Here is a 108,708-nt window from a genome sequence, read left to right as displayed (position 1 = left end):
GTGTTCAAGGTGTTCAAGGTAACACTGGTGCCACTGGTCCTCAGGGTGTTCAAGGTAACACAGGCGCTACTGGACCTCAAGGCGTTCAAGGTAACACAGGCGCTACTGGACCTCAAGGCGTTCAAGGTAACACAGGCGCTACTGGTGCTACTGGTGCCACTGGTCCTCAAGGTAACACGGGTGCTACTGGTGCCACGGGACCTCAAGGGGCCCAAGGACCAACAGGTGCTACTGGCGCCACTGGTATAGGAGCTACTGGACCTACTGGACCTTCTGGTGGACCTACTGGACCAACCGGGCCTACTGGACCTAGCTTCCCTGTAGCAACAATTGTTGTTACAAACAACATTCAACAAACAGTACTCCAATTTAACAACTTCATTTTTAATACTGCAATCAACGTAAACAACATTATCTTCAATGGCACAGATACAGTTACTGTTATCAACGCTGGTATTTATGTCATTAGCGTATCCATCTCTACAACTGCACCAGGATGCGCCCCACTTGGAGTAGGAATTTCAATAAATGGAGCAGTCGCAACTGACAACTTCTCTTCAAATCTAATAGGCGACTCACTTTCATTCACTACGATCGAAACATTAGCTGCCGGCGCAAACATTTCCGTCAAACCTACCCTTAGCGAAATTACAATTCCTGAAACAGGAAACACTAACATTCGCCTTACTGTATTTAGAATCGCTTAAATTTCACTATGTATCGTTTATGGCAAATAAAAAAAGAGCGAGAAATTCGCTCTTTTTTTGTTATGTACAATAATTCATTACTACTCTAATTCAATTGAAACATTTTTTTGTGGTACAAATGTAGAAATTGCATGTTTATAAATAAGCTGTTGCTTACCTTCTGTTTCCAGTAGGACTGTAAAATTATCAAATCCTTTAATTAATCCACGAAGCTGGAAACCATTTAATAAGTACAGCGTAACAAACGTATTTTCTTTACGGAGTTGATTTAAAAACTGATCTTGAATATTGATTGATTGCTTCATGTCGAATCCTCCTCTTTTTCTCTACTTACTATTATTCGACTTTAGTTGTAACTTTCCTTCTATGTATCGTAAAATTTCTGACGTTTTTTCACCGCCTGTAACATCAAACCACGTGACATCCATCTTATTACGGAACCACGTTAATTGACGCTTTGCATAACGACGTGAATTCGTCTTTAATTGTGATACCGCTTCTTCTAAAGAGACACGATCCTCAAAATAATCATATATCTCTTTATACCCAATCGCTTGAATAGATTGACAATCTCGTATCCCTCTATTATACAATCCTTCTACTTCTTCTAATAACCCTTGGTCCATCATTATATCAACTCGTAAGTTAATGCGATCGTATAGCATTTCTCGATCCATTGTCAAGCCAATCAAGGAAACATCGTATAATAACTCGTTTTCTTGTTTTTCAAGTTGATCACTCATTTTTTCACCCGTCGTGTGGAAAATTTCTAACGCTCTAATGACACGACGTACATTATTTGCATGAATACGCTCAGCACTTTCTGGGTCTACTTCTTGTAATTTCTTATGTACATATTCCACACCACGTTCTAATGCTAACTTTTCCATTTGTTCTCGGTATATAGTATCGCCAGCATCATCCGTAAACTGATAATCGAATAAAACAGATTGTATATACAGACCAGTTCCACCAACGATAATTGGCAATTTACCACGCTCTGTAATCTCTCGAATATGCTTACGAACACGTTCTTGAAATTCGGCAACAGAAAATGAGTCTTCCGGATTTTTTATATCGACCATATAATGCGGAATTCCATCCATCTCTTCTTTTGTCACCTTTGCAGTTCCAATATCCATCGTACGATAAATCTGCATGGAATCTCCACTTATAATTTCACCATTCAACGCTTTGGCAAGATCAATACTTAACTTCGTCTTTCCAACAGCAGTTGGTCCAATGATGACAGCAACTTTTTCACGTTGCACTTCTCCCATATCATTCAACTCTCTTTATGTAATGTACTCCATCTATTGATTATATCCAATCTTACCAATTTTAACGGCATGATTGCAAGTTCTTTCATTTCGGTACATGAAATTATAAATAAAAAAGAACATAGTTTGTCCAATTCCGCATATACATGATTAAAAATACCTTCGAGAGGATGAGTTGACTATGAAACAATCCACCATCAATTTTTCATCTTTAACAAAAGATCTTATTTTAGCTACTGCTACAAAAGAACAAAATTGTTCACAAGAAGAATTATATTTCGCCTTAAATTGTTTGCTACGTTCTTTTCATTCTACTCTCCAAGAAACAACATTACATCCAGAAAATAAAAATACAGAGTATATACAAAATCAATTTTGCAGTGCATATAAAATTATTACAGGTAAAACTATTTATCCTTTTCAATGATCCATAAAAGGCGGTTGCTTACACACGTTCAAGCAACCGCCTTTTATATTAATACATATACACTACTCTATAACTTTTACTTTTACAGATTTGCGCCCCCAGCTATCGGCACTACCATCTGAACCGACTAATACATCAATACGATTCCCTTTAATCGCACCGCCAGTATCTCCAGCAATCGCTTCTCCATATCCTTCTACCCATACTTTTGATCCAAGCGGAATTACTTTAGGATCAACAGCAATTACTTTCATATTCGGATTTGCTGTTAAATCATGCCCCATTGCAGTTAATACACGACCACCATACGTACCATTCTCACTTGGATGCGCTGTATACGCTGTCGCTTCTACTGTTATTTCACGTCCACCAGCAGGTGCACTTGTTTCAGTAGATTTCGTAACTTGTTTCGTAGTTGACTGCTGTTTTGCTACAGGTTTACTTGATTCTACATTTTTAACAGACTCTTTGCTCTTAACTACTTTATTATTTTTAACTGGCGTATTTACTCTTACTGGCGCCTCTTCTTGCGTTACAACTTCTTTCTTTTCAATTACAGGTGCCGTCCCTGTTAAAAATGGCATGTGAACATATCCCGTTTTTCCATTATAGTCAAATTGTAACCATTCATTTTGAACTTGATTTGTCGTTTCAATTACATCATCTTTATTCAGTTTACCAAGAATTTCAGAGTCAGTATTCGCTCCAGCACGAACATTTAACACGCCCGGCGTTACATAATATGTACTTTTTGTAAATTCAGCACTTACAAACGCTTCTTTACCATTTAATTTAATTTTTGCCCATCCGTTTTCTGTATTTATAACATCTAATTTATTTCCACTTAACATTTTACCTACAAGCTTTGACTCTACAGTTGGGTTTTCTCTAACATTCAATACGTCTGTTGTTACAATCGTTTCTGCTTTCGCAGAACCTGCAAAAATCCCAAGACCAAAAACTGCCGCCGTTGCTATACCTAATAATTTTTTCATGAATAGCCTCCATTTGCTTTGTTTTCGTATTTTCATTATAGCAACAGATTTTTAGGATTTTTAGAAATCACACAATTACAAACCATTCGTAATACACGATTAATGAGTTGTAACATAAATTTCCATATTAATGAATTCCATTTCTAATAGAATCCCCAATATTTTTCATATATTTTCCACATACTAGCCCAGAATTTTTTTCCAAAAAAAATTACAGTATTACTTTTTTGTTACAAAAAAACCATATTTCATTACATCTTTTACCAAAATTCATCATTCTCCAATTATTAACTCCTTTTTTGTAATAAAAAAGAGCAGCTAATAAAAGCTACTCCTTTTTCATGTGTTATTTAACTTTCTTTTTCCAAATCCCCATCATAAGAGCTGAAATAACTGTCCCTATGAATATCGAGAAAATATATAGCACCGGTTTATTTACTAATGCGATAACAAACAATCCACCATGCGGTGCTGGTAATGTAATTTGGAATAACATAGATAATGCACCCGCAATACTTGAACCAACAACACAACTTACTATTACTCGAATCGGATCTGCAGCTGCAAATGGAATCGCACCTTCTGTAATAAACGATGCTCCCATAATATAATTTGTTAAACCAGATTTACGCTCTGCTTCAGTAAATTTTGATTTAAAGAAAGTAGTTGCGAATGCAATCGCTAATGGTGGTACCATACCACCGGCCATAACAGCAGAGTGTACGCCAAAGTTCTGCGCTTCTATTGCAGCAATACCAAATGTAAATGCAGCTTTATTAATTGGACCACCCATATCAATTGCCATCATACCACCTAATATAAGACCTAGTAATATAGCATTTGTACCGTTCAAACCATTTAACCATCCTGTTAACATTTCATTCAATGCTACTACAGGCGGAATTACTACTTTTTGCATAACAACTCCTGTAATCAACAATCCAAAGACCGGATATAACAATACAGGTTTAATTCCTTCTAACTGTGCTGGTAATCCTGAAAATAATCTTTTCAATCCTAAAACAACATACCCAGCTAAGAAACCAGCAATTAATCCCCCTAAAAATCCAGCATTCGCATGTGCTGCTAAAAATCCACCGACAACACCAGGCATAAATCCTGGACGATCAGCAATAGAACTCGCAATAAATCCAGCTAAAATTGGTACGAGGAATAAAAACGCACCTGTTTTGCCTCCACCAATAGACATTAACAATTCAGCCAATGGTCCTTCTGCTTTTATACCACCAATCCAAAATGCTAGTGCAATTAAAATTCCTCCACCCACAACGAATGGAAGCATATTACTTACACCGTTCATTAAGTGCTTATAAATTCCTAACCCTTTTTCTTTCTCTGTACTTTCTGTCTTCCCATCTTCCTTTATTCCATTAAAGATTGGCGCGTCTTGTTTTACAGCTCGATTAAGAAGTGTTTCCGTTTTTCTAATCCCATCAGCGACTGGCACTTGAATAACATGCTTCCCAGCAAAACGGTTCATTTCTACTTGTTTATCTGCGGCAACGATAATAGCTGTTGCTCGTTCAATGTCCTCTTTCGTTAAAGCGTTTTTTATACCTGTTGATCCATTCGTTTCAACTTTAATCGCTATTCCTAGCTCTGCTGCTTTTGCTTTCAAGCTATCCGCTGCCATATAGGTGTGAGCGATTCCAGTTGGGCAAGCCGTAACTGCTAGTACGTATGGTTCATTTCCTTCTGGTTTTGCAACTTCAATGTCTTCTTCTTCTTTTTCATTCTCTTTTTCATCAAATAAACGAAGAAGTTCCTCTTCATCCTTCGCTTCTAACAATTGCTTACGAAATCCTTCATCCATTAATAATGTAGATAGGCGCGATAACGTTTCTAAATGAGTATTATTCGCCCCTTCGCTCGCAGCAATCATAAAGAATAAATGTGCAGGCTGCCCATCAAGCGATTCATAGTTGATACCGCTTACACTTCTACCAAAACAAATCGCTGGTTGCTTAACAGCTTTTGTTTTCGCATGAGGTATTGCAATCCCTTCCCCTATACCAGTCGTACTTTGTGACTCTCGCTTTAAAATAGCTTCTTTAAATTCAGCTTTACTATTTAAACGATTTGCTCCGTCTAATTTCTCAACTAATTCATCTATGACAGCTTCTTTATTTGAAGCTGTCAAGTTCATAATAACTGTATCCCTTTTTAATAGTTCTGTAATTTTCATATGTTACTTCCCCCTATCGCTTAGTTACAATTACTTGCGACAATAATTCTTCTACTTTTTCTTTTTCACATAAATCAGCTGAAAATGCTGTTGCACTCCCTGTTGCAACGCCATATTGAAATGCCTTTTCAATATCTTTTGTCTGTTCATATTTACCTACAAATCCTGCAACGAGAGAATCTCCGGCCCCGACCGAATTAATTACAACACCTTTTGGAACAGTTGCTTCATATATACCTTCTGCCGTAAATAATAAAGCCCCATCTCCAGCCATTGATACGATAACGTGCTCTACACCTTGTTCAACTAATTTTCTTCCAAACGGTAAAACATCTTCTACTGTTGAAATCTCTACTCCGAATAACTCACCAAGTTCATGATGATTAGGCTTTAGTAAAAATGGTTTATTTTTAATTACATGCTGCAGCGCACTTCCACTTGCATCAACTACTACGCGAATACCTTTCTCAGCTCCGAGCGCTGCGATTGATTCATAAAAAGTAGTTGAGATAGACGCCGGTACACTTCCAGCTAGTACAACACAATCTCCCTGCCTCATACTTTCAATTTGTTTCATTAATTGTTCAAATTGTTCATTTGTCACATTAGGACCTTGCCCATTTAATTCTGTCTCTTCTTGCCCTTTTATTTTCACATTAATTCGGGAATCACCGTCTACTTGGACGAAGTTTGTTGTTACACCTTCCGCCTGTAATACATCTTTAATAAATCGACCGGTAAATCCACCAGTAAATCCAAGCGCTACATTTTCAACACCTAAACGATGAAGAACACGAGAAACGTTAATGCCTTTCCCTCCAGGAAATTTCATATCTTTCTCTGCTCGATTTACTGCTCCTAAATCGAAGGAATTAACTTGTACTACATAATCAATAGATGGGTTTAAAGTAACTGTATAGATCATTGTTTATCAGCCTCAATTACATTGGTTTGTCTTTTATATTTTTCTAAATCAATTTCTAAATAGTTTGTAATAATATTTGCTTCTTCAACATTGGCAATTTTCGCAAACGCAACTTCTGAAAACTTACTTTCATCAATTAAGAAATATCCTTCGTTTGCTAATGTTAATGCCATTTGTTTTAAAAGTGCCTCTTCTGGATCTGGAGTTGTAAAACCAAGCTGTTCATGCACACCATTCGCTCCTAAGAAACATTTATCAAAACGGTACTTCTGCATGCTTTCCTGTGCCATAGCACCAATTAAAGCTTTCGTCCTACTTTTCATCATTCCGCCTAGTAAATACGCACGAATATTATTTTCAACTAAAGCTTCAATATGCATAAGTCCATTCGTAACGACAGTAACATCTTTATTTATTAAAAATGGAATCATTTCAAATGTTGTACTTCCTGCATCTAAATAAATGCAATCACCTTGTTCAACAATGCTAGCCGCATAGTTAGCAATTTGTTGTTTTATTTGAATGTTTTTGGATGATTTTTCAACCATCGTTGGCTCTTGTCCTTTTCCTGTTAAAACAGCAGCACCACCATGAACTCTTTTTAATAACCTTTGCTTTTCCAATTGCGCTAAATCACGACGAATTGTTGATTCAGAGCTTTCTGTTCTTTCCACTAATTGCTGTAATTTAACAACCTTCTGCTCTTTTACAAGTTGCAATATCATTTGATGACGTTCAGGAGTTAACATTTTATTCACCTCTTCTTTGATTACAGTATAATGAAAACGATCACAAAAATCAACCATAAACATTCACAAATAACCAGAAACAGTCACAAACAGTCACAAACAGTTATAAACAGTTATAAACAGTTATAAACAACAAAAAAGAAACCCATTTGATTGTTATATCAAATGGGTTTCTTTTTTCGATTCACTTATAAAGAAGCTTTATATATACTTAAAACATCGTCTTTATTTAATTTTTTAAAGTTACCAAATTCACCATAAGCCATCGCTTTATCAGCCATTAAATCAATTTCATTTTCCCCAATACCGTAATCCGCTAACGTTACTGGTGCCTTAATTGAAGTCCAAAATTGACGTAACGCCTCAATTCCTTCTAACGCAATTTCTCGATCAGTCTTTTCATCTGTTTCTACATCGAATACGCGAATAGCGAATTGTTTAAAACGACTTACATTTTCATCTACAACACGCTTCATCCAGTTCGGGAATAAAATCGCAAGGCCACCCCCGTGTGGTATATCATGAACCGCAGAAACTGCATGTTCAATATTATGAGTCGCCCAATCTCCTTTTACTCCCATCGCTAAAATACCGTTTAACGCCATAGTACCGCAATATAAAATGGTTTCTCTATGCTCATAATTTTCTAAATCACTTAAAAGCTTAGGAGCAGTTTCAATTACTGTTTTTAAAACAGATTCACAATAACGATCTTGTAATTCTGTATTTGTTCCATGATGGAAATATTGCTCTAATACATGTGACATAATATCTACCATACCGTAAATTGTTTGATCCCTCGGCACAGACGCAGTATGAACTGGATCTAAAATCGAAAACTGCGGGAAAGTAACTGGGCTACCCCAGCCATATTTTTCATTCGTTTCCCAGTTTGTAATTACAGAACCAGCATTCATTTCAGATCCTGTTGCCGCAAGCGTAAGTACCGTACCAAATGGTAACGCCTCACTAGCAAATGCTTTTTTCGTTACAATATCCCATACATCTCCATCATATTTGCTACCAGCAGCAATTGCTTTCGTACAGTCGATTACACTTCCTCCGCCAACCGCTAATATGAATTCGACACCATTATCTTTACAAATTTGAATCCCTTTTTTTACAGTTGATACACGAGGATTCGGTTCAACACCTGTCAATTCAAATATTTCCGCATTTATATCTTTTAAAATAGAAATTACATTATCATAAATACCGTTTCTTTTAATGCTGCCTCCCCCGTATACGAGAAGAACTTTTTTACCGAACTGTGGAATTTCAGTTTTTAACTGTTCCAATTGACCTTTACCGAAAATAAGTTTCGTTGGATTACGAAATACAAAATTTTGCATATCCCTTTACCATCCCTTCTATATGAAAAGCAACTATACTTTTGTATACCATATTTTTTTCATTTCACAAAAATATTTGCCTAACAAAAAAAATCCCAGCCTAAAGGCTGAGATTTTTTATTGATAATAAGGTGAGATCATTAAGTAAACAATAACACCAGATAAACTTACATATAACCAAATTGGCATCGTCCAACGTACAATTTTACGATGACGTGTTAATTGATTTGTAAAACCAAATACAAGTGCAAACAATGCAAGTGGTACAATAATTGCTGCCAGGATAATATGTGTAATTAAAATGATGAAATACACATATTTAATGAATCCTTCTCCACCAAAATGTGTTGCTGGCGCCAAGTAATGATACGATAAATAAGAAACACAAAATAGCAACGTCGTTGTAAATGCTGCTAAGATGAAACCACGGTGCATTTTCACATTCTTCTTAATAATAGAGTATAAAGCTGCTAATAAGAATACGAACGTAAAGCTATTAAAAATTGCATTTAACATTGGTAAAATTGTTACATCAAAATGTACTTCTCCTTCATAGCCAACAGGTCCAAAGAACAAAAATAAAATAATCGCATTTACAATTACAGAAAGCGTTATCACAATAGGAGCATAGCTTTTCTGATTAGTTGATTGATCCACCAAAATGGTCACTCCTCTTCCTTCAAATATGTATACGTAACCTCACTATTTTAACATATTATTCACAGTGTAAATGTGACAATAGTTTGACACAGTAAGACAGCGCAAAGAAAAAAATCCTTCTTAATAAAACTTCTTAAGAAGGATTTTATCGCTTTATTATTTAAATAGCAATGTAATTAGTTTTTGTTAAAAAACGTATTGCTATATGCTTGATAAATTTCAGACACTTGATATCCCATTAAAGAAATTGCTGTTAATGAAAAGAAACCAATCATAAGAAATCGAAACCACATATAAATCTCCCCCTTGTATTTAGCTTAAAAAGCAGTCGCTATATTACAAGTTGAATGGCACTCTTCATCGTCACTTTCCTTTTTCTTTACAATTGCTGTTATAAATCGAATCATAAAGAAAATCACAAAAGGAAACTGTTCGTAATTTACCTTGGCATAGTTTGGCAACGGCTCGCGCTGCACATCGAACGGAGATGAGAAGGAATAGAACATACCTTGCTCTTCCATATATACAATTACAATTTTCATACAAAACATTATTCCTAGAAATGAAACAATATCTTGCCATTCTGTCGTATATAACAAGTTATACAGCTCTAGTACGTACTCTTCCATCGTCATCCCCCCTTCCTTTTTTACCATTTTGCTCGCCTTCATATAAAAAGTCAAGAAAAAAGTTTATATTCACTATGACAATAGTAATTACTTGTTTCTATGATTATATATGATTCTTTTATAGCAATGATTGGGTGTAACTCTCTTCTAAAACAAGAAATTAGAATCGAACAGATTCCTCATTCTTGCTTTTAGGATTCAACAATGTACTATTTTTATTTCTATTAAAAATAAAATAAGAAATTATTATAAGAACAGTAACAAGCATTGTTAAAAGCGCTTGTGAACGTAAAGATTCAATTGCGAGCATGGCAACTAAAACTGCTATAATCGCAGTAATTGTAACATATGTTACATATGGAAAAAGCCACATTTTGACTTTCAAATTTTGTTGTTCCGCTTTCCCCATTTTTTTACGTATCTTGAAATGTGAAACTGCTATAACGAGATAAACGAGTAACGCAATCCCGCCAGATGCATTCACTAAAAATAAAAATACTTTATCTGGAGATATGTAACTAAAAACAACTCCAATGTAAGCAAAGAAAGTTCCAAATAAAACCGCCCGAACTGGAACACCACTACTATTCAATTTCAAAAATGTCTTTGGCGCGTCTCCTCTTTCTGCCATTGAAAAAAGCATTCTTGAGTTCGTATATAAACCCGAATTTAAACAAGAAAGTACAGCTGTTAAAACGATAAAGTTCATAATTTGTGCTGCCGCTGGTATCCCTATATGTTCCAGCACCGCCACAAACGGGCTTTTTAGTATGTTCGCTGAATTCCACGGAAGGAGTGTAACAACTACAGCAATCGATCCAATGAAAAATACGAGAATACGCCAAATTACACTATTTGTTGCTGTTTTTACTGCTTTTACAGGTTCGGCAGACTCTCCAGCGGCTACTGCGACAATCTCTGATCCCATAAATGAAAATATAACGACGGTAATTCCAAGTAGCACCGAACTTATACCATTTGGCATAAATCCTCCTTGCCCTACTAAATTCGAAGTGCCAGGTGCTTCCGTTCCTGGTACAAATCCTAAAATAACAGCGAGTCCAAGACAAAGGAACAAAACGATACTTATTACTTTAATAAATGAAAACCAATATTCAAACTCTCCAAATGATTTCACCGAAAAAACATTCGTCAATGTTAATAAAATCGTTAATATTAAGCTCAATAACCAGAGCGGGATTTCTGGAATCCAATATTGAATAATACCAGCACCTGCTGTAGCTTCTATCGCAATAACAATTACCCAGAAAAACCAATATAGCCACCCAATTGTATAACCCGCCCATGGACCAATTGCTTCTCTTGCATATGTTGCAAATGAACCACTTGTCGGGTTAATAGCTGCCATTTCCCCTAGCATTCTCATAACGAAAATGACTAGAAGTCCTGCTAATGCATATGAAACGATAGAACCTGGCCCTGCTGAATGCACAACCGCACCGCTTCCAACAAACAAACCAGCTCCTATTACGCCACCAATGGAAATCATTGTAATGTGGCGTATTTTGAGGTCTTTCTTAAGATTTTTATCCAACTCTTGTACATCCCCTTCCAAACTTAATTTTGAAATTTACCCCGTATTAACGGACAGTAAGACCCCCACCTCAAAATTCAGCGGAAGCAAAGAAGTTAGGTGGGAATCTACTGCCCGTAAAAGCCCGATTGGTGAGGGCTGATAATCAGCGGGGGATGAACAAAGCCCCACTGATTAAAGTTTCACTTTATGTAAGAGTATTATGCGAAAAATCTTGTCCTATACTTTAAAATATATCAAAATATTCTGAATTTAACAATCATAATTCGACCTCCTCCAAAAATTATTACATTAGGTTTAATAATTTTCCATACACAATTGTTGAGAAAATTATAGTCACCTTACAAAAGTTCAAATTTTCAGATATTATGAAATAAACAAGATTATACATCTAGACAACTTTTTGTATAGGAGTGTTGATATGTTAAACAAGTTCAAATTTATTTGTTGTACTTTAGTAATTTTCTTACTGCTACCGCTAGCTCCCTTCCAAGCACAAGCTGCAAACAATTTAGGATCCAAATTACTCGTTGGATACTGGCATAACTTCGATAACGGTACTGGTATTATTAAATTAAGGGACGTTTCACCAAAATGGGATGTAATCAATGTATCTTTCGGTGAAACTGGTGGTGATCGTTCCACTGTTGAATTTTCTCCTGTGTATGGTACAGATGCAGAGTTTAAATCAGATATTTCTTATTTAAAAAGTAAAGGTAAGAAAATAGTTCTTTCAATAGGTGGACAAAATGGGGTCGTTTTACTTCCTGACAATGCGGCTAAGCAACGTTTTATTAATTCCCTACAATCTCTGATCGATAAATACGGTTTTGATGGAATAGATATTGACCTTGAATCAGGTATTTACTTAAACGGAAATGACACTAATTTTAAAAACCCAACTACTCCTCAAATCGTAAATCTTATCTCAGCTATTCGAACAATCTCAGATCATTACGGTCCAGATTTTCTATTAAGCATGGCTCCTGAAACAGCTTATGTTCAAGGTGGTTATAGCGCATACGGAAGCATCTGGGGTGCTTATTTACCGATTATTTACGGAGTAAAAGACAAACTAACATACATTCACGTTCAACACTACAACGCTGGTAGCGGGATTGGAATGGATGGTAATAACTACAATCAAGGCACTGCAGACTACGAAGTCGCTATGGCAGATATGCTCTTACATGGTTTTCCTGTAGGTGGTAATGCAACTAACATTTTCCCAGCTCTTCGTTCGGATCAAGTCATGATTGGACTTCCTGCAGCACCAGCGGCCGCTCCAAGTGGCGGATATATTTCTCCAACTGAAATGAAAAAAGCTTTAGATTATATCATTAAAGGAATTCCTTTCGGAGGAAAGTATAAACTTTCAAATCAGAGTGGCTACCCTGCATTCCGGGGCCTAATGTCTTGGTCTATTAATTGGGATGCAAAAAACAACTTTGAATTCTCTAATAACTATAGAACATATTTTGATGCTATTCCCTTGCAAAAATAATAAAAAACAACAATAGGTTACATAACCTATTGTTGTTTTTTATTTATGTAAATTACTTTTTCACTTCTACATGATGAAAAGATTCTTTTCCATCTCTACATAACTATTTACAATACTTAAAAGTAATTTGCCACGAAACCATTTCGTTATATAAACTTTCCAATTCTTTATGCCATGTTTCTACCATAGAAATTCCCCTTTCCTTTTTAACACTTTAAATAAAAATCACATAACATTCTGTATTTACCCAATAAAAAAAGAGAACTTTCTCTGAAAGTCCTGTTACTACTCTAAAATAGTCTAGTTGCTATTTTGCTTTAACACAAATACTGAAAGTTCAGGTACACTCCAAAATCTAACAGGCATTCGGGTTGTCCCAATACCACGATTTACGTATAAATGTAACGGCTTATTCTTCCCTTCTAATTCATACATACCTTCAACATGACTCTCAGCTAATTTTGTAGTAATTAATGGACCTATAAAAGGAATTTGAACTTGTCCCCCGTGACTATGTCCTGACATTTGAAAATCAACTGGGTAACGAGCTACTTTGTCTACAACATCCGGCTCATGTACTAAGAGCATATTAAAATCTTGTTGCCTTACTTGTTTTAAAGTCGCGTCTATTTGCGGCTTCCCTAATAAAAAATCATCCAAACCTGATATTGTAATATATTTGCCATTTTCCGCATTAATTTTATGCACTTCATTTACTAACACAGAGAAACCAGCTTCCTCCATATACTTTTTATAAAATAAACTACCTCCCCCGCCCCTATCATGATTCCCAAACACTGCATATTTCCCTAAGGGCGCATGTATTTTCTGCAAAATGCTTTGCGCTTCTTCTCTTTCTGCCTTATACGATCCAAACTTATCTATTAAATCCCCTGTAAAAACTACTATATCTGGATGTAACGTATTCATCTTCTCTACCAAATTTTCTAGTTGTTTCAATGTAAATTCTGGCCCTAAATGCACATCTGAGAATTGTAATATCTTTTTGTTATTAAACTCTTTAGGAATTGTAGAAGCTTCTATTTCATTCCACGTAACTGTTACTAGTTTTCGTTCTATTTCTGTCGCATAGAAATACAAACTTATTGAAATCATTACTATACTTATGAAACTGATTATACATATCTTGACGATTGATTTTTTTTGTTCTTTTTTTACATGATTCGTATTCATATTCTCACCTCTAGAAGTACTTTAAAGCCTTATTGTTACATTAATGTGACAACATGAACAATGTTAGCTATATCCAATTCTATCCTCATTCACTTTGACAAATTTATACAGAAGTCATAACATATTTTTATAATACATAGATTCTTAAAAATGTTCCTTCTATTCATTCTATCATTTTATTAAGGAGAGATTATTCATGTCTGTATTTACACCAGAAGAAATTACGGAACTTGCTGCGAATTCCGGAAGAAAAAAAGCTCATTTATCATTACTCCCTATGCTAATTCTCGGTTTTTTTGGTGGTGCTTTCATAGCATTAGGGTATTTACTCGATATTCATGTTATTGGAACAATGCCAAAGTCTTGGGGATCATTTACTAGTTTTCTAGGTGCCGCTGTATTCCCTATCGGTCTTATACTCGTTATTCTTGCAGGCGGTGAGTTAGTAACTGGCAATATGATGACCGTTTCAATGGCGTGGCTTCACAAAAAAATCGAATTATTTCACTTCATTCGAAATTTAGTTATTGTTACGTTTAGCAACTTCATAGGTGCTGTATTCGTTGCTTATTTTTTCGGTCATATCGTCGGATTAACAGAGGGAGCTTTTTTAGCGAAAACAGTTTCTATTGCGCAAGCTAAACTACAAGATACACCACTACAAGCCTTCATTTCTGCAATCGGATGTAATTGGCTCGTTTGTTTAGCTGTTTGGCTCAGTATGGGAAGTAAAGAATTTATCGGGAAGATTATCGGTATTTGGTTCCCAGTTATGACTTTTGTTGCGATTGGATTTCAACACGTTGTAGCCAATATGTTTGTCATCCCAGCTGCAATTTTTGCCGGTCATTTAACTTGGATTGAATATTTTCCAAACTTCATTTTTGTTTTCTTCGGAAACTTAGTAGGAGGTATGTTATTTGTAGCATTACCTTATTTCATATCCTATAATAAGAAACTCCCTTCCAATAAAGAGCAAACTGCATTAAAGAAAAAATCTGTATCCGCTTAAATTGAAAGTCTATACAGTGGCTCTAAAAAATATTACAAATTTCATTTTTTTTACGAATATATGTGCGTACACTTGTTCTCGAATGTTTTATACGTTATAATAACAACTTAAATAGCATTATTTACATATGAGGTGAAAAACATGAACAAAACAGAATTAATTAAAAACGTAGCACAAAATGCTGAGATTTCTCAAAAAGAAGCTACTGTAGTTTTACAAACTGTAGTAGAATCAATCACTAACACTTTAGCTGCTGGTGAAAAAGTACAACTTATCGGATTCGGTACATTCGAAGTACGCGAAAGAGCTGCTCGTACAGGCCGTAACCCACAAACTGGTGAAGAAATGCAAATCGCAGCTTCTAAAGTACCTGCTTTCAAAGCTGGTAAAGAACTAAAAGAAGCTGTAAAATAATGAAAAAATAGCCTTCTCGTTTATGAGAGGGCTATTTTTTTCATTACATAATTAGTAAAAATCTGACCATTATGCTGTTTCTTTTGTTCCTTTATGCAAATAAAACCTTTACTTTCAAAGAAAGGTTTTGCTGTAATACTCGCTTCTGTATATATATCCCCATGCCCCAAGTTTACTGCTTCTTTTTCTAACTTCTGTAGTATGTATGAAGCTATCCTTTTCCCTTGATAATCTTTATGTGTAAATAAACGATCTACGTAATGATCATCATTATAATCGCCAAATCCCACTATCACACTGTTATGATCCGCTACATAACTAATATTCTTCTCTAAAGAATTTAACCAATTTTCTCTATCTAGTCGCTCTGGTGCCCATGCCTGTAGCTGTAATACATTATAATCTTTTGCATTAATTGTATGAACTGTTTCATAGAACAACTGTAATACTTGTTCTAAATCCTCTTTATGGAATGTTCTAATGATCATATCTTTTAACATATATGAACCTCCTTACTAAACTATCATTTAACTTTTCTACCATCTAGTATTCAATATTTCTGCTTTATTATATCTTTTTTCTTTCTATATAAACAAAAAACAATACTTATTTCAAAGTATTGTTTTTCGTTTAAAAGCATATGCAATTACTCTCTAGATTTTTATTTTTTTAATTTCACTCTTTGCAGTCGTAATGCATTTAATACAACGGATACAGAACTAAATGCCATAGCCGCTCCTGCAACCCAAGGTGCTAAGAAACCGAACGCCGCAATCGGGATTCCTAATCCGTTATAAGCTAGTGCCCAGAATAAATTTTGCTTAATATTTCTTATCGTCATCTTACTCATAAAGATTGCATCAGCAATACTATTTAAATCCCCACGGATTAACGTAATATCTGCCGCTTCCATCGCTACATCCGTTCCTGTTCCAATTGCCATACCGATATCCGCCGTAGCAAGAGCAGGAGCATCATTTATTCCATCTCCAACCATTGCTACTTTCTTACCTTGTGCTTGGAGTTTTTTCACTTCTTCTGCTTTTCCTTCTGGTAATACTTCTGCAATTACGTGATCAATACCAACTTGCTTAGCGATCGCCTGAGCAGTTTGTGTGTTATCTCCTGTAATCATAACAACGTCTAGACCCATTTTCTTAAGTCTTGCGATAGCTGCTTTTGAAGTATCTTTTACAGTATCTGCAACGGCCACTATACCAGCATATTCTTTATTGATCGCAATAAGCATTGCTGTTTTTCCTTCTCGTTCTAGCTCTTCCATCGATTTAGCAACTTCTTCAATATCAATATCGAATTTCTTCATTAATCGACGTGTACCAATTAATAATTGTTTCCCTTCTACAACTGATTCGATACCGAATCCTGGAATCGCTTCAAACGTTTCTGAACTTGGGATATCAATTTTCTTTTCTTTAATTCCTTCTACAATCGCTTCTGCAAGTGGATGTTCAGAATTTTTTTCTGCCGCAGCGACTAAACGTAGTATTTCTTCTTCATGGAATCCATCTACTACAATTACATCTGTTAAAACAGGCTTTCCGTTTGTCACAGTACCTGTTTTATCTAGAATAACTGTATCTAATCGGTGCGTTGCTTCTAAATGCTCTCCACCTTTAAATAAAATACCATACTCAGCTGATCTTCCTGATCCAGCCATAATAGATGTAGGTGTCGCAAGACCTAATGCACATGGACAAGCGATAACAAGTACGGCTATCATTTTCTCAAGTGCTCCGCCAAAATCACCAGGTGTAACAAATAGCATCCACACTGCAAATGTGATAATAGCAATCACAACTACAACGGGTACGAAAATACCTGAAATTTGATCAGCTACTCTTTGAATAGGAGCTTTTGACCCTTGCGCCTCTTCTACTACTTTAATAATTTGAGCTAATGCAGTATCTCTTCCTACCTTAGTTGCTTTCACTTTTAAAAATCCATTTTTATTCATTGTAGAACCGATTACTACATCCCCAATTGTTTTATCAACTGGAATACTCTCACCTGTTAACATCGATTCATCTATTGCTGACTTTCCTTCTACAATTTCTCCATCTACCGGGATTTTTTCACCAGGTTTTACATAAACGATATCACCAGCTACTACTTCTTCGATTAAAATTTTCATTTCTGTTCCGTCTCGTAGAACAGTAGCGGTTTTCGCCTGTAATCCCATTAATTTTTTAATTGCTTCTGACGAGCGTCCCTTTGCCTTTGCTTCAAATAATTTACCTAAAATAATTAATGTAATAAGTACTGCACTCGTTTCAAAATACAAGTCTGTCATATGTTCCGAAGAACCAATCGACCTAATACTTAAATACACACTGTAAAAATACGCTGCCGACGTTCCAAGTGCCACGAGAACATCCATATTGGCACTTTTATTTCGTAACGCTTTATAAGCTCCAACATAAAACTGCCCACCAATGATAAACTGAACTGGAGTTGCAAGAGCTAGCTGCACCCAAGGGTTCATAAGCATATCAGGTAAATAAATAAACGATGTAAATGAGAAATGACTTACCATTGCCCACAGTAACGGGAATGATAAAATAAATGAAATGATAAATTTCTTCTTTTGTCGCTCAATTTCTTGTAAGCGATGATCAGTTGATCCATCTTGCTCATCTGATTTCACTTCCAATTTATATCCTAATTTCGTAATTGCACTCTTCATTTCATTTACATTAATTTCATCAGGGTTAAAATCTACTGTAGCTGATTCCAAAGCGAAATTTACTGTCGCTCCGTTCACACCTTCTAACTTATTTAAACGCTTTTCTACTCTATTCGCACATGCTGCGCATGTCATCCCTGAAACAGTAAACTCAGCTTTATCACTTACAATTCCATATCCTAACGATTCAACTTTTTCCTTAAACTGTTGCGGATTTGTTTTTTGGGGATCATACATTATTTTTGTTTTTTCAAGTGCAAAATTTACATTTGCATCATGAACACCTTCTACTTTTTTCAGACCTTTTTCAATTCTATTCGCACATGCCGCACATGTCATTCCTGATATTTGAAGATTAGCCTCTTTCTGTTCATTCATGTCTCTCACCTCTATATACCCTCATAAGGTATAATTATTAACAAAATAAATCGTACTTCCTATAAAGTACGATTTATTTCCATATCTAAAAATAATTATTGAACATCGTATCCTTGATCTTCAATTACAGCAACGATATCTTTTAGTGTTACAGCAGACGAGTCGATAGTAACTTCAACAGTTCCTTCTGCTAATTGAACCTTCACTTGTTCAACACCGTTTAGTTCTTTCACACTGCTTTCAATAGAATTTACACAATGTCCACAAGACATACCTTCAACTTTTAATGTTAACTGTTCCATTTAAAATCCTCCTCTTGTTTCTTCATTGTTTGTTAATCACAATTACATCTTACCATACCCCCCTAAGGTAATCAATGGTTTTGTATCATGATTTTTCAATTATTTTCTAAAAGTTTATTTTACATACACTTTTTCACATCAATACCCCGAAATCTTATATGAAGGTAAACAAAAAACAAGCCAGTTACATACTAGCTTGTTTTTACGCTTTTGAAAAACGTTCAAATACAGTCATTAATTCTTCAATTGCTTCGTCACCATTGCCATCTTTAATAGCACCTGAAACACAATGACTTGTATGGTTTTTTAATACACCCATTCCTACTTTTTTCATCGCTGCATTAATCGCTGAAATTTGCACTAAAATATCCACGCAATAACGATCATTTTCAATCATATTTTGAATACCGCGGACCTGTCCTTCAATTCTCTTTAATCTATTTATAATCTGCTCTTTTTCTTTTTCTGATCTATGTGTTACCGCTTCATGCTCTTTATGATCCATAATTATCACCTTCTTAAAGTTTCTCTTCATCCAATAAAACAATTGCTTTTACGAGTATACCAATTATAGCATTAATTATCTACGTATGATACCCCATATGAGTATATTTCCGCTCTATGCTTATTCTTAACAACTTATTAGCTTCTCAGACTCAATTATTATGATACCCTTGCCTTTTTTTCAAAAAACAATAATAAGCAGGGATTATCCATCCCCGCTTATTATTCATCCACAAATATAAAAGTCTCAATTTTCACACGTGTAAATTGAGACTTTTTTCTTCCTATATATAATTATTGCTGATCACATACTTTTGTATCATTCACTACTGAAGTTCCTTCAACGGTTACCGTATGAAAACAATCATTTACACGAACTGTCACGACATTATCTTGCCGATCAATAACGTGATATTCATTAAAATTTTTATTCAGAGCACTGCGAATTTGTTCTCCTTCATAAATTGGAATGCCATGTGATAAAACCCAAATAAGCCCAGCGATAGCAAGAATAGTTTTCATACGATCTACCTCCTTGAGAATATAGTGAACTTTTAATCCATGCTGTTTCAGCTCTTCTAATCATGAATGGAATGAATCAAGCCTTTTTGGAAATAAGTTCATTTCGTCTATTTTATGTTTATGCTAATTGTGACCGAATTGTGACAACTTTTTGTCTCTTTAGACGAAAAGTTGAAACAAAACGTTCAAAAAAGACAATTCTACTTGCACAAACAAAAGGCTATGGAAAATTTACCATAGCCTTTTGTTTGCATTTTATTAGATATTCATTTCAATTTATACGTAACTAATAAACCTTAACCCTTTACTTAAAGAAGTCGGCACAACAGATGCGTGATTCTCCCCTTCAGCTTCATAAAACGTAAATCGAAACTGATCGTGTTCTACTCGGAGAAGGCGCTCTGATAATTCATTTGCCCCTATAACCATATGCTCCCGTTCTAGTGACCCAACTGTAAGGAACACTCCCGTTTGAAACTTGGCACTGTTTAATTCATTTATAAGATTCGCTTCTTTTTCAAGCACAGATTGATTATTCCACCAGATTGATGGACTACTAATAAAATAATTTTGAAAGGCATTTACGTTTGTAAATAATATATGTAAAGCAAATAAGCCACCTAACGAATGCCCAAATAATGTTTGCTTTCCTTTATCAATCTTATAATTATTTTCAATTTGAGGTTTCAGTTCTTCTTCCATAAAAGTAAAGAAGTTATGTGCTCCTCCTGTTTTAGGCCACGGTTTGCCATCTGGTTTTAAAGGCGCATCTTTTGAAATTACACTTGGCGTAAAATCATAACATCTTTCTTCTCCTGAAAATGCCTCTTCAATTGGATAACCAATACCTATTATAATGGCTGGTGAAACACCTGTTTTTTCCGCTCTAACTGATTGTATTTTAACCGCTTCATGGAATGTTTGAAAAAAGGCATTGCCATCTAATACGTATATAACAGGATATCCTGACTCTGGTGCTGGCCGCCTCGGCTTTGAAATATGAATTTGATATTCCTTACAGTCTAATTTTGAATACAGTTTCCACTGTTCTGTATTAGATGTAATAATCTGCTGTTTTTCAATAGTAGTATTCATCTTATATTCCCTCCTTCTTAACTCGTTACATATATCTCTACTTTCTCTTCTTGAAGTGCAACGCTATCGTATCCAAAACAAACAGGAGACCCATTATACGGATCAATCATGACACGCGCATCAATATGAAATACTTCTTTTAACACTTCATTTGTAATGATTTCTTCTGGGCTACCAGTTGTAACGATTTCCCCTTCCTTCATCGCAATAATTTCATCTGAAAACCTTGCTGCATGGTTAATATCATGTAGTACCATAACAACCGTACAATTATGTTCTTTATTTAACTTCTCCACAATTTGTAATACATCTAATTGATGAGACATATCGAGATATGTAGTTGGTTCATCTAGTAGTAACACTTCTGTCTCTTGTGCTAAAGCCATCGCTAGCCATACCTTTTGTCTTTGACCGCCTGATAAATTTGCAATTTGTCTCGTTCGAAATTCAGAAGTTTTCGTTATATCTAATGCCCAATCAATCATCTCTTTATCTTTTGAAGTTAACTTATTTACATTATTTCGATGTGGATAGCGTCCATAGGAAATTAATTCTTCCACTTTAAGTTCTCCTGGTGCAATTGGAGTTTGCGGGAGTAAAGCTAACTGCTTCGCAATTTCTTTTGTTGGAATCGTATTTAAATCCTGTCCTTGCAAATATACTTTACCGCTCTTTTGCTTTAAAATTCTTCCCATTGTTTTTAACAGTGTTGATTTCCCGCACCCGTTTGGCCCTATAATTGTCGTTACTTTTCCTTCTTGTATTTCCACATTTAAATCGCGAAACACTGTAAGCTTTTCATAACTCGTTTCTAAATTTTTTGCACTTAAAATACTCACTTTTATTCCTCCTCTTACGCTTTCGCCTTATAAAGTAAATATAAGAAATACGGTACACCGACAATAGAAATAACGATTCCAACAGGTAACTCTACAGGGGTGAAAACTGTTTTTGCAATAAAGTCTGAAGCTATTACAAGGAACATTCCGATTACTCCGCACGTAGGAATGATATGCTTATGCTGAATACCGACAAGCCTTTTTGCTATATGCGGTGCCATTAATCCAATGAAACCAATACTTCCTGAAACTGCAACACATGCACTTACAAGTCCGATACTACTTAATAGTAAAATAGATTTCTCTCTTTCTACTGAAACACCTAAACTTGTAATACTCGTTTCTTCCAATTGAAATAAATCTAATAAATAAGCTTTCTTTTGTATAAGCGGAATTAATATGATAAGCCACGGCAACATAGCAATAATATACTTCCAGTTTGCACTATATATACTTCCTGACACCCAAACTGCAGCCATCTCGAAATCAGTTGACTTCATTTTGAGGGATAAGTACATAGAAAATGCTCCAAATCCTGACCCAATCGCAATCCCTGTTAATAAAAGACGTTGGGAGTCTAGCTTACCGTTTTTCCATGAAAACAGATAAATGATGATAGCTGCACCTAATCCGCCGACTAAACCAAACATTGGCATCATCATAATAGACATCCAGTCTGTGCTCTTTAATTGCCCTTGAAAGAAAAACATAAAAATAACGATTGCTGTGCCGGCCCCAGCATTCACTCCTAAAATTCCCGGGTCTGCCAATCCATTTCTCGTAATCCCTTGAATAACAGCACCTGCAACGCCTAGGCCTAATCCTACTAGCCCAGCAATTACGATACGAGGAAGACGAAACTCAAAAATAACTAAATCATGGTCTGGTACTGGATCTATTCTAAAGAGTGTTTTAAATACATCTGTAATCGTAATATCAAACGTACCATTCGTTAAACTAATATAAATAGCACATAGTATTAAAAATACACTAATCCCCATCGTCATTCCGAAACGTTGACTTGAACTTTTAAGCATGTCTCTCTCCTCCTCTTGTACGAATTAAATAAAGGAAGAAAGGAATTCCAATTAAGGAGGTAACGACCCCAATAGGTGTTTCAAATGGATAGTTTACAAATCTACTTAAAACATCACATAACGCTAAGAAAACTCCACCAATAACGCCTGCACATGGCAAAATCCACTTATAATCTACCCCAATTATAAAGCGAGTAATGTGCGGAATAATTAAACCTACAAAACCAACTTTTCCTACTAAAGCAACTGCTGTTCCTGTTAAAAAGATAACTGATAAAATTGCCATCGCTTTAACTAGTTTTGTACGCTGCCCTAGATTAATAGAAACTTCTTCTCCTAAAGAAAGAATGGTAATAGATTTTGATATTAACAACGCTAAAATTATTCCAATTATCCCAAACGGTATCGTGATTTTAATGATATTAGGATCCACTTGGTCTAACTTTGCATTAAACCAAAAACTAACATTTTGAGAGATTTGGAAATATGATGCCATCGCGGCCGATACACTACTTAAAAATGTTCCAATAACTGTTCCGATAATCGCTAACCTAACTGGTGATAAGCCATTTTGAAGGAGCGAGCCAAAACCAAACACGATACCGGCTCCTAGTGCAGAACCAATCATTGAACATAAAACCATACCAATTGATGACATTCCCGGAAGAAAAATCATACAAAGTGTAATAACAAAGGCTGCCCCATCCGTCACACCCATAATAGAAGGGGATGCAAGATAGTTTCTTGTCATCCCCTGCATAAGTGCTCCTGATATGGCTAGAAATGCTCCAACTAAAAGAGCTGCAACTACCCTTGGTAAACGTGAAGTAATAATAATATTATGATTTACATCGCTTGAATCAAAATGAAATAATGCGTTCCACACTATTTCAGCATCAATACTCTTCGCCCCATACAAAATAGAAAATATAACTGTAAATAAGATGAGTATGGGTGCTATACATAATATAGTCACTGGTACTGCATTTGTTTTCTGCATATCATTCAACGCACCTTACTTATTGTATTATTTAGATAAATTTTTCACTGCTTCTTTTAAGAATGCTGTTTTACTCCAAGCAGTACCACCTTGTGCCATTGGGTCTACAACGTTTACAAATACTTTCTTTTCCTTCGCAGCATTCATACTTTGCCAAATTGGATTACTTTCAATTTCTTCTAGCACTTTCGGATTTTTATTTTCAGTTGTCTCATATTGTAAGAAAATATAATCCGGATTAAGTTCAGCAAGTTTTTCAAATGAAATTTTCTCTTGTGCTTTTACAGTTTTCAATTGTTCTGGAGCAGTTAATCCAAGATCTTTATAAATGACAGGGTTGAAGTATACTCCTTCTGGATATAGGAATAATTCGTTTGCTCTTAGTCTAATGACAAGTACTTTTTTGTCTTTTAACTTATCTCCTAGTTTTGCTTTTGCCTTTTCAGCGTCTGAATTGTAATCTTTAATAATTTTTTCTGCTTTATCTTTTTTACCAGTTAATTCTCCCATTAACTTTAAGTTATCTTCCCAATTTGTTGAAACGTGTGATACCGGGAATGTAGGAGCTACTTTCGTAAACTTTTCAGCTGTTTCTGCTGGGAATTTCGTACTTGATGTAATAACGTCTGGCTTTAATTGTAGTAATGTTTCAAAATTTGGTTGCATTTTCTCGCCAACAGATTTCGCACCCTCTAAATCTTTCTCAAGATACTTCGGTAATTTACCACCAACAGTAATGGCACCTACTGGCTTAATACCAAGTACCGCTGCATCTTCCATTGACTCTAAACTAGCTGTCGCAATTTTATCTACTTTTGCTGGTACTGTATATTCTTTACCTAAATATGTAATTTTTCTTTTTTCGTCTTTTTTCGTTTCCGTAGCTTTTGTCTGTTGCTTTTGTTCTCCTGAAGTTTTATCCGTACTATTGCATGCTGCTAGTCCTACACTTAAAACTGTAACCATCCCTAAAGTAAATAACTTCTTGTTCATCTTTATATAACTCCTCTCGAATTCTCAAACTATATTCTCAATAAAATTTAACTATATGAAACTTGTCTCACATATATATTTCATTAGATTAATAATTCTATCCAGAACTCATTCTCGTTCACTTCCCCTAAACTATAATTCTTTTACACCTCATCTATTGATAACACTTTTCATTGATAATGATTATCGTTACTAAGTATATATTTAATATGCAATTATTTCAAGAAAGATTTGAAAAATTTTAACAAACTGAATAAAAAAGAAGTATCCGCCTAATCTTAGGAAGATACTTCTTTTTTTAGAAATTTATATGTAATTCAACTGGGCAATGGTCTGATCCCATCACTTCACTATTAATTTTCGCCTCTGTTATTTTGTCTTTCATTCTTTCCGAAACAACAAAATAATCTAAACGCCATCCAATATTTTTTGCTCTCGCTCCCATACGATACGACCACCACGAATATGCACCTTCCTGATCAGGATACAGATAACGATACGTATCAATAAATCCTTCTTCTAAAATACATGTGAATTTCTCTCGTTCCTCATCAGAGAATCCAGGGTTTTTACGATTACTTTTTGGATTTTTTAAATCGATTTCTTTATGAGCAACGTTTAAATCACCGCAAAAAACAACGGGCTTTTTTTCATCTAATTGCTTAATATAAGCCCTGAAATCATCTTCCCATTTCATTCTGTAATCTAATCGTTCTAATCCTCGTTTTGAGTTTGGTGTATATAACGTTATCATGTAAAAATCTTCGAATTCTAAAGTAATAACTCGTCCTTCTTGATCATGCTCTTCAATTCCTAAACCGTATGTTACAGATAGCGGTTCTTTTTTCGAAAAAATAGCCGTTCCTGAATAACCTTTTTTCACAGCATAATTCCAGTATGTATAATATCCCTCTTGATTCAAATCAATTTGCCCATCTTGTAATTTAATCTCTTGTAAACAAAATATATCAGCATTTGATTCCTCAAGATATTCTAAAAATCCACCTTTTGCGATAACTGCTCGCAAACCATTTACATTCCACGAAATTAACTTCACCTATAGTCCTCCTCTTGATGTTCACTTTCAAATTTCATGCTATCACAAAATAGAAAAACAATCATATTTTCACCTTTGTAATCTTGCTCTTACATTTGTGAATACATACATACGCACTTTATTCAGGTTATACTAATTTCAGAGGTGATGTTCTTTGCACAATGAAGGGATTACGTTAACAAATGAGCATTGGCAAGCAATTATTCATAATGATTCTTCCTATGATAGTAAATTCTTTTATGCTGTGAAATCAACCGGAATCTTTTGCCGACCGTCATGCAAATCAAGAATACCGAATAGAAACAATGTACGAATTTTTCATCATGCAGAGCAAGCATTAAGCGAAAAATTCCGCCCTTGCAAACGTTGTAAACCAAATGGGCTCACTTTACCTAATGAAGAGTGGGTAGAACAAATTAAAGATTATATCAAAAAGCACTTTGACGAATTATTAACTCTCAACATACTTGCTGAAATATGTCATGGTAGCCCATTTCATTTGCAACGCACTTTCAAAAAAGTAACAGGAATAAGTCCAATAGAATATATACAGCAGTTTAGGATTGTTAAAGCGGCAGAACACCTTTTACACACAAATCAATCCATTAAAGAAATTAGTACTGCTGTCGGGATAGAAAACCCAGAGTATTTCGCAACTTTATTTAAAAAGAAAACCGGATTCACTCCTACTGAATATCGAAAAAAGAACGAAATGAAAGAAGGATAAAATAATGAATTCCTCCAAAAATAAATTTATATATTGGACGCTACTTACACATGAAAATTGGCAGTTTCATATTGCTGCAACTGAAAATGGACTATGCTTCATTGGATCACAAGATGAAAAATTTGAAGAACTAAATATATGGGCTAGAAAGAAATTGCCACAACATATATTGGCATGTAATCCAGATTACCTACAATCATATACGAAAGAAGTTATCGAGTATTTAGAAAGGAAACGAGAAACTTTTACATTCCCTATCGATGCTTACGGAACTGATTTTCAATTATCTGTTTGGAATACGGTACGTGAAATTCCTTATGGGGAGACATATTCTTATTCAGAAATTGCCGAAAGAATGCAAAAACCTACTGCTGTGCGTGCCGTTGCTACTGCTATTGCTGCCAACCCTCTTCTCATTACAATTCCTTGCCATCGTGTTATTGGAAAGAATGGTAAACTAACCGGTTTTAGAGGTGGATTAGAAATGAAGAAAGTGTTGCTTACATTAGAAAAGTCTCCGGTAGAATGCATATGACAGCAAAATATACTAGCACATTAACTTTAGCAGTTCCAACAGAATTTAGTTTCCAAGAAAATTTACGCTATCTATCACGTTCTAACAATGAATGTATGTTCCACATTGAAGATAACAAAATTTATAAAGTTATCCCTGTTCAGGATGTACATCCTTTAGTTGAAATTAGTATGAACTCGGATGATAATATTCAAATACGTTTTTTAGAAGAATCATATACGTCTGAAGAATCGATATGCGAAGCTGTAGCTCACTATGTAAAAGAGTGGTTTGATTTAACTACTGATTTAGCTCCCTTTTATACATTAGCTAAACATGATGTACTCCTTCAAGGACCAATTGAACAATATTATGGGCTTCGTACTTTAGGTATTCCAGACTTATTTGAAGCACTTTCCTGGGGAATTATCGGTCAGCAAATTAATCTCACATATGCTTATACACTAAAAAGAAGATTAGTCGAACACTTTGGAAATTATGTAGAATGGAACGATAGTAAACATTGGATATTCCCTTCTCCTGAAACGATTGCCAATTTACATGTAGAGGATCTCAAAAACTTAAAAATGACGACTAGAAAATGCGAATATGTAATAGGTATTGCAAAGCTTATTACAGAAGGAAAATTATCAAAAGAATCTTTACTGCAAATACAAGATGTGCAACAAGCTGAAAAACAATTAACTGCTATACATGGTATAGGACCGTGGACTGCCAACTATGTTTTAATGCGCTGCTTACGATTTCCTTCCGCTTTTCCCATTGACGATGTTGGCTTGCACAATGCAATTAAATATATAACAGGTTCTGAAAGTAAACCGACTAAACAGGAAATAAAAGATTTTGCGGCAAATTGGACCAACTGGGAGTCTTACGCAACTTTTTATTTGTGGCGAGTATTATACTAAAAAACCAAGTAGCGCATCCGCACTACTTGGTTTTTTTTAAGCTTGTTCTTCGAAGCGTCTTGCGATTTCCACAATAACTTGAACAGCTTTTTCCATCGTATCCACCGAAACATATTCAAATTTACCGTGATAGTTTTCACCACCTGTGAAAATATTCGGCGTTGGTAATCCCATATACGATAATTGTGATCCATCTGTTCCACCACGAATCGGGTGAATGTTTGGTTCGATATTTAAACTTTTCATCGCTTCATATGCAATATCAACAATTTCTCTCACTGGTTCGATTTTTTCAAGCATGTTATAGTATTGATCATTCATTTCTAAAACGACTGCATTTTGTCCATACTTCTCTTGCATTTGCTTCACAATATTTTCAACGTTATGTTTACGCGCCTCAAAATTTTCACGATCAAAATCTCGAATAATATAATACGCTTTACTTTGCTCAACATCACCATTTAATGAAAGTAAATGATAGAATCCTTCATAGCCTTCTGTATATTCTGGTGCCTCTTCTACTGGTAAGTGCCCATTAAACTCCATAGCAAGTTTAGTTGCATTACGCATTTTATTTTTCGCTGTTCCGGGATGTGTATTCGTTCCGTTAAACGTTAACTTAGCACCTGCAGCATTAAAGCTTTCATACTCTAAACCACCTAATGGACCTCCATCCATCGTATAAGCACATGATGCACCAAATGCTTCTACATCGAAATGCGCTGGCCCACGACCAATTTCTTCATCCGGCGTAAATGCTACTCTTATTTTCCCATGTTTAATTTGCGGATTATGTATTAAATAGTTCATTGCAACCATAATTTCAGTTAGACCAGCTTTATCATCTGCTCCTAGAAGTGTCGTACCATCCGTTGTAATAATCGTATGTCCTTTATATGATGGTAATTCTGGAAACTGTTCTGGCGTTAACACAACATTTAGCTCTTCATTTAACGTAATTGCATTGCCATCAAAATTTTCATGAATTTGTGGTTTTACGTTTTTCCCTGTAAAGTCTGTTGCCGTATCTAAATGTGCTAAAAAGCCGATTACTGGAACATCCTTATTCGTATTAGCAGGAAGTGTTGCCATTACATACCCATTATCATCCATTGTTACTTCTGTTAAGCCAATCTCTTTTAACTCTTCCACTAATAACTTACCAAACTCAATTTGTCCAGATGTTGTTGGTACTGTATGACTTTCTTCATTCGATTGTGTATCAATCTTTACATATCTCGTAAATCTTTCAATAAGTTCTTGTTGCAAACTCATTCACTCCCTTTTATGTTTCTCTCTCTATTATAATCCTTAAAACGAAATATTTTAACTTTTTTGACTGCGAATATATATTTCATTTGTATTTTAGCAATTTTAAATAACAACTAAAAAGTCTTAATATTTGTACATTAAAAATCTTACATGTAATATACATAATTATAAAATATAGGAGGTATTAAAGATGAGACTAACTCTCTTTCGCCATTTTCTTTTTTTCTTAGGGTTAATTTTTTTTGGCCTTGGAAATGCTCTTGCAGTCAAAGTGAAATTTCTCGGTTTACATCCTTGGGAAGTTTTAAATATGGCTCTCTACCAAAGATTTGGATGGACCATTGGTACGTGGAGTGTCATATGTGGATTATGTCTCGTTCTCATTTCTTTATTAGTAGATCGAAAATATATAAATGTGGGCACATTTTTAAATGCACTACTTATCGGTCCCATTATGGACTTTTTCTTACAATCAAACATTCTTCCAAACGCTAGTGATTATTTATGGATAAACTTACTCATTTTATTTGCTGGGATTGCAATTACAGGTATTGGGGGAGGGATGTATGTTGCGGCTGGGATTGGTGCTGGCCCTCGAGATGGATTCATGCTTACTATTTCCGACAAAACAGGGCTATCTATTAGCCGTGCTAGAATCATAGTAGAATGTGTTGTACTAGTTATTGGATTTATGCTAGGAGGTCCTGTTTTCATCGTAACTTTTCTTTACACCTTTATTCAAAGTCCAATCTTTCAGCAATCATTTAAGATGTTTCAAACCCTCTTACATACTTTACATAACAAAGAGAAAGTTAATGAACATATTTAAACTACAAATTAATACAAAGTATTCACCCTATTTACGATTCTCACCGCAAATAGGGTGTTTCTTTTTTCATCTCACAATTTCAGAATATATACTACTCATTTACAATAAAAGTATATACATCGTCATAAATACAACCATTTACTTTAATTACATACTTCCCTGGTTTACTAAAACGAATTGTGTAATTATTTAACTGAATTGCTTCTTTATCTCCAGAAAGAATATCAATACTTCTACCACTCAATACATAAAATTCACTTTGATTCATCGTTACATCAATCGCATTGAAATTTCCTTCTTTCACCTGCTTTGTTTCCGCAGCGCTTACACTTGGTTCTAAAAACAGTAGTCCACTTAATCCAACCGTACCTGCTAAAGCTACTCCCGCAAACTTTTTAATCTTTTTCATCACATTGTCCTCCTTATAAATTTTGTATAAAGGTGATTTTCCCCTTTACACCACAAAGCCTATATGTAATGAAATGAAAAGTAAACGGGGACCGTAAGACAAAATTCTACATCTTTTTTTCCAATTGAATAGAAATCCAACGTTTGGAGTTTTGTCACATTTTAAATTGTTTCCTTAACCCAACTTCCATTTATATTATTCAGAAATTGAATAATTACTTATTGATTTAAGATTCTAAAAATAGTTGATAAAAATGCTTTCTATAAAAAAAGTATATTTTATAAGTACGAATTAAAACACACTCCATATATTCAGTTTCATTCTCCTATCCATAATTTTTTTACATTCAATAATTGTTCATCATTAAATTCCAGCTTATATATGTCAGGCTTTGATGTATGTATTAGAAATTCAAACCCGTATTGCTTATCAAAATAATTCATCATGAGTGTCATTACAAGCCCATGTGTGCCAATTACAATTTTTTGTCCTTGAAAATCCATTAATATTTCCTTTAACACTTTCACTACCCGTCTCTGACAATCCTTATATGACTCTCCTTCTGTTAGTGTAAAATCCGGATCAGAGAACATCTTCTTTACAAGCGGATATACCTCTTTATCTGATATAACTTGATCCCCACTGGAAAACATACACTCTTTAAGGTTTTCATATATTAATATTTCTTTTTCATAGAAATTGGCTGTTTTTTCTATCGTTAACACAGCCCTCTTATATGGACTTGAAATGAAAGTATCGATTCCCTCTGTTTTTAATATGTCTGTTATTCTATGAGCGTCTAAACTTCCCTTTTCAGTTAAACCACGTGTTCTTTCACTCCCTTCTAATTTTGATGATTCACCGTGCCTAACCATATAAATATATGTATTCATACTTCCTCCTTGAAAATATTCATTCGTTTTTTATAAATTTTGTTGTTTTGTTCGTGTAATCCATTCTCCTACTAAACTCTCGAATAGTTCAGGCTGTTCAATTTGCAAATTATGTCCCGCCATATCAAGCACCGCTAATGTTGCTCTTGGATAATCTTCAATAATTTCTATAATATCTCGATAACCTACCGATATATCTTGTCTTCCTGCTAATAAAAGAACGGGTTTCTCATATTTCTTTCGGTGAAACTCCATAGTAAGAGAATAATTTTTTTGCAATCTTTCAATAAATTCATAATTAGCAACATCTAACCCCGGCTTAATTTCTTCTTTAAATCGCTTATATGTATATTCATTTGCTACCACTGCTAACTCGCTAAATTCTTTTCTTTCCGTAGAAGTTAACGTATTTAAAAACTCCTTATCTTGTACAATTATCTGTTTATCCGGTAAACGTCTTTCTTTTTGCAGTGCAACAACCACAGGACATATTAATAATAATCCATTGACTCTCTCAAACATTTTTGAAAGTATCCCTCTAGCTAAATATCCGCCGAAAGACTCTCCTACTAGTAAAAAATCTTTCTTTGGAATGATTTCTTCAATAAATATAGTTAACACTTCTAATATATGATCTGAACTATTTATCCAATCTGGAGCGTTCGACTTTCCCATTCCAGGTAAATCAATATATATTCGTTGATAACCTTCATATTTTTGAAATACTGATTCCATACATTTCATCATTAACCTATGATCCGGCGCACAGCCATGTATAATAATGACTGGTTTACCCTCTCCAACAATTTCATAGTATATTTCCGCATCTTTCATTCGCCATAACATAAAAAGTCCTCCCTATTTAGTGAAAATACTATCCACTCTGTAAGAATACACGTTCTTATTTTATATCCTTTTGTAACATTTTTACAAATGTTAATTTTCAGATTAAAAATGAAAATCTTACTTACAATAGCCTATAACAATCAAAAGATCAGCTAGAAAGAGGATTCTCATCATTTTATATGCAATTTTGCATCTCCGCTTGCAAATCACTAAAAAACCTTTACAATTCAAAGGATGACTAAATATACAATTTCTATTTAAAATCTTGATGCAATACATACTATCAAATGCAATGTTTTTTTAATTTTAAGAAGTATTAAACTCTTCAATACTTTCCTTATAAACAAGATTTTTACAAGGAAATCTGATACAATTTTTAAGTAATATTATTATGTATAGATATTACGAATATAGTGCATAATTAAAGAAGGTGATTTTATTGAAATTAAATAAAAATTTACAACTATGTATATTAATCGGAACATTAATATGCTATTCAATCTATTTTATATTTTTTTATCTGTTCCCTACTCATTTTTCAAATTCGGATGTACGCTTCGCTTCACTTATTGTTGAAGCCATTACATTTGTATCACTAATTTATTCTATATATTCTAAAAAAGTCAGTTCAAATCCGTTTTGGATATGTATCACGATAGCAATTGGGAGTTTTTTATTAGGTAAAATAGTATATACATATCAAGATAGCTTCTTCGAAATTCCAATACATCGTTTTACTATTTCTGATGTATTTTACATGTTTTTTCTACTCTTTTGTCTTATCGCTTTCAGTTATAAAATTTTAAAAGAATGCGATAAATGGGAAAAAACGTTCTTTATTTGTGATATATGTATAGTACTTACTTCCATATTCACATTAGAGTGGTATTTATTTAATCAACCAAATTTAAATATATTCTCTCTTTCACTAGGCGATGTTTTCCTTTCATTTCTATATCCAATTGCAGATTTATTGTTTCTTCTACTAGGCGTTAGTCTCTTTTTCCGTCCGACAATTTTTAATTCTAAACGGAAGATTTATATCTTTATTTTTGTATTGATAAGTTCTGCAACTTTTAACTATATTTATTTTTACTTAAATAACCATTTAGCAACTGAAACGATAACATTATTACGTCTTTTATATAGAATACCTATATTATTTATTGCAATAGCTGGATCTATTTCAGCAGATCGTAATAGCCATAAAAATTATTTCATTGTTAACCCTATAATAGGAAAAAAGGCTTTAGTTGTATTTCCCTATCTTGCTGTTGCAATACTAATCGGGTTTACATTAAAAGAACAAACATCATCCTCAACTCTCATTACAGGAAATTGTATTACTTTTATTTTCGTACTCATTCGTCATTCTATTGTACGTATGCAAAACAATTCCCTAACAAAACGTTTACAGGCATTCAATGCACAACTAGAAGAAAAGGTGACTTTACGGACTTCTGATTTAGTTCATAAATCAGAGGCTCTATCTCAAAAACAACAAAAGTTTAAATCGTTATATGAATATCACCCTGATCCTATTTTTACAATTGATTTACATGGCGTATTCTTAAATGTAAATCAAGCCGGAAGTATACTACTTGGAGCACCAACAGATGAGTTACTCGGTGAAACTTGTTTTTCGATTATTTTAGATGAAGACAAACATAAACTAACATCTGCATTAGAAAAGGTGAAACAACAAGAATCGGCATACTTACAACTAAGTTCTAAATATAAAGATGGTTTTACTTATTTTTTATACGTTACCATCGTCCCTATTATAATAGACGGACAAATTTCAGGAAGTTATATTATGGTAAAAGATATTACCGCACTAAAAAAGCAACAAGAAGAAATAAAGTATTTAGCATTCCATGATACGGTAACGAAAATTGGGAACCGTGCCTTTTTCCATAAGAAATTAAAAAGAGTTATAAAAAATGCTAAAACAACAGACAGTGAGTTCGCATTATTATACTTAGATTTAGATCGCTTTAAAGCAATTAACGATACACTTGGACATTCGGCAGGAGATCACATATTAGAAGAAGTAGCGAAGCGATTCCAATCATGTCTTCCATCACATACTCATCTGTCAAGAATCGGTGGCGATGAATTTACAATCTTAATTGAAAACTATACTGACGAAGATTCCTTATTCGATTTATGCAACCAGTTATTTGAATGCATGGAAAAACCGTTTGTCATACATGAGCATACATTAACTTTATCACTTAGTATCGGCATCGCTATTTATCCACATTCCGGAATCGATACCGCTACACTTTTGAAAAACGCTAATGTTGCAATGTATGATGCAAAGGCAAAAGAGCTTAACTCTGTCTCTATTTATGACGATGTAATCGCTAAAAAAATTGAAAGACGATTACGATTAGAAAAAGATTTACCAAACGCAATACAAAATGAAGAATTGTTCCTTTTGTATCAACCTCAAGTTGATAGTGAATCTAATAAAATTATCGGTGCAGAAGCTCTAATCAGGTGGAATCATCCTGAATTAGGCGTTATTTCTCCATATGAATTTATTCCGATTGCTGAAGAAACACTACAAATTATTCCAATAGGAAAATGGACATTGCAGCAGGCTTGTGAGCAAATGAAACGTTGGCACACACTCGGATATTCTCATTTAAAAATTGGTGTAAACTTATCTGCTAAAGAATTTGAACAAGAAGATTTTGTAAAGTCTATTTCTTCTACATTAGCAACTACAGGCTTACCGGCAAGTTCTCTCGACCTTGAATTAACAGAGCGCATTGCAATGATGGATGAGCGAGAAACATTGATAAAGCTCCGCACACTAAAGGGTTTAGGAGTTCACATTTCAATCGACGACTTTGGTACAGGTTATTCTTCACTAGCGTATTTACCTTTATATCCAATAGATACGTTAAAAATCCCAAGAGAATTTATTACAATGTCTGAAACGTGTGAAGATGGAATGGAAATTATTAAAACGATTATCACATTAGCACATACATTAGAAATGTCTGTCATTGCAGAAGGTGTAGAAACGAAAGAACATGTGAATTTCCTTCAAAAAAATAAATGTCAGTTTATTCAAGGTTACTATTATAGTAAACCTATCCATACTCATGCATTTACTGAGCTATTAGAAATCGGTATTTACCTATAGTATATTGATAATATGGATAAGTAATAATGAATTTGAACAACTATAGTAAAAAGGAAAGAAGATATCTTCTTTCCTTTTGTTTTTTTATTTAAATTTCTATTCCTTCACCACTTCATTTATTATATCTATTAATTGATGAATCCCCTCATCATTTGTTTTCTTATATCCATTCATGTTTTGAATATATCTCTCCTTATTTGTATACAACTTATTTACTGCATGTATGAATACATTCGTACTTATTCTGTCCTGGATTATAACTTCCGCATATCCTTGCCGAGAAAAATATTCAGCATTTAAAACTTGATCTCCCCTACTAGAACTGTTAGTTAACGGGATAAGCAACATCGGTTTCTTCAAAAATAGCAATTCAGAAATAGCAGTAGAACCTGCTCTAGAAACTACAACACTCGCCATATTTAGTATATGCGGCAACTCGTCCCCTATATACTCAAATTGCATATAACCTTCCATACCAATAGATGAATCCACCTTCCCTTTACCGCACATATGAACAATATTAAAATTTAATAGTAATTTTTCCAAACTTCCCCTTACCATATCATTTATCCATTGAGCACCTTGACTCCCACCCATAATTAACAATACTGGTTTATCTTGCTGAAATTTACAATAGCTTCTTCCCCGCAATACATTGCCCCTCTCAATTTCTTCCCTTACAATTGGTCCTACATAAACCTTCTTCTCATTACTTACATTTTCTCCTGTCTGAGGAAATGTTGTGCATAGTTTTGTAGTAAAAGGTAATGCTATTTTATTTGCTAATCCTAACGTACTATCTGGTTCACGTATTATTACAGGTACTTTATTCATCCACGCTCCTATTACTACAGGAACGGACACAAATCCTCCTGCCGAAAAAACAACATCTGGTTTTATTCGTTTCATCAATTTATAACTTTGTATGCAACCTTTTATTATTTTAAAAGGATCTTTAAAGTTCTCCCAATCCCAATATCTCCTAAGCTTCCCCGTTGAAATACTATTGTATTTCACATTTTGAACTAATAGTTTTTCAATTCCATTTTGAGATCCAATATACTCAATTCCCCATCCTTTTTCCATAAATTTAGGAATCAATACCATATTAATCATTACGTGTCCGGCTGTACCGCCCCCAGTAAAGAGAATCTTTTTATTCATAATTTATATCCACCTTTATCATTAAAAATCTTGTTTTATACTAATCTATTAAATGTAAGTAAACTTACTATTATTTATATAAACATTTAGCTCAAACCCTATATCTTGCAAAAAATCTTTAATAAGATCATAAAAATCATTTCCATACTCACTACATTCATACTGAGCAAAGACTTGAATTACAGGCCTAGTTCCTGTACCTATTACTGGATTTTTCCTATCACCCTTTTTACCTTCCACATAGGCTTGACATTTATTTATCGCCTCATAGATACACAAAACATGCTCTTCCTCATCTTTCCAGTCCAGCGTATCAACAATTAAAAGAAATAGCGTATTTTGATTATCCATTGTTTTATAGCCATTCATATATTTCTTACACCCTTTTCATTTTTCATTGAATGCAGATTTCACTACACTTCGCATACTCGAGTACATCTTTTAATGATTGATGGAATTGAATTTCTGGGACCCAACCTAACCTTTTTATATCCTCTATTACTAAACTCTCATTTGATTCGCTTCCACTATGCTCTGCTTCTTTTATGGAAAAACTCAGCTGTGTTAATTCTTTGTATTGTTCTATTACATCTAATAAAGACCGTTTTATCCCTGATCCAATATTATATTGTTTTCCATTTATTCCATCGCGCAATAACACATGATACGCTTTAACCGCATCACGTACATCTAGAAAATCCCTACTATCTTTCAAACTGTTTACTTCAATAATTGCTTCACTTTTATTCGACTCTATAGTTATCATTTTTTTTGCAAGAATAGAACAAATACCATTCGATACTCCTGGACCAATTAAATTCGAGGGCTTTGCAATGATAATATTTGAATTCATTAATTCACTCCACGCCTCTGCAATAATGACTTGCATCGTTTTACTTAAACTATATGGATTTGAAATTTTTATATTGCTCATACTATCTGCTTGCAAAGCAGATCCTATAACCAATGTTCTACAGTGAGGTACTTCTTGCTTAATTGCTTCTAATAAATATAACGTCCCTATTACATTAACCTCTACATATTCAAGAGCAGCTGTCCAAGACTCTATGACCGAATTCTTTCCTGCTAAATGCAATACATAATCTGGCTTTATTTGTTTCATTACCTTCATTACTTCGCTCTTATTAGTTAAATTACAAGTAATACCATTCCCAATTATTTCTCTATGTGCACGATTTTGAAACATAGGAATTACATGAAAGCCCTGCTCTAAAAAATATTGGCAAGCATGGCGTCCTGTGAAACCATTTGCACCAGTTATTAAAAGACTCGCATTTTTTTTCATCGTAAAAACCCTCCTTTTAATAACATTTGTTTCACCTCGTGTTTTGTAAGTAAGTCTTGTTGAGAACTAAAACTCTTCACATCCACAAGCGGATAGCTAGCATAATATTCTTGCAGTCCTTCTATAGGAATAGTCGGTAGTACCACAAAATAATTTTGATCAAAACTTATACTTGTTTTACTCTCTACCTCAGATAAAAGCATTTCACTTAATTTTTCACCCGGTCTTATCCCTACTTCTTTTACCTTCACGTTTTCCTTTTTCGAATCTTCAATTAACACTTCTGCTAAATCTGTTATTTTACATGCCGGCATTTTCATAACAAAGATTTCCCCACCTCTACCTTGATATACGGCTTTAAATAACAATCCAACAGCATCTTCAATCGTTAAGAAAAATCTAGTCATATTTGCATCGGTAATCCCTACTTGTAAAGATTTTTTAATTTGTTTTTTAAAGAGTGGTACCACACTTCCGCTCGTCCCCAAAACATTTCCACCACGAACACAAATGAATTTTGTTTTCTTCGTTTGCATATTCGCATGCACCATTAACTTCTCACCAATTGCTTTTGTCATCCCATACGTATTTGATGGATCGGCTGCTTTATCCGTTGAAACATATATAACTTTCTCAACTTGCATCTGTATAGATGCTTCAATTACATTTTGTGTACCATGTATATTTGTTTTTATAGCTTCATAAGGATAATACTCACATACTGGAACATGTTTTAAAGCTGCAAGATGGAATACATAATGGACACCTTGGCATGCATAGACTAGTTGATCTTTATCACGAATATCTCCAATAATAAATTTTAATCTATCATCATTTATAAACTGTTGCTGCATTTCAAACTGAACCGTTTCATTTCTTGAAAAAACTCTAATTTCTTTCGGTGATTTTTCTAATAATTGTTTTATAAGTTCCTGTCCCCACGAACCTGTACCACCAGTAATTAAAATTATTTTATTTAGCATTTCTTTTCCTCCTACCACACATTTCAATTAAAATTGTATTTATAAAATTTATTGAATTATTTTCAATTGATTTAAATCATAATTGTCGTTTGTTACATTTAATTGACAAAATAAAAAAACAGAAACTATTAAAAATAGTTTCTGTTTTTTATTTCACCTCACAACAGTAAGATTTTTTATACTTTTTGCATGATAACTAAACCCTTATAAAAAACACCGCTCATTTATTTCTTATACTCGTAATAAAATAAATAGAACGATTCATAGCCAATAATCATGTTTAAATTTATGAAAAATGGAGGTAACGGAATGTACCGAAGCAATTCAAATCATACATATAACGGACCTTCCAAAGCACTGCCTCTCTCCCTATTTGATGTAAAAAATGAATTAAAACAAAAAAGCAAACTCATACATTCTGGCTCGATGTATAAATTAACGAAAGAAGAGCAACTCATCATCAACAACATAAAAATACAAACTGAACAGCTAAATAAAAATAATGTGACAAGAACACGAGCATACTACCAATTTTACACTCAATATCCAGAAATACATTGGGCACTACTTGGGCATATGGTATCACGTAACGGCGGTTGGAATATGACTGATTTAAAGGGCGATTTATATACGAAAATTTTATCAGAGAAAGATCAAATCACATTTTTTTCTTTTTTAGAAAGAGGGAATTGGCTTATTTTCCAAGATGTATATCCTCAATTTCTGCTTTATGAACAAAGTGTGAAAAGAGCACAAAAGCTATTTCACCTTCTCCCTCACCTAAATGTTTCTACATTTATGGAAACGATGTGGAACGATTTTTGGAAAACAGGTAACAAAAAAACATTAGCCATTGCAACTATTATTAATGAGCAACACTACTTAGAAAAAAGAGTGATTCAAAATATACAATTTAAAAAGACTGTACTTAATAGTATTGGATTTAAACTCTTTGATTTCTTTCAATTTAATCATATTCTTTTCCCATTCTACGAAAATGATAAGAAACTCAAAGTATTACTATTTGGTGATACAATGAAACATTTCACTTCCTTACACGAACGAATCTTAATTGGAAAAAGGTTGTATTCATTATTATTTCGAGACACACATGTTTTATCTCAAATAATAAGCTGGGCCCAGCACCATCCGCATACAGGATCAAGGAAAGATTACTGGCCTCATTTATTTTCAAGTGTCAATGAATCTTTTTCCCGTGAGTTTTATAAGCGTCGAATAAAGAAATGCCAGTTGCGTAGTGGCGCTTATCGTATATACAGTCCTGCACTCATCTATGCATGGCGAGATATGAAGCATGAAGAAGTTGACAATGAAGATTGGTTTACGGACTGGCAAGTTGTAAATTACTTAGTAGATAAGGAGGAAAATATAAATGGACAAATTACAGAAGACTACTGTAAAACACTCGAAACAATTGAGTTGGCAATTCTTGCAAAGAAAAACGTCCTCCTTCGAGAAGAAGAATGATTTTCTAGCATTAGCAGTTACAATCTTACTCTCTTCTATTATCGGAACTTGCTTAGATGCTTTCTTTGTTGCGAACCAAATCTATTCCTTTCCCGTTAGACCATTCTCATCCATATTTTCAGTTAACATTGGCTTTACTTTGTTTGTACTACCGATTTTAACAGCTGTTTTTATACAAATTTCCAAAACATTATCTACAATTTCTAGAATTCTACTTATTATTTCAATAGGTATTTTTGCCAGCATTTTTGAACAAGTTGCTGAAAGATTCGGTTTCTTTATTCATAGCTTGGATTGGAATCATACATATTCTTTATTTGGCTATATGATTTTCTTTTCTTTTATTTGGAAAGTATATCATTTCATACAAAAATGAAGAGACCATAATCGATCTCTTCTTAAGCATAATCTTCGGTTATTGCTAATGGTGCAAGAGTTTGAAGACTTTTTGAACGTAAACGATAAGCAACGATTTTCTTCTTATATTGCTTGATTACATCAACATGTTCCTCATGGCTATATAGAGAAAATCTAATCTCTTTATTCCCTTTCTTCGTATCAATAACAAGTGGTGTTCCTTCTCCATGTGGCGGGAAATAATGTTTATCTAAAAATAAAGCTTCATTAAATTCATGAATAACTTGTCGTTTCATTTCTCCCTCTATATTCTTTCCATCTATCGATATAGAGGTATTCTCTTCCTCAAGTTTTTGATGCAATTCAAATCTACTAATAATTGATTCTACAACAGAAGTTGGCATACTAGAAACTAGCACTTTAACAGCGCCAAAAATAAATAAAGTAACTATAAACCATGTTGTCATTTTCTCATCTCCATTACATTTTAAAATATAAATTTCGTTCCATACGGTATGAATATACTAATGAGTATTCCCGTTACAATCATCGTTACCGAACCGATTGTCGCTTCTTTTTCGCCTTCCTTCACGAGACGGCTCACACCGATAATATGTGATGCGCAGCCCATCCCCACTCCTTTTCCAATCGTACTTGTTATTCGGAAAAACTTAAGTACTGTTGGTCCGATAATAGCACCTGTTATCCCTGCAACAACTACAAAACTAGAAGTCATAGATGGAATACCGCCAATTTGATCCGCTAATGAAATAGCAATAGGCATCGTCGCTAATTGCGGCAGTGTTGTTAATATGAGTTCCTTATCTATATTTAACATCCCGCCAATCACTACATTCATACTCGTTAAAACCACTATACCTACCGCTACACCGATAAGTATCGACAAAAAGTTTTTCATAAGTATGTTTCGCTCTTTAAATAAAGGTATCGCTAACGCTACAATTGCAGGACTTAATAAGCCGGAAAGAATATCCCCCCCATTTTCCCTATATTCATGATGAGAAATATCAAAAATTAAAAATAAGCACATCATACTCGCTGTAACTGTTAACACCGGTAACGTAAATGGAAACGGAATTTTTTTATATAACTTTGTCGCCAATACATACATTACTACAGTAATAATAATTAAGACCATTTGCATCGTGCACCTTGTCGATTTTATTTTTTTGATGTTACTAATAATTGACTTATATATCCTGAAACAATTAAAGTTACTACCGTACTTGCAACTACTAACAGGAATATAATACTCCCCTTACCGAAAAGAAAAGACCCGAATTCCATCAGCCCTGTTGTCGAAGGAATTAGAAATAACGGTAAAAATACGAGTAACTTTTCCGCACCTTCCTCAAACCACTTTAATGGTAAAATACGAGTAGAAAGGAGCAGAAACAGCATTAACATCCCAATTAAACTTCCTGGCATTGATAAATGGAATACTTCCTGAATCCACGTACCAACTAAGCTAAATACATATAGCACGCCTACTTGCAGTAAAAGCGCCACGTACTTCATTTCTTTCCCTCATTTCAATATTACGCATCACTATTATGAGATCTCATTTAACGTTTCCGCAAACCTCGTAATTCCCAGTTGAATTTGTTCGACATCTACTCTCCCAAAAGTAAAACGAATATATTCATTTTTAGTACCTAAAACACTTCCCGGGACAAACGCTACACCATTTCGTATAGATTCGCCTAATAAATGATATTCATCAAATGTTCCTTGCACTTTGCACCATAAATGTATTCCACCCTCTGGAACAAAAAATTCAACCTGGTCCCCTAATATTTCTTCAAGCTTTCTAATTAACACATCTCTTCTGTCTTTCAATTGCTCACGAAGCATTGTAATATGTGCATGAAAATCTTCTGATTCTAAAAATTGATTTGCCACCCACTGCGTAAATACACTATGGCCAAAATCAACTTGCTGTTTTGCATCCGCTAAACGTTCTATTACACGCGTAGGGCCAATTACCCAGCCAATACGTAATCCTGATGCAACAATTTTTGATAATGAACTTATATAAAGAACATTCCCGTTTTGATCCATTGACTTTAATGTAGGATTCACTTCTCCATTAAATGAAGTTAAACTATACGGATCATCTTCTACAATCGGTATACCAAATTCAGAAGACAGCTCTAAAACCTTTTTACGCCTTGCTAATGACAACACAGTTCCCGTTGGATTTTGATAATCTGGATTCAAAAATACCATGCGAATACGATGCTTTTTATGCAAATCAATTAAGTCATCTGGATTCATTCCATGCTGATCAACAGGTAGATGGAATATTTTTAAGCCAGCAGATTTAAACATCGGCAATGAAAAACAATACGACGGATCTTCAATTGCAATCGCGTCTCCTGGTTTTAATAAGCATTGCACGATAAGGTTAAGTGCCTGTTGTGCGCCAGATGTAATAAGGATAGAATTCGAATCTGCTTCAATTTGTTTATATTGCTGAACATGTGCTGCAATTGTTTTTCTCAACATTTCATTTCCAAGCGGATGGTCATAACCGAGGTTTTCCATAAATGTTTTCTCCGACAAAATCGTTCGGAATCTATCGCTCGGAATCAATTCTGGTGACAATTCACCACTCGCTAAATTAATTAAGTCGTCTTTTTGTGTTTCCGTTCTAATTTGTTGAACGAGTGGTACGTTAGGTAAGAACGATCCATCCTCCACGTACCTACCCCAGTTCGGTATTCGTTTATGTGAGACACCCCATATATCTGTATTGACCCTTGTTCCGCTTCCCTTTTGCCGTTCTACTACTCCAAGTGATTTTAATTCTTCATACGCAGCTACTATTGTACTCCGGTTCACCTGTAATTCTTTCGCTAACGTACGCTCAGAAGGTAACTTGCTGTCAGAAGGAAACTCACCTGAAGAAATACCCCTTTCCATATAATCCGCTATTTGTTTATATACAGGCGTCTTATCTGCACGATTTGGTTTCCATTCCACCTTGTTGCCCCCTCTCAAAACGAGCTATCCTTGATTCCCTAATAACAGTATTAACTTTAATAATAGTATTAATTAATTACATGATTTAAAAATCTTTCTACCGTCATATTAAAGCTAGTCGGCTGTTCTAAATAAGGTAAGTGTCCACTATTTTTAAACTCAATAAAAGTTGTATTTTTCAAACGTCTTTCAAACTCTCTTACATATTTCTCGGGAACGAAATCATCATTTTCCCCTCTTATAATTAAAGTAGGACATGAAATATTTGAAAGAAACGGTCTTTGATCATAATCTACTAATTCAGCAAATAATCTTTGAATATGCACCGAATTAATAGACTGTAAAGATTGATAAAATCCCCTAACAATTACTTCATTATCTGCTACTCCCATCGCCTTCAATAATGTATCCGCCCATGTTTTTCCATTATCGTGTAAGCTAAGTAAATCATATACTTCAATTCGTTCTTTTCGATCTTCAGGCTCCAAATAGGGAAATGCATTTACAACAATTAAACTAGAAACAAAGCCTGGATATTGAATAGCAAAATCGATACCGACTCTAGCTCCTTTTGAAAGACCACACATAACTACTTTTTGTAGCTTTAAATAACTGCATAACTCATACAATACATTTGCATATTCTTTAAAAAGAATTTCCAGCCCTTCCGATTTCCCATGCCCCGGTAAATCAAGAGAAATCACCGTCCAATTCTCTTTGAAATATTGCCTTTGATATAGCCAATTGTTTGCGTTCCCACCAAGACCGTGTAATAACAATATAACAGGGCCCGACCCTTCTATATTGTAAGAAATTTTCCTATTCTTATATTCAAAATACATATTCATCACCTTCAGCTATAACGTCACTTACTCTTATCTTTGAATGAATATATCCAAAATGGTTCCTTTTCTAACCACTCTACTGTTTCCGGTACACCTTCTTCATACTCTCTTTTTAGTTCCGTTACTTTCGTCGCAAATTGTGATGCATGTGCTTGCAATGCCTCTAATTTTATGGGAACATATTCTTTCACTTCATTTTTAAAATGCGGAGGACCTATTTCCGCTTCATGATTCTTCGAAAAAGCTACCGCATAAAATGTTGGCCTTTTATATTCCTGAATATTAGCTAACGCCTCTGCTACCGCTTCTCCTGTTGCATCATGATCTGGATGAACCGCATATCCCGGATAAAAAGAAATAACTAACGAAGGATTCACTTTTTCTACACATTTTTGTATTACACGTCTTAACTCTCCGGGAGTTTCAAATTCAAGAGTTTTATCACGATATCCCATCATACGTAAATCTTTAATCCCTAAAATATTTGTAGCCCTCTTTAGTTCCGTCTCTCTTATAACATTTAATGATTCACGTGTTGCAAAAGGAGGATTCCCCATCGTTCTCCCCATTTCACCTAACGTTAAGCAAACATAAGTAAGAGGAACATTTCGCTGCGCATAAGCTAAAATTGTACCTGCCACGCAATATGACTCATCATCTGGATGCGGAAAAACAATTAAAACGTGGCGTTCATTTTTTATCAAAATCATACTCCTCCATCATATACAATATTAACTTTTTTCTTTCAAAACTATTAAATCACTACCGCATACCACGTTACCCCAACAAGTAGTACGAAAAGAAGAAGAATATAAATAGTTGATAAGTTTTTCACATTTCTCTTTGTAGACTTGCCGTAATTCTCCTCAACATTTCGTGCAACTAACACGGTCCCAAACAGGGATCCAATTACAATAATAACCACTAGTGAAATTGCAAAAATCATTGTATTTTCACCTCTCTAAAGACAATCTATTTTAATAAAGAACTTCCTCTTTAAAACTTTAATAACATACTACCTTTCTTCTCTTATCATAATAGATGTTTACAAAAAACGGACCAACCACTTTTGTGTTTTTTTGCTCATCCACTTTAAAAAATGAAAAGCAACTGATCACTTTGGACTCAGTTGCTTTTCACACGATAAATTATTTTCTATTTTTATTTGAAATTAATTCGATTTAAAAGTTTAGTCTTTTCATAATGAAACATCGATTGAGATAACTCGAAAATTGTCCCGTTTACAAGACATACTGTATTTTCAATAAGAAGCGCCGGATCACCTTCATTTAATTCTAACAGCTGCGCGTTTTCTTTATTTACTTTTTCACAACTAATAACTTTATCGGCAAAGCCAATATTTAATCGTAAATCTTCAATGAAATAACTGTATACAGAGCTTAATGCTATTTCTTTATTCAAATATGGAATAATATCCTTTTTGAAATAACTTACTTCAATAGAGAATGGTTTACCATCTACAATTCTTAAACGCTTCAAAAAATATATCCTAGTTCCAGCTTCGCATTGCATCCGCTTTGCTATATCTTCGTCCGCATCTATTACTTCAAGCTCTAACACTTTCGTTTCAATATTTTGCGAAACGAGATTTTTCGTTAATCCACGTAAACTTCCTAAATTAATGTAATCTGTTACAGAAGTTTCACGTAAAAACATACCACTACCTTGCACTTGAAAAATATAACCTCTATTTACAAGCTGACTAATTACTTTACGTATCGTATTACGGCTTACTTCAAACCGATTCATCAAAGCTTCTTCTGTAGGTAGTTTTTTCGTTTCATTAAAAAGCCCATCTCGAATGTTTTGCTCTAACACATCTGCAATTTGTTTATACTTTGCACTCATACACTTTCTCCTAAAATACTCTTTTATCTGTTATAACTCTTCTCCTCTCGTTTCGATCACATGTTTATACCAATGAAACGAAAGTTTTTTCTTACGTTTTAAGTTATCATTATGATCGACAAAAATAAAGCCATATTGCTTTTTATACCCATTTAACCAACTTAATAAATCAATCACTGACCATGCATAATAACCTTTTAAATTGATTCCCTCTTCAATTGCACGCTTTATTACTTTTAAATGCTCTTCAATAAATTTAATTCTCGGAACATCTACAACTTCTCCTTCAATGATTGGATCTTCATCACCAAGTCCATTTTCCGTTACATACATCTTTATGTCACCGTAACGCTCTTTCAACATATGCAATCCATCTAAGAAACCTTCGGGAGATATTTCCCATCCCCATTTTGTATATGTTTTATCATCCATTTTTACTGTGCGATAAAAACCATCAAAAGAAGGATTACCTGGAGCAAGTGTTGAGTTTTCTCGAGAATGCTCATCGCTCTTTATATCCATATCGTATCTTTCTACTCGTATTGGTTGATAATAATTCAAGCCAATAAAATCATTCTTTTCGGCACTTTGTTTAATGATTTCTAATTCTTCAACCGTCCAATTAGGAGTCCACCCTTTTTCCTTTAATTGTTGAACAACATAAGGTGGATACTCACCTTTTAAAACTGGATCATAATACCAATACGTTTCATATTCATTCGCATGATTTGCTGCTAGTATATTTTCTTTTTCATCATCCACACTATAAGCAGGTAGGAAAACATGTGTAATCCCAATCTCCCCATATTGTTTCAGCTGCTTGTACACCGCAACTGTTTTCGCATGTGCATAAAATACATAATGAGTCGCTTGAAAATACTTTGGAACATCATTTTTTATTCCTGGTGGATGTGCACCTTTTAAATAGCCTAATCCACAAAACATTACTGTTTCATTAAAAGTAATCCAATGTTTCACTCTATCACCAAATGCTTTAAAGCAAATTTCGGCATACTTTACAAAAGCATCTGCTGTTCGTTTATTCGTCCACCCACCATCCTTTTCTAACGGTAATGGTAGATCCCAATGATATAAAGTGACAAACGGTACAATCCCGTACTTTAAACATTCATCAATTAAATTGTTATAAAATTTAATGCCTTTTTCATTTACCTCTCCATCTCCATTCGGCAATATTCTCGCCCAAGAAATCGAAAAACGATACGATTCCAATCCCATCTCAGCCATTAAACGAACATCTTCCTTATATCGATGATAATGATCAACCGCTACATCACCATTTGTTCCATTGTATGTTTTGCCAGGAATTTTTGAAAACTCATCCCAATTCGTAACACCTTTTCCATCCTCATTCCATGCACCTTCTACTTGATAAGAAGCTGAAGCAGCTCCGAATAAAAAATCATGTGGAAACTTCATAGTATATACCTCCATTTCATTAGAATAAACCAAATTCATTATTACATATAAAATTTATAGGTACAAATTTAAATGGTTATTATATAATAAATTTCTATTTTTCACTATAATTAAACATAGCATTCACACCATTTACAAAAAAAGAACCTATAAAGGTCCTTTTTCAAATTGTGCAACGCAGCACTATATTGAGTATCTTAAAGTTTATACTACTGATAAATGTTAACAAACTTATTCTTCAATAATGAATTGTGAAATTAGCATTTCTAAATTTTCGACTTTCTTTTTCATTTCATTAGATTTCGTCGTTATTTCTTGAATCAATGTGGCTTGTGCTTGAATTGATTGTACCGTTCGATTCGTTTCTTGCGAGACTTGTGTTGCAGTTTCAGAGACTATTGATAAAGAGGCATTCACTTCTTCTGTCCCAGCAGACATTTCTTCTGTGGCAGCAGACACTTCTTGAATTTGGGACGTTATTCTATTAATATCTTGCATAATAGATGAAAATGCGAGTTCTGCCTTATATGCTGCTTCTTTACCACCACTAGCCTGTTGTTGACCTTTTTTCATTACATGAACTGTATCCTGTGTATCTTGATGTATAAAATGTAATAAATTATTTATATCATTTACAGACGTTTTAGATTTCTCAGCCAGACCTCTTACTTCAGCTGCAACTACTGCAAATCCTTTTCCATTTTCTCCGGCGCGTGCCGCCTCAATTGCAGCATTTAAGGCCAGTAAATTCGTTTGTTCTGCAATATTAGTAATAATATCTAGCGCTTCTTCAATTTGTTGTGTACGTGTAACAAGTCTATCAATGACCTTAGAAGTTTCTTCGACAACTTCATTCACACTATTCATTTGACGAATAGATTGTTTTATAACTTCACTACCAGAATTTGCTTGGTCTATTGTTGCAACAGCAACTTCAGCAACCATCGCTGAAGATTCAGCTACTGTTTGAACTCCAGTTGCAATTTCTTCCATCGCAGTTGAACTTTCTTGAATACTAGTCACCTGTCCCTCTATTTCTTTATTTATTTCAGAAGTAGTTCGAACAACCTCGTTTGATATATGTGCTGCCGTTTTTGTCTCTTGTAACATATTTTCAGTTGAAATAATCACTTCTTTTGCTGTAACCTTCACCTGACCGACTAATTGTTGCAAGTTATCTAACATACTATTAAAGGATTGTACAATATGGCCTAATTCGTTCTCGGATTTATAAGAAGTTCGAATTGTTAAATCTCCAGCAGATACTCGTTCCATATCTTTTTGTAATAATACAATTGGTTTTTTTATAGTATTTTTTATTATAAAACCAATAAAAATAATTATTATGATTCCAACACATGAAATAATTACAAATGTTATTATTGTATTTTTCACACTATTGATATTCTCTTTTTGTAGTTGTTCAGCCGCGGTATTATTATATAAAATAAGTTCACGGATAGACTGAATTGTTTTTCCCATATTAGGCTCAATTTCTTTTAAATAATAGCTATAAGCTTCTTCATTATTAGTCAGTCCCAAATCCTGTGCTTTCTTCATTTGTATTCTTAAATCTTTGAATTGACTTTGAAATGCATTATACAAGCCCTTTTCTTTATGAGAACTAATTCTAGTTTCAAATTGTTTTAATAACTCATCATTTTCTTTCCTAGTCTTATCCATTTCTGTTATTAGTTCTTTCATTCTTTTTTCATCTTTCGATATCATAATCTCCATAAAATTCATATTAACATGGTAAAAATTTGATTCTACAGTTCCTATCCATTCAATTGGTAATAGCCTTTCGTCATACATACTAGAAGATGTATTTTCACCTTTTTGAAGCCCTAAAAACCCTAGAGAAGATAACATGATACAAGCCAAACTCGATATAATGACTAACACATTTAATTTCGTTCCAATTTTACTATTTTTAATAAAAGACAACAATTCCACCTCATCTGTATATTATACTTATATGTTTTATGTTACAATAATATTCGACATTTATCGACATTTTTTTGTGTCGATTTTATAACTGCATTAAATTATTATATTAACTATATAAACCTATTCAAAGAACTTTGATTCTCATAATATCCAATACTAAAAAGTCTTATGGGAATTCCACAAGACTTTTAATAGCGTTACATTGTTTCTATGAAATTATGGTGAAAATTAAAGTGACTTATTAGTTCTTATAACTTCTTGATAGAGAATCGGTGACCACTTATCACTAACATAATCTTGGATCACCCAACCAACTCTTTTTGGATTCTCTTGTTTAATATATGCCGCAATTTCGGGATTTATATAAGAGGCATAATAATATGGGCTATTCCATGCTGTACCACCAGAAGACAAGCTTGTAAAATTAACATATAGATGATTTAAATCCTCACTATTGTTCATCGTTTCCTTGATCGTATCTTTAATAGATTTTACTTTCACATCATAACTCACTTTATATTTATCTTGTACTGTTACATTTACATTTTGATTTACAGTTGTCGTAAACGTCTCATTATCTGGCCAATAAAAATTATTATATCCTCCAGATTCATTACTACCACTATATCTTTTTAGTAGTACAATTTTCCCTCGAGCATCTCCAAGTTTTATATTTCCTTCTGTTTTTAAAAAGATAGGATCAACAAAATAATTTTTTTCAAACGTATTACTAAATGAACCTTCTGCCCCTTTCATATCCTCATACTCTTTTTTTAAAGACATAATAATTGTTTCACTTGGGTTATCTTTTAAAAATTGTTTCGCTTCGTTTATGAATTCATGCAGTGTTACATAAAGATATAATGGCCCATGATGAAGAACTATCGTATTATCATCTGTTAAACGGCCTCTTATATCAAAAATGCGAGCTCCATGATCCATTTGATAACGAAAATCATACTCTTGCGTCATTCCCCATACTTGCTTTATTGGATTTTGTAATTTAAACGTACCACTATCATGTGTTCCTGGAATTGAAATTCGTGCTAACGGGATGTTATCAGGTATAGGTTGCATCCATTTTGACCAATTTTCAAGTTCAATAACAGAGCTAGCTGCAACGACTTGCTTATCGTGTAAAGTAAATACAGATGTGATAAATATCATACTACATATGAATAATTTCAAAATAAACTTCTTATTGCTCATTATTATTCCTCCTTTTTCTGTTTTATATCAAACTTATTGAATATAATATAATCTGGTGAGTAAAAAATAAATAACATTTCATCAATATGAAATATTGCATAGAAGTAAAGTTAAAAAATCATTCACATATACTGAATTAGAAAAATTTAAAGGAACTTCATCTGAAGTTCCTTTCGTTTATTTTATATTCAATATATATGAACCATCTTTATTCTCATACTTATAAACATATAAATAATATTTACCTGGCTTTGCATTATAAGTTTCTTTAACTACATTCCCTTCATTTTCACCATATGCTACATAGTTGTTTAAATCTGATTCATGATGAAGTACCCATGTCATTCCAATGTTTTGTTCATTTAGTAGAGAAATATTAATATTTTCTGGTGAGTCAATTTGGAAAGTAAATACATCTACCTTATCACGATTATTTAGTGTTCCTTTCATTGGTGTATGAAAGTTAACTTTATTTGCCTGTCTAGGTTCATTATTTGGTTCATTTTCTGTTACTTGTAACTCATTCCCACCGTTCAGTTCTCTTTGTTCATACCCTAAGTTTACTAGTATAGACTTCAAATCTGGTAAAACACCAATTTTATCTGCATATGGATTTTTAGATTTCGTTCCAGTGTTATGGTTACTTAATATCGTTCTTAATTCACTTGGTCTATACGGTTGTCCTAAATTTTTTTTAGCAATGCTTTGTACTAAAGTCGCTGCCCCAGCAATAATTGGCGACGCACTAGATGTTCCACTAAAGCTTGTAGTATAAAGATTTACAGCACTTCTACTTTGTTCGGCTGTAGTTGTATCTACATTTTCTCCCCACCCGTACACATCAATCCGACTTCCATAATTTGAAAACCACATACGCTCATGAGGGAAAGATGAAGAGCCCGCTCCTACCATAATTGCACCTGAATCTTTAAATTCTTTACTATTACGATTTAAGACTTGTTTACCATTTCTATCTTTAAATTGATCTAAATCATTCCACCCATTTGCTCCAGCCTCTATAATTACAACACCTTTATCTGTACCAGCACGAATTGCATCAAAGATATCTGGTTGTACTTCAACAGGTAAATATTTATCACCATATCCATCAAAGGAAGCTTGTGCCTCTAATAATAAAACATCCCCAGCTTCTAAATGATTTACAGCACTTAATATCGCATCAGCTGTATTATATTGTCCGTTATCTCTTATTTGAGAAATCACTTTCGCTTTCGCTTTTGGCGCAATCCCAATATTCCCCACTTCATTATCTTCGGAGGATACAATTCCTAGTACAGAGGTCCCATGTCCAACATGCTGATCTATATTTCTTCCAGACATTAATTCAATATTTTGATGTACTAAATCCTCATGATTTAATAGCCATCCATATTCCATATCAACAAAAGTTATACCATTTCCATTACCGCCTTGAACTCCCCAGGCGAAAGGCGCATTAATACCGTATGGTGCTGCTTCAAGATAACCTTGTTGTTTAAATCTAGGATTGTTATTAGGACTAAGAGCTACACTTGATATTTGCACTTCCGGTGGCGTTATTTTTTCTTGCTTCTGCATATACACATCTTCTATTAAAGAAGATGTCTTTAACTTATCTACTAGTTCCTCTTTCTGCTCACCATTTTGAGTTTGAAGAATATAGTAGTTTAATAAACTTGTAGATACATTATTGGGTGCTTTCACTTCAAGGTCTTGTATTTCTTCTGGACTTACAGATGTGAATAAACGAGTGAATGTTACATCTGGATATTCTACCAAAAGATCTTCTAGTACTTTATCACTTGCTTGAGCTTGTATCTGTTTTTCAATACCATCTTCATATGGTAATTTCAAATCCGCATTAAATTTTACAATGATTTGCTTATCTGTTTCTTGTTCTATCCCTAATTTACTCTGCTGTTCTATAGAATCAGCCTTTACACTATTGACCGTGTCCCCTATTCCTAAAAATATTGAAATAATTACAGCTGAAACAGATATTCTTTTAAATATATTCATTACATCACTCCTCCTATTAATAATATGTAATCATTATATTAATCTATAATGATTTTATTTATATAACATATTCCCTTTCTACTAAATAGATTATAGTAATCAGCAATATGAACTTCAATGTATTTTCATATGCAATATTTCATATTCGGACTCTACACTACATAAATAAGAAACTTATGATGATTATTTATTTTATACGTGCTAATATACTTATATTAAAATATTATGTATAGACATTCTGAACTATATTACTTAACAATTTCACCTTATTTTTGCTAGGAGGATTTACAATGAAATTATTAAAAATAAAACATATAATCCCTATATCTGCAGCTGCAATTACATTCGTATGTCATCAAAGTACAGCTGAAGCATCTACCATTCATACAGTAAAAAAGAATGATACACTTTGGGGCATTAGTAAACAATACGGGGTTTCAATACAATCCATTAAACAGGCTAATAATAAAGGAAACGATCAAACCTTTATTGGTGAACAGTTAAATATTCCAGGGGCCACGAACTCAAATGAAATCACCGGTCGTCAAAATGCCAAACCCAAACCTGCGAACATTTCTAGACAAATTATTTATCAAGTACAACAGGGAGATTCATTAGAAACGATAGCAAAGCGTTACAATGTTACCGTTCAATCTATAAAACAAATTAACAATACAGCCGGAAACAAGCTTTATACAGGACAACATTTAAAAATTAACTCAAGCATTTCAGAAAAAGAAAAAGACTTAATGGCACGCTTAGTTACCGCTGAAGCAGGTGGCGAATCCTATAAAGGTAAAGTAGCTGTAGCAAAAGTTATACTAAATCGTGTAAACGCAAAAGGTTTTCCAAATACAATAACAGGCGTTATTTATGAACCTATTAAATACGGATATGCCTTTACTCCTGTTACAGATGGAAGAATTAATCAGCCTGCAAGCCCAGAAGCAAAAATGGCAGTAGAAGAAGCTATCTCCACAAATGGCATACATTCTGATTGGCTTTATTTCTATAATCCAAAAACATCAACAGACAAATGGATTACGACACGTCAAACAGTAGCAGTAATTGGTAACCATCTGTTTGCTAAATAACATTTGAAATCATTAACAGACCTCTTCACTTGAAAGGTCTGTTTCTTTATATGTTAGATTTTATTAATCATATGACATAGTGATTATTTAAAACTATTTCTTCTTTCAAATAAAAACATTTGTATTTATCCCACCACTCCGAGAAATTAAAAAAGCATCAAGTTCAAAAACTCCCTCTTTATTAATAAAAGCTATTTCTTAACTTCATAAAATTGTTATACACTAGAAAAATAAAAACAAACTATTCGTTAGCAGGTGGAAAAATATGTATGACGTTACAATTATCGGTGCTGGAGTAAGTAGCATTTTTATGGCTTATTCACTGGCTAAAAGTAACAAAAAGGTTTTAATTCTTGATAAAGGTAAAGCGCTAGAAGATCGCCATTGTCCTTTAGACGAAGGAAAAGTGTGTACTTGTACTACATGTGATAAATATTTTGGGTTTGGCGGTTTAGGAAAATCTGAAGGGAAATTTAATTATACAAACGGATTTGGCGGAGAACTTGAGCAAAAAGTCGGTAAAGAAAGCTTTATTCAACTCATGGCTGAAGTAGATGAAATTCTATGTCAGTTCGGAGGAAGTTCTGTTTCAAAATACTCTACAGAAAATCCAAATCTCAATAAGAGAGCTGAAACGTGTGGTTTACAAATGCTAACAACAGAAGTAAGACATCTTGGTACTACCCTTTCAAGTGACATTTTTCAGCAGCTCTATGAATTTTTACTTACGAAAATAAATATTCAATTTCATATAGATGTACAACATATTATGAAACAGAAAGATCATTTTACAATAGAGACAAATGAAGGAATAGTTCAATCTAAGCAACTAGTGTTTGCAACTGGGCGTTCCGGAGCGGATTGGTTAAAAGAAATGTGCACTTCTCTAAATATTTCTCAGGAACAAACTCGTGTAGATTTAGGTATTAGAGTAGAGATGAAAGAACACCAATTACGTTCTATATTAAAAGATACATTTGAGACAAAACTTTCTTATGAGCATGAACAATTCACAGCAACTACGTACTGTATGAATCCGAAAGGACGCATCATTAGAAAGTACGAAGAAGGTTTAGTTATGCCTGACGGTCAAAATTTTCGAGAGGAAGGAACTGGCACACCTAACTTAAATTTCACTTTATTTATCCCGCGCTATTTTTCAACTCTCAAAGAAGCAAATGTATACGCAAGTTCAATTATTAAAAGCATTAACCAAGGACGAGATCGAATTGTTATACAGCGCTTAGAGGACTTACTAAATAAACAACCTACAACAGAGAAAGGCATGAAACATAACCGTATACAGCCTACACTACAAGGAGATTATGGCGATTTGCATACAGAAATTCCTCCATTATATATTGAAGGGCTTAAAGAATTTTTATTACGTTTAGAACAATTCATCCAAGAACCGATCGATAAAGATACTTTATTATATGGAATTGACGGAAAATTCTATGCTCCTACGATAAAAATAAATAACCATTTTGAAACAAGTGTGCATGGACTATTTTTAGTTGGAGATTGTTCAGGCGTCACTCATTCATTATCTCAAGCTGCTGCAAGTGGGTTGTATGTTGGAAAATATTTATCTCATATTTAATTTCTTTCATTAAGATAGCAATCAAATATTTTAACTTCCATAACGCTTTATTTATGTACCTTGTCCTTCCCCCGCTAATGATTATCCCACCAAAAATCGGGATTTTACGAGATACATATTTAACATAACTATGTATGGTAAAACTATCGACATTCAATTCTAACAAATTGAATGTCAACCGTTTTAAAAGCCTCTATTCATTTCCACTTTCATTTGTTCGATATTTTGTAACATCACTATAGTGTTTAATATGTTAGGATGTCTATAAGTATTTTTTACTACAACTATGACTTTTTCTGTTCTATTTCCAAAAATAGATTTGCGCTTTAAAATTCCCTATTGTACGTATATGAATACTTCATATTGTTACCTTTAGAAACCATTAAATGGTTCATTACACTCTAATAGTTATGAAAATATAATATATAACACAAGTTAAATAAATCGTATAAAGAAGGTGTAAAAATGAAAAATAAAATTAATTTACAAATGCAAAATATAAGCTTTGTTTTAATAATTGCGTTAACAGTATGGTTAAAAACATATCTTATTACAAGATTCAGTTTTGATTTAAAAATTGAGTCTTCTACACAAGAGCTTATTTTGTTTATTAGCCCTCTCGCTGCATCATTAGCTTTTGTCGGATTAGCATTATTTGCAACCGGTGAAAAGCGAAATTATATAGCGCTATGTATTAATCTCTTATTAACAATCGTACTTGTTGGGAATGTAATGTTCTATGATTTTTATAGTGATTTCGTTACGTTACCAGTACTTGGACAAACATCAAACTTTGGCCAATTAGGCGGCAGTATTATAGAAATATTGAACTACAAAATTATTCTCGCATTCGTAGACATTATTTTCTTCTTTATTTTGTTAAAGAAGAAGGCACTAGTCTTCCAAACCGGACGTGTAACTCATCCGGCACGCTTCGTATATTTTCTCTTAACGATTGGTGTATTTTTTGCGAATCTACACCTTGCAGAAAAAGAGCGCCCTGAACTATTAACGAGATCATTCGACCGAGTCATGCTTGTTAAAAATTTAGGACTATACACTCATCAAATATATGATTTAACACTGCAAGTAAAAGCAGGATCACAAAAAGCACTTGCTGATAGTAGTAAATTACAAGAAACTGAAAACTACGTAAAGGCAAACCAAAGTGAGCCAAACCCTGACATGTTTGGTGCAGCGAAAGGAAAAAACGTAATTGTTGTCACTCTTGAATCCCTGCAAACCTTTTTAATAGGCGCATCAGTTAACGGTCAAGAAGTTACACCATTCTTGAATGAATTCATCAATGAAAGCTATTACTTCGATAACTTTTTCCACCAAACTGGGCAAGGAAAAACGTCCGATTCTGAATTTCTAATCGATACGTCGCTGTATCCATTAAATCGAGGAGCTGTATTTTTCACGCACGGTAACAATGATTATACTGCGACTCCAGAGATTTTACGTCAGCAAGGTTATTTCACTTCTGTATTCCATGCGAATAACGCAACATTTTGGAATCGTAACATTATGTACTCTGCTCTCGGTTATGATCGTTACTATAATGAACTTGATTACAAAATTACGCCCGAAACAAATTTAAATTGGGGATTAAAAGATATCGAATACTTTGATCAATCAGTAGATATATTAAAAACTGTTGACCAACCATTTTACGCTCGTTTCCTTACTTTAACGAACCATTATCCATTTACTTATGATGAAGATACAAAATTCATTGAACCATACAACTCTGGTAATGGCGTATTTGATCGTTATATCGTAACAGCACGTTACTTAGACGAATCAATTAAAAAATTTATTGAGCGTTTAAAAGCCGAGGGAATGTATGATGATTCTATTATTGTGTTGTATGGTGATCATTATGGTATTTCTGAAAAACACAATCGTGCAATGGCACAGTTTTTAGAAAAAGATCAAATAACAGAATTTGATACTTTAAATTTACAACGCACACCTTTATATATTCATATGCCTGGCCAAACAGAAGGTCAAACGATTTCAAAACCTACGGGGCAAATCGATATAAAACCTACTATTCTAAATTTATTAGGGATTAATACTACGAACGATATCCGTTTTGGTCATGATATGTTTTCAGATGAATATACCGGTTTTGTTGTTTTACGTGATGGTAGCTTTATTACAGAGAAGTATGTATACACAAACAACACTTTCTATGACCGCATAACAGGTGAAATTGTAGATTTACCAAAAAAAGAAGCACAAGCACTCATTAACCGTGCACAAAATGAATTACGAATGTCTGACAAAATTATTGAAGGCGATTTATTACGTTTCTCAGAAAGTAATAAAATTAAAACTGGCGAAGTACAAACTAAAATTAAAGAGACTGAAAAATAATCTAAATATGAAAGGGAGCAACTGTAATAAGTTGCTCCCTTTTACTATCGTATAACATATGATGCAATGTCATATAAAAACCTCGTATATTTTACTTTTATTCTACGCTTGTTTCTAAAGTTACATCTGTATAGGTATGATCATCACCTATATTTAAAATTACTTCACATTGACGTAATCTCAATTCAAAGAGCATGATAGAATCATGATAAACTTCAGGTTGTGATTTCATCTTATGTAACATCTCTTGTTTTTCTTGTATTTCTAAATGAGTATTTTCTACAGCTTGTTTCAAGGAGTTAAATGGATTCCTAAAGAATATGTTAATATCCCGCTCTTGCGTGTTTTCAAATAGCTCAAATTGCAAGAAAAATTTCTTCATAATAGAAGCCGTTACCTCAGTATAATCTTCATTTTCTACATACTGTTTGTATTTGTTATATAGCATACCTTTGTTTTTAGGAAGAACTCCAAATAATTTACCGGCACTTTTCAGTAAAAATTGTGCTGGCGTAAAGCGACGTAAAATATTTACTTCATCCATTTGTATTCTAGTCGTCATTCTGTCAGTATCTCTGCGCCAGTCATCAAGCACTTTAAAATCACATTCTAACTGTATTCGATTTTCTCCAAATAAAGAATTAAGTCCTTCACTAAGTTCTTCTAAGTACGATTGACTTTGAAGGAGCTCATTATTAGAAATCGCAATCCAATTTTTCATAGAAAGAGCAAAATTAGGTAATACAGTTTGTTCTAAATATTTATGTACTCTTTCATTCATCGCTTTATTTAGTTCCGTATCAATGTGCCCGAAATCGCTTTCTTCACTAATTAAATCTGAACAACTCTGTAATATCTTCGGAATATTTTCAGTAAGTTCATTCGTAATTTCCGTTTTCATTGTACGATATGACTGTGTAATGAAATGAATTTTTTCCTTCTCAAAAGTAGTAAGATTATTACTGCTACCATTTAGTTTCACTAGCATATCTTCATTCCAATGAATAGAATCCACTAAATTGTTTTCTTTCTCAACGCGTTTATCCAATAGATATGTAATTGTTTTTCGAATGAAAAACAATAGCTTTTCCGTACGTTCTGCATCGACATTTTTATGATTAAAGTTAAAATGAATAAACTCAGTTAAATCATTTAATTGTTGACTACTTGTATATAACGAAGAGTAAGGGAAAATTCTCGCATGCGGGAAATATGTGTTTATTCTCGCTTGCGTATCATGTAATACTCTTTTCACTTCTGCATCACTGTAAATGTTATCGATTTTATTTAATAAGAAATGAATTTGTAAATTTGGTGTATGTTCTTGAATGCTTAATAGAATATCACGTTCTTTGTCAGTAAAAGGTGAATCCGCATTCAATACGAATAGTAATTCGTCTACAGAATTTAAATATTCGAATACCTCATCTCTAGTATCGTTATTCCTATTAAATCCAGGTGTAACTACAAATGTAAGTTTATTTTCACTTAAAAATCTGCATGGTAATTTAAATTCAACACATGCTCTATCTCTATATGTTTGATGGTGCTGAGACATTATATTATGGTAATCAGAGACATCTTCCGTTGTTGTAATTGCTGAGTCTGTTATGGCGTTAATTTCTGTATGCGCATCATTTTTTAAAACTACTACATTTGAAATTGATTTTTCTAATATATTTTCTCCTATTATAGAGTTAATAAATGTAGTTTTTCCGTTTCCTGAAGTTCCCGTTACTAAAATGCGATTTGTGCTTAAATCTGCGAGCTCGCCAACTAACCATCTAAATCGGTGACCCATTTCTATATTATGGTTTTGTGCCCACTCTGTAATAGATTCAAAAAGATGCAAACTATACTCTAAGCCATCCACATGATTAATAGAATATAACAACAGGTTTTCAGCATGTTTTATATTTGCTGAATCTATTTCGGAAGGGAAAATCTCATCCCATGCCAATACAGCTGCAGATGGAAATACAGCATAAGATGGATTGACAACCTTTAACCAATTTGTTAGCAAGTTTGGAATGATATCGTGCAATTGTTTAAGCATATATTGACCTTGAATTAATTCAAAGTACGTTCCTTCGTAAAGAGAAGAAATTTTGTCCCATATATCGGACGAATGTATTTCAATATGTAAGAAAAATTCATTTATTGTGTTAAGCCATGATAAGTAATTTTGTTCGTTTTTATAACTATTCCAAAGTGATGAAACCATTTGCGTAAATTGTACTTGATCTACATTATTTAACGTAACTAATACTTCATAAAAATAATCTGGTGAAATATGTTTAGTAAATCTTTTATCGATATATCCTTTTAAAACCTCAAACCACGGATAAGATTCTGTTCGAATTAACTCATTCACAGCAAGCTCTACTGCACTATCAAAATCTTGCTGCTCCTCATAAAAGGAACGGGCAATTTTTGTGACATTTGGATAATCCGGATTTAAAGAAACTGCTTCTTTAATAACAGCGAAAGCAGAGTCAAAATTATTTTGCTCTATGTAAAGAGAAAGTAATTGTAATCTAATCTCCGTCATCAATATTATATTATCAGTAGTAATGGACGTATAAACATTTTCAGCAACTGGTAATTGATTAAGCTCGAAATAAGCATCGGCAATATTTTTTTGTGCCCATGGTGCTAATTCATTATTAACTTTTTCCCATTTAAAAATAGCTGCTTCAAAATCTTGATGGCGATAATAAAATTCACCTTGTGCAAAACGAATGTAAGATCCATCAGAAATCTCATTTCTTTCTTCGTTTACATAAGCTTCTCCAAGTACATCAATAGGTGGTTTTGTTTCATTCTCCATTAGGAATGTTTCATAATACATCTTTTTTATTAATTGTTTTTCTACTCTCATCTTTTCCCCCACTATATCTTGAAAATACATTTTTAAGATATGTCAATACTTTTTGTATGTATGCTTTTTATCTTAACAAAGAATATCTTTTGGAAAATTTCATTTTCCTTTCATTTTTCAAGTTAGATTGAATTTTTATGAGAAAAATTTCAGTTTTTTTTCAATTTCCTTTCAGTTATGAAACAGCATTAAATGTTCCTAATAACCTAATAACACTATAATCTCCCGCATTATATTATCAGGAAAAGTCTATATAAACCCATATTATAAAAACAATTTATAACGAATATATATTCATTATTCCCTTCCCTAATAAATAAAAGAAGCATTATCATATATTTCTCACATTGTTTTCCTTTGAAATATTTCAGTAGTTACGTAATTTAATTCCATTAACCTCTATAAATAACTAGTCCCAAAAAAATCTATATGCATATCATGTTATAGTAAAGAATTCAGGAAATCCTAAAAGGAGGCATTTTCATGTTTGAAGATAAATCTAAAATAAACTACCCATATGAATTTACTGAAACTACAACAATCCCGCTAAAAAACCCCATCAATAAAACTTTCAAAAACGGCTCTGGTACACATACTTTCCCAATTAAAAAACACTATAAAGAACAGGTGTTATATACGGAAAAAATTAATAATAATAAAAACAAATAACCTTATAGGCCCTTATAACAATTAATTGAATAAGAATCTATATTTTAGACCTTGCATAGTTATAGGTAATAAATCAATTTTTCTTATACAACTCATGTACTTTTAAAAAGTGCTGATATACAGCGCTTTTTTATACATAGATAATGGAAGAACAAAAAAGGTATGGATATTTTCCATACCTTTTTGTTCTTTACTATTTATAAATAAAGTACGCCCATATTTATTTTACCTAGTAGCACTTTAATGGCTCCTCTAGAAAAAATAAAAACTAGTTTAATTAAAAATAAATTTCTTAGCCAATGCTCCTACCAGCATAAATTTACTCGTTGGCGTAATTGAAGAAAGGAGTAAATTTATGATAAATCACAAAGTTAAAGAAGCACCCAACAATTATATTGGCCATTATTGCTCTATTATATATATTTAAAAATTTACTAAAAGTTGTTTCAAAGCTACTTAGTTTTCATAAAATATTTTTTGTTTCCGTTGGAACGGATAAGCTTTAATCTCATCTGTATCTAAATTTTCATGAAATAAATGAATGGCTATAATTTGTCTACAATCGTAGGTATGATAATAATATGTTCCGGACTCCATACACATTACGCTTGTATATATGGTATTATCTAATGCACCTTCTTCTGTTATTACTCCGCCTTTAGGAACCTCGCAATTTGATAAAATATGAAATAGGGCCGATACTCCCTCTTCTTCACTATCTATACCTTGAATGTTTTGTTTGCCATATGCTGCTCGCACAAACCTTGATGGCGGGGTGAAATCCCCTGGAAGTCCCATTGAACCTGAGCCCTGACCAAAAGCACTTAATGGTAAGTTACTCCACTCAGTTGGCGCGAATGGCTGCGATTTAAGGCCAATATATTGTCTTAAATTTTGCAAATGCCAATTAAACTCCGGACTATTCGTCATCACTCCTAGTGGGTTATCATACATTTTTAATCCTTCATTTGTCGGCTCCAGTACAATGCAATCTCCCCATTTATCCGCTAAAATCCAATGTAGTGGTGGCGTAAGTCCTAAATCCGGTAATGGTATATCCAAAAAGGTAAGGCTATCCACAGATTTCTTTAACTCTTTGACAGAATTGAATTGTGTCAGACTCCAAGTCACAAAATCAAATGGAGCCAGATTCGTCTTGTTGTCATCTATGCTTTGACTATAAGTAGCGAATCCTGGAAAATATAGTGTTGCACATGTCATACCTGCTTCATTTACTCCGTCCGCCATAATGATCCTTCCTTGATGATTAATTCCCATTCCGACCGTAGCATGTTTCGTATTAATGATTTCACCAGTTATATTATTCCACTGGTAATGTCGAGGAATGATTATTACTTCTTGATTCAAATCTAATGTGAAGTCCATCGTTCTTGCAAAAAGATGCTGACCGTTTTTTGTCTGTAATGTCAAACTCGTACACATAAAGAACACCCCATTTTATAGTTTTATCTACACTCTACATAATTCTGATAAATCTGTAAATTAAAAGCCTCTTTCCTTACAAAAAAATTGAGAAAACACATATAAAGTACAAATAGGTTGAGCTTATCTGGTTATCTCTAGTTTATAAATGTTTTTTAAAAATATAGTTGGAAAAGAATTATATTAAAAAGGAGCGACTTATTACTATCGCTCCTTTTTATTTCACTCTATATTTTATTAAAATAACAAGAAACCATTTTTTCTCTATGAACAGTATCCCTACATAACCCTCTTAAACATCTTCTCCAACTCATAAGTAGAATGATGCACAAGAATCGGTCTTCCGTGCGGGCATGTATATGGGTTTGTTGTTGTACGTAGTTCTTCCAGTAAAGCAAATATTTGATCGTTCGTTAAATATTGATTTGCTTTAATGGATGCTTTACAGCTCATCATGATGGCTGCTTCTTCACGTAACTTTTTAATATCCACTTTTTTTAGTTTGACAACTTGTTCCATCATTTCGTCGATAATTTCTGTTTCTTGACCTTTTGGGAACCACGTTGGATGCGAGCGGACGATAAAGGATTGATGGCCGAATTGCTCCAAGAATAGTCCAACTTTTTTCAGTTCTTCTAGTTGCTCTTCGACACGTAAAAATTCAGTAAGAGATAGGTCAATACGGTATGGTACAAGTAGTTCTTGTACTTCTTGCGCTACCCTTCCTACCTTATCCCGGAAGTATTCATAATTAATACGTTCCTGCGCGGCATGTTGGTCAATCATATATAAGCCTTTATCATTTTGAGCGAAAATATATGTTCCGTGCATTTGTCCAATTGGATAAAGCGGTGGTAAGTCATTACCGTTCATTTCAATCTCTTCTATTTCCTGAACTTCTTCTTCCAATTCCTCTAATTCAAAGTCTTCATCGTTACTGTTCCACGATTTCTCTTTTTGAATTGGTTCTTCCATTATCGGTTTAGTAGATGGCTGCCAACTTTGTTCTTCCCTTACGAGCGACTGTGGTGGTTGCCATTCTTGTTTCGGCGGTTGCCACAGTTGTGCTGGCTGTTTCACAGCCAGTTGTTCTTCTTGTTTTTCATCCATGCCAGTCGGTAAAACAATGTCTGGCATAGATGGCTCTTTCGGCTTCGCATGCTCAAACTGGAACTGTTCTTGCACACTTTCATCTTTTTCTTTTTTCTTCGTTGTTACACCTGCATCTGGAATGAGCTGTATTTTTTTGAATGCCGATTGCAATGTTTCTTCGATAAGCTTTAGTAATTCTTGTTCTTTACTAAAACGAACTTCTAATTTCGCTGGATGTACGTTAACGTCAACAAGCATTGGATCCATTTCAATCGATAAGAAGCCGATTGGATATCGTCCGACTGGCAGTAATGTATGGTATCCTTGCTGAATGGCTTTCATTAATACGAAATTTCGAACGTAACGACCATTTACGATCGTTGACATATAATTTCGAGATGCTCTCGTTACTTCTGGTAATGTGACATAGCCTTTAATTGTAAAATCTAAAGATTCAGCTTCAATTGGAACAAGCTTCTTCGCAACTTGAATGCTATAAATTGATGCAAGTACTTGTCTTACATCACCATTTCCTGATGTATGAAGCAATTTCTTTTCATTATGAAACAGCTTTAATGATACTTCTGGATGTGACATTGCAATACGATACACGATATCTGTAATATTCCCAAGCTCTGTATGAATGGTTTTCATATATTTAAGACGCGCTGGTGTATTAAAGAATAAGTTTTGTACTGTAATATCTGTTCCTTTTCGGCTCGCTGTTTTCTCCTGCTTTATAATGTCTCCACCTTTAATCATAAGGTGTGTACCAGGCGCATCACCTGTGCTAGTGATTAATTCTAATTCACTAACTGAGGCAATACTCGGCAATGCCTCACCGCGGAAACCGAGTGTTCTAATGCGAAACAGGTCGTTTTCATCTTTAATTTTGCTCGTCGCATGTCGTTCAAAAGCGACGATACAATCTTCTTCTGCAATGCCATCCCCATTATCAATGATGCGAATTTTTGATAAACCAGCTTCTTCTAAGTGGATTTCAATAGATGTACTATTCGCATCGATAGAATTTTCCACAAGTTCTTTTACGACTGAGGCAGGGCGCTCTACTACTTCCCCTGCCGCAATTAAGTTAGAGAGTTGATCATCGAGTTTGCGAATTTTCCCCATCTACTTACTCATCCTTTCTTTAACTTTTTCTGCAAGCGATACAGTTCGTTCATCGCCTCTAAAGGTGTCATATCAAGTAAATCAATTTTTTTAATTTGCGCAAGTACTGCCGTTTCTTTTGCATCTAGAACTGACTTGTCTTGTTTTTTCGAAGACTGTTCTCCACCAAAGAATGATAATTGCGATTCTTCCTCAGTCTCTACTTTCGTCTCTTGTATTTCTGCTGGTTCTTCTTTTACAACAGCTGGTTCTGGAGCCACTTCTTGTACTTTCACTTCTGTACGCTTTGGAATAATAATTTCTTCTTGTCCTTCTAGTTGCGCTAACACTTCTTTCGCACGAGCGATTAAGCTATCTGGAAGCTCCGCAAGTTGCGCAACGTGAATTCCGTAACTTTTATCAGCTGCTCCATCTTGGATTTTATGAAGGAATACTACTTTTCCATTCTCTTCAATAGCTGAAACGTGTACATTCTTCAATTGTCCTAAACTTTCTTCTAGCACCGTCAATTCATGATAATGCGTAGAGAATAACGTTTTCGCACCAATTTGGTCATGAATATGTTCAATAATTGCTTGTGCAAGTGCCATACCATCATACGTAGATGTACCGCGTCCAATTTCATCGAATAAAATTAAGCTTCTTTCTGATGCATTTGCAATTGCATTTTTCGCTTCTAACATTTCGACCATAAATGTACTTTGACCCGAAATTAAATCATCCGCTGCACCAATTCTCGTAAAGATTTGATCGAATACAGGTAATACCGCTTCTGTTGCTGGTACGAAACAACCAATCTGTGACATAACAGTTACAAGTGCTAATTGTCTCATATACGTACTTTTACCAGACATGTTCGGTCCTGTAATTAAAAAGACATCCATCTTCTCCGGCATAATACAATCATTCGGTACATACAATTTCCCGTTCAATACTTTTTCAACGACAGGATGACGACCATCTTTAATAAAGATTTCGCGCTTAGTTGTTAAAACAGGTTTTACAAACTGTTCTTCTTCACTAACTGTCGCGAAACTTTGCAGTACGTCTAATTCACTAATTACTTTCGCTAAATGTTGTAATTTCGGAATAAATACTTTTACTTCTTCACGAAGCGCTGTAAATAAATCATATTCTAATTGTACAATTTTCTCTTCTGCTTCTAAGATTAATGTTTCTTTTTCTTTCAATTCATCTGTAATGAAACGTTCCGCATTAGCAAGCGTTTGTTTACGCTCATAGCGGCCTTCTGGAAGCGCTGCAAGATTCGCCTTCGTCACTTCAATGTAGTAGCCGAAAATACGGTTGTACCCGATTTTTAACGATTTAACTCCTGTAATATCACGCTCTCGTTTTTCAAGCTCAGCGATCCACGTTTTCCCGTTTTTACTAACGTAACGATATTGATCAAGCTTGTCATTATAACCGTCTTTAATAATATCTCCATCTTTAATAGAAAGCGGTGGGTTTTCTTGAATACTTCTTCCTAGTAATTCAGTTAAGCTCTCACATGGATCCGCACCTTGAATTAACCTTGCTGCATAAGCATTATCTAACAAACTAATCGCTTCTAAAATAGCCGGTACTTGAAGTAAAGATCGTCTTAACTGTAATAAGTCCCGTGCATTCACATTACCAAATGCAACTTTCCCTGCTAAACGTTCTAAATCATATACTTCTTTTAATTTTTCTTTTAAATCTTCACGTAAGAAGTAATCATTTACAAATGTTTCAACCATTTCTAAACGCTCTTCTACTTTTTCTTTTTGGATCAGCGGACGTTCCATCCACTGTTTTAACATACGACCACCCATAGCTGTTTTCGTTTTATCTAATAGCCATAATAATGATCCTGTTTTTTCTTTCGTTCGGAGTGTTTCTGTCAGCTCTAAATTTCGCTTTGAATGCACATCAATTTTCATAAATTGATTCGTATAATAAATTTCCACTGGTTGTAAATGGTCTAACGAACGTTTTTGCGTTCTTATTACATAGTTAAATAAACGTCCAACTGCTTTAATTAACTTTGCTTGCGAAACGTTTTTCACAAGATGTTTTAACCCTTCCGGAATCGTTGTTGCATCTTCATACGAAATCGTCATTTTTAATGTTGCAGTTAATTTATTTAATTCATCTTTTGAAAATGTAGAATCTACAACAATTTCTTTTGAACCAGTTGCATACACTTCTAATAAAATATCTTCTACTGAACCTGTTAACAACGTTACTGTATTTTGTCCAGTCGTTAAATCATTACAAGCTAAAGCATACGATCCATCTTCAAAATGTGTTAATGCTGCTAAGAAGTTATTTTCTTTCTCATCAATAGTACGCCCTTCCATCATCGTTCCTGGCGTAATTAGTTGTACTACTTCACGGCGTACTACACCTTTAGCTGTTTTTGGATCTTCCACTTGCTCACAAACAGCTACTTTATATCCTTTTTCAACAAGTTGTTCAATATAATTTTTAGCTGCATGATGTGGTACACCGCACATCGGTATACGATCACTACTACCACCATCTCGGCTCGTTAATGTAATTTCAAGTTCATGAGCTGCTTTAACCGCATCTTCAAAGAACATTTCATAAAAATCACCTAATCGGAAAAATAAAAAGGCATCTTGATAGTCTGCCTTAACCTTTAAATATTGCTGTATCATAGGGGTATATTGAGTCATACTTTTCCTCCATAATTCTTACATAGTAATCAATTTTCATATATGTCACACTTCACGGACATCCATATCTCCTATTTCAGGAGTCTTTCCTCATTATAGCACATTTCATAAGGAATCATGTTCATTCAAGCATCACTTATGTAAAGTAAAAAGCTAGGAAGAACTTCTCCCTAGCTTTCTATTACTCTTCTTCTGCATCGACGATAAAGTTCGGATCTAATTCTTCAAACTCATCATCATCGACTTGGAAATCCTCGTCTGATTCTACGCAGCCTTCAGGATTTACACTTACACAAATTTTCGTTTCCCCAACTACTTCTGTTACAAATTCACGTTCTACAGTTACAACAATTTTATTACCATTTGGTGATACAAGAGCTTCTAAACAATTTGGTGGCTGAATGACACGAGCAATAATTTCTAAATCATCACCAGAAAAGTTTTTATCACGATACCCAATACTCACTTCATCAGTGTAGTTCACACGTTCTGTTACAACTTCTGTCTTTGTATTACCATCAAATGAATACCAAGTGTTCACATCATAGAAACCTTCAATTTCCACATGCTTTCCATTCTTTCTTGCTTCGTACGAGTGGTTAATTACCCAGCACCCTAAAATACTTGTTGGCTCATTATTCGATTCACATGTATGCGTTGACTTTGTATACTTACGTCCTTTTCCAACCACTGCTTTTGTAATAATCTCTCTAAATTCGGACATTCGTAACCCTCCTCAATCACTATTCACTTAATCATATGCGTGACAATAGCGGAATGTGTCATTCTTTTTTCGAGAAGAACTTACGTTTAACCCATTAAAAAAAGAGATGTCAATTCGACATCTCTTTAACAACCACAATTTCCTTTTTTACTTTCTACCGCTGCGCCCGTTTCACCCTTCAATACATCGCCATTAGTTGAAATTAATATTTCATCTGTTACGTTGTTAGAAATCGTACTTGCAACTAGCTGCAGTAAGTCATTTACATATGTTTGTGAAGATTTAAATTCTTGCACAACTGGGATACTATCCAACTTATCTTGCAATGCATCAATGTCAGCTTCTACTTTTTTCAAAGCTTCCCATTTCCCGTAATGCTGCAAGTTTACTGCTTGTTTTTGCAGTGCTTTAATTTCATCAATTGCGCGCTTTACATTTTCATTTTTATGAATTTGCGCCTCTGCTTTCTTAAAGAAATCAACTTCTTCTGTTTCAGAAATCATTTTTGCTAATTCTTTCGCTTGTTCAACAATTTCATCTTTCGAATATGCTTTCATCTATTATTCCACCTCAATCGGCTCTTCAACTAATTCCCCGTTAAGAGACCAAGTTTTTGCTTCCGTTACTTTTACTTTCACAAGCTGACCAATTAAAGATTTTGAAGCGACGAAGTTTACAAGTTTATTCGTACGAGTATAACCTGCGAGTACTTCTGGATTATTTTTACTTTCCCCATCAACTAACACTTCTACAATTTGACCTTTGTAACGATTATTCTTTTCAATCGCCAACGTATTTACTAGTGTATTTAAGCGTTGAAGACGTTCTTTTTTCACTTCCATCGGTACATTATCTTTCATTTTTGCAGCTGGTGTACCTTCGCGCGGAGAATAAATAAAGGTAAAGGCAGTATCAAATCCTACTTCACGATATAACGACATCGTTTCTTCAAATTGCTCATCTGTTTCATTCGGGAAACCAACGATAATATCAGTTGTGAATACTGCATTTGGAATTGCTTCTTTAATTTTTCTTACAAGTTCTAAATAATGCTCACGTGAATATTTGCGCGCCATAATTTTTAACATATCTGTGCTTCCAGATTGAACTGGTAAGTGAATATGTTCTACTAAGTTTCCACCTTTTCCAAGCACTTCAATTAAGTGATCATCGAAATCACGTGGATGGCTCGTTGTAAAACGAATACGGGCAATATCAACTTTACGGAGTTCGTCCATTAAATCGCCAAGACCGTATTCAAAATCTTCAAAGTCTTTACCATATGCATTTACGTTCTGGCCAAGTAATGTAATTTCTTTATAACCATTCGCAGCTAAATGACGAATTTCTTGGATAATGTCTTCTGGACGTCTGCTTCGCTCTTTTCCACGTGTATACGGCACGATACAATATGTACAGAACTTATCACAGCCATACATAATATTTACCCAAGCTTTAATATCACCACGGCGTACTTTCGGAAGGTTTTCAATTACATCCCCTTCTTTTGACCAAACTTCAACTACCGTCTCCTTCGAGAACATCGCATCTTTAAGAATATACGGCAATCTATGAATATTATGCGTTCCAAACACCATATCTACATGCTGATTTTTTTGCATAATTTTATTTACAACAGATTCTTCTTGAGACATACAACCACATACACCAATTAAAAGGTCCGGATTTCTTCTTTTTAATGACTTTAAATGACCTAGTTCACCGAAAACTTTATTTTCAGCATTTTCACGAATTGCACAAGTATTTAATAAAACTACATCTGCATCTTCAGTTGAAAAGGTTGGCTCATATCCAAGTGCGGTGAAAATACCCGCCATTACTTCCGTATCATGCTCATTCATTTGACAACCATATGTACGAATATAGAACTTTCTTCCTGTACCAAAATTGCGAAATTCTTCAGATAAGCCAAAATCCCGTTCAATTTTAACTTCTTCTTTTCCTCGTTTTTTCGCGTCTTTTAAGGAAGGTGGTTGGTATACACTTTCAAAGTATTTACTATAATCTTTCTCTTCTTTTTTCGTAGAGGAATTTGCTTGTCGACTTGCTAATCGTTGTTGCTCGTTCATTGGTAATCTCCTTTCACCCTTAACTATACACACTCTATAGTCCATTTTAATGCGCTTTGACTCACCTCAAAAATGGTTAGATAGCTTGAGAGATAACTTGTCCTTTGAAACTTGAGTAATCAATCTAATCATTCATAAGAATGAAGTCTTCCCCACACAAATAGACATTCCCTTTTCATACTTCTTTTTGTCCTATCCAAAAGCATATTGCTTTATCCCTATAAACATTACCATAGTATGAAGCGTTGCGCCAATTTTAACAAGAAAGAGGCTCTGTCTGATCTTACATTTCATCAGCAATGAACTCGCCATTTTCATACAACGATTTATATATTATTTTACCATTCTGAATTTTCTAAGTAAATAAGACTATCCTATATTTTTTACTCATAAAAAAAGGTTACCAAATGGCAACCTCCTCTTCTTGCATTACATAAATTCAGCTACGAGTTCATCAAACATTTTCTGATCCATATTTAAATCAGCTTGCACTAAAGGCTTCTCACTATAGCCTTTTACAAGTTCTTGGTATGAAGGTTGCGCTGTATTTTGATATATTAAACCTGTTACTAATCCGTTATTTTCCATTAACGTTTGCATAGCCATCATGCGATTAGATGGATCATATCCCTCTACTGTACTTAGTTTTGTTAAATTCTCTTTAAACCAATCGTAAGTATTTACTTTATTGTAAGTAACACATGGGCTGTATACGTTAATTAATGAAAATCCTTTATGGTTAATACCAGCTTCAATAATTTGTGTTAGTTCTTTTAAATCACTTGAAAAGCTTTGCGCCACAAATGTAGCACCAGCTGTTAAAGCCATTTCCATAACATTTAGTGACGGTTCAATTGAACCTTGTGGTGTGCTTTTCGTTTTAAATCCAGCTTCACTACGCGGTGAAGTTTGCCCTTTTGTTAATCCGTAAATTTGGTTATCCATTACGATGTACGTAATGTCGATGTTACGACGAATAGAATGGATTGTATGTCCCATACCAATCGCAAATCCATCACCGTCACCACCTGATGCGATAACTGTTAAATCACGATTTGCCATTTTCACACCTTGTGCAATCGGAAGGGCACGACCATGAATACTATGCACACCATATGAATTAATATAACCTGAAATACGACCTGAACAGCCGATACCGGAGATAACAGCAAGTTCATCTGGATTTAAACCAACGTTAGCTGCCGCACGTTGAATTGCAGCTTGCACCGAGAAGTCTCCGCAACCTGGGCACCAGTTTGGTTTTACGCTGTTACGAAAGTCCTTAAATGTTGCCATTTAATACAACCCCTTTTTTGCATTCGTTGTAAATCTCTTTCGGCAAGAATGGGTTCCCATCATATTTTAAAAGACTAGAAATTTTCTCACCGTTACCAAGATTCATTTTCATAATGTTAGCAAGCTGACCTGTTGCGTTGTTTTCTACCACTACAACACGCTTCGCATTTTTCACAAGTGGATCGATTTCAGCTGTTGGGAACGGGTGAACTAAACGTACATGAGCATGGTTTACTTTCATACCCTCTTGTTCTAAGCGCTCCATTGCCTCTTCGATTGCACCACGAGTTGAGTTAAACCCAACAAGCAATACGTCCGCTTCTTTATGCTTAACATTTTTATAGACAGGGGTGTTAAACTTCAAGTTCTCCATTTTACGGAAACGTTTGTCCATTTGATCTTTACGGTTTATTGCTGATTCAGATGGTTTACCAGTTTCATCATGTTCTACACCTGTAACATGGTGAACACCATTTTTCATACCAGGTAAAACACGTGGTGAAACGCCATCTTCGGTTACTTCATAACGCTTGAAGTATGCTTTATTTTCACGTTCTGGTAATTCCGCTTCTAAATCAAGCTTACCGCGACGAATTTCCACTTTATCTAACGTAAGCGGTTCTACAGTTTGTTTTCCTAAAGAAAGCTGTAAATCCGTTAAGAAAATAACAGGTACTTGATATTCTTCAGCTAGGTTAAATGCTTCTACAATATCATAGAAAGCTTCTTCAACTGTACTTGGCGCCATTACGATTTTTGGAATCTCACCGTGCGTACCGTAAATCATCGCCATTAAATCCGACTGCTCTTGTTTCGTTGGTAATCCTGTACTTGGACCACCACGTTGTGTATCAACAATTACTAATGGTGTTTCTGTAATCCCCGCTAAACCAATCGCTTCCATCATTAAAGATAGCCCCGGACCAGCAGATGCAGTTAATGTACGAACACCAGCATAGTTTGCACCGATTGCCATTGTACAAGCTGCAATTTCATCCTCAGTTTGGATTACTGTTCCGCCAACTTTTGGTAATTTTTTAATTAAGTATTCCATAATTTCAGATGCAGGTGTAATTGGATATGCAGACATAAAGCGAGCACCACCAGCTACCGCACCAAATGCGATTGCATCGTTTCCAATCATAAACATGCGTTTCTTACCATCAGCTTTTTCAAGCTGCATCATGTTAACTTTCTCACCTAGCAACTCTTTCATATATTGAGAGCCACGTTTAATTGCGTCCATATTCTTTTGAACGACTTGCTCTCCTTTACGACCAAAGATCTCTTCAACAACATTTAAATAAGCTGTTTCATCTAATCCTAATACCGCACTTGATGCCCCAACAGCAACCATGTTTTTCATTAATGATGTACCTAATTCTGAAGCAATATCTGTAAACGGTATCACATATAGATTTACATCTGTATTATCAGGTATTGTTGGATTAAATTTCGCATCCGCAACTACAATTCCACCTGGACGTAGTTCGTGGAAGTTAAAATCAATTGTTTCTTGATCAAAAGCAATTAAAATATCTAAATCATCTGAGATCGCGCGTACTTCTGTTGTACTTACACGAATTTTATTATTTGTATGGCCGCCTTTAATACGTGATGAGAAGTGGCGGTAACCGTATAGGTAATATCCTAATCGGTTTAATGCAATACAGAAGATTTCTCCTGTACTTTCAATTCCTTCACCTTGTTGGCCTCCAACTTTCCATGAAAGTTGACTAATCATCTCCTACACCCCTTTTGGCTGCATTCATTGTAGTGTATTTTTTTACAGTAATAGTTTAGCATTTTTTATACAAATAAACTACAACGGACGCAAATTATGCCTCTTCTGATTTCCCTGAATCTTTAGTATAAAGCTATTTTGTTTTTCATTCTAGTATTAGGTCTTAAAAAAAGCAATAATATCAAATGAATTAATTCTAATTTTTCTGGATTTTTAAAACGAAAATCTCAAAAACTTATATGTTCAACAAAATTATCATATAAAAATCGCTCTACAGTAGATGCAGCATAGTGTTTACAAAGCTCATTAATTACATTTTCATAATCTCGATACGCTGATACATTTACAACCGTTTCTAAAATCCCATCAAAATCTGAACCAAATCCTATATTGTTCTCTCCACCTAATGAACAAATATATTCGATATGTCTTACTATATCTGCTATATTCGCTTGTTTTTCATTTGTTAGAAACTGCGGTACAAAAGTGACACCTATCATGCCATTTCGCTTTATAAGAGCTTTAAGTTGTTCATCGTTTAAATTACGTGGATGCTGACAAAGTTTCATACAGTTTGAGTGGGAAGCAATAGGATTTTTTGCACTTTCTACAACATCCCAAAAACTTCTTTCATTTAGATGAGACACATCAGTCCATGCATGTAACGTATTAAGTTCTTGTACAACTTCTTTACCGAAAGTCGTTAAACCTGCCCCACGTGTCTCTAGCGCACCATCAGCTAATAGATTGGCATAATTCCATGTTAGTCCAAAAGAACGTACTCCTAGGCGATACAACAACCGTAATTTCATTGCATCTCTTCCAATTGCTTCGCATCCTTCTAGTGTTAATATCGCTCCAATCTCGTCCTGTTTTAACATGTTAATATCATCTTTTGTCTGAATAAACTTCACACCTGGTAGGGATAAAATTTCATTATAAAAAATATCTACCATTTGTAATGCTACTTCAAATCGGTTTTCATATGCCACTGTTTCTGGCACATATATAGCAAAACATTGTATACTTCCTTTTCTTCTCTTTAATTGTTCAAATGTAATATGTAATTGCGGATCATGTTTAAAATTCTTTTTCCCTTGTGCACTCCATAACTGAAGAAGCACATCACAATGAGCATCAAAAATTTTCATTTTCATTCCTCCATTATAAAAACAACCTGTTTGCATACTGCAAACAGGTTGTTTAAGCTTAACGAGGTTCTACAATTAATTTTATTGCTGTACGCTCTTCCCCATCAATCATAATATCTGTGAACGCTGGGATACAAATCAGGTCTAAACCACTAGGCGCTACAAATCCTCTTGCAATTGCTACTGCCTTTACCGCTTGGTTCAATGCACCTGCACCAATGGCTTGAATTTCTGCTGTTCCGCGTTCGCGAATAACACCTGCAAGTGCACCAGCTACAGAATTAGGGACCGACGTTGCTTTAACTTTTAATATTTCCATTCCGCGTTTCCTCCTCGTTTCTATAAAAAGTATTAGCAATTATTTCACTTTAACTTATATTCACGAGGAATGACGCGTATTCCTGCTAAATTTCTGTAATTTTTCTAAAAAATTAAAAAATAATAACTTTTCTAAATCTTACCCAGAAATTACTCAAAAAATGGCTGATCATCATTAATTAAGATACGCTGGATTTTCTTAGCTTTTCCTGTATTAGGATCCACATCAACTAGCACTGCACTTAATTGTGTTCTACCACTTGTCACTTCAAATCGTACTGGTAAGTTTGTTAAAAACTTCTTCAATACCGCTTCTCGATCCATACCTAAAATCCCATCATAAGGACCTGTCATACCAACATCTGTGATATATGCAGTTCCGCTTGGTAAAATACGATTATCTGCTGTAGGAACATGTGTATGTGTACCCACTACTGCTGTAGCACGACCATCTACATACCAACCTAACGCTTGTTTTTCACTTGTAGTTTCCGCATGAAAATCAATAAAGATAATATTCGTACGTTTTTTTGCAATGTTAATTAATTCATCCACTTTACGGAATGGACAATCAATTGGAGGAAGGAATGTACGTCCTTGTAAGTTAATAACTGCCACTTCTGTTCCATTGCAGTTCACAAAGATAAGTCCTTTTCCTGGAGTTCCTTCTGGGAAGTTAGCTGGTCTTGCAAGATATTTTGCGTCATCAATAAATTCAAATACTTCACGGTTATCCCAAGCGTGGTTTCCAAGTGTAACCGCTTGTGCCCCGCATTCTAAAAAGTTTCGATATATTTTTTCCGTAATTCCACGTCCACCTGCTGCATTTTCTCCATTAATAATGGTTACTGTAGGTGTATATTTCTTCTTTAATGCCGGTACGTATTGTTGAATCATACCTCTACCAGGAGATCCTACTACATCCCCAACAAATAATATTCTCATATGTCTTACCCTTCCTATGTACTACATTTTTTATTACTATAGCTTCAAGTGATTTCCTTACAATATATTTATTATAAGTTTGTTTCACTTGTATACTAATTCCCTTTATTTTAACCAATTCCAACACAAAAAAATAAAGTGGTGTTTCACCACTTTATTTTGCGTATTCCACTGCACGTGTTTCACGAATAACAGTTACTTTAATATGTCCTGGGTAATCCAGTTCATTCTCAATACGTTTTCGAATATCACGAGCTAAACGATGAGCTTCTAAATCATCAATTGTATCTGGTTTTACCAGAATACGAACTTCTCGTCCTGCTTGAATTGCGAATGATTTTTCTACGCCTTCATAAGACTCTGAAATCTCTTCCAACTTTTCAAGACGACGAATATAGTTCTCAAGTGTTTCACTACGAGCTCCAGGTCTTGCAGCTGATAATGCATCTGCTGCTGCAACTAAAACTGCAATGATAGAAGTTGGTTCTGTGTCCCCATGGTGAGATGCAATACTGTTTATAACTACAGGATGCTCTTTATACTTCGTTGCGAGTTCGACACCAATTTCAACGTGGCTACCTTCTACTTCATGATCAATTGCTTTACCGATATCATGTAATAGACCAGCACGTCTTGCTAGTTTTTCATCCTCACCAAGCTCCGCTGCCATAAGTCCAGTTAAATATGCAACTTCCATAGAGTGTTTTAAGACGTTTTGTCCGTAACTTGTACGGTATTTTAAACGACCTAAAATCTTAATTAAATCTGGATGTAATCCGTGAACACCCACTTCAAACGTTGTTTGCTCTCCGACTTCGCGAATATACTCGTCCACTTCACGTCTTGATTTTTCGACCATCTCTTCAATACGCGCTGGGTGAATACGTCCGTCCTGTACTAGTTTATCAAGAGCGATACGAGCTGTTTCACGACGAATTGGGTCGAATCCAGAAAGGATAACCGCTTCTGGTGTATCATCGATAATTAGGTCAATACCTGTTAACGTTTCTAACGTACGAATATTTCGACCTTCACGTCCGATAATACGTCCCTTCATTTCGTCATTTGGAAGATTTACAACCGAAACGGTTGTTTCAGCAACATGATCAGCTGCACATCTTTGCATTGCAAGAGATAAAATCTCTTTTGCTTTCTTATCCGCTTCTTCTTTCGCACGAACTTCACTTTCTTTTACCATTACGGCAATTTCATGAGAAACTTCACTTTCTACTTTACCAAGAATAATTGCTTTCGCTTGTTCGCGTGTCAGATTGGAAATGCGCTCTAATTCTGTTTGTTGCTTTTGAACTAACTCTCCCACTTTGCTTTCCAACTCTTCAATCTGTTGTTGTCTCGCTACAAGAGATTCCTCTTTCTTTTCTAACTGTCGCTCGCGTTTATCGAGCGTTTCGTCTTTACGATCAAGGTTCTCTTCTTTTTGCATTAAACGATTTTCTTGTTTTTGTAATTCGCTTCTACGGTCACGAATTTCTAATTCAGCTTCTGTACGAAGTGTATGAATTTCATCCTTTGCTTCTAAAAGCGCTTCTTTCTTAAGTGCTTCAGCCTCACGATTCGCTTCGTCTAGAATACGTTTCGCTTCGTTAGCTGCACCATTAATCTTCGCTTCAGCAATAGACTTTCGAACAAAAAAGCCAACAACTGCACCGACTGTTGCAAGCAAAATGGAGATGAGTATCCAAACTGTACTACTCATGATTTCACCTCCCCTTGCTATGAATGAAAAAAGACTGTCGGCATGTACATTGAATACCAACATACAGCAAAGACCGTCGTCCCGCTTTTTTAAGGGACTTTCTTCATTTCACAATTAAAATGTCATATTATTATTTCGGCAAGATTTAAGTCTTACTCCGAATATTACTTCTCTTCTTGAGAAGAGTGTTTCGTATATAAGAAAAAATATACATTCTCATTGTATCTATCGCAATTTTCATTGTCAAGCGTTGTCTACTTTTACTTTCTTTACCTTCAGCTCTAATTCATATATGAATTTAAAAAGAAGACAGCATATTATCCTGGAAAACCTTAGTGAATTCCAGTTTATGCATACAAAACATGCATATATCCCTCTTTATACATAGCCTTTTAGGCAGATTAAATATTTTATCTCCAACGATATACAACGCTTTCATAATAATTAAAAAAAAAAGACACGGAACCGTGTCTTTTATTTTTTAATCTTGAAGATTTGAATCTTCCGTTTCTTCAGCACCAGAGTCTTCACCAATTCCGTGATGGTCACGAACAAAGAAGGCAATTTCCTCTCTTAAATCCGTATTCTCTTTTAAGAATTGCTTCGAATTTTCACGACCTTGCCCTAAACGCTCTTCATTATAAGAGTACCAAGCACCACTCTTTTGAACGATATCAAGTTCAGAAGCCATATCTAAGATTTCACCTTCTCTTGAAATACCTTCTCCGTACATAATATCAACTTCAGCAACACGGAATGGTGGTGCCACTTTATTTTTAACTACTTTTACTTTTGTTTTATTACCAACGATGTCGTTACCTTGCTTTAATTGCTCCGCACGACGCACTTCAAGACGAACTGTTGAATAGAATTTCAACGCACGACCACCTGGAGTTGTTTCTGGGTTCCCGAACATAACCCCAACTTTTTCACGAATTTGGTTAATAAAGATTGCGATTGTTTTTGATTTATTGATTGCACCTGACAGCTTACGAAGTGCTTGAGACATTAAACGAGCTTGTAGACCTACGTGTGAGTCACCCATGTCTCCTTCAATCTCAGCTTTCGGTACAAGAGCTGCTACAGAGTCAATTACGATAATATCAACTGCGCCACTTCGTACAAGTGCTTCTGCGATTTCTAGTCCTTGCTCCCCTGTATCAGGTTGTGATAATAGTAATTCATCTATGTTAACGCCTAATTTTTGTGCATATACAGGATCCATTGCATGCTCCGCATCAATAAACGCTGCTTGTCCACCTTGACGCTGTACTTCCGCGATTGCGTGTAATGAAACTGTTGTTTTACCTGAACTTTCTGGTCCATAAATTTCGATAATACGGCCACGTGGGTATCCGCCTACCCCTAATGCCACATCAAGTGCTAAAGAACCACTTGAAATTGTAGAAATTCTACGCTCCGCTTGTTCTCCTAATTTCATAATTGAACCTTTACCGAATTGCTTCTCTATTTGTTTTAACGCCATATCTAACGCCGCTTGACGATCACTCATTCAAAATTCCTCCTTAACTCAATTGCTAATCTTATTATACCTATTTTCAATTCAATTTGCCAACAAAATCGAACATTTATTCGATTTTTTTATTTTCCATTAAATAAAAATGAGTTTAACCATAAAAAAAGCTAGAAGAAACTTATATCTCTTCTAGCTTTTTATATAAATGATAAAATCCATATTTCACCGAACGTTCCCTAATTTGTTGACGACTTCCACTTAAAATAAGAGGAAAGACTACAGTTGGTTCATCCTTAATCGCCAATCCAACGAATACTGTTCCCGGCTCTTTATGTTCTGAAGCATCCGGTCCTGCTACCCCAGTGAAACTAATTCCGATATCCGCTTTTAATAAGCCCTTAACATTTTCAGCAAGATAACGAGCACATTCTTTACTAACTGCACCATCAGTAGACAACACTTCCGCAGGTACATGTAAAACATGTTGCTTCACATCATTATGATAACAAATGATACCGCCTTTAAATACTGAAGACACACCAGCACTTTCTGTTACTTGATTGCCAAAGAGACCACCGGTTAAACTTTCTGCACACGCTAAAGTTAATCCTTTTTTCTTCAATAACTCTATCGCCTTATCATGCAGAAACTCTTGATCATACCCGTAGAAAAATTTTCCTACTCTTTCTAAAATCAAATCTTCCATATGCTGAATGCGTTTCGCAGTTTCATCAGCATTTTGATGTTTGGCAGTTAAACGTAGTGTCACTTCTCCATCATTCGCAAGGGGGGCGATTGTCGGGTTCGTTTGTCCATCAATTAAATCTTGAACTTTCACTTCTAATTGAGATTCCCCAATCCCGAAAAAGCGAAGCACACGAGAATAAATGTTTTCTCCTGTTGTAAAGTTACGTAAAAAAGGCTCTACATAACTTATATACATCGGCTTCATCTCTTTCGGTGGTCCTGGTAATAAAATATAAACTTTCCTGTTCTTATTTAGCCCCATACCAGGTGCCATGCCGTGATCATTCGCAAATACAGTTGCTCCATTCAAAACGAGCGCTTGCTTTTTATTATTCTCTGTGAACTCGCGACCTGTACGCTTAAAGTACTCGCTTATCGATGCTAATGCCTTTTCATCATATACAAGCTCTTCACCCAACCTAGAAGATATCGTTTCTTTCGTCAAATCATCTTTTGTCGGGCCTAATCCACCTGTGAAAATAAGTATGTCAGCACGTTCTTCCGCAACTTCAATCGCCTGCTGTAATCGCTTGTTATTATCTCCAACTACAGTATGGTAGTACACATTAATTCCGATTGAAGCTAACTTTTCAGATAAAAACTGGGCATTTGTATTTGCAATTTGTCCAAGTAATAATTCAGTTCCAACCGCAATAATTTCAGCATTCATCCCAATACCCCCATAAACTTCTATTTTGAGTTTACAAAAGCAGCTCTATTTTTCCAGAAATAATCCCACCCTGAAATAACAGTAAAGATTAATGCAATCCATATGAAAATATCAGCAACTGGGATATGGATTAAATTTAAAGGTACATCGTGTAATAAATACGCCGCAATTGCAATAATTTGTGTCCACGTCTTAATTTTCCCTAACTGATTTGCTGCCACTACTTCTCCTGTTCCAGCAAGTACAAGGCGTAAACCAGTTACTGCAAACTCACGGCTGATAATTACAATAACGATCCAAGCAGGTACGTATTGCATCTCAACTAATGTAATAAGCGCTGCTGAAACAAGTAATTTATCAGCTAACGGGTCAAGAAACTTCCCTAAATTCGTTACAAGATTATACTTTCTTGCGTAATGTCCATCAATCCAATCTGTAGCCGAAGCAATAATAAAGATAAGTGCCCCTACTAAATGTTGAATTGGTAAATCAACATCACCAATTGTGTATGAACCCCAATCAAAGGGCGCTAACATAATTACCATAAAAATTGGAATTAAGAAGATTCTAGATATTGTAATTTTATTTGGTAAATTCACAGCTATTCCTCCATCATATCAAAAACATTTGTTCATTGAAAAAAGTCATCGAGGCGATGACTATTATTGTGCAGGTTGCCCTATCCCTTGGTTTTTTATCACCAATCTTTGGTGAAGTTCTTTTTCTGGATCCAATGGATAAGCGACCACTTGGCCATTCAGTTTAACTTCAACATTCGTTGCATTCCCAATATTAAGTCGCACTTCTTTTAATGTTGATACATCACGTTTTTCTATTTGGCCCTCTTGTACTGTAGCGTTTAGAATCACATTCCCCGCATCATCTTTAACATCTACATAACTCGCACCTTTACCCGATATTTCCAGTTCTAATGTTTTATTGTTATGAATTTCCAAAGTAGATACTTTACCAGTTGTACCAACTACTTTTACTTCTTCTTGTCCCGTTGGTTGTGCTGGTTGTTCCTCTTTCTTTGGCTCTTCTTTCTTTGGTTCCTCTTTTTTCGGCTCTTCCGCTTTCACTTCATCTTTCTTCGTATCTAACGGAGAGTTTTCTGCTTTTTTAACTTCAATTTTCTCACTTTGAGCATTCGGAACTTTCTCATCACCTTTTCCAGTTAACGCTTGGAAAACAAACCAAATTACCACTCCAAATGCAATTACTAATAGCGCAACTAAAACTTTCGGCATATGATCTGCAATTGGCCATGATGAAGATTTTTGCATTGTTTCTTGTGTTTTCTGTCCTGTTGATACTTGCGGAACGTCGCGTTTTTCAGATTGTGGTATCGTACTCTGATATTCTACAAGCAGTTCCTCTCCATTTAACCCAACCGCATCTGCGTATTGTTTAATGAATGCACGCGCATAAAAAGCTCCGGGCAATACATCATAATTGCCTTCCTCAATCGCTACTAAATGGCGTTTTTGAATTTTTGTAATCTCATGCAGCTGATCCATAGACAAGCCCTTCGTTCCTCTTGCTTCTTTCAGCTTTTGTCCTAATTCTGTCACTACTAACACCTCAATATTTCTTTAAAAGTCAAACATAGAGAAATTATTTTGCGTACCTTGCTCAATTTCATCTACTAAATTATATTGAATTTCTTCATCATAATCGTTACGCAACTCGATAATATAATCAAAATCATCCAATGTGTATTCTGACTGACTCACAAATACGTCAGGATGTTCCACAACTTTCGTTGCAGGTAATCTCATAATTTCACGAACAAGCTGCCAATGCCTTTCGTTAGCACGCTTTGTTGACACGATTCCATCTAAGATAAAAATATTGTCGTCGCTATACTCATCTTCAATCAATTGACTACGAACAGTTTGCTTAATAAGAGTAGATGATACAAATAACCATCTTTTATTTGCACAAACACTTGCGGCAACAATGGATTCTGTTTTTCCGACACGAGGCATTCCTCGTATCCCGATTAGTTTATGACCTTCTTTTTTCATTATTTCAGCCATAAAGTCTACAAGTAACCCTAATTCATCACGTACAAATCGAAATGTCTTCTTATCATCTGCATCTCGTTGTATGTACCTACCATGTCTAACCGCTAGCTTATCTCTTAGCTTTGGCGGACGATATTTCGTTACCGTTATGTTATCCATCGTATTTAAAATTGATTCAAGTCTAGAGATTTGCTCTTGATTATCACACATAAGGAGTAATCCACGTCGTGCATTATCTACACCATTAATTGTGACAATATTAATGCCGAGCATACCGATTAACGAAGAAACGTCACCAAGCAAGCCAGGTCGGTTTTTATGTATTTCATATTCAAAATACCATTCAATCATCCAAGATCACTCCCCTTGCTTACTTTACACCTACGTACTATATTATATGATTTCACCTTAATAGGGAAGCTAAATGTATAATCTATCCCGTTCAATTATTATACAAAAAAAATAGAGAGGAGAATCTCCTCTCTATTTTTTACTTATGCTGTACAAACTTCACCATTAAGTTTGCGATTGTATGTTGCTCTTGTTCATCAGCAACTTTCCAAAGCTCAGACAATAATTTCTCTTGATCGTTGCGCGCTTCTACTTCATTTGCTAAATAATCTCCAACACGAAATGCCATATCTGATACAGCACCACCATCAAGACCTTTTCCTGATGCCTGTTCTAAACGTTCTCCTAAAAAGCTCTTCCATTGATCAAAATTATCTAAAACTGACATGTGTAAGCACCTCGCTACTTAGTAATAGAATCATGCTTAATTTGTACAGTTTTTCATTTTTTATGTAAGGAATTTTTAGCAATGCCAACCACCATTTACTCCGATAATTTGTCCAGTTATGTAAGATGCTCCTGGTGATACGAGGAATGACACTGTTTTCGCTACCTCTTCTGGTAGTCCCAACCTGCCTAACGGGATCTCTTCAGCAATTTCATTCTTATCCTCTTCTGAAAATACTTGTAACATTTCCGTTTCAATTGCACCTGGCGCCACCGCGTTAACCCTTAATCCACTTAATGAAACTTCTTTCGCTAAAGCTTTCACATATGAATTCTGTGCACCTTTTACCATCGAGTAAAGCACTTCACATGATGCGCCGATTTGGCCCCATATAGAAGAAACAAGTACAATATTACCACTTCTCCGCTGAATCATAGATGGCAGCGCCCTTGATAATAATTTATAGATACTCTTCACTTGAAGTTCTACCATATAATTCAATTCATCGTTCGTTACATCTGTTACGAGTCCAAAGATACTCTTCCCAGCTGCATATACGATAACATCAAGAGGATGTTCAATTTGTTCCCACAACTGCTCTGCCCCATCAGTAGAAGCTAAATTCGCTTGAACAGGAATCACTTCACCCCATTCTTTCTGCAATTCGTTCACTTTCTCTTCACCGTTATTATAATGAACATATACTGTATATCCATCTTGAATTAATTGTTTTGAAATAGCAGAGCCAATCCCTCCGCTTCCTCCAGTTACTAATGCATACTTTTTCATACAATTCCTCTCTTATCTCAACAAAATCTTTCTCTTATAAATAATACCCTCATCTTACAATTTATCAATGATAAGATGAGGGTATTATTATGAAATCTTTTATTTTTTCGGTAAAACTTGACAAACACTCATTTTCTCTTCTGATAATAATAATTTGGCTACTTCTTGTAAATCTTGAACAGTTAAACTTTCTAATACAGTCAATGCCTCAAACAGACTAGATTCATTAAACGCATATCGTGTAAATTGATTTGCAATATATTCCGGCGAATTCAACGAGCGTAAAAAGCCACCTATTTTCTTTTTCTTTACTCGTTCTAATGCCACCTCATCTAATTGATCATAATTTGTATTTAGTAAAATGCTTTTCAAACGCTCTTCCAGCTCATCAGGTTGCTTCGTATCGCCGCCAACCATTGCAAAACCGAAGTTATTCTCTTCCGTATAATCATACGAGAACGAATCATCAATAAGACCTTCATTATATAAAGATTCGTAATGAACGGAGCTTTTCCCAAATAAATAATCTAAAAGTAACGTAAGCGCAATTTCTTGTTTTAAAAGGGCTTTCCCTTTTTCTTTTAAATTTGTCGCTTTAATACCAACTAAACATTTCGGTGTTTGTACAGGCATGGAAATAATTTTCTTCTTTTCATTTACCTCATCTGGTTCTTCTTCAAATGAACGTACAATTTCTGGCTGGTTTTTATAATCTTTTTTCGCTTGATTTTCACGTACTAAATCCATTGTTTTCTCTGGATCAATTGCCCCCACAACGAACAATAACATATTGCTCGGATGATAAAATGTTTCATAACATTCATATAATAAGTCTTTCGTAATTTTACTAATAGACTCGATTGTCCCTGCAATATCAATTTTAATTGGGTGCTTTACAAACAAGCTATCAATTAATCCAAAGTATAAGCGCCAATCTGGATTATCTTGATACATTTGAATTTCTTGCCCAATAATCCCCTTCTCTTTTTCAACTGTTTTTTCAGAGAAGTAAGGCTCTTGTACGAAGTTTAACAATGTATTTAAATTTTGTTCTACATTTGATGTACATGAAAACAGGTAAGCTGTTCTTGTGAAAGATGTGAAAGCATTTGCTGATGCTCCTTGTTTACTAAACAATTGGAAAGCATCGTGATCTTCTTTTTCAAATAATTTATGTTCAAGAAAATGAGCAATTCCATCAGGCACACGAACCATTTCTTCTTTACCTAGTGGTACGAATGTATTATCCATAGAACCATATTTTGTCGTAAACGTTGCAAATGTTTTATTAAATCCTTGCTTCGGTAAAATATATACATCTAATCCATTAGGAAGTTTTTCATAATAGAGTGTCTCTTTTAATTGCTCATAAACAATTTTCTCCATTTATTCTCCCTCCGTTCCTTGTAAAAAGTAAATTGTATCTAGTTCAATATTTTTAGCAACTTTCACAATCTCTTCTTTCGTCACACTTTCAATGCCTGTAAGCCATTCTTCAACCGGACGCGTACGATCTGAAATAATACCATGATACAGCATCTCCACAAATCCGCGTGGTGTATCAATCGCCTCTAATATTTGATTTTGAATAACACTTTTCGTTTGATGCATCTCTTCTTCAGAAAAATCACCATTTTGCATCGCTAACATTTGTTCTTTAATAATCTCAACAGCTTTTTCATAATTTTTCGCTTCGATCCCTGACATGACAAACAATAAGCCTTTATGACTTTCAAAGCGGGATGCCGCATAGTACGCTAAACTATTTTTTTCACGAACGTTAACGAATAACTTCGAATGAGAAAATCCTCCAAACAATCCATTGAACAATTGTAGCGCAAAATAATCTTCGTCTTTATACGTAATAAACGTACGATAACCAATGTGTAATTTACTTTGTTTTAATTCTTGTTTTTCAACAACTTCTTTTTCTTCATTATTTCTCTTATGAAGAAGTACATTTCTTTCTCTCGCAGGACGCGCTGAAATAGAAAAATACTTACTTACAAGATCCACTGCGTTTTCTGAAATATCACCAATAATGTATAGATCCATTTCATCTTCTGCTAACACTTTTTGATAATATTGATACAAACTTTCATTTGTAATAGAAGAAACAATCTCTTTTTTCCCATGTGCACTTAAACGATACGGTTCTACTTTGCACATTTCTTCAATTAAACGCTCGTTTGCATAGCGCATTTTATCATCGTACGTAGCTTCAATTCGTTGCAAGAGCGCTCTCTTTTCACTTTCTACGATAGAAGGTAAAAAACCATTCCCCTCTGTTGCTGGATGTAAAACGATATCCGATAACATAGAAAGCGCTTTTTCAAATAGCGGTGGTGCATCATGTAAATATACTTCATTTGCAATGTCTACATAAATAGAGATAATATGGTCTTCTCCTTTTTTACTTACATCTACTGCCAAAGAAGATCCGTATAATTCTTCTAAATATTGACGAAGACGAATTACAGAAGGAAGCTTTTCTGTCGCACTTTGCAATACGTATGGCAATAGGGCACGCTCTGTCACCGTCTCCTCATTTAAAGGTGCTTTAAAACGAAATACAAAAGTATTTGTTTTATATTTATCAGTCGGAATAATATGTACTCGCAAACCACCTAACTCATGTAACTGTTGTTCCATTAGTTTCATTTATAGCCCTCCTTTACGTATATAGGAATATTCCTCTTCAATATACAGTTTTTAGAAATGAAAAATCAACTTTTCTTCCTCACTATACTTACATGAGGCTCTTTCTAAAAACTTTCATATGTAAGGAACATAGTAAAATTCCGTATTACATATATTCTATGTAAAAAAGCCCGCACTAATGTGCGAGCTTTTTTATACTTATCGTTTTCCTTTTTCATACGGCGTTCCTAACGCTTTCGGAGCTTCAGAACGACCTACAAAACCAACAAGTGCTAATATTGTGAATACATACGGTAATATCGTTAATAAAACACTCGGAATTTGATCTAATACAGGAATTGTTCCACCTGTTACACTTAACGATTGTGCAAAACCAAAGAATAGCGCTGCACCTAATGCACCTAATGGATTCCACTTCCCAAAGATCATGGCAGCTAACGCTAAGAAACCTTGTCCAGTAATAGTTGCCCCTGAGAAGTTATTAGAAATTGACATTGCAAAAATTGCTCCACCAATTCCAGCAAACACACCTGATATACAAACACCAATATAGCGCATTTTATATACGTTAATTCCCATCGTATCAGCTGCCATTGGATGCTCACCAACCGCACGAAGACGAAGACCGAACGGTGTTTTATAAATAACATACCAAACAACGAATGCTAAAATAATAGCAATATACGACGTTATCGGTACGTTAGAGAAGAATATTTTCCCTAAAACCGGAATATCCGAAAGGCCTGGAATATCAATCTTTTCAATACGGTACTGAATAAAGTCAGTCTGTCCTTTATCAAAAATCTTCTTAATTGCAAATACCGTTAATCCAAGAGATAAGAAGTTAATCGCTACACCACTTACAACTTGATCCGCTCGGAATGTAATAGATGCTACCGCATGAAGTAATGCAAATAACCCACTACCGATTGCCGCAAATAATAACGCAATCCACGGAGTCATCGTTCCCCATGTATCACCCATTAATAAGTTTGTAACAACTCCAATAAATGCACCAAATAGCATTAGTCCTTCTAATCCAATATTTACAACACCTGATCGTTCACTAAATACACCACCTAGTGCTGTAAAAATTATAGGTGCTGATGTATATAACGTACCCGTCACAAGAATGGCTAATATATCTAAAAAGCTCATTTATTTCCCCTCCTTGCTCATGCGTGTAAGCGCCCATCTTAACACATAACTACATGCAACAAAGAAGATGATACATGCAATAATCACATTAATAAGCTCTGATGGTACATCTGCCTCAAAGTTCATTTGAGGGGAAGCACTTTTCAAACCACCAAATAATAAAGCTGAAAGGATAATACCAAACGGATTATTCCCCCCAAGTAAAGCTACGGCAATCCCGTCAAATCCTACTCCTGTAAACGAAGACATTGCTGTCATACTTTGGAATGTTCCTAACCCTTCCATCGCACCACCAATCCCTGCAAATGCACCAGCAATTGTCATAGAGAATACTACATTGCGAGAAACCTTCATACCAGCATATTGGGAGGCATGTTGATTAAATCCTACCGACTTTAATTCATACCCTAAAGTTGTTCGATCTAATAAGAACCACATTAAAATAGCGATTAAAATTGCTACAACAATTCCCCAGTGAAGGCGCGAACCGTCAGTGATGGCAGCAAGCCAGTCTGAAGATAATGACGCACTCGCTTTGATGTCGTACGTTTTATCATTACCCTCGTGCAAGAAACGCTTAATAATGTCATATGTTACGTATAACGCAATGTAGTTCATCATAATCGTTACAATAACTTCATTAACTTGAAATTTCCCCTTTAAATATCCAGGGATGAAACCCCAAATTCCACCTACCAATGCTGCAAATAAAATAGATAACGGAATGTGAAGAACAGCTGGTAGCGAAACTGCATAACCGAACCAAACTGCTGCAAGCCAACCAACTAGTAATTGCCCCTCTACCCCGATATTAAATAAACCTGTACGAAATGCAAACGCCACTGATAAGCCGGCAAGAATAAGCGGGATCATTGTACGAAGCGTTTCACCTATTGCACTTGGGCTACCGAACATTCCTGTCCAAAGTGCACTATAACCAACAATTGGATCATAGCCACTAACTAGCATTACAATTGCTCCGACAAGTAAGCCAAAAATAACGGATAGTACTGGGACTAAAATATTTATCGTTCGTTCTGTTAAAAGTTTTTTAGCCATTTGTACCCACCTGCTCCTTCTTTGTTCCTCCAGCCATTAACAATCCAAGCTGTTGTTCATTCGTTTCTTTCGCATCAACAATTGCTACAATTTTCCCTTCATAAATAACAGCAATTCGGTCACTAACATTTAAGATTTCATCTAACTCTAAAGATAAAAGTAATACACCTTTTCCTTTATCCCTTTGCTCTATTAATCTCTTATGAATAAATTCAATTGCTCCTACATCTAAACCACGTGTTGGCTGTGCCGCGATTAATAAATCTGGATCACGGTCTACTTCACGTGCAATAATTGCTTTTTGTTGATTCCCCCCAGATAAAGCGCGCGCTAACGTTTGCTCACTAGGTGTACGTACATCAAACTGTTCAATAAGTGCCTTTGCTTTTTCTGTAATTTTACTAAAATTTAAAATCCCTTTCTTTGAAAACGGATTTTTATAGTACGTTTGCAGAACTATATTATCTCTAACAGAAAAATCAAGAACAAGGCCGTGTTTATGACGATCTTCTGGAATATGACCAATTCCTTCTTCTGTTATCCTTCTAACAGGCCAATTTGTTATTTCTTTTCCTTTAATTGCAATAGAACCTGACTCAACTTTTCGTAAACCAGTAATTGCTTCTATCAATTCACTTTGTCCGTTTCCATCAATCCCTGCAATTCCAACAATTTCCCCCGCACGAACAGTTAAGTCAAGGCCTTTTACAGCAGGTAGTTGACGTGCATCGTGAGCAACAAGATTTGCAATTGAAAGTACCTCTTCTTGTGGCTTCGCGTCTATTTTTTCTGTTTTAAAATTCACTTGACGTCCGACCATTAATTCTGCAAGTTTATTTTCATCCGTATTTGCAACGTCAACCGTTCCAATCCCTTTTCCTTTACGAATAATCGTACAACGATCGCAAACTTCCATAATTTCTTTCAACTTATGTGTAATAAGAACAATAGATTTTCCTTCTTGTACAAGCTTTTTCATAATTTGAATTAGCTCATGAATTTCTTGCGGTGTTAACACAGCTGTCGGTTCATCAAATATTAAAATTTCTGCCCCACGGTAAAGTGTTTTTAAAATCTCAACACGCTGCTGCATACCAACTGAAATATCCTGTATTTTCGCATATGGATCTACAGCTAATCCGTATTGTTCAGACAGTTTTTGAATTTCTTTAGCAGCTTCCTCAACAGCAATTTTCCCGTTTTTCTTCGGTTCATTTCCGAGAATAATATTCTCTGTAACTGTAAAATTATGAACAAGCATAAAGTGCTGATGAACCATTCCAATACCAAGGTCATTTGCCACATTCGGATTGGTAATGTTTACAGACTTTCCTTTAATTTTAATTTCACCTTGTTCTGGTTGATACAAACCAAATAGTACATTCATCAATGTGGATTTCCCTGCACCATTTTCTCCAAGTAAAGCATGTATTTCTCCTTGCTTTACTTGCAGCGTAATATCATCATTCGCTACAATGCCTGGGAATACTTTCGTAATGTTATTCATCTCAATTACGTATTCCATTTCGTTCCTCCTTTTAACAGGGAACATTCCCCTATTACACTATTAACTTATTAAGCAATTTGGAAGTTTTATACATACAAAGGTTAGTTCTATGAACTAACCTTTGCTATTTCTCTATTTATTTTTTTAGAGAAGCTTCATATTCTTTATACTCTTTATCTGTAGCTGGTACTTTAATTTCACCATCTGTAATTTTCTTTTCAAACTCTTCTACTTTTGTTAAAATTTCAGGGTTAACTTTTTTCACGTTGTCAGTTGTTTTTGCAATACCAACACCGTCATCTTTTAAGCCAAATGCTTCTATTTTACCGCCTTTTAATTTACCATCTTTCGCTTCTTGTGCTACTTTTTCAACAGCGATATCTACACGTTTTACCATTGAAGTTAATGTTACGTTTTCAGGCATACCTTCTTGGTTTTGGTCACGGTCCACACCGATTACCCAAACATTTTCACCTTTTTTCTTACGGTTTTTCGCTTCAGTGAACACGCCGTTACCTGTACCACCAGCAGCATGATAAATTACATCTACACCTTGACCATACATTGCTGATGCAAGAACTGTACCTTTTTCCGGTTTATCAAATGCTTCCGCATATTCAGATACGATTTCAATATTTGGATTTACTGCCTTTGCACCCGCTTTAAATCCATTTTCAAATTTACTAATTAAATCACTCTTCATTCCACCAACAAATCCTACTTTATTAGATTTTGTTGACATAGCCGCTACCGCACCTACAAGGAATGAACCTTCATGATCTTTAAATGTGATACTTGTTACGTTCGGTGCATCTACAACAGTATCCACAATTGCGAATTGTTGTTTTGGAGCTTCTTTTGCTACTTCTTTAATTGCACCTTCTAATTTATAACCGATTCCGAAAGATAAATCATACTTATCTTTTGAAAATTTCTTTAAGTTTGGAATATAATCTGCTTCTTTTTCAGACTGTAGGTAACGATAATTTGTCTTTTCCTTTAATCCATTATCTTTACCAAACTTTTTCAAACCTTCCCAAGAAGATTGGTTGAATGATTTATCATCAACACCCCCAACATCCGTTACCATACCAACTTTGAATTCTTTATCTTCTTTCTTGTCACTGCTCGCCTTATCCGAGTTACCACATGCACCTAAAATCGCGCTTGCTGCTAATGTTAATGATAATAAAAGACCTGTTTTTTTCTTCATACTAGAAACCCCTCCTAAAATTATATATATCTCTTTATTCTTACGCTGCTGTCCCTACCTTCTTGCTGTCACCTCCCTAAAATGGAACTTACCTACATACGTTTTCTTAATACGTGGAAGCTAAACTTATCAGCTCTAAAGTAATTGATAGAATATAAGATTGGCTCATCATTTTGATCATAGTGCATTTGTTTTAAAACTAGCAGTGCCGTTTCCGGTTCACATTCTAAAATCGGTGAGATTTTCGGATGATAGCCAATTGGCTCAATGTGAGCAACTGCGTATGTGATACGTTTGTGCGTATTGTTATGTATCACTGTAAGTAACGATTCTTCGTTGTATCCCGATAAATCTGGCAAGATTTCTTTTGCAAGTTTATCGATACAATATACAACAGGTTCCCCATCTGCTGTACGCACACGCTCAATCATTACGGCATTAAAACCGTCTTCACTATTAAACTTCTCTTTTTCTTCTTCTGTTAAACTTGTTGTAGATGATGATAAAAAGATAGTTCCTGGTGTTTTCCCCACACTAGAAATCATATCTGTAATACTAGAAAGTTGTTCAATCCCAGAAGAAAATAACGGCTTTGCATTTACAAATGTTCCTACACCATGTCTACGAATGACAACATTTTCTTCTTCTAAAATACGCAGTGCTTCCCTTAAAGTCGCCCTACTTACACCAAGTTCTTTCGCTAAATCAAACTCTGATGGTAACTTCTGTCTTTCTTTGTAAGCTCCATCTTTAATTTTTTCTTTGATGTGATCAATCACCCGTAAATATAGGTGACGACTATCGGATTTTACTGACATAAGACTCCCCCGCATTTCAATTATTCGACCTCTGATGTAAGACTTCTTTTCTCTTTTTTCAACTTACAACATAATAAAAATTGCTAAATACTAAAAACAAGCTTAATTGTCGAATAAATATTAATAATTTTTCAAGATGAAATTTTCACTCTTTACTGCATAAAAAAAACTTCGCACCATAAACATTCCTCATTTCGAGAAAAAGTTCGGCACAAAGATCTCTTACATCCTTTGTTACACACTTTTCCCCTCATAGTCCAGCAATTCATGGTTGCCGGGTAGAAACTTATGGACCTTATCTCCAAGATTATATGAGGCAGTGATTCTTTTCGAAGTAATCTTACCACTTGCTCCCATACGTGTCAACAAAATTTAACATTTTTCTACATTAAATATCGAACATTCATTAAAAACATAATCAAAGTATTCGTATTCTAAAGAATCGCTTTAGATGTAAGCCCTTTCTTTATCGCTGAATATAGTATATAACAAAAATAGCATATAAAAAAGCCTAATTGTAAAAACAATTAGGCTTTTTTTATGAACTTTTTTCTTGTACATCATTAATGAGTACTTCTCGTGGTTTACTACCTTCATACGGACCTACTACACCATTCATTTCCATTGCATCAATTAAACGGGCAGCTCGCGTATAACCTACTCTAAACCTACGTTGCAACATAGAAACAGATGCTGTTTGCATTTCCACTACAAGCTGAACTGCTTCATCATATAATTCATCTTCTACTTCCTGCTTCGTATCAGGAACATCTTGTGGAATCATATCTTCTTGATATTGCGCTTTTTGCTGACCAATAACATACTCTACAACTCTCTCAACTTCATCATCGGATAAAAATGCACCTTGTACACGTACAGGCTTCGATGCACCAATTGGTATAAACAGCATATCTCCACGACCTAGCAGTTTCTCTGCACCACCACCGTCAAGAATTGTACGAGAGTCCGTTTGAGAAGATACCGCGAATGCAATACGTGATGGAATATTCGCTTTAATAACTCCCGTAATAACATCAACCGATGGACGCTGCGTCGCAATAATTAAATGAATACCAGCCGCACGAGCCATTTGTGCTAAACGCATAATCGCATCCTCTACATCTGATGAAGCAACCATCATTAAATCGGCTAACTCGTCCACTATTACTACAATATAAGGTAATTCCGGTTGTTTCGCTTCTGATTGACTATTATGTTCTTTAATATGATCATTATATCCTTCAATGTTACGCGTGCCACTATGAGCAAATAATTCATAACGTCGTTCCATTTCACTCACGACTTTTTTCAAAGCTTGTGATGCTTTTTTCGGATCAGTTACAACTGGTGTTAATAAATGCGGAACACCGTTATATACATTTAACTCTACCATTTTCGGATCAATCATCATTAATTTTACTTCATGTGGTTTTGCACGCATTAAAATACTAACAATAATACCATTAATACATACACTTTTCCCGCTACCTGTCGCACCAGCTACTAGTAAATGGGGCATTTTATTTAAACGGGCTAATACAGCTTCACCTGTAATATCTCGTCCAAGACCAATTAACAACTTCTCTTCCGGATGATTATTAGCCTTAGAATCAAGAACTTCTCTAAGCGTTACCATAGATACTTCTGAGTTCGGAACTTCAATCCCTACAGCTGATTTCCCGGGAATAGGTGCTTCAATACGAATGTCTTTCGCAGCTAAAGCAAGTGCTAAATCATCACTTAAACTAACGATTTTGCTTACCTTTACTCCCATATCAGGATACACTTCATATTTTGTAACTGCAGGACCTCTATGTACTTTTGTTACTTTCGCTTTCACTCCAAAACTTTGGAATGTACGTTCTAATTTACGAGCATTCTCATAAATTTCTGCATTTTCATTTGTAACTTGCTTATTCTTAGGAAATTTCAATATATCAAGTGCAGGAAGCTTGTAATCTTTATTTTCTACATTTGAAAATTGCATTGGCGGGGCACTTGTTTCTACCTCTAAAGATTCTACAATCTTTTCTCCACGCTTTTTCTTAGATTCTTCAACAGGCGGAGCCTCTTCAATAGACGGTGAATTTATTAACTCTGCTTCCTGTTCTTCGCTAATTCGTTTATTCTCTTCTTCATTTACAGGATAATTCTCAGTGAAATTCGAAATAATTGGAGGATCAATTGAGATTTCTTCCATCGGCTCAATAATCTCTTCTTGTTCTGCAGCACGTTTACTCCTTGTGCTTCTCGTTGTTTTTTTCTTTTCTGTTTGTTCAGCCGTCCTTTTGGATCTCCAATCTTTATAATCCCCTTGCATTATTTCAAATTGACTTCTAAGGATTCTTCCTACAGGGGCAAGCACTTCCCCAATATGCTTATTTGTTATACAAAGTATGCCGAGAATCACTAAAATAATGCCAATGATATAAGCTCCTACTTCGTCAAATAAGAAGTAACACGTCGCGAACATAAGCGCACCAAACATACCACCGCCTAAATGAACGCTATCCGGCCCCTTTTTCATTTCAAGAAAGAAGTTATCTTTCGTACTCACAATAACAGAAGTATTTTGCACTGCTCCATCTTTCGTAAGAAGGTTAAATAATGTAATATGACTAAACATTAATATCGCCAATACTATTAAATAAAAACCAATTAACCGTTTATTTAAAAGGTTCGGCCATCCACGTTTGATAACAAACGAAACCGATAAAGCTATTACACCTAACACACCAATTATGTACCACTCACCAAAGAAGAAGCGAAAAAATAACACAAACGATTTCCCTACAACACCTAGCTGTAAAATCGTAATGATTGAAAGTGCAAAAAGAGTTAAACCGACGATTTCATAATACAAAGTTGGCTTTATCGTGCGTCTTGCTTTTGCCTTCGTCCCTCTTTGCTTTTGTTTTGCCATTTCTTCACCTCGTGTTCTACATGTAAGTAGGGCTTCCTTAAAAAAGCACTACTTATATGTCTGTTTTCTCTATTTTTTCAGGTCTTATATCTTCTATTTTTACACTTCTTGTAAATTGTTAAATAAACAGAAGAAAGCAGCCCTCTCATGGCTGCTCAACCGTCTTGTTTTTTATATTATACCATAGCTTCTAAACAAAATCCTTCTTTTTGCTAAAAGGTTATTTTCTGGCCAGGCTCAAACTCTAAGTAGTGTAGCGGATCCGTACTTAACACACGTACAATAGAATAACACCCATGTTCTTCTTCAGAAACCATTAATTCAACACCGTTTATATTTACAACTTTTTGGCTTTCACATTGCGAATAATCAGCTGGATATACAAGTTGCTCTGGCATAATTGTGTATAAAATCATTGTAACATTGTCCCTTCTGCACTATTATCCATGCGAGCATCTATTAATTCATTCAGTTTTCGAATCGCATTCCCAATACCACCGACATCATCTATAAGACCATATTTCACTGCATCGCCACCAATTACATTCGTCCCAATATCTCGCGTCAAATTCCCTTTCGCAAACATAAGTTCTTTAAAACGATCTTCGGTTACTTTCGAATGCTTCGTCACAAATCGAATGACTCTTTCTTGCATTTTATCTAAATACTCAAATGTTTGCGGCACACCTATAACAAGACCTGTTAGACGAATGGGATGAATTGTCATCGTCGCAGTTTCCGCAATAAATGAATAATCCGTAGAGACGGCGATTGGTACACCGATAGAATGCCCTCCGCCCAGAACAAGTGATACCGTTGGCTTTGAAAGCGAAGCTACCATCTCAGAAATTGCTAACCCTGCTTCAACGTCACCTCCGACCGTGTTTAATATTAAAAGCAAACCTTCAATTTTCGGATTTTGTTCTATCGCAACAATTTGCGGAATAATATGCTCATATTTTGTTGTTTTATTTTGCGGCGGCAACTGAACATGACCTTCCACCTGCCCGATGATTGTTAAACAATGAATACTTGATTCATTCATTTGTGGTACATTCGTTTGCCCTAGCTGTTGAATTTTTTCCACTATCGAAGCTTCTTTCCCAGTTTCTTTCGGCTCAGCCTCTTTCCCTTCATTTGTATAACGATCACGTTCTGTCATATCGCATCCCCTTTCACTCGTATATAACTATTATTTCTTAAGTTATAAATTTCATTCGATAGAGTTTAAAAAGAAAAAAAGATCACCCGTAAAGGTGATCTTTTTTATACTTCCATAATAATCGGTAAAATCATAGGTTTTCTCTTTGTCTCTTCGTACAAGAACTGCCCTAATAATTCACGAATATTTTGTTTTAACATAGACCATTCAATTGAATACTCTTTAATCGATTGCTCAACAATCATACGTACAATCTCTGTAGAGCGGTCAATTAACGCTTCTGATTCACGAACATACACAAAACCACGTGAAATGATTTCTGGACCAGAGATAATTTTCTTTTCATCTTTACCAAGTGTTACAACAACTACTAATATTCCATCTTGAGATAACATTTTTCTATCTCGAAGAACGATATTACCAACGTCACCTACACCTAATCCATCAATTAACACATTACCAGCTTGTACTTTGCCAACTAAGTTTGCGTCATCGTCACCAAAAGCAATCACATCACCTTTTTCTACGATAAAGATATTCTCTCTTGCAATACCTACATCTTCAGCTAAATATGCATGTGCTTTTTGCATACGGAACTCACCATGTACGGGTACAAAATATTTCGGTTTCATTAAATTTAACATTAACTTTAATTCTTCTTGGCTACCGTGACCTGAAACGTGAACTTTTCTTTCACCGTAATAAATAACATCAGCTCCAGCTCTAAATAACAAGTCAATAATTTTCGATACAGATATTTCATTACCCGGAATTGGAGAAGCCGCAATAATAACCGTATCGCCTTTACGAATTGAAATTTGTTTATGAGCTTGCTTCGCCATTCTAGAAAGGGCCGCCATCGGTTCACCTTGGCTACCTGTCGTTAAAATAGCTACCTTTTTCTCTGGGAAATTGTCTACTTCTTGTAGTGAAATAACCATACCTTCTGGAACATCTAAATAACCAAGACGTCTTGCGATATCTACCACTTTCACCATACTACGTCCTACAACCGCTACTTTTCGTCCTGTTTCAGCAGCTGCATCAAATACTTGTTGAATACGATGTACATTCGATGCAAATGAAGCAACGATAATACGTCCTTCTGCGCCGTAGAACACTTTAGAAATTTCTACACCAACTTCTTTTTCAGAACCTGTATAGCCTGGACGCTCAGCATTTGTACTATCAGATAATAAGCACAGTACGCCTTCATTTCCGATTTGTGCCATTTTTCCAAGGTCTGCTCCACTATTTCCAATTGGAGTTTGATCGAATTTAAAGTCTCCCGTGTATACGATAGCACCTTTTGATGTATGGAAACAAACACCAACAGAATCTGGAATACTATGTGTCGTTCCAAAGAATGACACCGTTGTAGTATTAAACTCTACTGTTGAATTTGAATCGATTGTTTTTAAGTCTACACGGCCTAACATACCCGCTTCGCCAAGTTTTTCTTGTATAAGTCCTACTGTTAATTTCGTTGCATACACTGGAATTGATAATTTACGAAGTACGTAAACAATTCCACCAATATGATCTTCATGACCGTGAGTAATAAATAAACCTTTTACTCGCTCTTGGTTTTCCACTAAATATGTAATATCAGGAATAACGATATCAATTCCAAACATTTCATCTCCTGGGAACATTAATCCTGCATCTACAATAAAGATTTCAGAATCAATTTCAACACAGTACATGTTTTTCCCGATTTCACCTACTCCACCAAGAGCAAATACTTTAACAGACTCATTCTCTTTTCTCTTCATGTTGTTGCCTGGTTTAAAAATCTTTCAAACACTGATTTCACTAAAATTGCAGAGACACCAGGGGAAACTCTACAACCACCATATATTCACCGTCCAAGACGAATGTCCTTACCGTTATGCGATATCATGTCCTTGTTTATTTTTTAAACCAGGTTTCACCTCTCTTTCATTATATAAATCAAATATCTTATTCGATATGATATGAAAATGTAATCAAATTATAATTTTTACCAATTTTGCTAAGCATACCCGTACTAAGCTACTTAGCCATATTATACCTGATACAAGAAATAGAACACAAGTTAAATCGTGCGAAAGAGAAAGTAAAAGAACGGAATTACAACAAAAGTATCGAACGTATTTCCTTTATATTTACTCCGATTTTATACTCCATATTATTTTGAAGAAATAGCCATAAATACGCTAAATTTATTTCATTATATGGATTTTCAAGACTTATTTTTCTAGAATCGAACAAAAACGCTTATAAAATGAAGCTTTTTTATGAATCACGTCACATTTGAGGCAATTCCTCTGAAAAACAGAATCGATAGTTTATTACGTTTATACAAATGTTTATTCTATAATAACTATGTTTTTTTGATTCATTTAAAGGGGTACAATTATTTTCTTGTACATGTTGCAATACATAATGAAAAAGCGATCAAACACGTGGAGTATTATGGTAGGTAAAAAAGAGCGGCAAAGATTTTCATACCATAAAAAAATGACCTAGTTCTACACTAGGTCATTTTTTATTAACGAGGGATAGATTGCATAACAGATTGTAACGTTACTCTTTCTTCTTCTGTTAATGGAAGAAGTGGTAAACGTACAGAACCTACATCTAACCCAACCATTTGTAACGCTGTTTTTACTGGCGTTGGGCTTGGCGCCATAAATAATGAATCCGTTACTCTTACAAGTAATTGATGTAATTTTTGCGCCTTTTTAAATTCTCCTGCTTGGAATGCTGCAATCATTTCTTGCATTTCATTTCCAATCACATGAGATGCTACAGAAACGATACCTTTCGCTCCAACTGCCATAGCTGGTAACGTTAAACCATCATCACCGCTGTATACTGCAAAGTCGTCCGCTGTTTTTTCAATGATTTCTGTCATTGTTAACACATCGCCGCCTGCATCTTTAATCGCAACAATGTTTTCTATTTCTGATAAACGAACAACTGTATCAACGGAGATTTGTACAATAGATCGTCCTGGAACGTTATATAGCATAACCGGAAGCGGCGTGCTTTCAGCAATTGCTTTAAAGTGCTGATACATTCCTTCTTGACTCGGTTTGTTATAATACGGTGCTACTAGCATTACTGCATCAACACCAACCTCTGTTGCCTTTTTAGTTAAGTCAATAGAAGCATGCGTATTATTACTACCTGTTCCAGCGATTACGGGCACCCTTTTATCGACAACAGATACGACATGGCGATATAACGCTACTTTTTCTTCTGAAGTTAATGTAGGAGATTCTCCTGTCGTTCCTCCTACCACGATTGCTGTTGTACCGTTATCTATTAAATAATTTACCAATTTCGTTGTCTTCGCAAAATCGATATTTCCGTTTTTATCAAACGGAGTTACCATCGCGGTTGCAATTGTCCCAAAATCTATCATGGTCTCACTCCTTATTGTTCCAGTTGCTTTTCTTTTGAAAGCTCAAACGCACTATGTAATGCATTTACAGCCTCCACTAAATCAGTTTCTTTTACAAGAACCCAAATTGTCGTATGACTATCTGCCGATTGCAAAATTTGAATACCTTTTTCCGCTAAAGCTGTAACGATTTTCGCAGTAACCCCTGGGTACCCTGCCATTCCAGCTCCTACAATAGATACTTTTGCACAATGCTCTGTCACAATTGGCTCATATCCAAGGTTTTTTAATAATTCAACTGCACGACTTGATACATTATCACTCACCGTATAAGCTACCCCAGTAGGTGAAATGTTAATTAAATCGACACTGATTCCTTCATTCGCCATTTCTTTAAACACATGCTGTTGCAAATCATATGCTGTTTCTTTTGCAAGCACTTTAATTTGCGTCACATTTGATACATGAGCGATACCTGTAACAGGACGTTCTTCTACATCACGGCCTTTTGTCGCACCGTCCGACGCTGAAATCAGCGTACCTTCACTATCAGAATACGTAGAACGTACACGAAGTGGTACTTTGGCATGCATCGCAATTTCAACTGCACGTGGATGAACGACTTTTGCACCTTGATATGCCATGTTACAAATTTCATTGTATGTTACCGTTTGAAGATGACGTGCATCTTTTACAATGCGAGGATCCGCAGTCATAACACCTTCTACATCTGTAAAGATATCAATAAATTCAGCATGAAGCGCAACACCTAATGCAGAAGCTGAAGTATCGCTACCTCCGCGTCCAAGTGTTGTCGTATCACCTTTTTTCGTTTGTCCTTGGAATCCTGTAACGACGATTACATCTACATTTTCTAGCTCTTCATGTATACGATCGCAGTTCATTTCAATAATCTTAGCATTTGTAAAATCATCATTTGTTACAAAACCAGCTTGTGCACCATTTAATGCCGCTGCTTTTATACCGTTCTCATTTAACATGTTAGAGAAGACGATTGCTGAGATTAATTCTCCGCATGATAATAATAAATCTTGCTCACGATTAGAAATGCGAGATTCCTCTTGATTTACAAGACTTAACAAAGTATCAGTTGCATATGGTTCACCTTTACGGCCCATAGCAGATACGACAGTAACTACTTTATAACCCGCATCTAGCGATTTTTTTATATGATGAAGCGCATGCTTACGTCCATTTTCATCACGTACGGATGTGCCACCAAATTTTTGAACAATAATTTTCATATTTTGCACCTTCTCTTAGCCGTTTACACTAATTGTAATTTTACTAAGCGCTCTGCAATTTGAACAGAATTCCATGCAGCGCCTTTTAATAAGTTATCAGATACGACCCAAAGATGGAATCCTTTATCGTTATTTAAATCTTTACGGATTCTTCCAACGAATACTTCGTTTTTACCTACTGCAGTAGCTGGCATTGGATATAACTGCTCTTCTGGATTATCTTGCAGAACGATACCTTCCGCATTTGCAAGTAAGCTCTTGAATTCTTCTACTGTTACACCTTCTTTTTCTACTTCGATGTAAACAGACTCTGAGTGACCTGATACAACTGGTAAACGTACACATGTTGCCGCTACTTCTAATTCAGGCATATGCATAATTTTTTTCGTTTCATTAATCATTTTCATTTCTTCAAACGTAAATCCATTATCTTGGAATTTATCAATCTGTGGAATCGCGTTGAAAGCAATTTGGAAATGTTTCTTATCACCTGATACAGGTAAAACATTCGCCTTCACTTCTTCACCATTTAAGATTGCTTGTGATTGTTCATGAAGTTCTTCAATCGCTGCCGCACCAGCACCTGATACAGCTTGATATGTGGAAACGATTACTCGTTTTAAACCATATTGCTGACGAACTGGCTCAAGAGCTACTACCATTTGAATTGTAGAACAGTTTGGATTTGCAATAATACCATTATGTTCTTTTAAGTCGTTTTCATTTACTTCAGGTACAACAAGTGGCACGTTTTCTGTCATACGGAATGCACTTGTATTATCAACAACAATCGCACCGCGCTTTGCTGCTTCTGGCGCTAATTGTTTTGATACAGATCCACCAGCACTAAATAGTGCGATATCTACTCCTTCAAAACTTTCAGGAGTTGCCTCTTGAACTGTAAATTCTTCGCCTTTAAATACAAGTTTCTTACCTGCAGATCGTTTAGATGAAAGTAACGTTAACTTCCCGATTGGAAATTCTCGTTTCTCTAAAGTATTTAACATTTGTTCACCAACTGCGCCGGTTGCTCCAACTACAGCGACATGAAAAGTTTTTTGCTTTTCCATCACTATGCCCCTTTCTAGATACCAATCCTTCTATAACTTAGAATTAGAAGGAGTATACAATACCCCTTCTAATCTTAATAACGTTAATTTTATCATATTCTACAGTAAGAATGATGGTTTCATCAAAAATTGTCCGTTTTTTTTCGTTTTTTAATTCATATATCTGAATTTTTCTACGACAACCGGCTGCAATTGCTTCCCTTGCAGCGCTTCTAATACTGTATCTTCCAGCAGCTCCATGCGAGCTACCATGGAGTTTGGTTTTTTCTCTGGTGCATCTTGACCGAATGGGACGAAGTAGATGTTTTTTGTTGCCATTAGGCGCATGAGATTTACTCCATTCAGCCCTAAAGCATCATTCGTCGAAACAGCCAATACGACAGGCTTGCCATTTCTTAACGTCGCTTTCGCTGCCATTAGTACTGGAGAGTCTGTCATTGCATTTGCAAATTTACTCATAGAATTTCCTGTTAGTGGTGCAATTACCATACAATCTAGTGGAATTTTAGGTCCTAGTGGTTCTGCGCCAACGATTGAATTAATTGCTTTAAATCCTGTTACTTCTTCAATCTTTTTAATCCACTCTGCTCCTTCTCCAAATCTCGTGTTTGTTGATTGAACAGTGTAAGAAACAACGGGGCGTACTTCTGCTCCCTCAGCAATTAATTTTTCTAAATGAGGCATTACTTCTTCGTACGTACAATGTGAACCAGTAAAACCAAACCCTATTCTTTTCCCTTTTAAATTCATTCCCCATTCTCCTTTCTTGCTATTACGTCTTCTGCTAGTAACTGAGAAAGAACGTTCGCTAAAATTTGTCCTGCTGTTTTTGGAGCAACAATACCTGGTAATCCAGGTGCTAACAGCGCTTTGACTCCTCTTTTTTCCGCATATCTAAAGTCGGTACCGCCTGGTTTAGAAGCTAAATCAATTACTAACGTATGAGCCGGCATTTTCGAAATAACATTCGCTGTCACGACGAGATGCGGAATTGTATTAATGACAATATCGATATTCCCTACTTCTTTCTCAATATTTTGCATATGAAAAGGAGAAAACATCATTTCTGTAATACGTGCAATATGTTCCGATCGTCTTGCTCCAACTTTGACATGGGCTCCTAATGATTGAAATGCTCTGGCAACACTCATCCCTGTTCTACCAAATCCTAAAACCATTACATTGGAACCATGAATTGTATAGTCGGTATGTTGAATTACCATCATTAATGTACCTTCTACAGTTGGTATAGAATTGTAGATTGCCACATCATCACGATCAAATAATTTAACAAGTTTGCGGTTTGTAGTAGATACGAGATTTTCCAAGTAAGGCGTACCAATACCTGAATATATAGTAAAGTGTTCTGGTGTATTTTCAATTTGTTCTTTCGTTATAGAAACTTTTTCGTTTGAAAAAATAGTATCTACTTCTCCCTTGGCATTTGTACCTGCAACTGGCAAAATAATTGCATCTACAGAAGTGAAATCTAAATTTTGTATACTTTCTTTTGCTGCCCCTGTGAAGCCATGATCTAACTGATCAAACCCTATCAATGAAAGTTTCGCATCCAATTCAACTAGCTTGCGAATTACTTCTAGCTGTCTTGCATCTCCTCCTATGACAGCAATATGCATCTCAGTCAACATTCCCTAATTCACCTTCTTTTTCTGTCATTTATAAGAAAAGTGCCTACTTTTTCTTTTTCCTCCACATCATATGTAATGTACGAGTTTTAGGTGATTGAAAAACAAAAGCACGTATGATTTATCCCGCTATTTGTATGCAGTTAGACTTCCATCTCAACATTCGACATATGAGAGGACATTATACGGGAAATTGATTTCCGGTAAACGCTCGATTCATGTGAGCTTTTACTCAGAGGAGAATGAACAAAAAAAGATGACCAAAATGGCCACCTTTCACTTCGAATTTGAATGATCCGTAATATCACAAAGGATCATATCGTGCCCTACTTTCTTAATTTGGCTCCACGTGACTCTTACTTCTTGTGGTTCCTTTTTAAAACCTCCCCATTTCCCAGCCGGTATGATAAGAGCCTGTATTTGGCCATCCTTCTCATCAATCTCTAAATCAACATAACCTAAAACTCCCATTTTTTCTGCTCTTTCTAAATTTACAATCTCTTTGCCACTTAATTCACTTAATCGCATACACTCTCCCCCTACCGAATTATGAATTTAAGTTATCTATAATTAGTACCTATTCTGTATATCCAAAAAAAATAACCGTATCTCATTTAAAAGAGATACGGTTATTTTTACATACTTCATATAAAGCAATTATAGTTTTATTCCTTTTGGAAGTTTTCCATCTGGACTAATTAATGCTGCAGAGAATTCATCTGTAAACATGTTACGAATTAACTCATCAACATTTTCTTTTGTTACTGTGTTTACACTTTCAATAATCTCATCAAGTGAACGATGCTTACGAAGTAGCAATTCATTTTTACCATTACGGCTCATACGGCTATTCGTACTTTCTAAACTTAACATTAAGTTTCCTTTTAATTGCTCTTTACTATTAATAAGCTCTTTTTCTGTAATACCTGTATTTTTCAATGTTTCTAATGTTTCTTGCATTGTTTCATACAGTGTATCTAATTGTTGGCTACCTGTTCCACCATACAGCGTTAACATACCTGTATCTTCATAAGAAGAATGGTAAGAAAATACTGAATAGGCTAACCCGCGTTGCTCACGTACTTCTTGGAATAAACGGCTACTCATACTACCGCCTAAAACGTTATTTAATACAATTAAGTTATAAATATCTTCGTGTCCCATTTGTAAGCCTTTATATCCTAAACATAAATGAGCTTGTTCTGTTTCCTTTTTACGTGCTACCTTATTAAAATGGAAAATTGGGCTATGTACTTGTTCACGATTTGTTGTTCCTTCATAACTACCGAAATATTGCTCTACTGTTTGTAAAAAGGCTTCATCAATATTTCCTGCAACTGAAACAACGACATTTTCAGGTGTGTAATGATCCTTGATATATTGGCGTAGCGTATCACCTGTAAACGTATCAAGCGTTTCTTCTGTTCCTAAAATAGGATATCCAAGCGGATGCGTTTCATATGTTGCTTTCGTTAACATATCATGCACAATATCATCTGGAGCATCTTCGTACATTTTAATTTCTTCACATACGACATTCTTCTCTTTTTTCAGTTCTTCCTCATCAAATGTTGAATTAAAGAACATATCTGCTAATACATCTAAAGCATATTTAGCATGCTCATCTAGCACTTTTGCATAATAACAAGTGTATTCTTTTGAAGTAAAAGCATTCACTTGCCCACCAATGCTATCAAATGATTCTGCAATTTCGCGTGCACTACGTGTTTCTGTTCCTTTAAAGAACATATGCTCTAAAAAGTGGGAAACCCCGTTATTTTTTTCATTTTCATTTCTTGATCCCGCATGGATCCAAATACCAATCGCAACCGATCTTACAGTTGGTATATTCTCCATAACAATTCTTACACCATTTTTACAAGTATATTTTTTAATCAAAAACTTTCCTCCTACTGCCAGTTTCTCTAAATAAGTGCTATTATTTAATGATAACAAGTTTAAGGATGAATGTCATGCAAATGTATTTAATCCACACGTTTTTCATCCAGTAATTCTGTTATATTCCCTACTTTATATCCTTGTTCCTTCAATTTTGTAATCATTGTATCTAATGCTTCTGCTGTAGATGACGTTGGATGCATTAATACGATAGCACCTGGATGTATTTTTCTCATCACTCTCTGCAATAGTACCTCTGGCTCAGGTCGCTTCCAATCAATTGTATCTACAGTCCACATAATCGTTCCCATTTGGAAATCATCTGCAATTTTCACGACTTCATCCCGAAAACTTCCACTCGGCGGAGCAAACCATCTTACCTTTTGATTCGTAGCTGCTTCGATCATTCGATTTGTTTTTTGTAACTGATCTCGGATTTCATCAGAAGATAGCGTTTTCATATTAGGGTGTGTGTAAGAATGATTTCCGACTTCTTGATTTGCATCAACAATCATTTTGGCAAATCGCAAATTTTCCTTCACCCAACGTCCTTCTAAAAAGAAAGTCGCTTTCACATCATGTTTTTTCAATATTTCTAATATACGAGGCAAATACTCGTTTCCCCACGCCACATTTATTGTTAATCCCACCATCTTTTTATTTGGATGTCCCCTATAAATTGGGGCTGGTGATAAATCTTCTAAGTGGACACTCGGTGATACTTCCTTGAATTCAAGATTTCTTTGATCAAATTTCTTTAGTTTCTTCATATTATTATAGGATGCTTCGATATCAACTTGTCTTCCATTATATCCTGGTGTTGATTTCCATATCTTATCAATCATCGCATTTTGAGGTGCAATCTCATATTGTTTTGCATGTTTTTGAATTTCTTCATATAAGTTATCCTGTGCAAAAACGGAATAAGAGCCTACACTGACATATAAAAAGAATATACATATGTATGCCAATACACGAGCTTTCATATAAACCCTCCCATTAACTATATAAAAACCTTTTTTCTTCTTATCTTTGTTAATTTGAGCGTTATAATGAAAACTATACCTATACTGACATAAAAATATATGTAAATCATATTTTTTATATAACAAAAAAAGCCAGTTTAACTGGCTTTTACTTATTGCTGCTCTTGTTTGTTTTCTTCTTTAGCAGCTTCTTTTTCTTGCTCTTCTTTTAGCAATACTTTTCTAGATAGATTCACGCGACCTTGCTTGTCAATCTCGATAACTTTAACTGTAATTACATCACCGATTTTCACAACGTCTTCTACTTTACCTACACGCTCAAGTGCAAGTTCAGAAATGTGAACTAATCCGTCTTTACCGCTGAATAATTCAACGAAAGCACCGAATTTCTCAACACGTTTCACTTTTCCTTCGTAGATTTCACCTACTTGTACTTCGCGAACGATATCTTCGATAATTTTCTTAGCTTTGTCATTCATTTCTTGATTTATTGAAGAAATGAATACTGTACCATCTTGCTCGATGTCAATTTTAACGCCAGTTTCTTCAATAATTTTATTGATTTGTTTACCGCTCGGCCCAATAACGTCACGGATTTTATCTGGGTTAATTGTCATTGTAATAATCTTTGGAGCATAAGCTGATAATTCAGTACGTGGCTCTGCAATAACAGATAACATATGATTTAGAATGTGCACACGACCAACTTTTGCTTGTTGTAATGCCTCTTCTAAAATTTCACGAGATAGACCATCTATTTTAATGTCCATTTGCAGTGCAGTTACACCTTTTGCTGTACCTGCTACTTTAAAGTCCATATCACCTAAATGATCTTCCATACCTTGAATATCAGATAAAATTGTGTAATGCTCACCAGTTTTAACTAGACCCATTGCAATACCTGCAACTGGAGCTTTAAGCGGAACACCAGCATCCATCATTGCTAAAGTACTACCACAAATACTTGCTTGTGAAGTAGAACCATTTGATTCTAAAACTTCAGATACAAGACGTACTGTATATGGGAAATCTTTTTCAGATGGAATTACAGGCTCAAGAGCACGTTCTCCTAGTGCACCGTGACCAATTTCACGACGACCTGGTCCACGCATCGGTCTTGTTTCACCAACACTAAATGATGGGAAATTGTAATGGTGCATAAAACGTTTTGATTCTTCTACACCAAGACCATCTAAAATTTGTACATCGCCTAATGCACCTAATGTACAAATACTTAATGCTTGTGTTTGTCCACGTGTGAATAAACCAGAACCGTGTG

General features: G+C 34.9%; 98 protein-coding genes, 1 pseudogene and 1 riboswitch (1 of these 100 running past the window's edge). Of the genes and pseudogenes, 16 read left to right on the top strand and 83 right to left on the bottom strand.

Features of this window, described 5'->3' with window-relative positions:
• Positions 1–707, top strand: a 707-nt coding sequence (locus tag RBB48_RS05205; RefSeq protein ID WP_306007443.1) for a Gly-Xaa-Xaa repeat protein, incomplete at its 5' end; no start/stop codon positions are given.
• Between the two features lie 80 nt (positions 708–787).
• Here RBB48_RS05205 and hfq read toward each other — a convergent pair.
• Together hfq and miaA are read right to left on the bottom strand one after the other, a co-directional pair.
• Positions 788–1,012, bottom strand: a complete 225-nt coding sequence (gene hfq, locus RBB48_RS05200; protein ID WP_000813896.1) for an RNA chaperone Hfq — start codon at positions 1,010–1,012, stop codon at positions 788–790.
• A gap of 21 nt (positions 1,013–1,033) precedes the next feature.
• The gene (gene miaA / locus RBB48_RS05195) at positions 1,034–1,987 is read right to left on the bottom strand and encodes a tRNA (adenosine(37)-N6)-dimethylallyltransferase MiaA (protein ID WP_088064239.1); all 954 of its coding nucleotides are present in this window, start codon (positions 1,985–1,987) and stop codon (positions 1,034–1,036) included.
• A gap of 181 nt (positions 1,988–2,168) precedes the next feature.
• Here miaA and RBB48_RS05190 point away from each other — a divergent pair, with 181 nt between their 5' ends.
• Positions 2,169–2,414, top strand: coding sequence for a hypothetical protein (locus RBB48_RS05190; RefSeq protein WP_000814419.1), 246 nt, complete (start codon positions 2,169–2,171; stop codon positions 2,412–2,414).
• 62 nt (positions 2,415–2,476) lie between these two features.
• Here the strand turns inward: RBB48_RS05190 and entD are convergent, their stop codons facing one another.
• From entD to gabP, 8 genes are all read right to left on the bottom strand, one after another.
• Complete coding sequence (entD, locus tag RBB48_RS05185; RefSeq protein ID WP_088064240.1) at positions 2,477–3,409, bottom strand: cell wall-binding protein EntD; 933 nt, start codon at positions 3,407–3,409, stop codon at positions 2,477–2,479.
• Between the two features lie 346 nt (positions 3,410–3,755).
• Positions 3,756–5,615: a PTS fructose transporter subunit IIABC gene (locus RBB48_RS05180; protein WP_087984988.1), complete on the bottom strand. Its 1,860-nt coding sequence runs from the start codon at positions 5,613–5,615 to the stop codon at positions 3,756–3,758.
• Positions 5,616–5,628: 13 nt separating this feature from the next.
• Positions 5,629–6,540: a 1-phosphofructokinase gene (pfkB, locus tag RBB48_RS05175; protein ID WP_060487493.1), complete on the bottom strand. Its 912-nt coding sequence runs from the start codon at positions 6,538–6,540 to the stop codon at positions 5,629–5,631.
• Complete coding sequence (locus tag RBB48_RS05170; protein WP_088064242.1) at positions 6,537–7,289, bottom strand: DeoR/GlpR family DNA-binding transcription regulator; 753 nt, start codon at positions 7,287–7,289, stop codon at positions 6,537–6,539. Before RBB48_RS05170 ends, pfkB begins: the two co-directional genes overlap by 4 nt.
• A 188-nt stretch (positions 7,290–7,477) precedes the next feature.
• Entirely contained in the window at positions 7,478–8,641 is a 1,164-nt protein-coding gene (locus tag RBB48_RS05165) for an iron-containing alcohol dehydrogenase (protein ID WP_306007442.1), read from the bottom strand.
• Positions 8,642–8,758: 117 nt separating this feature from the next.
• Complete coding sequence (locus tag RBB48_RS05160) at positions 8,759–9,301, bottom strand: DUF420 domain-containing protein (protein ID WP_000228316.1); 543 nt, start codon at positions 9,299–9,301, stop codon at positions 8,759–8,761.
• 317 nt (positions 9,302–9,618) lie between these two features.
• A complete protein-coding gene (locus RBB48_RS05155) occupies positions 9,619–9,957 on the bottom strand; it encodes a hypothetical protein (protein WP_113732328.1) in 339 nt (112 codons plus the stop codon).
• Between the two features lie 133 nt (positions 9,958–10,090).
• Complete coding sequence (gene gabP / locus RBB48_RS05150; RefSeq protein ID WP_106382635.1) at positions 10,091–11,485, bottom strand: GABA permease; 1,395 nt, start codon at positions 11,483–11,485, stop codon at positions 10,091–10,093.
• Positions 11,486–11,906: 421 nt separating this feature from the next.
• Here gabP and RBB48_RS05145 point away from each other — a divergent pair, with 421 nt between their 5' ends.
• Positions 11,907–12,989: a chitinase gene (locus RBB48_RS05145; protein WP_060487497.1), complete on the top strand. Its 1,083-nt coding sequence runs from the start codon at positions 11,907–11,909 to the stop codon at positions 12,987–12,989.
• Positions 12,990–13,041: 52 nt separating this feature from the next.
• Here RBB48_RS05145 and RBB48_RS31615 read toward each other — a convergent pair.
• Together RBB48_RS31615 and RBB48_RS05140 are read right to left on the bottom strand one after the other, a co-directional pair.
• Positions 13,042–13,121 (bottom strand): annotated as a pseudogene (locus tag RBB48_RS31615) (N-acyl-L-amino acid amidohydrolase); the annotation flags it as partial.
• A 168-nt stretch (positions 13,122–13,289) separates the two neighbouring features.
• Positions 13,290–14,183 (bottom strand): metallophosphoesterase, encoded by an 894-nt coding sequence (locus RBB48_RS05140; RefSeq protein WP_088064245.1) that lies wholly within the window; start codon positions 14,181–14,183, stop codon positions 13,290–13,292.
• A 196-nt stretch (positions 14,184–14,379) separates the two neighbouring features.
• On the opposite strand from RBB48_RS05140, the gene RBB48_RS05135 reads away from it, so the two are divergent.
• Positions 14,380–15,195 (top strand): formate/nitrite transporter family protein, encoded by an 816-nt coding sequence (locus RBB48_RS05135; protein ID WP_088122935.1) that lies wholly within the window; start codon positions 14,380–14,382, stop codon positions 15,193–15,195.
• A 141-nt stretch (positions 15,196–15,336) separates the two neighbouring features.
• Complete coding sequence (locus RBB48_RS05130) at positions 15,337–15,609, top strand: HU family DNA-binding protein (RefSeq protein ID WP_001043902.1); 273 nt, start codon at positions 15,337–15,339, stop codon at positions 15,607–15,609.
• Between the two features lie 20 nt (positions 15,610–15,629).
• On the opposite strand, the gene RBB48_RS05125 is transcribed toward RBB48_RS05130, so the two are convergent.
• From RBB48_RS05125 to RBB48_RS05075, 11 genes are all read right to left on the bottom strand, one after another.
• Positions 15,630–16,109: a GNAT family N-acetyltransferase gene (locus RBB48_RS05125; protein WP_088609493.1), complete on the bottom strand. Its 480-nt coding sequence runs from the start codon at positions 16,107–16,109 to the stop codon at positions 15,630–15,632.
• Between the two features lie 161 nt (positions 16,110–16,270).
• Positions 16,271–18,691, bottom strand: coding sequence for a heavy metal translocating P-type ATPase (locus RBB48_RS05120; protein ID WP_088122937.1), 2,421 nt, complete (start codon positions 18,689–18,691; stop codon positions 16,271–16,273).
• A gap of 95 nt (positions 18,692–18,786) precedes the next feature.
• Positions 18,787–18,993: a copper chaperone CopZ gene (gene copZ, locus RBB48_RS05115; protein WP_002014669.1), complete on the bottom strand. Its 207-nt coding sequence runs from the start codon at positions 18,991–18,993 to the stop codon at positions 18,787–18,789.
• Positions 18,994–19,195: 202 nt separating this feature from the next.
• On the bottom strand, positions 19,196–19,498 hold the full coding sequence (locus RBB48_RS05110) for a metal-sensing transcriptional repressor (RefSeq protein WP_000349636.1): 303 nt from the start codon (positions 19,496–19,498) through the stop codon (positions 19,196–19,198).
• A 293-nt stretch (positions 19,499–19,791) separates the two neighbouring features.
• The gene (locus RBB48_RS05105; protein ID WP_000849106.1) at positions 19,792–20,019 is read right to left on the bottom strand and encodes a hypothetical protein; all 228 of its coding nucleotides are present in this window, start codon (positions 20,017–20,019) and stop codon (positions 19,792–19,794) included.
• 276 nt (positions 20,020–20,295) lie between these two features.
• On the bottom strand, positions 20,296–21,114 hold the full coding sequence (locus RBB48_RS05100; protein ID WP_097908465.1) for an alpha/beta hydrolase: 819 nt from the start codon (positions 21,112–21,114) through the stop codon (positions 20,296–20,298).
• A gap of 17 nt (positions 21,115–21,131) precedes the next feature.
• A complete protein-coding gene (locus tag RBB48_RS05095; protein ID WP_046956533.1) occupies positions 21,132–21,953 on the bottom strand; it encodes an ABC transporter ATP-binding protein in 822 nt (273 codons plus the stop codon).
• A gap of 14 nt (positions 21,954–21,967) precedes the next feature.
• Complete coding sequence (locus RBB48_RS05090; protein WP_087984997.1) at positions 21,968–22,990, bottom strand: FecCD family ABC transporter permease; 1,023 nt, start codon at positions 22,988–22,990, stop codon at positions 21,968–21,970.
• Positions 22,983–23,990: a FecCD family ABC transporter permease gene (locus RBB48_RS05085; RefSeq protein ID WP_088122939.1), complete on the bottom strand. Its 1,008-nt coding sequence runs from the start codon at positions 23,988–23,990 to the stop codon at positions 22,983–22,985. Before RBB48_RS05085 ends, RBB48_RS05090 begins: the two co-directional genes overlap by 8 nt.
• A 27-nt stretch (positions 23,991–24,017) precedes the next feature.
• Positions 24,018–24,983, bottom strand: a complete 966-nt coding sequence (locus RBB48_RS05080) for an iron-hydroxamate ABC transporter substrate-binding protein (RefSeq protein ID WP_060487502.1) — start codon at positions 24,981–24,983, stop codon at positions 24,018–24,020.
• 298 nt (positions 24,984–25,281) lie between these two features.
• Positions 25,282–26,040: an exodeoxyribonuclease III gene (locus tag RBB48_RS05075; RefSeq protein ID WP_097908467.1), complete on the bottom strand. Its 759-nt coding sequence runs from the start codon at positions 26,038–26,040 to the stop codon at positions 25,282–25,284.
• A 154-nt stretch (positions 26,041–26,194) separates the two neighbouring features.
• Here RBB48_RS05075 and RBB48_RS05070 point away from each other — a divergent pair, with 154 nt between their 5' ends.
• From RBB48_RS05070 to RBB48_RS05060, 3 genes are read left to right on the top strand one after another with little or no spacing between them, the layout of a single operon-like run.
• Positions 26,195–26,767: a bifunctional transcriptional activator/DNA repair enzyme AdaA gene (locus RBB48_RS05070; RefSeq protein WP_060487504.1), complete on the top strand. Its 573-nt coding sequence runs from the start codon at positions 26,195–26,197 to the stop codon at positions 26,765–26,767.
• Between the two features lie 4 nt (positions 26,768–26,771).
• A complete protein-coding gene (locus RBB48_RS05065) occupies positions 26,772–27,302 on the top strand; it encodes a methylated-DNA--[protein]-cysteine S-methyltransferase (protein ID WP_149213102.1) in 531 nt (176 codons plus the stop codon).
• Positions 27,299–28,210: a DNA-3-methyladenine glycosylase family protein gene (locus RBB48_RS05060; protein WP_087985002.1), complete on the top strand. Its 912-nt coding sequence runs from the start codon at positions 27,299–27,301 to the stop codon at positions 28,208–28,210. Before RBB48_RS05065 ends, RBB48_RS05060 begins: the two co-directional genes overlap by 4 nt.
• A gap of 36 nt (positions 28,211–28,246) precedes the next feature.
• On the opposite strand, the gene pepT is transcribed toward RBB48_RS05060, so the two are convergent.
• Positions 28,247–29,479, bottom strand: coding sequence for a peptidase T (pepT, locus tag RBB48_RS05055; protein WP_097889694.1), 1,233 nt, complete (start codon positions 29,477–29,479; stop codon positions 28,247–28,249).
• A 193-nt stretch (positions 29,480–29,672) separates the two neighbouring features.
• On the opposite strand from pepT, the gene RBB48_RS05050 reads away from it, so the two are divergent.
• The gene (locus RBB48_RS05050; RefSeq protein ID WP_306007441.1) at positions 29,673–30,311 is read left to right on the top strand and encodes a YczE/YyaS/YitT family protein; all 639 of its coding nucleotides are present in this window, start codon (positions 29,673–29,675) and stop codon (positions 30,309–30,311) included.
• A gap of 91 nt (positions 30,312–30,402) precedes the next feature.
• On the opposite strand, the gene RBB48_RS05045 is transcribed toward RBB48_RS05050, so the two are convergent.
• The 3 genes from RBB48_RS05045 to RBB48_RS05035 all read right to left on the bottom strand — a co-directional run bounded on the left by RBB48_RS05045 (position 30,403) and on the right by RBB48_RS05035 (position 32,459).
• Positions 30,403–30,720 (bottom strand): hypothetical protein, encoded by a 318-nt coding sequence (locus RBB48_RS05045; RefSeq protein WP_060487508.1) that lies wholly within the window; start codon positions 30,718–30,720, stop codon positions 30,403–30,405.
• 317 nt (positions 30,721–31,037) lie between these two features.
• Positions 31,038–31,613, bottom strand: coding sequence for a histidine phosphatase family protein (locus RBB48_RS05040; RefSeq protein ID WP_097908762.1), 576 nt, complete (start codon positions 31,611–31,613; stop codon positions 31,038–31,040).
• A 30-nt stretch (positions 31,614–31,643) separates the two neighbouring features.
• Positions 31,644–32,459, bottom strand: a complete 816-nt coding sequence (locus tag RBB48_RS05035; protein ID WP_306007440.1) for an alpha/beta fold hydrolase — start codon at positions 32,457–32,459, stop codon at positions 31,644–31,646.
• A 439-nt stretch (positions 32,460–32,898) separates the two neighbouring features.
• On the opposite strand from RBB48_RS05035, the gene RBB48_RS05030 reads away from it, so the two are divergent.
• Positions 32,899–35,619 carry a sensor domain-containing phosphodiesterase gene (locus tag RBB48_RS05030; RefSeq protein ID WP_142310573.1) on the top strand — a complete coding sequence of 907 codons (2,721 nt, stop codon included), beginning with the start codon at positions 32,899–32,901 and terminating at the stop codon, positions 35,617–35,619.
• 96 nt (positions 35,620–35,715) lie between these two features.
• Here RBB48_RS05030 and RBB48_RS05025 read toward each other — a convergent pair whose 3' ends face one another.
• From RBB48_RS05025 to RBB48_RS05010, 4 genes are read right to left on the bottom strand one after another with little or no spacing between them, the layout of a single operon-like run.
• Positions 35,716–36,783, bottom strand: a complete 1,068-nt coding sequence (locus tag RBB48_RS05025) for an undecaprenyldiphospho-muramoylpentapeptide beta-N-acetylglucosaminyltransferase (RefSeq protein ID WP_087985008.1) — start codon at positions 36,781–36,783, stop codon at positions 35,716–35,718.
• 48 nt (positions 36,784–36,831) lie between these two features.
• Positions 36,832–37,152 carry a DUF6572 domain-containing protein gene (locus RBB48_RS05020; RefSeq protein ID WP_060487512.1) on the bottom strand — a complete coding sequence of 107 codons (321 nt, stop codon included), beginning with the start codon at positions 37,150–37,152 and terminating at the stop codon, positions 36,832–36,834.
• Positions 37,153–37,177: 25 nt separating this feature from the next.
• Complete coding sequence (locus tag RBB48_RS05015) at positions 37,178–38,089, bottom strand: SDR family oxidoreductase (protein ID WP_060487513.1); 912 nt, start codon at positions 38,087–38,089, stop codon at positions 37,178–37,180.
• Positions 38,086–39,072, bottom strand: coding sequence for a UDP-N-acetylglucosamine 4,6-dehydratase family protein (locus RBB48_RS05010; protein WP_088064259.1), 987 nt, complete (start codon positions 39,070–39,072; stop codon positions 38,086–38,088). The genes RBB48_RS05015 and RBB48_RS05010 overlap by 4 nt, the downstream gene beginning before the upstream one ends.
• Before the next feature lie 309 nt (positions 39,073–39,381).
• On the opposite strand from RBB48_RS05010, the gene RBB48_RS05005 reads away from it, so the two are divergent.
• Together RBB48_RS05005 and RBB48_RS05000 are read left to right on the top strand one after the other, a co-directional pair.
• Complete coding sequence (locus RBB48_RS05005) at positions 39,382–40,560, top strand: DUF2515 domain-containing protein (protein WP_087985011.1); 1,179 nt, start codon at positions 39,382–39,384, stop codon at positions 40,558–40,560.
• Positions 40,523–40,936, top strand: a complete 414-nt coding sequence (locus tag RBB48_RS05000; RefSeq protein ID WP_137035405.1) for a CBO0543 family protein — start codon at positions 40,523–40,525, stop codon at positions 40,934–40,936. Before RBB48_RS05005 ends, RBB48_RS05000 begins: the two co-directional genes overlap by 38 nt.
• Before the next feature lie 22 nt (positions 40,937–40,958).
• Here the strand turns inward: RBB48_RS05000 and RBB48_RS04995 are convergent, their stop codons facing one another.
• From RBB48_RS04995 to RBB48_RS04940, 12 genes are all read right to left on the bottom strand, one after another.
• Positions 40,959–41,384: a YfmQ family protein gene (locus RBB48_RS04995; RefSeq protein WP_088064260.1), complete on the bottom strand. Its 426-nt coding sequence runs from the start codon at positions 41,382–41,384 to the stop codon at positions 40,959–40,961.
• Positions 41,385–41,404: 20 nt separating this feature from the next.
• A complete protein-coding gene (locus RBB48_RS04990; protein ID WP_306007439.1) occupies positions 41,405–42,076 on the bottom strand; it encodes an LrgB family protein in 672 nt (223 codons plus the stop codon).
• A 23-nt stretch (positions 42,077–42,099) separates the two neighbouring features.
• The gene (locus RBB48_RS04985; protein WP_060487518.1) at positions 42,100–42,456 is read right to left on the bottom strand and encodes a CidA/LrgA family holin-like protein; all 357 of its coding nucleotides are present in this window, start codon (positions 42,454–42,456) and stop codon (positions 42,100–42,102) included.
• A gap of 33 nt (positions 42,457–42,489) precedes the next feature.
• Complete coding sequence (gene pdxR / locus RBB48_RS04980) at positions 42,490–43,923, bottom strand: MocR-like pyridoxine biosynthesis transcription factor PdxR (protein ID WP_048545917.1); 1,434 nt, start codon at positions 43,921–43,923, stop codon at positions 42,490–42,492.
• 68 nt (positions 43,924–43,991) lie between these two features.
• Positions 43,992–44,765 (bottom strand): alpha/beta fold hydrolase, encoded by a 774-nt coding sequence (locus RBB48_RS04975; protein ID WP_088122944.1) that lies wholly within the window; start codon positions 44,763–44,765, stop codon positions 43,992–43,994.
• Between the two features lie 23 nt (positions 44,766–44,788).
• Positions 44,789–45,469 (bottom strand): bacillithiol biosynthesis deacetylase BshB2, encoded by a 681-nt coding sequence (gene bshB2 / locus RBB48_RS04970; protein WP_306007445.1) that lies wholly within the window; start codon positions 45,467–45,469, stop codon positions 44,789–44,791.
• A 53-nt stretch (positions 45,470–45,522) separates the two neighbouring features.
• A complete protein-coding gene (locus RBB48_RS04965) occupies positions 45,523–45,714 on the bottom strand; it encodes a hypothetical protein (protein WP_000575326.1) in 192 nt (63 codons plus the stop codon).
• A 215-nt stretch (positions 45,715–45,929) separates the two neighbouring features.
• The gene (locus RBB48_RS04960) at positions 45,930–46,637 is read right to left on the bottom strand and encodes a GntR family transcriptional regulator (protein ID WP_046956514.1); all 708 of its coding nucleotides are present in this window, start codon (positions 46,635–46,637) and stop codon (positions 45,930–45,932) included.
• Between the two features lie 30 nt (positions 46,638–46,667).
• Positions 46,668–48,077, bottom strand: coding sequence for a GH1 family beta-glucosidase (locus RBB48_RS04955; RefSeq protein WP_306007438.1), 1,410 nt, complete (start codon positions 48,075–48,077; stop codon positions 46,668–46,670).
• A 231-nt stretch (positions 48,078–48,308) separates the two neighbouring features.
• Positions 48,309–50,024 (bottom strand): methyl-accepting chemotaxis protein, encoded by a 1,716-nt coding sequence (locus tag RBB48_RS04950; RefSeq protein ID WP_088064264.1) that lies wholly within the window; start codon positions 50,022–50,024, stop codon positions 48,309–48,311.
• A 231-nt stretch (positions 50,025–50,255) separates the two neighbouring features.
• Positions 50,256–51,236 carry a phosphatidylinositol-specific phospholipase C gene (locus tag RBB48_RS04945; protein ID WP_306007437.1) on the bottom strand — a complete coding sequence of 327 codons (981 nt, stop codon included), beginning with the start codon at positions 51,234–51,236 and terminating at the stop codon, positions 50,256–50,258.
• A 177-nt stretch (positions 51,237–51,413) separates the two neighbouring features.
• Entirely contained in the window at positions 51,414–53,255 is a 1,842-nt protein-coding gene (locus tag RBB48_RS04940) for a S8 family peptidase (protein ID WP_306007436.1), read from the bottom strand.
• A gap of 290 nt (positions 53,256–53,545) precedes the next feature.
• On the opposite strand from RBB48_RS04940, the gene RBB48_RS04935 reads away from it, so the two are divergent.
• From RBB48_RS04935 to RBB48_RS04925, 3 genes are all read left to right on the top strand, one after another.
• Positions 53,546–54,349, top strand: coding sequence for a cell wall hydrolase (locus RBB48_RS04935; protein WP_098190034.1), 804 nt, complete (start codon positions 53,546–53,548; stop codon positions 54,347–54,349).
• 265 nt (positions 54,350–54,614) lie between these two features.
• Positions 54,615–55,952, top strand: coding sequence for an NAD(P)/FAD-dependent oxidoreductase (locus tag RBB48_RS04930; RefSeq protein ID WP_088064267.1), 1,338 nt, complete (start codon positions 54,615–54,617; stop codon positions 55,950–55,952).
• Between the two features lie 465 nt (positions 55,953–56,417).
• Positions 56,418–58,337 carry an LTA synthase family protein gene (locus tag RBB48_RS04925; RefSeq protein WP_306007435.1) on the top strand — a complete coding sequence of 640 codons (1,920 nt, stop codon included), beginning with the start codon at positions 56,418–56,420 and terminating at the stop codon, positions 58,335–58,337.
• A 97-nt stretch (positions 58,338–58,434) separates the two neighbouring features.
• Here RBB48_RS04925 and RBB48_RS04920 read toward each other — a convergent pair whose 3' ends face one another.
• Entirely contained in the window at positions 58,435–61,218 is a 2,784-nt protein-coding gene (locus RBB48_RS04920) for a dynamin family protein (RefSeq protein WP_097908323.1), read from the bottom strand.
• A gap of 483 nt (positions 61,219–61,701) precedes the next feature.
• On the opposite strand from RBB48_RS04920, the gene RBB48_RS04915 reads away from it, so the two are divergent.
• On the top strand, positions 61,702–61,887 hold the full coding sequence (locus RBB48_RS04915; protein WP_000461129.1) for a hypothetical protein: 186 nt from the start codon (positions 61,702–61,704) through the stop codon (positions 61,885–61,887).
• A 456-nt stretch (positions 61,888–62,343) separates the two neighbouring features.
• Here the strand turns inward: RBB48_RS04915 and RBB48_RS04910 are convergent, their stop codons facing one another.
• The 39 genes from RBB48_RS04910 to pnp form a co-directional block, all read right to left on the bottom strand.
• Positions 62,344–63,330, bottom strand: coding sequence for a choloylglycine hydrolase family protein (locus RBB48_RS04910; RefSeq protein ID WP_088064271.1), 987 nt, complete (start codon positions 63,328–63,330; stop codon positions 62,344–62,346).
• A gap of 279 nt (positions 63,331–63,609) precedes the next feature.
• Positions 63,610–65,553 carry a DNA mismatch repair endonuclease MutL gene (mutL, locus tag RBB48_RS04905; protein ID WP_097889681.1) on the bottom strand — a complete coding sequence of 648 codons (1,944 nt, stop codon included), beginning with the start codon at positions 65,551–65,553 and terminating at the stop codon, positions 63,610–63,612.
• 8 nt (positions 65,554–65,561) lie between these two features.
• Positions 65,562–68,234 carry a DNA mismatch repair protein MutS gene (gene mutS, locus RBB48_RS04900; RefSeq protein ID WP_306007434.1) on the bottom strand — a complete coding sequence of 891 codons (2,673 nt, stop codon included), beginning with the start codon at positions 68,232–68,234 and terminating at the stop codon, positions 65,562–65,564.
• A gap of 181 nt (positions 68,235–68,415) precedes the next feature.
• Positions 68,416–68,958, bottom strand: coding sequence for an outer spore coat protein CotE (gene cotE / locus RBB48_RS04895; RefSeq protein ID WP_001288802.1), 543 nt, complete (start codon positions 68,956–68,958; stop codon positions 68,416–68,418).
• A gap of 125 nt (positions 68,959–69,083) precedes the next feature.
• The gene (locus RBB48_RS04890) at positions 69,084–69,515 is read right to left on the bottom strand and encodes a YlbF/YmcA family competence regulator (RefSeq protein ID WP_000649386.1); all 432 of its coding nucleotides are present in this window, start codon (positions 69,513–69,515) and stop codon (positions 69,084–69,086) included.
• Positions 69,516–69,518: 3 nt separating this feature from the next.
• Positions 69,519–71,048 carry a tRNA (N6-isopentenyl adenosine(37)-C2)-methylthiotransferase MiaB gene (gene miaB / locus RBB48_RS04885; protein ID WP_087985036.1) on the bottom strand — a complete coding sequence of 510 codons (1,530 nt, stop codon included), beginning with the start codon at positions 71,046–71,048 and terminating at the stop codon, positions 69,519–69,521.
• 429 nt (positions 71,049–71,477) lie between these two features.
• A complete protein-coding gene (locus tag RBB48_RS04880; RefSeq protein WP_000190158.1) occupies positions 71,478–72,344 on the bottom strand; it encodes a 2-oxoacid:ferredoxin oxidoreductase subunit beta in 867 nt (288 codons plus the stop codon).
• A complete protein-coding gene (locus RBB48_RS04875) occupies positions 72,331–74,088 on the bottom strand; it encodes a 2-oxoacid:acceptor oxidoreductase subunit alpha (RefSeq protein WP_048545957.1) in 1,758 nt (585 codons plus the stop codon). Before RBB48_RS04875 ends, RBB48_RS04880 begins: the two co-directional genes overlap by 14 nt.
• 227 nt (positions 74,089–74,315) lie before the next feature.
• Positions 74,316–75,239 (bottom strand): dipeptidase, encoded by a 924-nt coding sequence (locus tag RBB48_RS04870; protein ID WP_306007433.1) that lies wholly within the window; start codon positions 75,237–75,239, stop codon positions 74,316–74,318.
• 58 nt (positions 75,240–75,297) lie between these two features.
• A complete protein-coding gene (spoVS, locus tag RBB48_RS04865) occupies positions 75,298–75,558 on the bottom strand; it encodes a stage V sporulation protein SpoVS (RefSeq protein WP_000404341.1) in 261 nt (86 codons plus the stop codon).
• Positions 75,559–75,707: 149 nt separating this feature from the next.
• Entirely contained in the window at positions 75,708–76,502 is a 795-nt protein-coding gene (locus tag RBB48_RS04860) for a TIGR00282 family metallophosphoesterase (protein ID WP_001221093.1), read from the bottom strand.
• Positions 76,503–76,656: 154 nt separating this feature from the next.
• Positions 76,657–78,219 (bottom strand): ribonuclease Y, encoded by a 1,563-nt coding sequence (gene rny / locus RBB48_RS04855; RefSeq protein WP_048545962.1) that lies wholly within the window; start codon positions 78,217–78,219, stop codon positions 76,657–76,659.
• A 481-nt stretch (positions 78,220–78,700) separates the two neighbouring features.
• A complete protein-coding gene (gene recA, locus RBB48_RS04850; protein ID WP_048545964.1) occupies positions 78,701–79,732 on the bottom strand; it encodes a recombinase RecA in 1,032 nt (343 codons plus the stop codon).
• 142 nt (positions 79,733–79,874) lie between these two features.
• Entirely contained in the window at positions 79,875–81,113 is a 1,239-nt protein-coding gene (cinA, locus tag RBB48_RS04845; protein ID WP_306007432.1) for a competence/damage-inducible protein CinA, read from the bottom strand.
• A gap of 20 nt (positions 81,114–81,133) precedes the next feature.
• Positions 81,134–81,712 carry a CDP-diacylglycerol--glycerol-3-phosphate 3-phosphatidyltransferase gene (gene pgsA, locus RBB48_RS04840; RefSeq protein ID WP_046956497.1) on the bottom strand — a complete coding sequence of 193 codons (579 nt, stop codon included), beginning with the start codon at positions 81,710–81,712 and terminating at the stop codon, positions 81,134–81,136.
• Positions 81,713–81,775: 63 nt separating this feature from the next.
• Entirely contained in the window at positions 81,776–82,687 is a 912-nt protein-coding gene (locus tag RBB48_RS04835; protein WP_000137490.1) for a helix-turn-helix domain-containing protein, read from the bottom strand.
• A gap of 21 nt (positions 82,688–82,708) precedes the next feature.
• The gene (locus tag RBB48_RS04830; protein WP_000574107.1) at positions 82,709–83,494 is read right to left on the bottom strand and encodes a DUF3388 domain-containing protein; all 786 of its coding nucleotides are present in this window, start codon (positions 83,492–83,494) and stop codon (positions 82,709–82,711) included.
• A 139-nt stretch (positions 83,495–83,633) separates the two neighbouring features.
• Positions 83,634–83,882, bottom strand: coding sequence for a DUF3243 domain-containing protein (locus tag RBB48_RS04825; RefSeq protein WP_000114455.1), 249 nt, complete (start codon positions 83,880–83,882; stop codon positions 83,634–83,636).
• 75 nt (positions 83,883–83,957) lie between these two features.
• Positions 83,958–84,671, bottom strand: coding sequence for an elongation factor P 5-aminopentanone reductase (gene ymfI, locus RBB48_RS04820; protein WP_000759593.1), 714 nt, complete (start codon positions 84,669–84,671; stop codon positions 83,958–83,960).
• Between the two features lie 99 nt (positions 84,672–84,770).
• The gene (gene yfmH / locus RBB48_RS04815; RefSeq protein WP_048545969.1) at positions 84,771–86,057 is read right to left on the bottom strand and encodes an EF-P 5-aminopentanol modification-associated protein YfmH; all 1,287 of its coding nucleotides are present in this window, start codon (positions 86,055–86,057) and stop codon (positions 84,771–84,773) included.
• Positions 86,058–87,332 carry an EF-P 5-aminopentanol modification-associated protein YfmF gene (gene yfmF, locus RBB48_RS04810; RefSeq protein WP_048545971.1) on the bottom strand — a complete coding sequence of 425 codons (1,275 nt, stop codon included), beginning with the start codon at positions 87,330–87,332 and terminating at the stop codon, positions 86,058–86,060.
• 198 nt (positions 87,333–87,530) lie between these two features.
• Entirely contained in the window at positions 87,531–88,490 is a 960-nt protein-coding gene (locus tag RBB48_RS04805; protein WP_000008857.1) for an ABC transporter permease, read from the bottom strand.
• Positions 88,491–89,549: an ABC transporter permease gene (locus tag RBB48_RS04800; RefSeq protein ID WP_001085261.1), complete on the bottom strand. Its 1,059-nt coding sequence runs from the start codon at positions 89,547–89,549 to the stop codon at positions 88,491–88,493.
• Positions 89,542–91,074, bottom strand: coding sequence for an ABC transporter ATP-binding protein (locus RBB48_RS04795; RefSeq protein ID WP_306007431.1), 1,533 nt, complete (start codon positions 91,072–91,074; stop codon positions 89,542–89,544). Before RBB48_RS04795 ends, RBB48_RS04800 begins: the two co-directional genes overlap by 8 nt.
• 118 nt (positions 91,075–91,192) lie before the next feature.
• Positions 91,193–92,269 (bottom strand): BMP family lipoprotein, encoded by a 1,077-nt coding sequence (locus RBB48_RS04790; RefSeq protein WP_088610159.1) that lies wholly within the window; start codon positions 92,267–92,269, stop codon positions 91,193–91,195.
• 92 nt (positions 92,270–92,361) lie between these two features.
• On the bottom strand, positions 92,362–93,087 hold the full coding sequence (locus RBB48_RS04785; protein ID WP_000114176.1) for a GntR family transcriptional regulator: 726 nt from the start codon (positions 93,085–93,087) through the stop codon (positions 92,362–92,364).
• Positions 93,088–93,320: 233 nt separating this feature from the next.
• A riboswitch (purine riboswitch) is annotated at positions 93,321–93,422 on the bottom strand.
• 203 nt (positions 93,423–93,625) lie between these two features.
• Entirely contained in the window at positions 93,626–96,010 is a 2,385-nt protein-coding gene (locus RBB48_RS04780) for a DNA translocase FtsK (protein ID WP_306007430.1), read from the bottom strand.
• A gap of 212 nt (positions 96,011–96,222) precedes the next feature.
• Positions 96,223–96,426 (bottom strand): YlzJ-like family protein, encoded by a 204-nt coding sequence (locus RBB48_RS04775; protein ID WP_000605020.1) that lies wholly within the window; start codon positions 96,424–96,426, stop codon positions 96,223–96,225.
• Complete coding sequence (tepA, locus tag RBB48_RS04770; protein ID WP_000139829.1) at positions 96,423–97,172, bottom strand: translocation-enhancing protein TepA; 750 nt, start codon at positions 97,170–97,172, stop codon at positions 96,423–96,425. The genes RBB48_RS04775 and tepA overlap by 4 nt, the downstream gene beginning before the upstream one ends.
• Before the next feature lie 104 nt (positions 97,173–97,276).
• Positions 97,277–98,947, bottom strand: a complete 1,671-nt coding sequence (locus tag RBB48_RS04765; RefSeq protein ID WP_000823079.1) for a ribonuclease J — start codon at positions 98,945–98,947, stop codon at positions 97,277–97,279.
• 758 nt (positions 98,948–99,705) lie between these two features.
• Positions 99,706–100,584, bottom strand: a complete 879-nt coding sequence (dapA, locus tag RBB48_RS04760) for a 4-hydroxy-tetrahydrodipicolinate synthase (protein ID WP_000564777.1) — start codon at positions 100,582–100,584, stop codon at positions 99,706–99,708.
• A gap of 11 nt (positions 100,585–100,595) precedes the next feature.
• Complete coding sequence (gene dapG / locus RBB48_RS04755; protein WP_149213092.1) at positions 100,596–101,828, bottom strand: aspartate kinase; 1,233 nt, start codon at positions 101,826–101,828, stop codon at positions 100,596–100,598.
• Positions 101,829–101,851: 23 nt separating this feature from the next.
• The gene (asd, locus tag RBB48_RS04750; protein ID WP_000414854.1) at positions 101,852–102,898 is read right to left on the bottom strand and encodes an aspartate-semialdehyde dehydrogenase; all 1,047 of its coding nucleotides are present in this window, start codon (positions 102,896–102,898) and stop codon (positions 101,852–101,854) included.
• 150 nt (positions 102,899–103,048) lie between these two features.
• The gene (gene dpaB / locus RBB48_RS04745) at positions 103,049–103,648 is read right to left on the bottom strand and encodes a dipicolinate synthase subunit B (protein WP_001049480.1); all 600 of its coding nucleotides are present in this window, start codon (positions 103,646–103,648) and stop codon (positions 103,049–103,051) included.
• Positions 103,645–104,547 (bottom strand): dipicolinic acid synthetase subunit A, encoded by a 903-nt coding sequence (gene dpaA, locus RBB48_RS04740; RefSeq protein ID WP_000954740.1) that lies wholly within the window; start codon positions 104,545–104,547, stop codon positions 103,645–103,647. Before dpaA ends, dpaB begins: the two co-directional genes overlap by 4 nt.
• 273 nt (positions 104,548–104,820) lie before the next feature.
• On the bottom strand, positions 104,821–105,072 hold the full coding sequence (locus RBB48_RS04735) for a YlmC/YmxH family sporulation protein (protein ID WP_001239751.1): 252 nt from the start codon (positions 105,070–105,072) through the stop codon (positions 104,821–104,823).
• A 129-nt stretch (positions 105,073–105,201) separates the two neighbouring features.
• Entirely contained in the window at positions 105,202–106,443 is a 1,242-nt protein-coding gene (locus tag RBB48_RS04730; RefSeq protein WP_000593006.1) for a M16 family metallopeptidase, read from the bottom strand.
• An 86-nt stretch (positions 106,444–106,529) separates the two neighbouring features.
• A complete protein-coding gene (locus RBB48_RS04725; protein WP_088064282.1) occupies positions 106,530–107,429 on the bottom strand; it encodes a polysaccharide deacetylase family protein in 900 nt (299 codons plus the stop codon).
• 152 nt (positions 107,430–107,581) lie between these two features.
• Positions 107,582–108,708, bottom strand: partial view of a polyribonucleotide nucleotidyltransferase gene (gene pnp / locus RBB48_RS04720; RefSeq protein ID WP_046957398.1) — the 3' portion only. Its footprint extends 1,012 nt past the window's final position; the window shows 1,127 of its 2,139 coding nt (coding positions 1,013–2,139); its start codon lies off the right edge, out of view; its stop codon occupies positions 107,582–107,584.

The organism is Bacillus sp. MMSF_3353 (assembly GCF_030733445.1).
Lineage (GTDB): Bacteria > Bacillota > Bacilli > Bacillales > Bacillaceae_G > Bacillus_A > Bacillus_A wiedmannii.
This window is presented reverse-complemented; position numbering and strand designations above follow the sequence as displayed.

What these genes read in the sequence shown, in the direction of transcription:
- hfq (WP_000813896.1), bottom strand. Translation starts at nt 1,012, where the DNA reads ATGAAGCAATCAATCAATATTCAAGATCAGTTTTTAAATCAACTCCGT.
- miaA (WP_088064239.1), bottom strand. Translation starts at nt 1,987, where the DNA reads ATGGGAGAAGTGCAACGTGAAAAAGTTGCTGTCATCATTGGACCAACT.
- RBB48_RS05190 (WP_000814419.1), top strand. Translation starts at nt 2,169, where the DNA reads ATGAAACAATCCACCATCAATTTTTCATCTTTAACAAAAGATCTTATT.
- entD (WP_088064240.1), bottom strand. Translation starts at nt 3,409, where the DNA reads ATGAAAAAATTATTAGGTATAGCAACGGCGGCAGTTTTTGGTCTTGGG.
- RBB48_RS05180 (WP_087984988.1), bottom strand. Translation starts at nt 5,615, where the DNA reads ATGAAAATTACAGAACTATTAAAAAGGGATACAGTTATTATGAACTTG.
- pfkB (WP_060487493.1), bottom strand. Translation starts at nt 6,540, where the DNA reads ATGATCTATACAGTTACTTTAAACCCATCTATTGATTATGTAGTACAA.
- RBB48_RS05170 (WP_088064242.1), bottom strand. Translation starts at nt 7,289, where the DNA reads ATGTTAACTCCTGAACGTCATCAAATGATATTGCAACTTGTAAAAGAG.
- RBB48_RS05165 (WP_306007442.1), bottom strand. Translation starts at nt 8,641, where the DNA reads ATGCAAAATTTTGTATTTCGTAATCCAACGAAACTTATTTTCGGTAAA.
- RBB48_RS05155 (WP_113732328.1), bottom strand. Translation starts at nt 9,957, where the DNA reads ATGGTAAAAAAGGAAGGGGGGATGACGATGGAAGAGTACGTACTAGAG.
- RBB48_RS05145 (WP_060487497.1), top strand. Translation starts at nt 11,907, where the DNA reads ATGTTAAACAAGTTCAAATTTATTTGTTGTACTTTAGTAATTTTCTTA.
- RBB48_RS05140 (WP_088064245.1), bottom strand. Translation starts at nt 14,183, where the DNA reads ATGAATACGAATCATGTAAAAAAAGAACAAAAAAAATCAATCGTCAAG.
- RBB48_RS05135 (WP_088122935.1), top strand. Translation starts at nt 14,380, where the DNA reads ATGTCTGTATTTACACCAGAAGAAATTACGGAACTTGCTGCGAATTCC.
- RBB48_RS05130 (WP_001043902.1), top strand. Translation starts at nt 15,337, where the DNA reads ATGAACAAAACAGAATTAATTAAAAACGTAGCACAAAATGCTGAGATT.
- RBB48_RS05125 (WP_088609493.1), bottom strand. Translation starts at nt 16,109, where the DNA reads ATGTTAAAAGATATGATCATTAGAACATTCCATAAAGAGGATTTAGAA.
- RBB48_RS05120 (WP_088122937.1), bottom strand. Translation starts at nt 18,691, where the DNA reads ATGAATGAACAGAAAGAGGCTAATCTTCAAATATCAGGAATGACATGT.
- copZ (WP_002014669.1), bottom strand. Translation starts at nt 18,993, where the DNA reads ATGGAACAGTTAACATTAAAAGTTGAAGGTATGTCTTGTGGACATTGT.
- RBB48_RS05110 (WP_000349636.1), bottom strand. Translation starts at nt 19,498, where the DNA reads ATGGATCATAAAGAGCATGAAGCGGTAACACATAGATCAGAAAAAGAA.
- RBB48_RS05105 (WP_000849106.1), bottom strand. Translation starts at nt 20,019, where the DNA reads ATGAAAACTATTCTTGCTATCGCTGGGCTTATTTGGGTTTTATCACAT.
- RBB48_RS05100 (WP_097908465.1), bottom strand. Translation starts at nt 21,114, where the DNA reads ATGAATACTACTATTGAAAAACAGCAGATTATTACATCTAATACAGAA.
- RBB48_RS05090 (WP_087984997.1), bottom strand. Translation starts at nt 22,990, where the DNA reads ATGCTTAAAAGTTCAAGTCAACGTTTCGGAATGACGATGGGGATTAGT.
- RBB48_RS05085 (WP_088122939.1), bottom strand. Translation starts at nt 23,990, where the DNA reads ATGCAGAAAACAAATGCAGTACCAGTGACTATATTATGTATAGCACCC.
- RBB48_RS05080 (WP_060487502.1), bottom strand. Translation starts at nt 24,983, where the DNA reads ATGAACAAGAAGTTATTTACTTTAGGGATGGTTACAGTTTTAAGTGTA.
- RBB48_RS05065 (WP_149213102.1), top strand. Translation starts at nt 26,772, where the DNA reads ATGAATTCCTCCAAAAATAAATTTATATATTGGACGCTACTTACACAT.
- RBB48_RS05060 (WP_087985002.1), top strand. Translation starts at nt 27,299, where the DNA reads ATGACAGCAAAATATACTAGCACATTAACTTTAGCAGTTCCAACAGAA.
- RBB48_RS05050 (WP_306007441.1), top strand. Translation starts at nt 29,673, where the DNA reads ATGAGACTAACTCTCTTTCGCCATTTTCTTTTTTTCTTAGGGTTAATT.
- RBB48_RS05045 (WP_060487508.1), bottom strand. Translation starts at nt 30,720, where the DNA reads ATGAAAAAGATTAAAAAGTTTGCGGGAGTAGCTTTAGCAGGTACGGTT.
- RBB48_RS05040 (WP_097908762.1), bottom strand. Translation starts at nt 31,613, where the DNA reads ATGAATACATATATTTATATGGTTAGGCACGGTGAATCATCAAAATTA.
- RBB48_RS05035 (WP_306007440.1), bottom strand. Translation starts at nt 32,459, where the DNA reads ATGTTATGGCGAATGAAAGATGCGGAAATATACTATGAAATTGTTGGA.
- RBB48_RS05025 (WP_087985008.1), bottom strand. Translation starts at nt 36,783, where the DNA reads ATGAATAAAAAGATTCTCTTTACTGGGGGCGGTACAGCCGGACACGTA.
- RBB48_RS05020 (WP_060487512.1), bottom strand. Translation starts at nt 37,152, where the DNA reads ATGAATGGCTATAAAACAATGGATAATCAAAATACGCTATTTCTTTTA.
- RBB48_RS05015 (WP_060487513.1), bottom strand. Translation starts at nt 38,089, where the DNA reads ATGAAAAAAAATGCGAGTCTTTTAATAACTGGTGCAAATGGTTTCACA.
- RBB48_RS05010 (WP_088064259.1), bottom strand. Translation starts at nt 39,072, where the DNA reads ATGCTAAATAAAATAATTTTAATTACTGGTGGTACAGGTTCGTGGGGA.
- RBB48_RS05005 (WP_087985011.1), top strand. Translation starts at nt 39,382, where the DNA reads ATGTACCGAAGCAATTCAAATCATACATATAACGGACCTTCCAAAGCA.
- RBB48_RS04995 (WP_088064260.1), bottom strand. Translation starts at nt 41,384, where the DNA reads ATGACAACATGGTTTATAGTTACTTTATTTATTTTTGGCGCTGTTAAA.
- RBB48_RS04990 (WP_306007439.1), bottom strand. Translation starts at nt 42,076, where the DNA reads ATGGTCTTAATTATTATTACTGTAGTAATGTATGTATTGGCGACAAAG.
- RBB48_RS04985 (WP_060487518.1), bottom strand. Translation starts at nt 42,456, where the DNA reads ATGAAGTACGTGGCGCTTTTACTGCAAGTAGGCGTGCTATATGTATTT.
- RBB48_RS04975 (WP_088122944.1), bottom strand. Translation starts at nt 44,765, where the DNA reads ATGTATTTTGAATATAAGAATAGGAAAATTTCTTACAATATAGAAGGG.
- RBB48_RS04965 (WP_000575326.1), bottom strand. Translation starts at nt 45,714, where the DNA reads ATGATTTTTGCAATTTCACTAGTGGTTATTATTGTAATTGGATCCCTG.
- RBB48_RS04960 (WP_046956514.1), bottom strand. Translation starts at nt 46,637, where the DNA reads ATGAGTGCAAAGTATAAACAAATTGCAGATGTGTTAGAGCAAAACATT.
- RBB48_RS04955 (WP_306007438.1), bottom strand. Translation starts at nt 48,077, where the DNA reads ATGAAGTTTCCACATGATTTTTTATTCGGAGCTGCTTCAGCTTCTTAT.
- RBB48_RS04945 (WP_306007437.1), bottom strand. Translation starts at nt 51,236, where the DNA reads ATGAGCAATAAGAAGTTTATTTTGAAATTATTCATATGTAGTATGATA.
- RBB48_RS04940 (WP_306007436.1), bottom strand. Translation starts at nt 53,255, where the DNA reads ATGAATATATTTAAAAGAATATCTGTTTCAGCTGTAATTATTTCAATA.
- RBB48_RS04935 (WP_098190034.1), top strand. Translation starts at nt 53,546, where the DNA reads ATGAAATTATTAAAAATAAAACATATAATCCCTATATCTGCAGCTGCA.
- RBB48_RS04930 (WP_088064267.1), top strand. Translation starts at nt 54,615, where the DNA reads ATGTATGACGTTACAATTATCGGTGCTGGAGTAAGTAGCATTTTTATG.
- RBB48_RS04925 (WP_306007435.1), top strand. Translation starts at nt 56,418, where the DNA reads ATGAAAAATAAAATTAATTTACAAATGCAAAATATAAGCTTTGTTTTA.
- RBB48_RS04920 (WP_097908323.1), bottom strand. Translation starts at nt 61,218, where the DNA reads ATGAGAGTAGAAAAACAATTAATAAAAAAGATGTATTATGAAACATTC.
- RBB48_RS04915 (WP_000461129.1), top strand. Translation starts at nt 61,702, where the DNA reads ATGTTTGAAGATAAATCTAAAATAAACTACCCATATGAATTTACTGAA.
- RBB48_RS04910 (WP_088064271.1), bottom strand. Translation starts at nt 63,330, where the DNA reads ATGTGTACGAGTTTGACATTACAGACAAAAAACGGTCAGCATCTTTTT.
- mutL (WP_097889681.1), bottom strand. Translation starts at nt 65,553, where the DNA reads ATGGGGAAAATTCGCAAACTCGATGATCAACTCTCTAACTTAATTGCG.
- mutS (WP_306007434.1), bottom strand. Translation starts at nt 68,234, where the DNA reads ATGACTCAATATACCCCTATGATACAGCAATATTTAAAGGTTAAGGCA.
- cotE (WP_001288802.1), bottom strand. Translation starts at nt 68,958, where the DNA reads ATGTCCGAATTTAGAGAGATTATTACAAAAGCAGTGGTTGGAAAAGGA.
- RBB48_RS04890 (WP_000649386.1), bottom strand. Translation starts at nt 69,515, where the DNA reads ATGAAAGCATATTCGAAAGATGAAATTGTTGAACAAGCGAAAGAATTA.
- miaB (WP_087985036.1), bottom strand. Translation starts at nt 71,048, where the DNA reads ATGAACGAGCAACAACGATTAGCAAGTCGACAAGCAAATTCCTCTACG.
- RBB48_RS04880 (WP_000190158.1), bottom strand. Translation starts at nt 72,344, where the DNA reads ATGGCAACATTTAAGGACTTTCGTAACAGCGTAAAACCAAACTGGTGC.
- RBB48_RS04875 (WP_048545957.1), bottom strand. Translation starts at nt 74,088, where the DNA reads ATGATTAGTCAACTTTCATGGAAAGTTGGAGGCCAACAAGGTGAAGGA.
- RBB48_RS04870 (WP_306007433.1), bottom strand. Translation starts at nt 75,239, where the DNA reads ATGAAAATTTTTGATGCTCATTGTGATGTGCTTCTTCAGTTATGGAGT.
- spoVS (WP_000404341.1), bottom strand. Translation starts at nt 75,558, where the DNA reads ATGGAAATATTAAAAGTTAAAGCAACGTCGGTCCCTAATTCTGTAGCT.
- RBB48_RS04860 (WP_001221093.1), bottom strand. Translation starts at nt 76,502, where the DNA reads ATGAGAATATTATTTGTTGGGGATGTAGTAGGATCTCCTGGTAGAGGT.
- rny (WP_048545962.1), bottom strand. Translation starts at nt 78,219, where the DNA reads ATGAGTAGTACAGTTTGGATACTCATCTCCATTTTGCTTGCAACAGTC.
- recA (WP_048545964.1), bottom strand. Translation starts at nt 79,732, where the DNA reads ATGAGTGATCGTCAAGCGGCGTTAGATATGGCGTTAAAACAAATAGAG.
- cinA (WP_306007432.1), bottom strand. Translation starts at nt 81,113, where the DNA reads ATGAATGCTGAAATTATTGCGGTTGGAACTGAATTATTACTTGGACAA.
- RBB48_RS04830 (WP_000574107.1), bottom strand. Translation starts at nt 83,494, where the DNA reads ATGATTGAATGGTATTTTGAATATGAAATACATAAAAACCGACCTGGC.
- RBB48_RS04825 (WP_000114455.1), bottom strand. Translation starts at nt 83,882, where the DNA reads ATGTCAGTTTTAGATAATTTTGATCAATGGAAGAGCTTTTTAGGAGAA.
- ymfI (WP_000759593.1), bottom strand. Translation starts at nt 84,671, where the DNA reads ATGAAAAAGTATGCATTAGTAACTGGAGGAAGCGGAGGGATTGGCTCT.
- yfmH (WP_048545969.1), bottom strand. Translation starts at nt 86,057, where the DNA reads ATGGAGAAAATTGTTTATGAGCAATTAAAAGAGACACTCTATTATGAA.
- yfmF (WP_048545971.1), bottom strand. Translation starts at nt 87,332, where the DNA reads ATGAAACTAATGGAACAACAGTTACATGAGTTAGGTGGTTTGCGAGTA.
- RBB48_RS04805 (WP_000008857.1), bottom strand. Translation starts at nt 88,490, where the DNA reads ATGAGCTTTTTAGATATATTAGCCATTCTTGTGACGGGTACGTTATAT.
- RBB48_RS04800 (WP_001085261.1), bottom strand. Translation starts at nt 89,549, where the DNA reads ATGGCTAAAAAACTTTTAACAGAACGAACGATAAATATTTTAGTCCCA.
- RBB48_RS04795 (WP_306007431.1), bottom strand. Translation starts at nt 91,074, where the DNA reads ATGGAATACGTAATTGAGATGAATAACATTACGAAAGTATTCCCAGGC.
- RBB48_RS04790 (WP_088610159.1), bottom strand. Translation starts at nt 92,269, where the DNA reads ATGAAGAAAAAAACAGGTCTTTTATTATCATTAACATTAGCAGCAAGC.
- RBB48_RS04785 (WP_000114176.1), bottom strand. Translation starts at nt 93,087, where the DNA reads ATGTCAGTAAAATCCGATAGTCGTCACCTATATTTACGGGTGATTGAT.
- RBB48_RS04780 (WP_306007430.1), bottom strand. Translation starts at nt 96,010, where the DNA reads ATGGCAAAACAAAAGCAAAGAGGGACGAAGGCAAAAGCAAGACGCACG.
- RBB48_RS04775 (WP_000605020.1), bottom strand. Translation starts at nt 96,426, where the DNA reads ATGATTTTATACACAATTATGCCAGAGCAACTTGTATATCCAGCTGAT.
- tepA (WP_000139829.1), bottom strand. Translation starts at nt 97,172, where the DNA reads ATGACAGAACGTGATCGTTATACAAATGAAGGGAAAGAGGCTGAGCCG.
- RBB48_RS04765 (WP_000823079.1), bottom strand. Translation starts at nt 98,947, where the DNA reads ATGAAGAGAAAAGAGAATGAGTCTGTTAAAGTATTTGCTCTTGGTGGA.
- dapA (WP_000564777.1), bottom strand. Translation starts at nt 100,584, where the DNA reads ATGATAGATTTTGGGACAATTGCAACCGCGATGGTAACTCCGTTTGAT.
- dapG (WP_149213092.1), bottom strand. Translation starts at nt 101,828, where the DNA reads ATGAAAATTATTGTTCAAAAATTTGGTGGCACATCCGTACGTGATGAA.
- asd (WP_000414854.1), bottom strand. Translation starts at nt 102,898, where the DNA reads ATGGAAAAGCAAAAAACTTTTCATGTCGCTGTAGTTGGAGCAACCGGC.
- dpaB (WP_001049480.1), bottom strand. Translation starts at nt 103,648, where the DNA reads ATGAATTTAAAAGGGAAAAGAATAGGGTTTGGTTTTACTGGTTCACAT.
- dpaA (WP_000954740.1), bottom strand. Translation starts at nt 104,547, where the DNA reads ATGTTGACTGAGATGCATATTGCTGTCATAGGAGGAGATGCAAGACAG.
- RBB48_RS04735 (WP_001239751.1), bottom strand. Translation starts at nt 105,072, where the DNA reads ATGCGATTAAGTGAATTAAGTGGCAAAGAGATTGTAAATTTAGAAAGA.
- RBB48_RS04725 (WP_088064282.1), bottom strand. Translation starts at nt 107,429, where the DNA reads ATGAAAGCTCGTGTATTGGCATACATATGTATATTCTTTTTATATGTC.